103 protein-coding genes, 2 pseudogenes and 1 riboswitch (1 of these 106 only partly in view) are annotated in these 105,213 nt (G+C 73.4%); of the genes and pseudogenes, 59 read left to right on the top strand and 46 right to left on the bottom strand.

All coding sequences use genetic code 11. From position 1 onward, the window contains the following. Positions 1 to 386 precede the first annotated feature (386 nt). From ACGF5T_RS28120 to ACGF5T_RS28105, 4 genes and pseudogenes are all read left to right on the top strand, one after another. Positions 387 to 1,595 (top strand): ROK family transcriptional regulator, encoded by a 1,209-nt coding sequence (locus tag ACGF5T_RS28120; RefSeq protein ID WP_366767619.1) that lies wholly within the window; start codon positions 387 to 389, stop codon positions 1,593 to 1,595. Between the two features lie 341 nt (positions 1,596 to 1,936). Then, the gene (locus tag ACGF5T_RS28115; protein WP_356606544.1) at positions 1,937 to 2,542 is read left to right on the top strand and encodes an N-acetylmuramoyl-L-alanine amidase; all 606 of its coding nucleotides are present in this window, start codon (positions 1,937 to 1,939) and stop codon (positions 2,540 to 2,542) included. Positions 2,543 to 2,697: 155 nt separating this feature from the next. After that, positions 2,698 to 3,956, top strand: a pseudogene (locus ACGF5T_RS28110) (GAF domain-containing protein). 133 nt (positions 3,957 to 4,089) lie between these two features. After that, positions 4,090 to 5,614 (top strand): annotated as a pseudogene (locus tag ACGF5T_RS28105) (aldehyde dehydrogenase family protein). A gap of 21 nt (positions 5,615 to 5,635) precedes the next feature. Here the strand turns inward: ACGF5T_RS28105 and ACGF5T_RS28100 are convergent. The 5 genes from ACGF5T_RS28100 to ACGF5T_RS28080 all read right to left on the bottom strand — a co-directional run bounded on the left by ACGF5T_RS28100 (position 5,636) and on the right by ACGF5T_RS28080 (position 11,855). Beyond that, positions 5,636 to 6,688: a porin PorA family protein gene (locus ACGF5T_RS28100; protein ID WP_366767618.1), complete on the bottom strand. Its 1,053-nt coding sequence runs from the start codon at positions 6,686 to 6,688 to the stop codon at positions 5,636 to 5,638. 106 nt (positions 6,689 to 6,794) lie between these two features. Then, entirely contained in the window at positions 6,795 to 7,271 is a 477-nt protein-coding gene (locus tag ACGF5T_RS28095; protein ID WP_366767617.1) for a (2Fe-2S)-binding protein, read from the bottom strand. 15 nt (positions 7,272 to 7,286) lie between these two features. Beyond that, positions 7,287 to 9,656 carry a molybdopterin cofactor-binding domain-containing protein gene (locus tag ACGF5T_RS28090; RefSeq protein ID WP_366767616.1) on the bottom strand — a complete coding sequence of 790 codons (2,370 nt, stop codon included), beginning with the start codon at positions 9,654 to 9,656 and terminating at the stop codon, positions 7,287 to 7,289. A gap of 249 nt (positions 9,657 to 9,905) precedes the next feature. After that, a complete protein-coding gene (locus ACGF5T_RS28085; RefSeq protein ID WP_361010242.1) occupies positions 9,906 to 10,709 on the bottom strand; it encodes an oxygenase MpaB family protein in 804 nt (267 codons plus the stop codon). A 105-nt stretch (positions 10,710 to 10,814) separates the two neighbouring features. Then, the gene (locus tag ACGF5T_RS28080; protein ID WP_366767615.1) at positions 10,815 to 11,855 is read right to left on the bottom strand and encodes a LacI family DNA-binding transcriptional regulator; all 1,041 of its coding nucleotides are present in this window, start codon (positions 11,853 to 11,855) and stop codon (positions 10,815 to 10,817) included. A gap of 234 nt (positions 11,856 to 12,089) precedes the next feature. On the opposite strand from ACGF5T_RS28080, the gene ACGF5T_RS28075 reads away from it, so the two are divergent. The 5 genes from ACGF5T_RS28075 to ACGF5T_RS28055 all read left to right on the top strand — a co-directional run bounded on the left by ACGF5T_RS28075 (position 12,090) and on the right by ACGF5T_RS28055 (position 17,597). Beyond that, positions 12,090 to 13,175, top strand: a complete 1,086-nt coding sequence (locus ACGF5T_RS28075) for a MerR family transcriptional regulator (RefSeq protein ID WP_356606529.1) — start codon at positions 12,090 to 12,092, stop codon at positions 13,173 to 13,175. 227 nt (positions 13,176 to 13,402) lie between these two features. Further along, positions 13,403 to 14,437, top strand: a complete 1,035-nt coding sequence (locus tag ACGF5T_RS28070) for a LacI family DNA-binding transcriptional regulator (RefSeq protein ID WP_356606527.1) — start codon at positions 13,403 to 13,405, stop codon at positions 14,435 to 14,437. A 222-nt stretch (positions 14,438 to 14,659) separates the two neighbouring features. Further along, positions 14,660 to 15,799, top strand: coding sequence for a cellulose binding domain-containing protein (locus tag ACGF5T_RS28065; protein WP_366767614.1), 1,140 nt, complete (start codon positions 14,660 to 14,662; stop codon positions 15,797 to 15,799). Positions 15,800 to 15,975: 176 nt separating this feature from the next. After that, positions 15,976 to 17,070: a lytic polysaccharide monooxygenase gene (locus tag ACGF5T_RS28060; RefSeq protein ID WP_356606523.1), complete on the top strand. Its 1,095-nt coding sequence runs from the start codon at positions 15,976 to 15,978 to the stop codon at positions 17,068 to 17,070. A 137-nt stretch (positions 17,071 to 17,207) separates the two neighbouring features. After that, positions 17,208 to 17,597 (top strand): luciferase family protein, encoded by a 390-nt coding sequence (locus ACGF5T_RS28055; protein ID WP_356606521.1) that lies wholly within the window; start codon positions 17,208 to 17,210, stop codon positions 17,595 to 17,597. A 57-nt stretch (positions 17,598 to 17,654) separates the two neighbouring features. Here the strand turns inward: ACGF5T_RS28055 and ACGF5T_RS28050 are convergent, their stop codons facing one another. Continuing rightward, the gene (locus tag ACGF5T_RS28050; RefSeq protein ID WP_366767612.1) at positions 17,655 to 19,247 is read right to left on the bottom strand and encodes an MFS transporter; all 1,593 of its coding nucleotides are present in this window, start codon (positions 19,245 to 19,247) and stop codon (positions 17,655 to 17,657) included. Between the two features lie 159 nt (positions 19,248 to 19,406). Continuing rightward, on the bottom strand, positions 19,407 to 19,877 hold the full coding sequence (locus ACGF5T_RS28045; protein ID WP_356606517.1) for a MarR family transcriptional regulator: 471 nt from the start codon (positions 19,875 to 19,877) through the stop codon (positions 19,407 to 19,409). A gap of 128 nt (positions 19,878 to 20,005) precedes the next feature. On the opposite strand from ACGF5T_RS28045, the gene ACGF5T_RS28040 reads away from it, so the two are divergent. After that, a complete protein-coding gene (locus tag ACGF5T_RS28040; RefSeq protein ID WP_361010223.1) occupies positions 20,006 to 20,374 on the top strand; it encodes a DUF779 domain-containing protein in 369 nt (122 codons plus the stop codon). Positions 20,375 to 20,407: 33 nt separating this feature from the next. On the opposite strand, the gene ACGF5T_RS28035 is transcribed toward ACGF5T_RS28040, so the two are convergent. From ACGF5T_RS28035 to ACGF5T_RS28010, 6 genes are all read right to left on the bottom strand, one after another. After that, positions 20,408 to 20,602 carry a hypothetical protein gene (locus ACGF5T_RS28035; protein WP_356606513.1) on the bottom strand — a complete coding sequence of 65 codons (195 nt, stop codon included), beginning with the start codon at positions 20,600 to 20,602 and terminating at the stop codon, positions 20,408 to 20,410. Positions 20,603 to 20,780: 178 nt separating this feature from the next. Continuing rightward, the gene (locus tag ACGF5T_RS28030) at positions 20,781 to 21,644 is read right to left on the bottom strand and encodes a phosphatidylinositol-specific phospholipase C/glycerophosphodiester phosphodiesterase family protein (protein ID WP_366767611.1); all 864 of its coding nucleotides are present in this window, start codon (positions 21,642 to 21,644) and stop codon (positions 20,781 to 20,783) included. A gap of 183 nt (positions 21,645 to 21,827) precedes the next feature. Further along, positions 21,828 to 22,916 (bottom strand): acyl-CoA dehydrogenase family protein, encoded by a 1,089-nt coding sequence (locus ACGF5T_RS28025; RefSeq protein WP_366767610.1) that lies wholly within the window; start codon positions 22,914 to 22,916, stop codon positions 21,828 to 21,830. Next, the gene (locus ACGF5T_RS28020; protein WP_356606507.1) at positions 22,913 to 24,094 is read right to left on the bottom strand and encodes an acyl-CoA dehydrogenase family protein; all 1,182 of its coding nucleotides are present in this window, start codon (positions 24,092 to 24,094) and stop codon (positions 22,913 to 22,915) included. Before ACGF5T_RS28020 ends, ACGF5T_RS28025 begins: the two co-directional genes overlap by 4 nt. After that, positions 24,091 to 25,062 (bottom strand): NADPH:quinone oxidoreductase family protein, encoded by a 972-nt coding sequence (locus tag ACGF5T_RS28015; RefSeq protein WP_366767609.1) that lies wholly within the window; start codon positions 25,060 to 25,062, stop codon positions 24,091 to 24,093. The genes ACGF5T_RS28020 and ACGF5T_RS28015 overlap by 4 nt, the downstream gene beginning before the upstream one ends. A 105-nt stretch (positions 25,063 to 25,167) precedes the next feature. Then, positions 25,168 to 25,743 carry an XRE family transcriptional regulator gene (locus ACGF5T_RS28010; RefSeq protein ID WP_356606503.1) on the bottom strand — a complete coding sequence of 192 codons (576 nt, stop codon included), beginning with the start codon at positions 25,741 to 25,743 and terminating at the stop codon, positions 25,168 to 25,170. A 77-nt stretch (positions 25,744 to 25,820) separates the two neighbouring features. On the opposite strand from ACGF5T_RS28010, the gene ACGF5T_RS28005 reads away from it, so the two are divergent. The 6 genes from ACGF5T_RS28005 (at position 25,821) to ACGF5T_RS27980 (ending at position 32,355) form a co-directional block, all read left to right on the top strand. Next, positions 25,821 to 26,807, top strand: coding sequence for an NAD(P)/FAD-dependent oxidoreductase (locus tag ACGF5T_RS28005; RefSeq protein ID WP_366767608.1), 987 nt, complete (start codon positions 25,821 to 25,823; stop codon positions 26,805 to 26,807). Between the two features lie 378 nt (positions 26,808 to 27,185). After that, a complete protein-coding gene (locus ACGF5T_RS28000; protein ID WP_356606499.1) occupies positions 27,186 to 28,724 on the top strand; it encodes an ATP-dependent DNA ligase in 1,539 nt (512 codons plus the stop codon). Next, a complete protein-coding gene (locus tag ACGF5T_RS27995; RefSeq protein WP_366767607.1) occupies positions 28,721 to 29,188 on the top strand; it encodes an NUDIX domain-containing protein in 468 nt (155 codons plus the stop codon). Before ACGF5T_RS28000 ends, ACGF5T_RS27995 begins: the two co-directional genes overlap by 4 nt. Positions 29,189 to 29,297: 109 nt before the next feature. Next, positions 29,298 to 30,683, top strand: a complete 1,386-nt coding sequence (locus ACGF5T_RS27990; RefSeq protein WP_366767606.1) for an NADP-dependent succinic semialdehyde dehydrogenase — start codon at positions 29,298 to 29,300, stop codon at positions 30,681 to 30,683. Positions 30,684 to 30,708: 25 nt separating this feature from the next. Beyond that, on the top strand, positions 30,709 to 30,945 hold the full coding sequence (locus ACGF5T_RS27985; protein WP_030969080.1) for a DUF6213 family protein: 237 nt from the start codon (positions 30,709 to 30,711) through the stop codon (positions 30,943 to 30,945). Positions 30,946 to 31,134: 189 nt separating this feature from the next. Further along, positions 31,135 to 32,355: a cytochrome P450 gene (locus ACGF5T_RS27980; protein ID WP_366767605.1), complete on the top strand. Its 1,221-nt coding sequence runs from the start codon at positions 31,135 to 31,137 to the stop codon at positions 32,353 to 32,355. Positions 32,356 to 32,512: 157 nt separating this feature from the next. On the opposite strand, the gene ACGF5T_RS27975 is transcribed toward ACGF5T_RS27980, so the two are convergent. Then, entirely contained in the window at positions 32,513 to 33,739 is a 1,227-nt protein-coding gene (locus tag ACGF5T_RS27975; RefSeq protein WP_356606491.1) for an acyl-CoA dehydrogenase family protein, read from the bottom strand. 169 nt (positions 33,740 to 33,908) lie between these two features. On the opposite strand from ACGF5T_RS27975, the gene ACGF5T_RS27970 reads away from it, so the two are divergent. After that, positions 33,909 to 34,565 carry a TetR family transcriptional regulator gene (locus ACGF5T_RS27970; RefSeq protein WP_356606489.1) on the top strand — a complete coding sequence of 219 codons (657 nt, stop codon included), beginning with the start codon at positions 33,909 to 33,911 and terminating at the stop codon, positions 34,563 to 34,565. Between the two features lie 94 nt (positions 34,566 to 34,659). On the opposite strand, the gene def is transcribed toward ACGF5T_RS27970, so the two are convergent. Beyond that, the gene (gene def / locus ACGF5T_RS27965) at positions 34,660 to 35,199 is read right to left on the bottom strand and encodes a peptide deformylase (protein ID WP_356606487.1); all 540 of its coding nucleotides are present in this window, start codon (positions 35,197 to 35,199) and stop codon (positions 34,660 to 34,662) included. 168 nt (positions 35,200 to 35,367) lie between these two features. On the opposite strand from def, the gene ACGF5T_RS27960 reads away from it, so the two are divergent. The 5 genes from ACGF5T_RS27960 to ACGF5T_RS27940 all read left to right on the top strand — a co-directional run bounded on the left by ACGF5T_RS27960 (position 35,368) and on the right by ACGF5T_RS27940 (position 40,109). After that, on the top strand, positions 35,368 to 36,606 hold the full coding sequence (locus ACGF5T_RS27960) for a MurT ligase domain-containing protein (protein ID WP_356606485.1): 1,239 nt from the start codon (positions 35,368 to 35,370) through the stop codon (positions 36,604 to 36,606). Between the two features lie 23 nt (positions 36,607 to 36,629). After that, positions 36,630 to 37,358 carry a glutamine amidotransferase gene (locus ACGF5T_RS27955; protein ID WP_356606483.1) on the top strand — a complete coding sequence of 243 codons (729 nt, stop codon included), beginning with the start codon at positions 36,630 to 36,632 and terminating at the stop codon, positions 37,356 to 37,358. Between the two features lie 360 nt (positions 37,359 to 37,718). Then, a complete protein-coding gene (locus tag ACGF5T_RS27950) occupies positions 37,719 to 38,744 on the top strand; it encodes a 6-phosphofructokinase (RefSeq protein WP_356606481.1) in 1,026 nt (341 codons plus the stop codon). Between the two features lie 152 nt (positions 38,745 to 38,896). Beyond that, a complete protein-coding gene (locus ACGF5T_RS27945; protein WP_356606479.1) occupies positions 38,897 to 39,847 on the top strand; it encodes a cytochrome c oxidase assembly protein in 951 nt (316 codons plus the stop codon). Positions 39,848 to 39,938: 91 nt separating this feature from the next. Further along, positions 39,939 to 40,109: a membrane protein gene (locus ACGF5T_RS27940; RefSeq protein ID WP_019327487.1), complete on the top strand. Its 171-nt coding sequence runs from the start codon at positions 39,939 to 39,941 to the stop codon at positions 40,107 to 40,109. A gap of 24 nt (positions 40,110 to 40,133) precedes the next feature. On the opposite strand, the gene ACGF5T_RS27935 is transcribed toward ACGF5T_RS27940, so the two are convergent. From ACGF5T_RS27935 to ACGF5T_RS27920, 4 genes are read right to left on the bottom strand one after another with little or no spacing between them, the layout of a single operon-like run. Next, the gene (locus ACGF5T_RS27935; protein ID WP_356606923.1) at positions 40,134 to 41,339 is read right to left on the bottom strand and encodes a histidine kinase; all 1,206 of its coding nucleotides are present in this window, start codon (positions 41,337 to 41,339) and stop codon (positions 40,134 to 40,136) included. Positions 41,340 to 41,347: 8 nt separating this feature from the next. Next, the gene (locus ACGF5T_RS27930; RefSeq protein WP_361010194.1) at positions 41,348 to 43,078 is read right to left on the bottom strand and encodes a cation acetate symporter; all 1,731 of its coding nucleotides are present in this window, start codon (positions 43,076 to 43,078) and stop codon (positions 41,348 to 41,350) included. A 16-nt stretch (positions 43,079 to 43,094) separates the two neighbouring features. Further along, positions 43,095 to 43,454: a hypothetical protein gene (locus ACGF5T_RS27925; RefSeq protein WP_356606921.1), complete on the bottom strand. Its 360-nt coding sequence runs from the start codon at positions 43,452 to 43,454 to the stop codon at positions 43,095 to 43,097. A 2-nt stretch (positions 43,455 to 43,456) separates the two neighbouring features. Continuing rightward, positions 43,457 to 44,215 carry a LytTR family DNA-binding domain-containing protein gene (locus tag ACGF5T_RS27920; RefSeq protein WP_361010191.1) on the bottom strand — a complete coding sequence of 253 codons (759 nt, stop codon included), beginning with the start codon at positions 44,213 to 44,215 and terminating at the stop codon, positions 43,457 to 43,459. A gap of 76 nt (positions 44,216 to 44,291) precedes the next feature. Between ACGF5T_RS27920 and ACGF5T_RS27915 the strand changes: the two genes are divergently transcribed. From ACGF5T_RS27915 to rocD, 3 genes are all read left to right on the top strand, one after another. Further along, the gene (locus ACGF5T_RS27915) at positions 44,292 to 44,795 is read left to right on the top strand and encodes an Lrp/AsnC family transcriptional regulator (RefSeq protein WP_366767604.1); all 504 of its coding nucleotides are present in this window, start codon (positions 44,292 to 44,294) and stop codon (positions 44,793 to 44,795) included. Between the two features lie 125 nt (positions 44,796 to 44,920). Continuing rightward, positions 44,921 to 45,760 (top strand): dimethylargininase, encoded by an 840-nt coding sequence (gene ddaH, locus ACGF5T_RS27910; protein ID WP_366767603.1) that lies wholly within the window; start codon positions 44,921 to 44,923, stop codon positions 45,758 to 45,760. Continuing rightward, entirely contained in the window at positions 45,757 to 46,977 is a 1,221-nt protein-coding gene (rocD, locus tag ACGF5T_RS27905) for an ornithine--oxo-acid transaminase (RefSeq protein ID WP_356606469.1), read from the top strand. Before ddaH ends, rocD begins: the two co-directional genes overlap by 4 nt. An 18-nt stretch (positions 46,978 to 46,995) precedes the next feature. On the opposite strand, the gene ACGF5T_RS27900 is transcribed toward rocD, so the two are convergent. Next, on the bottom strand, positions 46,996 to 47,451 hold the full coding sequence (locus ACGF5T_RS27900) for an RpiB/LacA/LacB family sugar-phosphate isomerase (RefSeq protein WP_356606467.1): 456 nt from the start codon (positions 47,449 to 47,451) through the stop codon (positions 46,996 to 46,998). Between the two features lie 142 nt (positions 47,452 to 47,593). Here ACGF5T_RS27900 and proP point away from each other — a divergent pair, with 142 nt between their 5' ends. Beyond that, entirely contained in the window at positions 47,594 to 49,108 is a 1,515-nt protein-coding gene (gene proP / locus ACGF5T_RS27895) for a glycine betaine/L-proline transporter ProP (RefSeq protein ID WP_366767602.1), read from the top strand. A 133-nt stretch (positions 49,109 to 49,241) separates the two neighbouring features. On the opposite strand, the gene ACGF5T_RS27890 is transcribed toward proP, so the two are convergent. Further along, positions 49,242 to 49,589: a GNAT family N-acetyltransferase gene (locus tag ACGF5T_RS27890; RefSeq protein WP_356606463.1), complete on the bottom strand. Its 348-nt coding sequence runs from the start codon at positions 49,587 to 49,589 to the stop codon at positions 49,242 to 49,244. 22 nt (positions 49,590 to 49,611) lie between these two features. Continuing rightward, positions 49,612 to 50,598, bottom strand: a complete 987-nt coding sequence (locus ACGF5T_RS27885; protein WP_361010183.1) for a pirin family protein — start codon at positions 50,596 to 50,598, stop codon at positions 49,612 to 49,614. Positions 50,599 to 50,685: 87 nt separating this feature from the next. Between ACGF5T_RS27885 and ACGF5T_RS27880 the strand changes: the two genes are divergently transcribed. From ACGF5T_RS27880 to ACGF5T_RS27870, 3 genes are all read left to right on the top strand, one after another. After that, positions 50,686 to 51,168: a carboxymuconolactone decarboxylase family protein gene (locus tag ACGF5T_RS27880; RefSeq protein WP_356606459.1), complete on the top strand. Its 483-nt coding sequence runs from the start codon at positions 50,686 to 50,688 to the stop codon at positions 51,166 to 51,168. A gap of 144 nt (positions 51,169 to 51,312) precedes the next feature. After that, positions 51,313 to 52,035 carry a lysophospholipid acyltransferase family protein gene (locus ACGF5T_RS27875; RefSeq protein ID WP_356606457.1) on the top strand — a complete coding sequence of 241 codons (723 nt, stop codon included), beginning with the start codon at positions 51,313 to 51,315 and terminating at the stop codon, positions 52,033 to 52,035. Between the two features lie 67 nt (positions 52,036 to 52,102). Next, the gene (locus tag ACGF5T_RS27870; RefSeq protein ID WP_356606455.1) at positions 52,103 to 53,137 is read left to right on the top strand and encodes an NAD(P)-dependent oxidoreductase; all 1,035 of its coding nucleotides are present in this window, start codon (positions 52,103 to 52,105) and stop codon (positions 53,135 to 53,137) included. 57 nt (positions 53,138 to 53,194) lie between these two features. Here the strand turns inward: ACGF5T_RS27870 and ACGF5T_RS27865 are convergent, their stop codons facing one another. The 8 genes from ACGF5T_RS27865 to ACGF5T_RS27830 all read right to left on the bottom strand — a co-directional run bounded on the left by ACGF5T_RS27865 (position 53,195) and on the right by ACGF5T_RS27830 (position 60,334). After that, entirely contained in the window at positions 53,195 to 54,802 is a 1,608-nt protein-coding gene (locus ACGF5T_RS27865) for an alpha/beta hydrolase (protein ID WP_366767601.1), read from the bottom strand. 117 nt (positions 54,803 to 54,919) lie between these two features. Further along, positions 54,920 to 55,714, bottom strand: coding sequence for an urease accessory protein UreD (locus ACGF5T_RS27860; protein ID WP_392889564.1), 795 nt, complete (start codon positions 55,712 to 55,714; stop codon positions 54,920 to 54,922). Then, positions 55,702 to 56,376, bottom strand: a complete 675-nt coding sequence (ureG, locus tag ACGF5T_RS27855; RefSeq protein WP_356606451.1) for an urease accessory protein UreG — start codon at positions 56,374 to 56,376, stop codon at positions 55,702 to 55,704. Before ureG ends, ACGF5T_RS27860 begins: the two co-directional genes overlap by 13 nt. Positions 56,377 to 56,479: 103 nt before the next feature. Further along, the gene (locus ACGF5T_RS27850) at positions 56,480 to 57,154 is read right to left on the bottom strand and encodes an urease accessory UreF family protein (RefSeq protein WP_366767600.1); all 675 of its coding nucleotides are present in this window, start codon (positions 57,152 to 57,154) and stop codon (positions 56,480 to 56,482) included. An 8-nt stretch (positions 57,155 to 57,162) separates the two neighbouring features. Continuing rightward, the gene (locus ACGF5T_RS27845) at positions 57,163 to 58,884 is read right to left on the bottom strand and encodes an urease subunit alpha (RefSeq protein ID WP_366767599.1); all 1,722 of its coding nucleotides are present in this window, start codon (positions 58,882 to 58,884) and stop codon (positions 57,163 to 57,165) included. Continuing rightward, positions 58,877 to 59,188 carry an urease subunit beta gene (locus ACGF5T_RS27840; protein ID WP_356606445.1) on the bottom strand — a complete coding sequence of 104 codons (312 nt, stop codon included), beginning with the start codon at positions 59,186 to 59,188 and terminating at the stop codon, positions 58,877 to 58,879. Before ACGF5T_RS27840 ends, ACGF5T_RS27845 begins: the two co-directional genes overlap by 8 nt. Positions 59,189 to 59,201: 13 nt before the next feature. Next, positions 59,202 to 59,504, bottom strand: coding sequence for an urease subunit gamma (locus ACGF5T_RS27835; RefSeq protein WP_356606443.1), 303 nt, complete (start codon positions 59,502 to 59,504; stop codon positions 59,202 to 59,204). Between the two features lie 176 nt (positions 59,505 to 59,680). Further along, positions 59,681 to 60,334, bottom strand: a complete 654-nt coding sequence (locus ACGF5T_RS27830; RefSeq protein WP_366767598.1) for a TetR/AcrR family transcriptional regulator — start codon at positions 60,332 to 60,334, stop codon at positions 59,681 to 59,683. 103 nt (positions 60,335 to 60,437) lie between these two features. Between ACGF5T_RS27830 and ACGF5T_RS27825 the strand changes: the two genes are divergently transcribed. Beyond that, entirely contained in the window at positions 60,438 to 61,430 is a 993-nt protein-coding gene (locus ACGF5T_RS27825) for an ABC transporter permease (protein ID WP_366767597.1), read from the top strand. Positions 61,431 to 61,514: 84 nt separating this feature from the next. Here the strand turns inward: ACGF5T_RS27825 and ACGF5T_RS27820 are convergent, their stop codons facing one another. After that, complete coding sequence (locus tag ACGF5T_RS27820) at positions 61,515 to 61,790, bottom strand: type II toxin-antitoxin system Phd/YefM family antitoxin (RefSeq protein WP_356606437.1); 276 nt, start codon at positions 61,788 to 61,790, stop codon at positions 61,515 to 61,517. A 107-nt stretch (positions 61,791 to 61,897) separates the two neighbouring features. On the opposite strand from ACGF5T_RS27820, the gene ACGF5T_RS27815 reads away from it, so the two are divergent. From ACGF5T_RS27815 to ACGF5T_RS27800, 4 genes are all read left to right on the top strand, one after another. Then, positions 61,898 to 62,257, top strand: coding sequence for a VOC family protein (locus ACGF5T_RS27815; RefSeq protein WP_356606435.1), 360 nt, complete (start codon positions 61,898 to 61,900; stop codon positions 62,255 to 62,257). Between the two features lie 119 nt (positions 62,258 to 62,376). Further along, complete coding sequence (locus ACGF5T_RS27810; protein ID WP_392889556.1) at positions 62,377 to 62,532, top strand: hypothetical protein; 156 nt, start codon at positions 62,377 to 62,379, stop codon at positions 62,530 to 62,532. 7 nt (positions 62,533 to 62,539) lie between these two features. Next, the gene (locus tag ACGF5T_RS27805; RefSeq protein ID WP_356606433.1) at positions 62,540 to 62,848 is read left to right on the top strand and encodes a hypothetical protein; all 309 of its coding nucleotides are present in this window, start codon (positions 62,540 to 62,542) and stop codon (positions 62,846 to 62,848) included. A 291-nt stretch (positions 62,849 to 63,139) separates the two neighbouring features. Then, positions 63,140 to 63,362, top strand: a riboswitch (cyclic di-AMP (ydaO/yuaA leader). Positions 63,363 to 63,365: 3 nt separating this feature from the next. Continuing rightward, positions 63,366 to 63,839 carry a C40 family peptidase gene (locus tag ACGF5T_RS27800; protein WP_356606431.1) on the top strand — a complete coding sequence of 158 codons (474 nt, stop codon included), beginning with the start codon at positions 63,366 to 63,368 and terminating at the stop codon, positions 63,837 to 63,839. An 83-nt stretch (positions 63,840 to 63,922) separates the two neighbouring features. Here ACGF5T_RS27800 and ACGF5T_RS27795 read toward each other — a convergent pair whose 3' ends face one another. Beyond that, positions 63,923 to 64,414, bottom strand: coding sequence for an ATP-binding protein (locus ACGF5T_RS27795; RefSeq protein ID WP_361010160.1), 492 nt, complete (start codon positions 64,412 to 64,414; stop codon positions 63,923 to 63,925). 214 nt (positions 64,415 to 64,628) lie between these two features. Here ACGF5T_RS27795 and ACGF5T_RS27790 point away from each other — a divergent pair, with 214 nt between their 5' ends. Both ACGF5T_RS27790 and ACGF5T_RS27785 read left to right on the top strand, forming a co-directional pair. Beyond that, positions 64,629 to 65,489: a helix-turn-helix transcriptional regulator gene (locus ACGF5T_RS27790; RefSeq protein ID WP_366767596.1), complete on the top strand. Its 861-nt coding sequence runs from the start codon at positions 64,629 to 64,631 to the stop codon at positions 65,487 to 65,489. A 9-nt stretch (positions 65,490 to 65,498) separates the two neighbouring features. Further along, positions 65,499 to 65,741 carry a DUF397 domain-containing protein gene (locus tag ACGF5T_RS27785; RefSeq protein WP_356606425.1) on the top strand — a complete coding sequence of 81 codons (243 nt, stop codon included), beginning with the start codon at positions 65,499 to 65,501 and terminating at the stop codon, positions 65,739 to 65,741. 39 nt (positions 65,742 to 65,780) lie between these two features. On the opposite strand, the gene ACGF5T_RS27780 is transcribed toward ACGF5T_RS27785, so the two are convergent. Continuing rightward, complete coding sequence (locus ACGF5T_RS27780) at positions 65,781 to 66,908, bottom strand: 8-amino-7-oxononanoate synthase (protein WP_361010153.1); 1,128 nt, start codon at positions 66,906 to 66,908, stop codon at positions 65,781 to 65,783. A 151-nt stretch (positions 66,909 to 67,059) separates the two neighbouring features. Here ACGF5T_RS27780 and bioB point away from each other — a divergent pair, with 151 nt between their 5' ends. From bioB to mug, 10 genes are all read left to right on the top strand, one after another. Beyond that, on the top strand, positions 67,060 to 68,295 hold the full coding sequence (gene bioB / locus ACGF5T_RS27775) for a biotin synthase BioB (protein ID WP_366767595.1): 1,236 nt from the start codon (positions 67,060 to 67,062) through the stop codon (positions 68,293 to 68,295). Next, the gene (locus tag ACGF5T_RS27770) at positions 68,288 to 69,574 is read left to right on the top strand and encodes an adenosylmethionine--8-amino-7-oxononanoate transaminase (protein WP_366767594.1); all 1,287 of its coding nucleotides are present in this window, start codon (positions 68,288 to 68,290) and stop codon (positions 69,572 to 69,574) included. Before bioB ends, ACGF5T_RS27770 begins: the two co-directional genes overlap by 8 nt. 1 nt (position 69,575) lies before the next feature. After that, complete coding sequence (bioD, locus tag ACGF5T_RS27765; protein ID WP_366767593.1) at positions 69,576 to 70,292, top strand: dethiobiotin synthase; 717 nt, start codon at positions 69,576 to 69,578, stop codon at positions 70,290 to 70,292. Between the two features lie 234 nt (positions 70,293 to 70,526). After that, complete coding sequence (locus ACGF5T_RS27760; RefSeq protein ID WP_361010141.1) at positions 70,527 to 71,216, top strand: class I SAM-dependent methyltransferase; 690 nt, start codon at positions 70,527 to 70,529, stop codon at positions 71,214 to 71,216. A gap of 381 nt (positions 71,217 to 71,597) precedes the next feature. Next, positions 71,598 to 72,023 (top strand): GNAT family N-acetyltransferase, encoded by a 426-nt coding sequence (locus ACGF5T_RS27755; protein ID WP_366767592.1) that lies wholly within the window; start codon positions 71,598 to 71,600, stop codon positions 72,021 to 72,023. 144 nt (positions 72,024 to 72,167) lie between these two features. Beyond that, positions 72,168 to 73,514, top strand: coding sequence for a hemolysin family protein (locus tag ACGF5T_RS27750; protein WP_356606411.1), 1,347 nt, complete (start codon positions 72,168 to 72,170; stop codon positions 73,512 to 73,514). Continuing rightward, positions 73,511 to 74,524 carry a hemolysin family protein gene (locus tag ACGF5T_RS27745; RefSeq protein ID WP_356606409.1) on the top strand — a complete coding sequence of 338 codons (1,014 nt, stop codon included), beginning with the start codon at positions 73,511 to 73,513 and terminating at the stop codon, positions 74,522 to 74,524. Before ACGF5T_RS27750 ends, ACGF5T_RS27745 begins: the two co-directional genes overlap by 4 nt. A gap of 90 nt (positions 74,525 to 74,614) precedes the next feature. Further along, positions 74,615 to 75,394 carry an SGNH/GDSL hydrolase family protein gene (locus tag ACGF5T_RS27740; protein WP_366767591.1) on the top strand — a complete coding sequence of 260 codons (780 nt, stop codon included), beginning with the start codon at positions 74,615 to 74,617 and terminating at the stop codon, positions 75,392 to 75,394. Between the two features lie 103 nt (positions 75,395 to 75,497). Next, positions 75,498 to 76,940 (top strand): adenylosuccinate lyase, encoded by a 1,443-nt coding sequence (gene purB, locus ACGF5T_RS27735; RefSeq protein WP_361010133.1) that lies wholly within the window; start codon positions 75,498 to 75,500, stop codon positions 76,938 to 76,940. Then, positions 76,937 to 77,488: a G/U mismatch-specific DNA glycosylase gene (gene mug / locus ACGF5T_RS27730; protein WP_356606917.1), complete on the top strand. Its 552-nt coding sequence runs from the start codon at positions 76,937 to 76,939 to the stop codon at positions 77,486 to 77,488. Before purB ends, mug begins: the two co-directional genes overlap by 4 nt. A gap of 7 nt (positions 77,489 to 77,495) precedes the next feature. Here the strand turns inward: mug and ACGF5T_RS27725 are convergent, their stop codons facing one another. From ACGF5T_RS27725 to ACGF5T_RS27715, 3 genes are read right to left on the bottom strand one after another with little or no spacing between them, the layout of a single operon-like run. Next, the gene (locus ACGF5T_RS27725) at positions 77,496 to 77,936 is read right to left on the bottom strand and encodes a hypothetical protein (RefSeq protein ID WP_366767590.1); all 441 of its coding nucleotides are present in this window, start codon (positions 77,934 to 77,936) and stop codon (positions 77,496 to 77,498) included. A 57-nt stretch (positions 77,937 to 77,993) separates the two neighbouring features. After that, the gene (locus ACGF5T_RS27720) at positions 77,994 to 78,719 is read right to left on the bottom strand and encodes an ABC transporter permease (protein ID WP_366767589.1); all 726 of its coding nucleotides are present in this window, start codon (positions 78,717 to 78,719) and stop codon (positions 77,994 to 77,996) included. 2 nt (positions 78,720 to 78,721) lie between these two features. Beyond that, positions 78,722 to 79,642, bottom strand: coding sequence for an ABC transporter ATP-binding protein (locus ACGF5T_RS27715; protein ID WP_366767588.1), 921 nt, complete (start codon positions 79,640 to 79,642; stop codon positions 78,722 to 78,724). A 108-nt stretch (positions 79,643 to 79,750) separates the two neighbouring features. On the opposite strand from ACGF5T_RS27715, the gene ACGF5T_RS27710 reads away from it, so the two are divergent. The 3 genes from ACGF5T_RS27710 to ACGF5T_RS27700 all read left to right on the top strand — a co-directional run bounded on the left by ACGF5T_RS27710 (position 79,751) and on the right by ACGF5T_RS27700 (position 82,839). Beyond that, positions 79,751 to 80,908, top strand: coding sequence for a histidine kinase (locus ACGF5T_RS27710; RefSeq protein WP_366767587.1), 1,158 nt, complete (start codon positions 79,751 to 79,753; stop codon positions 80,906 to 80,908). A gap of 14 nt (positions 80,909 to 80,922) precedes the next feature. After that, complete coding sequence (locus ACGF5T_RS27705) at positions 80,923 to 81,585, top strand: response regulator transcription factor (protein WP_356606395.1); 663 nt, start codon at positions 80,923 to 80,925, stop codon at positions 81,583 to 81,585. Between the two features lie 99 nt (positions 81,586 to 81,684). Further along, complete coding sequence (locus ACGF5T_RS27700) at positions 81,685 to 82,839, top strand: ROK family transcriptional regulator (RefSeq protein WP_356606393.1); 1,155 nt, start codon at positions 81,685 to 81,687, stop codon at positions 82,837 to 82,839. Positions 82,840 to 82,918: 79 nt separating this feature from the next. On the opposite strand, the gene ACGF5T_RS27695 is transcribed toward ACGF5T_RS27700, so the two are convergent. Next, positions 82,919 to 83,680, bottom strand: a complete 762-nt coding sequence (locus tag ACGF5T_RS27695) for a GntR family transcriptional regulator (protein WP_366767586.1) — start codon at positions 83,678 to 83,680, stop codon at positions 82,919 to 82,921. 174 nt (positions 83,681 to 83,854) lie between these two features. Then, positions 83,855 to 84,742 carry an RNA polymerase sigma-70 factor gene (locus ACGF5T_RS27690; RefSeq protein ID WP_366767585.1) on the bottom strand — a complete coding sequence of 296 codons (888 nt, stop codon included), beginning with the start codon at positions 84,740 to 84,742 and terminating at the stop codon, positions 83,855 to 83,857. Between the two features lie 181 nt (positions 84,743 to 84,923). On the opposite strand from ACGF5T_RS27690, the gene ACGF5T_RS27685 reads away from it, so the two are divergent. The 5 genes from ACGF5T_RS27685 to ACGF5T_RS27665 all read left to right on the top strand — a co-directional run bounded on the left by ACGF5T_RS27685 (position 84,924) and on the right by ACGF5T_RS27665 (position 91,504). Beyond that, positions 84,924 to 85,802 carry an alpha/beta fold hydrolase gene (locus ACGF5T_RS27685; protein WP_356606387.1) on the top strand — a complete coding sequence of 293 codons (879 nt, stop codon included), beginning with the start codon at positions 84,924 to 84,926 and terminating at the stop codon, positions 85,800 to 85,802. A 169-nt stretch (positions 85,803 to 85,971) separates the two neighbouring features. After that, the gene (locus ACGF5T_RS27680; RefSeq protein ID WP_366767584.1) at positions 85,972 to 86,496 is read left to right on the top strand and encodes a sigma-70 family RNA polymerase sigma factor; all 525 of its coding nucleotides are present in this window, start codon (positions 85,972 to 85,974) and stop codon (positions 86,494 to 86,496) included. 147 nt (positions 86,497 to 86,643) lie between these two features. Next, positions 86,644 to 88,080, top strand: coding sequence for a PLP-dependent aminotransferase family protein (locus tag ACGF5T_RS27675; protein WP_366767583.1), 1,437 nt, complete (start codon positions 86,644 to 86,646; stop codon positions 88,078 to 88,080). Positions 88,081 to 88,312: 232 nt separating this feature from the next. After that, entirely contained in the window at positions 88,313 to 89,899 is a 1,587-nt protein-coding gene (locus tag ACGF5T_RS27670; RefSeq protein WP_356606381.1) for an alkaline phosphatase D family protein, read from the top strand. Between the two features lie 249 nt (positions 89,900 to 90,148). After that, positions 90,149 to 91,504, top strand: coding sequence for a GNAT family N-acetyltransferase (locus tag ACGF5T_RS27665; protein ID WP_366767582.1), 1,356 nt, complete (start codon positions 90,149 to 90,151; stop codon positions 91,502 to 91,504). Between the two features lie 24 nt (positions 91,505 to 91,528). On the opposite strand, the gene ACGF5T_RS27660 is transcribed toward ACGF5T_RS27665, so the two are convergent. After that, entirely contained in the window at positions 91,529 to 92,752 is a 1,224-nt protein-coding gene (locus ACGF5T_RS27660) for a PLP-dependent transferase (RefSeq protein WP_366767581.1), read from the bottom strand. A gap of 60 nt (positions 92,753 to 92,812) precedes the next feature. On the opposite strand from ACGF5T_RS27660, the gene ACGF5T_RS27655 reads away from it, so the two are divergent. Both ACGF5T_RS27655 and ACGF5T_RS27650 read left to right on the top strand, forming a co-directional pair. Then, the gene (locus tag ACGF5T_RS27655) at positions 92,813 to 93,313 is read left to right on the top strand and encodes an Lrp/AsnC family transcriptional regulator (protein ID WP_356606375.1); all 501 of its coding nucleotides are present in this window, start codon (positions 92,813 to 92,815) and stop codon (positions 93,311 to 93,313) included. A gap of 78 nt (positions 93,314 to 93,391) precedes the next feature. Next, complete coding sequence (locus ACGF5T_RS27650; RefSeq protein ID WP_366767580.1) at positions 93,392 to 95,080, top strand: DUF885 domain-containing protein; 1,689 nt, start codon at positions 93,392 to 93,394, stop codon at positions 95,078 to 95,080. Between the two features lie 19 nt (positions 95,081 to 95,099). Here the strand turns inward: ACGF5T_RS27650 and ACGF5T_RS27645 are convergent, their stop codons facing one another. The 3 genes from ACGF5T_RS27645 to ACGF5T_RS27635 form a co-directional block, all read right to left on the bottom strand. Beyond that, positions 95,100 to 95,945, bottom strand: coding sequence for an SDR family oxidoreductase (locus ACGF5T_RS27645; RefSeq protein ID WP_356606371.1), 846 nt, complete (start codon positions 95,943 to 95,945; stop codon positions 95,100 to 95,102). 111 nt (positions 95,946 to 96,056) lie between these two features. Then, entirely contained in the window at positions 96,057 to 96,572 is a 516-nt protein-coding gene (locus tag ACGF5T_RS27640) for an immunity 21 family protein (RefSeq protein WP_356606369.1), read from the bottom strand. Positions 96,573 to 96,593: 21 nt separating this feature from the next. Beyond that, positions 96,594 to 97,070, bottom strand: a complete 477-nt coding sequence (locus ACGF5T_RS27635; protein WP_356606367.1) for a rhodanese-like domain-containing protein — start codon at positions 97,068 to 97,070, stop codon at positions 96,594 to 96,596. 161 nt (positions 97,071 to 97,231) lie between these two features. Between ACGF5T_RS27635 and ACGF5T_RS27630 the strand changes: the two genes are divergently transcribed. Beyond that, entirely contained in the window at positions 97,232 to 97,678 is a 447-nt protein-coding gene (locus ACGF5T_RS27630; RefSeq protein ID WP_063481504.1) for an Lrp/AsnC family transcriptional regulator, read from the top strand. A 15-nt stretch (positions 97,679 to 97,693) separates the two neighbouring features. Here the strand turns inward: ACGF5T_RS27630 and ACGF5T_RS27625 are convergent, their stop codons facing one another. The 4 genes from ACGF5T_RS27625 to ACGF5T_RS27610 all read right to left on the bottom strand — a co-directional run bounded on the left by ACGF5T_RS27625 (position 97,694) and on the right by ACGF5T_RS27610 (position 103,383). Next, positions 97,694 to 100,687, bottom strand: a complete 2,994-nt coding sequence (locus ACGF5T_RS27625; protein ID WP_366767579.1) for an SMC family ATPase — start codon at positions 100,685 to 100,687, stop codon at positions 97,694 to 97,696. Continuing rightward, on the bottom strand, positions 100,684 to 101,847 hold the full coding sequence (locus tag ACGF5T_RS27620; protein WP_366767578.1) for an exonuclease SbcCD subunit D: 1,164 nt from the start codon (positions 101,845 to 101,847) through the stop codon (positions 100,684 to 100,686). The genes ACGF5T_RS27625 and ACGF5T_RS27620 overlap by 4 nt, the downstream gene beginning before the upstream one ends. Positions 101,848 to 101,966: 119 nt before the next feature. After that, the gene (locus ACGF5T_RS27615; protein ID WP_356606361.1) at positions 101,967 to 102,593 is read right to left on the bottom strand and encodes a YigZ family protein; all 627 of its coding nucleotides are present in this window, start codon (positions 102,591 to 102,593) and stop codon (positions 101,967 to 101,969) included. Between the two features lie 67 nt (positions 102,594 to 102,660). Beyond that, complete coding sequence (locus ACGF5T_RS27610; RefSeq protein WP_356606359.1) at positions 102,661 to 103,383, bottom strand: hypothetical protein; 723 nt, start codon at positions 103,381 to 103,383, stop codon at positions 102,661 to 102,663. Between the two features lie 174 nt (positions 103,384 to 103,557). Between ACGF5T_RS27610 and ACGF5T_RS27605 the strand changes: the two genes are divergently transcribed. Together ACGF5T_RS27605 and ACGF5T_RS27600 are read left to right on the top strand one after the other, a co-directional pair. Beyond that, positions 103,558 to 103,965, top strand: coding sequence for a CoA-binding protein (locus ACGF5T_RS27605; protein WP_356606357.1), 408 nt, complete (start codon positions 103,558 to 103,560; stop codon positions 103,963 to 103,965). A gap of 170 nt (positions 103,966 to 104,135) precedes the next feature. Further along, on the top strand, positions 104,136 to 105,213 hold the 5' portion of the coding sequence (locus tag ACGF5T_RS27600; protein ID WP_366767577.1) for a 4-hydroxybenzoate 3-monooxygenase. The gene runs 146 nt beyond the window's last position; only the first 1,078 of its 1,224 coding nucleotides appear in the window; it begins with the start codon at positions 104,136 to 104,138; its stop codon lies off the right edge, out of view.

Raw genomic sequence — 105,213 nt, 5'->3', positions numbered from 1 at the left:
GAGCCGACGTGCTCTTCGCGATGCTCCGCGACGGCACCTTCTACGAACCCCAACCCGCCCCATCAGCTTGACCAAACTCATAGGGGCACCCCCCCGGACGGACGACGGGCGACGGGTCGTTCGCCGAGGGACGCGTCGGACGATGGCGGGGATCACACGGACCGCCGTCGGTCCGCGTCGGCGGGCGTGTGACGATGACCCGGCCGGCCGGCCGGCCGAGCCCGACCGGCCCGACCGGCCCGACCAGACCCATCGAACCGACCGTGACCTACCGAACCGACCGAGATCCACTGGGCCCGACCAGGACTCAGCGGAACCGACCGCCCTCGACCGATACTGACAAACCGACCGGGACCGACCGGGCCCGACCAAGGACTGACGGAGGCATGACCGCACCCCCGCACGAAGACCGTCCGGCACGCGCCGGGCGCCCGCTGCCGGACACCCAGCAGGGCATGCGTCGCCGCAACCTCGCCCGGGTGATGCACACCGTCAGTGCCGAGGGCCCGCTGTCCCGAGCCGCCGTCGCCTCACGCATCGGGCTCACGCGAGCCGCCGTGTCGACGCTGGTGGACGAGCTCATCCGGTCGGGGCTCCTGGAGGAGCTGGGCCCCGAGCGGCCCGGCCGGGTGGGACGGCCCGGTTCGGCGCTCGCCGTCAGCGCACAGGGCCCGGCGGGCATCGGTGCCGAAGTCGGCGTCGACCACCTCGCGGTCTGCGCGGTGGATCTGCGCGGGCGGGTGCGGTCCCGGGCCGTGCGGTACGGCAGCAACCGGGGCCGCTCGCTGGAGCCGGTGGCCGAGCAACTCAACGGTCTGGTGCGGCAGGTCGTGTCGGAGGCCGAGTCGGAGGGGCTGTGGCCCGCCGGTCTCGCGGTGGCCGTGCCGGGTCTCGTGGCCCGGGACGCCCGGACCGTCGTACGCGCTCCGAACCTGGACTGGCACGACGCCGACCTGGGCCTTCTGCTCCCCGCCGACCTGCCGCTGACCGTGGACAACGAAGCCAACTTCGGCGCGCTCGCCGAACTCTGGCTCGGTGGCGGCACCCCGCGGGACTTCCTGCACGTGTCGGCCGAGATCGGCATTGGTGCCGCGGTGGTCGTCGACGGACGGCTGCTGCGCGGTACCCGTGGATTCGCCGGGGAACTGGGCCACGTCCCGGTCCGACCCGACGGACCGGAGTGCGCCTGCGGCGGGCGGGGGTGCCTGGAGCAGTACGCCGGCGAGAAGGCGGTACTGCGCGCGGCCGGGGTGGAGCCGGGCGAGGACCGCGTGGGACTGCTCGCGGGGCGCGCGACGGAGGGCGACGAGGCCGTACGGCAAGCGCTGAGCGACGCGGGCAGGGCACTCGGCATCGCGCTGACCGGCGCGGTGAACCTGCTGGACCCGGAGAGCGTGGTGCTGGGCGGGGCGCTGGCCGGACTCGCGCCCTGGCTGCTGCCGTCCCTGCGGGACGAACTGGCCCGGCGCACGGCCGGCCCGGCCTGTCCGGTCTCCGTGTCGGAGCTGGGCCCGCAGGGTCCGCTGCTCGGCGCCGCGCACTCGGTGGTACGGGCGGTCCTGGACGATCCGGCGGTGGTGGCGGAGCGGGCGTGAACCCGACCCGAGGACGGGGCTTCGTCGTCGGGGCGGAGCGGGCCTGAACCCCACCCGAGGACGGGGCTTCGTCGTCGGTCCGGGCCCTCATGCTCCTACGCCGACCCGCCACCGGCTGCTCGCCCGCCCCGCTCGCCCCGCCCGCTCCGCTCCGCTCAAACCATCCCCTGCCACACCCTTTTCACTCGATCGAGTGAGCGAGATGTCCACAAGGAGGCGTCCGTCCACGGAACGGCGCGGCGCTCTCCTGCGCAACCTCCGTCGCCCGTACGGTGATTCGCACCGACAGATCTCACACGGGGGGGCGGTGCTCGTCCCCCACCCCACGAAAGGGCAGACCCATGGAAAGGGAAAGGACCACACCTGTTCCGACCAGGCGACGGCTCCTGAAGGGAGCCGCGCTCGCCACCGTCCCGTACGCCCTGCTCTCCGGTACCCGGGCCGCCGCCCGGCCCGCCGCCGTCGACCACCCCTCCGCCGAGTGGCAGCCGGCGAGCACGTCCAACTACACCCCGTCGAGCCGGCCCACCACCTATCCGGTCGACTACGTGGTCGTCCACGTCACGCAGGAGACGTACGCCGACACCCTCTCCATCTTCCGCAATCCGGACAAGCAGGTCTCCGCGCACTACGTCGTCCGGTCCGCCGACGGGCACGTGGCCCAGTGCGTCCGTGAGGCGGACGTCGCCTGGCACGCGGGGAACTGGGACTACAACACCCGCAGCATCGGCATCGAGCACGAGGGGTGGGTGGACCGGCCCGAGTACTTCACCAACGCCCTGTACGAGGAGTCCGCCCGGCTCACCGCGGCGATCTGCACCAGGTACGGCATTCCCAAGGACCGCAGCCACATCATCGCGCACCACGAGGTACCGGGCAGCGATCACACGGATCCGGGGCCCCTGTGGGACTGGACCCGCTACATCAGACTGGTCAACTTCGCCTGACCCGGCAGCTGTTCGCCTTCTCTTCGCCACCCGTTCCGCGCCCGGTGTCGGGCCGCCGCGGCCCCGCCCGGGTGACCCCGCTGGTCGAAAAGGTTGTCCGCGCCTGTCCCCGGAGTGACGATGTCCCCACCGCATCACTCTCCGGGGAGGCCGAGTTGACCGATCCGTGGCTGGCTCTGGAGCCGGGGACCGACCCCGTCGAACGCGCGCGGGCGCTGCGGCGGGCGCACGCGACCTTCACCGAGGCGGGGACCGTGCCGCGTCCCGTGCGCCCGGTCGTGGCGGAGTCGTGGCGGCGCTCGGTCCGGGCGGGCGTCGGCCCGGACAGCAGCGCGCACGTGGAGCTCACGGACGGCGACCTGGGTGCCTACCGGGCCGAACACCCGCTGGCGCGGGTGATGCCGCTCATCCGGGAACTGCTGGGGCGTTCGCCGCCGACGGCGAGCATCTGCTCGCCGTGTGCGACGCGCACGGCAGGCTGCTGTGGGTCGAAGGCCATCCGGCCACGCGGCGCCGGGCGGGGCGGATGAACTTCGTGCCCGGCGCCCGGTGGGCGGAGTCCGCGGTCGGCACGAACGCACCGGGTACGGCGGTGGCGGTCGGCCGTCCGGTCCAGGTCTTCGCGGCCGAGCACTTCGTCCGGCGGGTCCAGCCGTGGACGTGCGCGGCGGCTCCGGTGCACGATCCCCGCACCGGGCGGGTGCTCGGTGCGGTGGACATCACCGGCGGGGACGGTCTGGCGCACCCGCACAGTCTGGGCTTCGTCCAGGCGGTCGCCCGTGCCGCGGAGTCGCAGTTGGCGCTGCTGGCCCCGGAGCCACCGGAGGCCCGGACGGCTCAGCTGACCGCGCTGGGCCGGGACGAGGCCCTGCTGAGCGCGGAAGGCCGCACCGTCAGACTGAGCCGGCGCCACAGTGAGATGGTGGTGCTGCTGGCCCACCACCCGGAGGGCCTGACCGGCGACGAGCTGCTGTGCGCGCTCTACCGGGACGAGGCGGTTCCGCCGGTGACACTGCGCGCCGAACTGGCCCGGCTCCGTGCGCTCCTGGGGCCGGGGCGGCTGGCTTCACGGCCGTACCGGCTCACGATGCCCGTCGACTCCGACGCCGCCGTGGTCGAGCGGCGCCTGCGGGCCGGTGCGGTGACGGCGGCCGCGACGGCGTACGCCGGACCGCTCCTGCCCGGTTCCCAGGCCCCGGCGGTGACCCGGCTCAGGCGCCGGCTCACCGACGGTCTGCGCGCCGCGTTGATCGCCTGCCGTGATCCCGACCTGTTGGCCGACTGGGCGCACGCGCCCTGGGGCGAGGACGATCTGGACGTCTGGCGGGCGCTGGTCGCGGCGCGGCCCACGGCTGCGGCCCGGTCCCGGCTGGCCGCGCTGGAGTCGGAGCTGGCGGCACCCGGGGCGTGGTGATCACCCGCCGGGTGTGGCGGGCCGCCGCCCTCGAGGGGGTCGCCGCCACGCAACGTCCCCGCAACGTCCCGCCTCCTAGCCTCACGGGCGGAGCTGTCCAACGGCGGGCAGCGCTCGATGAGGGAGGCACAGGATGACCCGTTACGCGGCGCCCGGCACCGAGGGCGCGATCGTCTCCTATCAGTCGCGCTACGACCACTTCATCGGCGGCGCGTACGTGCCGCCGGCGCGGGGGCAGTACTTCGAGAACCCGTCGCCGGTGGACGGCCGGCCCTTCACGGAGGTCGCGCGCGGTACGGCGGAGGACGTGGAGCGCGCACTCGACGCCGCGCACGAGGCCGCGCCCGGCTGGGGCCGCACATCGGTGACCGAACGCTCCGACATCCTGCTGCGGATCGCCGATCGCATGGAGGCGAACCTGGAGAGCCTGGCGGTCGCGGAGAGCTGGGAGAACGGAAAGCCGGTGCGCGAGACTCTGGCGGCCGACATCCCGCTCGCCATCGACCACTTCCGCTACTTCGCGGGCGCGGTCCGCGCCCAGGAGGGCTCGATCGGCGAGATCGACGACGACACGGTCGCGTACCACTTCCACGAGCCGCTGGGGGTCGTCGCGCAGATCATTCCGTGGAACTTCCCGATCCTGATGGCGGTCTGGAAGCTGGCGCCCGCTCTCGCGGCCGGCAACGCGGTGGTCCTGAAGCCCGCCGAACAGACCCCGGCCTCCATCCACTACTGGCTGAGCCTGGTCTCCGACCTCCTGCCGCCCGGCGTCCTCAACGTCGTCAACGGCTTCGGCGTGGAGGCGGGCAAGCCGCTGGCGTCGAGCCCGCGCGTGGCGAAGGTGGCGTTCACCGGGGAGACCACCACCGGGCGGCTGATCATGCAGTACGCGTCGGAGAACATGAAGCCGGTCACCCTGGAGCTGGGGGGCAAGTCACCGAACATCTTCTTCGACGACGTCTGGGCGCGGGACGACGACTTCCGTGACAAGGCGCTCGAGGGCTTCACGATGTTCGCGCTCAACCAAGGCGAGGTGTGCACCTGCCCGTCCCGGGCGCTGATCCAGCGCGGCAACTACGCCGAGTTCCTCGAGGCCGCCGTCGCGCGCACCGAGCTGATCAGGCCGGGCCACCCCCTGGACACCGACACGATGATCGGCGCTCAGGCATCCAACGACCAGCTGGAGAAGATCCTCTCCTACCTGGACATCGGCCGTCAGGAGGGCGCCAAGATCCTCACGGGTGGCGAACGGATCGAGTACGACGGCGAGTTGAAGGGCGGCTACTACGTCCAGCCGACGATCTTCGAGGGCCACAACCGGATGCGGATCTTCCAGGAGGAGATCTTCGGCCCGGTGGTGTCGGTCACGTCCTTCGACGACTTCGACGACGCCGTCAAGACCGCCAACGACACCCTGTACGGGCTGGGTGCCGGTGTATGGACCCGCGACATGAACACCGCGTACCGAGCGGGCCGCGCGATCCAGGCGGGCCGCGTCTGGACGAACTGCTACCACGCCTACCCGGCGCATGCCGCCCTTGGGCGGCTACAAGCAGTCCGGGATCGGCCGGGAGAACCACAAGATGATGCTGGAGCACTACCAGCAGACGAAGAACATTCTCTGTTCCTACAGCCCCCGCAAACTCGGGTTCTTCTAGCACCTCATGTAGGGGGGCACCTCATGCCGGGGTGCCGGGACGGGTGTTCTCCTCCGTGTGGTCGGTGGCTCGGTGCGGTTGGCGGCGCCGTGCGAGGACGAGAGCGGTCGCGACGAGCGCGACCGCGACGGCGAGCAGGGTGAGCGGCGTCGTGACCGTCATCAGGGTCAGCAGCCGGCCGGCCGTGGACGCCTTGTCCGCGAGGTCCGCGGAGCTGTCGGGGGTCACCTCGAAGGTGAGGGCGGACACCGGCAGCAGCGGCGTCGTCGCGCCCTGCGTCCCGGTGGTCGCCAGGATCGTACGGTCGACGGTCTGGTCGATGGCGATCCCGGTCTGCCGGTCGATGTGGGCGACCAGCGTCGACCGGCAGACGTAGGTGAGGGGAACGGGGTCCGGCAGCGCGGCCGGCGCCTCGGGGGCGAGGCGGGCCCGGGCGGCGGGATCGAGGGCGGACCCGAGACCGGCGACGAGCTTCCTGGGCAGCGCGTCCGGCAGCGGTGCGAGCACTTCCGGGTCCTTGACGGGTGCCGAGACCGTGATCTCGTAGACGTTCACCGTGCGGCCCTCGCGCTTCGCGGAGCCCGTGTGGCGAACGGGCACGATCGAGCGCGTCGTGGAGTCGTAGTAGGTGTAGGAGTCGTCCCGCGCCGCGTCCGGCGGGAAGGCCGAACTCAACGCGCCCCGCGAGGGCTCGACGGGCGTCCCGGACGGAGGGGCCGTGCCCTTCCTGCTCCGCCGGTCCACGGCGTAGGTCTTGGAGCTCGGCAGGGACCGCCCGTCCGCGGTGACGGTCAGCGTGTCCTCGACGAGCGCGGTGTCACCGAGGGTGGAGACGGCACGCACGCGCCGCTCCACGCTCACGGGGACGTCCGTTCTCAGCGCGTGCGCGGTGTCCCCCGTTCTCAGGGCCTCGGCGTCCAGCAGGGTGGCGCGGCCCGTGTAGTGGACCTTCTGGTCGGTGTCATCGGGCAGTTTCGTCGCGGCGGGGGCGACGACGAAGCGTACGACCGCCGCCGCCGCGACCAGCACGGCGGCCACGGTGACGAGTACGAGTGGTGTACGACGAACGGACACGGGGTCCTCCCCTCTCTGTCGCAGGTATCTGTCGCGGATCTCTGTCACGGGTCTCTGTCATGGGTCACATGGTGTGGGTCGCATGGAGTGGGTCGCATCAGGTGGGTCACACGGTGCGGGCGCCTGCTCTGATCGCTTCGCGGATCCGGGGGTAGGTGCCGCAGCGGCAGATGTTGCGGATGCCGTTCAGGTCGGCCTCGGTGACCGAACGGCCCTCCTCCCGGACGCGGCGGACCAGCGCGACGGCGGCCATGATCTGGCCGGGTTGGCAGTAGCCGCACTGGGCCACGTCCAGGTCGATCCACGCCTCCTGCATCGGGTGCAGGTCCGCCCCCACCGTGGCGGGCAGGCCCTCGATGGTGGTGACCTCGTCGGTGGGCCGCAGGTCCTTCACGGGAATGGCGCAGGGGTTGGCCGCACGGCCGTTGAGGTGGCTCGTACAGGCTTTGCAGACGTTGATGCCGCAGCCGTACTTCGGCCCGGTCACGCCGAGGATGTCCCGGAGGACCCACAGCAGCCGCTCGTCGTCCGCGGCCTCGACGGTGACCTGCTCGCCATTGAGGCGGAACGTGTGCTCAGGCACGGGAACTCCCAGGGCTCAGCGGACGTGGTCCAGGCCGTCGGTGGGTGAGGCCGGGACGGGCGGGACGGTGGGTTTGGGTACGAAGGAGAGCGTGCCGTGGTTGACGGGGAAGACCGTCGGCATCGTCCCGGTGGCGCGGCCGTACGCGCAGGCGACGGCGGCCGTCGAGGCGGCCACGCCGAGTTCGCCGGCGCCGCCCGGCCGGTCGCCGGTCGCCGGCATCACGACGACCTTCAGCTCGGGAGGCGTGTTCCACTGACGGGTGTAGAAGTAGTTGTCCCAACTGGCCTCCAGGAAGGCGCCGTCGCTCAGGTGGAGGCTGGAGGTCAGGGCCAGCGCGATCCCGTCCATGAGGCATCCCGTCATCTGGGCTTCGAGTCCGCGCGGGTTGACGGCCAGACCGACGTCGACGACGATCACCGCCTTGGTGACCCGCGGGCCGGTGACGCCGTCGCGGACGGGCCGCCCGACCGTCTCCGGACGGCAGTCGATCTCGACGAGCACGGCGCCGGCGGAGTGGTACTCGGAGTGGAAGGCGATGCCCTGCGCCGTCCCGGCGGGCATGCTCCTGCCCCAGTCCCCTGCCTCGGCGGCCTTGTCCAGTACGGCACGGACGGCGTCGTCCCGCAGGAAGTCGTGGCGGAACCGGTAGGGGTCCTTGCCCATCCGGCCGGCCAGCCGGTCGACGAGCGGTTCGCGGGCGCAGGTGACGTCCGGGGAGTAGACGTTGCGCATGCTGCCGGTGTTGAATCCCCTGTCCGTCTCGCTCAGCAGGCGGCTGTTGACGCCGAAGTCGTAGGGCATCGACTGGGAGAGCTGGAAGAAGGTCTCCGCGAAGCCGATGTCACCCACCGGCAGTTGCGCGGCCAGGGCGGTGAAGATCTCCCCGAGGCCGTGGCCGAGGTCGGTGGAGACGCTGGTGTGCCGCTGCCGGTAGCCGAGCACGGTGCCGCCGAGGTAGGCGATGCGCACCCGGGAGGTGGCCATCGGGTGCGTCCGCCCCTGGCGGGCGTCGTCCGCGCGGTGCCACATGAGCTTCACCGGCTTGCGGATCCGCTGCGAGACCTCGGCGGCCTCCAGCGCGGCGTCGAAGAAGAGCTTGCGGCCGAAGGAGCCGCCTCCCTCGGTGACATGCACCTTCACCGCGCCCGGCGGCAGGCCGAGCTGGGCGGCGATCGCCTGCTTGGCGACGATCGGCGCCTTCAGGCTCGACCAGATCTCGGCGCGGTCGGCGCGGATGTCGGCTATCGCGGCGTTCGGCTCCAGCGCGCTGTTGCTGCGGAAGTGGAAGGTGAACTTCTCCTCCACGTACGGCGTCAGCGGCGGTGGTCCGAGGGGCAGTTCGGCCGCCGCCAGCGACTTGAGCACGGACGCGTCGGACTTGCCCTCGGCGCTGCCGGGCCTCCACTGCACCCGCAGCGCGCGTACGGCGTCGATGCACCGGCCGAAGGTGGTCGCGCGCACCGCGACCCCGGTCGAGATCGCCACGACGTCGGTGACGCCGGGCAGGGCGAGGACCTCGCGCAGGTTGGACACCGTCCCGACCCTGCCGTTGATCGTCGGGGGCCGGCACACCATGGTCGGCAGGGCGTCCGGGACGTCCAGGTCCAGTGTGAACGTCTTGCGTCCGGTGACGGCCGCCAGAGCGTCGAGGCGGCCGTGCGGCTTGCCGATGACCGTGAACAGGTCGCGTGGCTTCAGGGTCACGGCGACCTGCTCGGTCCGCGGCCCGGCGGCCTTGCGGGACAGGGGCCCGATGTCGGTGCTCCGGTTGCCGGGGCCGGTGACGCGGCCCCCGTTCAGGGTCAACCGGGACGCGGGGACCCCCCATTCGGTGGCCGCCGCAGCGAGCAGCCGGTTCCTGGCGAGGGCGGCGGCGACCCGGATCGGGGTGTAGGTGGAGAAGGTGGTGTTCGATCCGCCGGTGAGCTGGTTGAACAGCAGTTCCGGTCGCGCGTCGGCCAGGGTGATGTGCACCTGTGCGAGCGGTACGCCGAGTTCCTCTGCGATCAGCATGGCCGTGGACGTGGTGATGCCCTGCCCCACCTCGGTCCGCGGCAGGGCGAAGGAGACGGTGGAGTCCTCGTTCACCTCGACCTTGATCAGGCCGGACGTCGGCAGGGCGGCGGCGGTCATCACGTCGTTCAGGTCGATCAGTTCCGTGATCTCGGGTGAGGGGATCTCGCTTGAGGGGATGTCGGGTGAGGGGGTCTCCCGGGAGGAGGCCGCCGGTGGCGGGGCGCCCGCCGCGCCGGCCCGGGGGGCGGGGACGAGGTGGGCCGCGGTCGTCAGGGTGGGCGCGGCCAGCACGTAGCCCAGGAAGCGCCTCCTGGCGAACGGCTGTGCCCCGGAGCCCTGCTCCGGCGCGCGGTCCGCGGCGGTCACCGGCGGGCCCCCGCGCTCCGCGTCGACCGCCGTACCCGCCCGCCGGTCCGGGCGGGGCGCGACCCGTTCGTTCGGGTGGTGCGTGATGTCGTCATCGTCTCGACCCCGGATTCGTGGTGAGGAGTCACGCCGGCCCCGGAGAGTGGGGCGGGCCGGTGGCGGCGGACTCGGCGGTGGCCAGTGCGGTGGCCAGTGCGGTGGTGCGCGGGGAACGTCGCGACGGCATGCCCCGCGCACTGGTGGTCAGGGTCAGGAAGGCCGGTTGGCGTCGGGTATCTCCAGGTCGATGGGCCGCCCCTCGGAGAGGAAGAGCAGGACGAACTTGCGGATCGCCTCCTCCACGGCCCAGGCCGCCTGCGGGATCAGCGGCAGGGGGATGAGCCCCTCGCGGAAGGCCACCAGCAGCGGCCAGGCACCGCTGATCACCGGCTGCCAGAACGGCTCCCGGTCCAGCCCGATCAGGTCCCCGGTCCGGTCGCCCAGCGTGTACCTCGAGAACGCGTTGATCAGCGGCCGGGTGAGGCCGGCGTCGAGTTCGGCGACGATGTCGAGGAGCACGTCGGTCAGTTCGATGCCCTCCGGCGTGGAGGCCAGGATCGGGTCCAGCACCTGCCGGGACTGGGCATCGGCCTCGTCCCAGGACGCGGGGATGTACTCGTCCAGGACACCCAGCATGTGCGCGGTGACCTGCCACACGTGCAGGAAACCGTCCGACTCGGCGGAGCTGACCGGCACTCGCCAGTCTTTTAGCTTGCTCATGACAAACGTGGAGAGGCTGTGCCAGGTGACCATGATGTCGGCCTGGCTGATCGGGATCGTCTGGCCGCCGCTGGTACGGGACCAGCCGGGCGACTGCGGCAGCAGGTGCCGCACGGCCGCGTGCACCATCCGGGTCTTCACCGCGGTGACGATCATCCCGCCCCGCGGCTGGTAGGCGTCCAGGTCCCCGACGTCGTAGCCGAGCCGGGCGGTCTTCGCGATGCGGTCCTTCATGTCCGCACCGCCCTTGGAGTAGTAGACGGCGCGCGCCTCCCGCGGAATGGCCGTGCTCATCAGCCCGCTGCCGGACGCCACTTCCTGATCGCGGAGCCGTGTCCACGGAGGCTCCGCCTCACCCGTGTCCGACGGCCGCCGCACCCGCGGCGGCCCGCGGCCCGGTCACGCGGACTCGCGCACCACGAGCTCGGGGTCGAAGATCACCGCGGTGGGCTCGGTGCGGGGCGCTCCCTCGATCTCCTCCTGGAGGAGCCGCGCCATCGTGGCCGCCATCTCCTCCATCGGCTGGCGGACCGTGGTCAGCGGCGGCCGGCCGGCGACCGCCGCGCTGGAGTCGTCGAAGCCGATCACCGCCACGTCGTCCGGAATCCTGCGGCCCTGCTCCCGCAAGGCGTCACAGGCGCCCCGGGCCATCACGTCGTTGGCCGCGAACACGCCGTCGATACCGGGGTGTTCGGTGAGCAGCCGGGTCATCGCCGCCGCACCGCTGGCGGCGGTGAAGCCGCCCTCCGCGACCGGGACGTCGGTCTGGCCGTGCCGTTCCAGCGTCTCCCGGAACCCGGTCAGCCGGTCCTGCGCGGCGGGCAGGTCCAGCGGCCCCGTGATGGTGGCGACGCGACGGCAGCCACGCGTCATGAGGTGCTCGGCGGCCAGGCGGGCGCCTTCCCGGTGGGCCAGGTCCACGTAGGTGACCGGGACCGGTGGGCTGGGGCGCGCGAACAGCACGCAGGGCAGCCGCTCGGCCGCCAGCAGCGCGGGCAGGGGGTCCTCCGCATGGGTGGAGAAGATCAGCGCGCCGTCCGCGCTGCCCTGCCGGAGGTACGCCGCCACCTCCCGGCGGGCCGCCGCGGTCTCGGCGAACATCAGGACCGGGTACATCGACCGGGGCCGCAGGAACTCGACGACCCCGCTGACGACCCGGCCGAAGAAGGGGTCGGTCAGCATGCGGGAGGCGAACGCCCGCTCGTCCCCGGCGTCGTCCGCCGCGCCGGAGATGACCAGGGCGATGGTCTGGGCGCGCCGGGTCACCAGGGCACGGGCGGCGCTGTTCGGCGCGTAACCGGTCCGCTCGATCGCCGCCCGGACCACTTCCTGGAGGGCGGGGTCCACGTTGCGGATGCCGTTGACCACGCGGGAGACGGTCGCGCGGGAGACACCCGCCTGCCTCGCGACATCCTCGAGCGTCGGAGGGCGTCTGGTCATGCGGACACCCTACCGGCGCATTACAGGGCCCTACCGGCGGTGGGCGGACCGGCTCCGGCGGGGCGTCACGCCCCGGGGCCGGGCGCCTCGACGACGGTGCGCGGGGGCAGGTTCGGGGAGCCGCGCCCCGGGGCGCCCCGGGGCGCGGGTGTGACCCAGGTCGTGGACGCGGATCGCGTCGAGGTTGACCCTCGACCTGGTCAAGGGCCCAAGGTCACGGATGTGGAGAACGAGATGCGCAGCATCGGGGAAACGGCCCGCGCCAGCGGCCTGGGCGTGAGCGCCCTGCGGTTCTACGACCGTGCCGGTGTGCTGGTCCCCGCCCGGGTCGATCCCGTGACCGGGTACCGCTGGTACGCCCCGGAGCAGACCGACGACGCCCGGCTGCTGGGCAGGCTGCGCAGGGCGGGCATGCCGTTGGCGGACGTCCGGCTGGTGCTGGCCGGGTGGTCCGGCGCCGACACGGACCTGGTGCGGGGCCTCATGGAGGCGCACCTGCGCCGTCTGGAACGAGGGCTGGCCGATGCCCGCGGCGAGATCTCCGCACTCCGAGCGCTACTCGACCAGAGGGAGAATCCCATGACCACGTCCTCGTCCACCGCCTCCGTGCGGCTGTCGGTCCCCGCCCCGGCTCTTGCCGCGGGTCTGGACGCCGTGCGGTTCGCCGCCGGCACCGACCCCGGCCTGCCCGTGCTCGGCGGAATCCTGTTCGACCTGGAGGGCGACGCGCTCCACCTCGTCGCCACGGACCGCTATCGGATGGCCGTCGCACGCGTGGACGCCGGCCCGCACGACGCACCGCGCGTCCAGACCGTCGTGCCCGCCCCGCTCGCCGACGCGATGCGTGCCCTGCTGGGCCGCGACGAGCCGGTCGGTCTCGCCGTGGACGGTGGCAGCGTGTCCCTGGAGACGGCGGGCGGCCGCACGGCCGGGCAGTGCCTCGCCCACGACTTCCCCGACTACCGCCGGCTCGTCCACCTGCCGGCCGGGCGGCGGACGCTCGTCGAGGTGCCGGCCCTCCGCGAGGCTCTGGAGTCCGGCCCGGTGCGCGCGGGCGAGGTGCGTGAGCAGGACGGCGTGTCGCACGACGTCAGTGTGATGCGGGTGGCCGACGACGGCACGGTGACCGTCCGCGGGGACGGCGACGACCACCCCGACGACTTCGCGGTCGACCGCGGGTATCTGCTCGACGCGCTGGAGGCCGGTGGCAGGGAGCGGCTGGTCCTGGAGGTCGGCGCTCCCACGGCGCCGCTCGCGATCCGCCGGCCCGACGACGAGTCGACGTTCTCGCTGCTGATGCCGGTCCGCCTGGACGGCTGACGGCTGGGCAGCCTGCGCCCACGGGCGGCGCCGGTCCGGCTGTCCCCGCGACGCGCACATCCCTGCGAGCGGGCCCGGGGGGAGCCGTCGGGCCCGGCGCGTCGCTCGCCGGACGGCCCGCTCCACCCCGACCACCCCGCACGCTCTCCGGTCCACCCTCGCGATCGGCCCGCCGAAGCCGAGCGGGTCGCCGTAGTATCGAACGATCTCGTGAGGGGGAGGCGGACGTGGGCAGGCAGCGACCCGGTACGCCGACGTTGGAAGAGGTGGCCGCGCTCGCCGGCGTCGGACGGGGCACCGTCTCCAGGGTCATCAACAACGCGGCCGGCGTGCGGGATTCGACACGCCGTGCCGTGCAGCAGGCCATCGTCGAACTGGGGTACGTCCCGAACCTGGCGGCCCGTTCCCTGGCCGGGCACCGTGCGGACGCCGTCGCGCTGGTCATGACGGAGCCGGACTGGCGGCTGTTCGGCGAACCGTTCTTCTCCGAGGTCGTCCACGCCGTGGGCGACGCCCTCACGGACACCCCGGTGCAGTTGCTGCTCACCCTCGTCCGTACGGACACCGAGCGGCAGCGCTTCGTGGAGTACGCCCGCGGTGGCCGGGTCGACGGCGTGCTGCTGATGTCCGTGCGCGCCGAGGACCCGCTGCCCGACCTGCTCGCCAAGGCGGGGCTGCCCACCGTCATGCTGGGGCGGCGCTCCGGCGACGAGAGCGTCACCTACGTGGACGCGGACAACGCCGGCGGCGCGCGCGGCGCGGTCACCCACCTGCTGAACGGCGGCCGGACGACGATCGGCGCCATCAGCGGACCGCTCGACATGTACGTCGCGCAGTGCAGACTGCGCGGGTACCGGGAGGCGCTGGAGCTGGCGGGCGTGGAGGCCAGGACCTCGCTCGTCGTCGAGGGGGAGGACTTCACGGAGGAGAGCGGCCGCCGGGCGACGGCCGACCTGCTCGCCCGGCACCCCGAGCTGGACGCGGTCTTCGCGGCCTCCGACACGATGGCCGCCGGGGCCCTGAACGCGCTGCGCGCGGCGGGCCGGCGGGTCCCGCAGGACGTCGCCGTGATCGGCTTCGACGACTTCCATCCGGCCCGGCGCACCGATCCGCCGCTGACGACGGTCCGTCAGCCGCTGGAGGAGATCGGCCGCACCATGGTGAGGCTCCTGCTGGAGGAGATGGAGCAGCTCGAGGAGTCGTCCGTCGCCTGGCGGCACGTCATCCTCCGTACGGAACTGGTCCTGCGCGACTCCGCGTGAGCGGGTTGCCGGGAGCGCTCCCGGCAACCCGCTCCGACCCACGTCTCCCACCTGCGGCTTCGAAAATCCTTCGACGACTCCTGCGCGCACAGTCTTGTCAGGAGCATGAACCGCTTCTACAGTCCCCAATCAACCGGTAAGTGGGAGCGCTCCCATCAGTGGGGAGTTGGGAGCGCTCCCGCCCCGGCCCTCCTTCCCCCCGCACCCTCCGGAGAGGCCCCCATGCGACCGTTACGGCCCCAAGTACGCACCGCGCGCGGCCTTCTGGGCGTACTCATCGCGACTCTCGCCGTCGTCGCGTCCCTGGTGACCGCGGCGGCGCCGGCCCAGGCCGACACCACGATCTGCGAACCGTTCGGGACGACGACGATCCAGGGACGGTACGTCGTCCAGAACAACCGCTGGGGTTCCAGCGCGACCCAGTGCGTCACCGCCACCGACACCGGCTTCCGGGTCGCCCAGGCCGACGGCTCGGTGCCGACCAACGGAGCGCCGAAGTCGTACCCGTCCGTCTTCAACGGCTGTCACTACACGAACTGTTCGCCGGGCACCAACCTCCCCGCCCGGCTCGACACCATCTCCGAGGCGCCCTCCGGCATCTCCTACGGCTATGTCGGCAACGCCGTCTACAACGCCTCGTACGACATCTGGCTGGACCCGACCCCCCGGACCGACGGGGTCAACCGGACCGAGATCATGATCTGGTTCAACCGGGTGGGCCCGATCCAGCCCATCGGCTCGCCGGTCGGCACGACCACCGTCGGCGGACGGACCTGGGAGATGTGGACGGGGAGCAACGGCGCCAACGACGTGCTGTCCTTCGTGGCCCCGTCGGCGATCACCAGCTGGAACTTCGACGTCATGGACTTCGTCCGGGCGACCGTCGCACGCGGGCTCGCCGAGGACGACTGGTACCTGACGAGCGTGCAGGCGGGCTTCGAGCCGTGGCAGAACGGCGCCGGCCTGTCCGTCAACTCCTTCTCCTCCACCGTGCGGACCGGCGGCGACCCGGGGAACCCCGATCCCGGCAACCCCGGCGAGCCGGTGGCGTGCACGGTGACGTACGGGACCAACGTCTGGCAGAACGGCTTCACCGCGGACGTCACCGTCAAGAACACCGGGCAGTCCCCCGTCGACGGTTGGCGGCTCGCCTTCACCCTGCCCTCCGGCCAGCGGGTCACCAACGCCTGGAACGCCTCCGTCACCCCGTCCACGGGCTCCCTGACCGCCACCGGCCTGGGGCACAACGCCCGGATCGCACCCGGCGGCAGCCTGTCGTTCGGCTTCCAGGGCACCCACGGCGGGGCGTTCGCCGAGCCGGACGGTTTCCGGCTGAACGGCACCGCCTGCGCCGTGTCGTAGCGGCCGCGCCGGGGTCACCCCACCGCCCCCCTCGCCCGTCCGGACGAAGCGCCTTCCCGGACGGGCGAGGGGCTCCACCGCGCCACCCTGCGACACCGGGCCCGAACGGCACGTTCCGATTGTCATGCCCTGATCATCAGCGACCGGAAGACTCAGCACCTGAAACAGGAGATTCCATGGCTCTACGCAGCAGATACATCTCCCTGGCGGCGATACTGGCCACCTTGCTCAGCGCGCTCGGCGTGACCTTCCTGCTCGGGCAGGGGCGGGCCGAGGCGCACGGCGTGGCGATGATGCCCGGCTCACGTACCTACCTCTGCCAGCTGGACGCCAAGACCGGCACCGGCGCCCTGGACCCGACGAACCCCGCGTGCCGGAGCGCCCTCGACCAGAGCGGCGCGACGGCGCTGTACAACTGGTTCGCCGTCCTCGACTCCAACGCGGGCGGACGCGGCGCCGGTTACGTACCGGACGGCACCCTGTGCAGTGCCGGCAACCGGTCCCCGTACGACTTCAGGGGCTACAACGCGGCCCGTGCCGACTGGCCGCGGACGCACCTGACGTCCGGCAGCACGATCCAGGTGAACTACAGCAACTGGGCGGCCCACCCGGGTGACTTCCGCGTCTACCTGACCAAGCCCGGCTGGTCTCCCACGTCCGAGCTGGGCTGGGACGACCTGGAGCTGATCGAGACGGTGACCAACCCGCCGCAGCGGGGCTCGGCGGGTGCCGACGGGGGGCACTACTACTGGGACCTGGCGCTGCCCTCGGGGCGGTCGGGTGACGCCCTGATCTTCATGCAGTGGGTGCGTTCGGACAGCCAGGAGAACTTCTTCTCCTGCTCCGACATCGTCTTCGACGGCGGCAACGGCGAGGTGACCGGCATCCGCGGTGCGGGCGGCACGCCGAGCCCGACGCCGACGCCGACCACGCCTCCGACGACTCCCCCGCCCACGCACTCCGGTTCGTGCATGGCCGTCTACACCGTGCAGAACTCCTGGAGCGGCGGCTTCCAGGGCTCCGTGGAGGTCATGAACCACGGCACCGAGCCCCTGAACGGCTGGGCCGTGCAGTGGAAGCCGGGCAGCGGGACCACGCTCGGCGGCGTGTGGAACGGCTCGCTGACCCGCGGCACCGATGGCACGGTCACGGTCCGCAACGTGGACCACAACCGGGTCGTCCCACCGGACGGCAGCGTGACCTTCGGGTTCACCGCGACGTCCACGGGCAACGACTTCCCCACGGGGACGATCGGCTGCGTGGCGCCGTAACACCTTCGGGGGAGGCACCGTACCCTGTCCTGCGGCGCCTCCCCCCGCACCCCGATCGTGCCGGGCGCGACCTCACGTGCCGGTTACGAATCGCTCAACCTCTGGTTGCGGGGCGGTGATCGGGTGACGATGGGGTCATGACTCTGGCCCAGCGCGCCCTTGAGCGGCTGCAAGCCTGGCCCGACCTCACCGCGGGTCAGGCCAGTTGCGGAACCGGACGGGCGCTGCGCTCCGTCCGCGACGAGATAGTGCACTTCCACTCGGACCGGGACGTGGACCTCCACCTCACCCACCGGGCCATCCAGCGTTTCCAGTACGACCTGGGCGGCTCCACCGCCATCCGCATGGTCCCCGGCTCGCGGTGGGTGACCGTGCACCTCGACTGCGACGCGGATGTCGACCTGCTGCTGAGCCTGGTGAGCATCGCGCTCAAGGCCCACCAGACCAGGCCGCCCTCGGACCTGCCCTCGGGCTGCAACTTCCACCGGGTCACGGTGCTCCCGCGCACCGCGGCCGGGGACTACTGAGACAGCCGTCGGCGGCGCCCCTCGGGCTCGCAGGGGCACCACCGCCGTTCCGTTTCCTCAGTGCTCCGCCGGCCGCTCCGCGGTGCGCCGGACACCGGTCGCGGCGAGGACGGCGCCGAGCACACAGAGCACGCCGGTGACCACCACCGCCGCGTGCACGCCGTTCATGAAGGCCTGTCCGCTGCCCTCCACCACGGCCGCCCGCAGGCCGGCCGGCATGTCGCCGGAGACCGGCGCCACGCCCATGGCCACGGCGTCCTTCGCCTCCCGCAGACCGTGGGCCACGGCCGGGGGCACGCCCGCGCCGGTCAGTTCGCCGGTGAGGGTGGAGCCGACCTTGCCGCTGATCAGGGAGACCAGCACGGACGTGCCGAGCGCGCCGCCGATCTGCAGGGTGGTGGCCTGGAGACCGCCGGCCACCCCGCCGTCCCGTACGGGGGCGTTGCCGACGATGGCGTCGGAGGACGCGGCCATCACCATGCCGACACCGAGACCGAGGGCGATGAACGGCGGCCACATGGTGGCGTAGGAGGAGTCGGTCTGCCAGGTGAGCATGCCGAAGCAGGACGCCGCCTGGAGCAGCATGCCCAGCGGCATGGTCAGCCGGGGCCCGAAGCGCTGGGTCAGGGCCGCGCCCAAGGGCGAGGCGACCAGCGAGGCGAGGCTGAGCGGGAGTGTCCGCACCCCTGCCTCGACCGGCGTGAAACCCCGTACGTTCTGCAGGTAGAGCATGACGAAGAAGATCACGCCGAGCATGACGAAGAAGTTCAGCGCGGTGATGATCGCGCCGATCGTCAGCGCGCGGTTGCGGAACAGGCGCATCGGCAGCAGCGGGTGCTCGACGCGGGTCTCGTACCAGCCGAACACGAGCAGGAGCACGAGGCCGGCGGCCACGGCGCCCAGGGTGCCGGCGGACGTCCATCCCCAGGTCTCGCCCTTGACGACGCCGAAGACCACGGCCAGCAGACCGAGGGCCAGCAGGACGAGGCCCGGGACGTCGAAGCGTTCCCGGCCGGCGGCGTTGCGGCTCTCCGGGAGGACCAGGGCGCCGAAGACGATGGCGACGATGCCGATGGGGGCGTTGATGTAGAAGACGGACTCCCAGTCGACGTGCTCCACGAGCAGGCCGCCGACGATGGGCCCGAGTGCCGTCGCGACGGCGGAGACCATGGCCCAGATACCCACGGCCATGCCGAACTTCTTCGGCGGGAAGACGGACCGGAGCAGACCGAGGGTGTTGGGCATCAGCAGTCCGCCGAAGACGCCCTGGAGGGCGCGGAAGGCGACGACGCCCTCGATCGACCCGGACAGGCCGATGGCTATCGAGGCGAGGGTGAAGCCGGCGACGCCCACGAGGTAGTAGGTGCGCCGGCCGAACCGGTCGCCGAGCTTGCCGCCCAGGATGAGGGTGGCGGCGAGGGCGAGCAGGTAGGAGTTGGTCACCCACTGCAGCTGGGCGGTGGACGCCCCCAGGTCGCTGCCGATGGCGGGGTTGGCGATGGCGACGACGGAGCCGTCGAGCTGGACCATGAACAGTCCGAACGCGACCGCGAGGAGGGTCAGCCAGGGGTTGGACCGCGGGCGGCCGACCGCGGGCGGGGCGGGCGGGGCCGCGGGCGCGGCGGGGTGATCCACGGACGTGGGCGGCATGGGTGTGCCTTCTCTTCCAGGTTCAGGGGTGGTGCGGGGGGGCCGGAGGCCCGTTCAGGAGTGGTACGAGGGGCCGGAGCGGCCCTCGGGAGCACGGCGGGCCGGCCGCGGGCACGTCGGTGCGCCCGCGGCCGGCGGGGGTGCCCGGGTACCGCCCGGTCAGCGGGCGGGGTGGAGGTGCCGCGTCAACGCGTCGAGTGCGTCCAGGGCGGAGCCGAGCGCGCCCTGCTGGCCCTCGGTGAGGGAGGCCAGGGCGTCACGGATGAACGCGGTCTCCAGGTCCCGTACCTCGGACAGCCTCTGCCGGGAGGTGGCCGTGAGGTGGAGGTGCGCGACGCGCTTGTCGGCGTCGTCCTGCCTGCGCTCCAGGTCCCCTTGGTCGGTGAGCTGGGAGACCAGGGCGCTGACGTTGTTGGGCTTCATCAGCAGGGCCTCGGCCGCCTCACGCACCGTGGCGCCTTCGCGCTGGGCGACGAACCGCAGCAGGGCGAGCTGGCTCTCCGGGGGCTTGGGATGCGGATACCGCGCGGTGACCTGTCGGTCCAGCGCCCGGTGCAGCGCGGGAAGGCACGCCGCGAGCCCGGAGGCCACGCGGTCGAGGTCCCGGCGGGGGGTGCTGGAGTCGGTCACCCGACGATATTAGCTATGGGAAAATAGGTATGTCAAAAGATGTAATTGCGCCGGTGCGGGAGGGTCCAGGTGATGCCGCGCAAGCGGTGCAACCCGCACGCAACCTTCGCCGTGCTGGCATGTACGGCATGCCCGACCCATACGAGGAGACGCCCCGCGTCGCCGTGACGCCCGACGCGGCCGTCCTGCTGCGGCGGCTGCGCGCGGCGCACGGCCCGCTGATGTTCCACCAGTCCGGCGGCTGCTGCGACGGCAGCGCCCCCATGTGCTTCCCGGCCGGCGAGTTCCGCACCGGCGCGGCCGACGTCCTGCTGGCGGAACTCGTGATCGACGGCGTCGGGGAACCGGTGCCGTTCTGGATGTCGCGCAGTCAGTACGAGGCGTGGCGCCACACGCGGCTGACCGTGGACGTCGTCGCGGGCCGGGGCAGCGGCTTCTCGCTGGAGGCGCCCGAGGGGGTGCGGTTCCTCATCCGCTCCCGCGTCGTCGACGCCTAGCCGCCCCGGGAGCCCCGGCGCCCGGCCCGCCCGTCATGGCCTGAGGCCGCTGACGATGTCCGCCGTCGCGGTCAGCCCGCTGTTGATGGTCGGCGCGATGCTCGTGCCGGCCAGGTAGAAGCCGAGCAGCAGGCACACCAGGGCGTGCGAGACCTTCAGCCCGCCGTTCCGCAGGAAGATCACCGCCAGGACGGACAGCAACAGCACCACAGAGATGGAAACGGCCATGGTCAACCTCCTCCGCCACGTCCACTTCGCGGCGTTCGGCCGCAAGTGTGGCGTAGCGGAGGGTTCGTCCGGGCGGCTGACCTGTCCGCCGAACGAGTGGTGTCCCGCGGTGCCGACCGATGTCCTGGGCCGCCGGTGCCCCGGCCGCCCGGGCGTCCCAGGGCCTGTCGGGCAGGCTCTAGACGTCCCGGCGGGCGTCCAGGAACGCCTCCAGGCCGGCGAGGTCGTCGGTGTTGAGGTGGTCGACGCCGGCGGCGAGCAGTTCGGTCCACACGGCGTCCCGGGCGGGCCCCGCCAGATCGGGCGTGGCCCAGAACCGCACGCGCTGCCCGCGGGCGTGTGCCGCGCCGACGATGTCCCGCAGCCTGCGCCGCTCGGCCGCCGGGAAGGCGCCCACGCCCCGCCAGGTGAAGTGGACCGTCCAGTTGTCGCTGATCAGCGGGGCGAAGGAGGCCGGTGCGGAGGTGCCGAGGTCGGTGAGGCGGCCGTCGTAGAAGGCTCGGCGGGTGCTCTGCGCCTCCATCGGCGCGCGCGCCGCGCGGTCGCCCGAGATCACCGCGGTGACCGCGCCGGGGAACACCCGGCCGTGGGCGTACGAGGTGAACAGGTGCCGGTAGCGACGCAGTCGGCGGTCGAGTTCCCGGTACGTGGACGCCCCCTCGGTCTTGATGTCGATCAGGAGTTGCAGGGCGCGGCGGTCCCCTCGGTGGACCCGGCCGTGGTGTGCGCGGACGCGGGCGGCGAGGGGGTCGAGGTAGAGGGACTCCAGGGTCCGGCCGGGGTCGAGGTCCTCCGGGTCGTGGGCGACGAGGAGTTGGCCGTCGACCAGGTGGATGTCGGCCTCGACGCTGCCGAAGCGATGGTCGAGGGCGTCCAGGAGGGGGCGCGTGTGGAGGTAGTCGTTGTGGGCGTGGGCCCGCCACAACGGGCGCGGTCCGTGCATGCCTTCGTCGGCCAGCGCGGTGCCGGCGGGCAGGGCGACCGCCCCGGTGAGGGCGGCGCCGAGGGTGGTGAGGGCTCTGCGTCGGGTGGTGAGGGCCATGCTCTGCCTCCCTGGAAGTGCCGTACGGGACGCCTGTGAGTATGGGGTCCCGACACCCCCGGGAAGCAGAGCCCTGCGCGGAGTTGGCCGGACTGCCGCCGGTCGTTCACTTCGGTGGAGCGGTCGGTACGCGACCTGCCCGCCCCTGGTGGGACGGGCAGGCGGCGTGCCGGACGGCAGGCGTCAGGGGGCTTGCAGATCGACGAGCCCGGCGAGCGCCTCCCGGTGGGCCCCCGCCGTCCCGTACGCGATCGAGTCGGCCTTGGCCCGCTTCAGGTACAGGTGGACCGGGTGCTCCCACGTCATGCCGATACCGCCGTGCAGTTGCAGTGCCTCCTCCGCGGCGTGGACGGCGACCTGGCCGGCGTACGCCTGGGCCACGGCGACGGCCACGTCGGTGTCCACACCGGTCGCCAGCGCGTCGGCGGCGTTGCGGGCCGCGGCGCGCAGGCCGGCGACCTCCAGCCACAGCCCGGCGAGCCGGTGCTTGAGCGCCTGGAAGCCGCCGACCTGCCGGTTGAACTGCCTGCGTTCCTTGAGGTAGCGGACCGTCTCGGTCAGCAGCCAGTCGGCGAGGCCCAGTTGCTCGGAGGCGAGCAGCCCGGCGCCCGCCCGCAGGGCCCGGCGCACCGCGTCCTCGGCGTCGCCGAGCCGACGCCCGGTGGCGCCGTCGAGGGTCACACGGGCGAGTGGCCTGGTCAGGTCCAGGGAGGTCTGCGGGGTGACGGTCGCCTCGGCGGCGCGGACCGCGTACAGGCCCCCGTCGTCCGCCGGGACCAGCAGGACGTCGGCGACGGCCGCGTCGGCGATTCCCGTCAACTCACCGCGCAGAACGCCCTCTTCGAGTCGCACCCGGTCGACGGCACGGCCGGGCGCGCTCTGCAGGCCGACGGCGAGCACGGCGATGGTCGTCGCGGACGCCAGGTCGGTGAGCAGGTCGTCGGCCCCGCAGGCGAGCAGGGCCTCGGTGGCGACCACGGCGCTCGTCAGGTACGGCACCGGAGCGACCGCGCGCCCCAACTCCTCCAGCACCACCGCGGCTTCCCGGTGGCCGGCCCCCTGACCGCCCAGTTCCTCGGGGATCAGAAGGCCGGCGAGGCCCATCTGCTCGGAGAGCGCCTTCCACAGCGACACGTCGTGCGGCGCGGCCGACTCGACGCGGGCGATGACACCCGCGGGCTCGCAGTGGTCGGTGAGCAGGTCCCGGACGGCGGCGCGCAGCGCTACCTCCTCCTCCGAGTAGAGCAGGCCGGGTTCCGACTGTGCGCTCATCGGGCGAGGTCCTTCCATGCGACGTCCTTGTCGGTGCGCGGCTCGGCGGGCAGGCCCAGCACGCGCTCGGCGACGATGTTCAGCAGGACCTCGCTGGTCCCGCCCTCGATGCTGTTGCCCTTGGAACGGAGGTAGCGGTACCCGGCCTCGCGGCCGGTGAAGTCCACCAGCTCGGGGCGACGCATCGTCCAGTCGTCGTACAGCAGGCCCTCCTCACCGAGGAGTTCGACCTCCAGGCCGCTGATCTCCTGGTTGAGGCGGGCGAAGTTCAGCTTCATGCCGGCGCCCTCGGGGCCCGGCTGGCCCGCCACCAGCTGCTGGCGCAGCCGCACGCCGGTGAGCCGTGCGACCTCGGCCTCGACCCAGAGGCCGAGCAGCCGCTGGTGGAGGTCGTGGGTGCGCAGGTCGGGGCGGTCCCGCCAGGTGGCGGCGATCTTGCCGATCATGCCGCCCTCGCGCGGGATCGGGGTGCCGCCGATGGCCACGCGTTCGTTGTTCAGCGTGGTCTGCGCGACCCGCCAGCCGTCGCCGATCTCGCCGAGGCGGCGGGAGTCGGGGATGCGGACGTCGGTGAGGAAGACCTCGTTGAACTCGGCCTCGCCGGTGACCTGGCGCAGCGGCCGGACCTCGACGCCGGGGTCGGTCATGTCGCACAGGAAGTAGGTGATGCCCCGGTGCTTGGGCACGTCCGGGTCGGTGCGGGCGATGAGGATGGCCCAGCGAGCGGTGTGCGCGCTGGAGGTCCACACCTTCTGCCCGTTGACGATCCAGTCCTCGCCCTGGCGTACCGCCCGCGTGCCGAGCGCGGCCAGGTCGGATCCGGCGCCCGGCTCGCTGAAGAGCTGGCACCAGACCTCCTCGCCGGTCCACAGCGGGCGCAGCAGCCGCCGCTTCTGCTCCTCGGTGCCGTAGTGGAGGATGGTCGGGGCGGCCATGCCGAGGCCGATGCCGATGCGCCGGGGGTCGTTGTCGGGGGCGCCCGCGGCCTTCAGTTCGGCGTCCACGACGGCCTGGAGGGAGCGCGGGGCGGCGAGTCCGCCGAGGCCCTCGGGATAGTGCACCCAGGCGAGTCCGGCGTCGAAACGGGCCCGGAGGAAGTCCAGGCGGTCGGTGGTCGCCGGCGGATGGGCGGCCAGCAACTCCTTCGTGAGGCGGCGCAGTTCCGCTGCGTCGGTCATGCTGCGGCTCCCTTCTGAGGGACGACGGCCACCCGGCCGGTCGTCGTGCCGTCGGCGACGCGCTGGACGGCGTCCGCGGCCCCGTCGAGCGGTACCCGCTCGCTCACCAGGGGCTTGATCGCGCCCCGGGCGGCCAGCTCGGTCAGCTGCTCGTGGCAGTGCTGGACCAGCTTGGGGTTCTTGGTGTTGTACAGGCCCCAGTGCAGGCCGAGGACGGCGTAGTTCTTCACCAGGGCGTGGTTCAGCGCGGGGCTGGGGATGGTGCCGCTGGCGAAGCCGACGACGACGATCCGGCCCTCGAAGGCGACGACCTTGGCGGACTGGGCGTAGGCCTCGCCGCCCACCGGGTCGTAGACCACGTCGGCGCCCCGCCCGCCGGTGGCCTCCTTCACCGCGGCGATGACGTCCCCGCCGCGCCGGTCGACGACCACGTCGCAGCCCAGTTCGCGGGCGACGGCCGCCTTCTCGGGGCCGCCGACGACACCGATGACGGTGGCGCCGGCGGCCTTGCCGAGCTGCACGGCCGCGCTGCCGACCCCTCCGGCGGCAGCGTGGACGAGCAGCGTCTCGCCGGCCTCCAGCCGGGCCCGGCGGTGCAGGCCGAACCACCCGGTCTGGTAGCCGATGTGCAGGGCGGCGGCCTCGGCGTCGTCCAGGGCGTCGGGGGCGGGCAGCAGGGCGCGGGCGTCGGCGACGGCGTACTCGGCGAAGCCGCCGTGCGGCAGCGCGGGGTTGGCGAGGACACGGCGGCCGTCCTCGGTCTCGCCGCAGATCTCCACGCCCGGTGTGAACGGCAGCGGCGGCCTGACCTGGTACTGGCCCCGGCACATCAGGGCGTCCGGGAAGTTGATGTTCGCGGCGCGGACCCTCAGCAGCACCTGGCCCTCGCCGGGGGTCGGCGGCGCCACGTCCGCGAGGCGCATCACCTCGCGCGGCTCGCCGTTCTCGTGCACCTGCCATGCCTGCATGCGGGGCCTCCACCGACTGCGTCGTCCGTCCGGGTCCACCGCATACTAAGCGGTCGCTTGCCGATCAGGGAACAGCTGCGCGCGGTCGTCGCCCGTGGCCGCAGGTCAGGGCTGGGCCGGCCGCGCCCGGACGTGCATGCGCTCCCCCTGCGGGCCGAACAGGCTCAGGAACTCGACCGGCCCCTCCCCCGTCGACCCGAACCAGTGCGGCACCCGGGTGTCGAACTCCGCGGCCTCGCCCGCCGACAGCACCACGTCGTGATCGCCGAGCACGAGCCGCAGCCGGCCGGAGAGGACGTACAGCCACTCGTACCCCTCGTGGGTCCGCGGGTCCGGTTCCTCCTGGCGCCGGGGCTCCAGCACCTTGAACGCCTGGAGTCCCCCCGGCTGGCGGGTGAGGGGCCAGTGGGTGCGGCCGTGGCGCTCGATCGGCTTGGCCCGCACCCGGGGGTCGCCGACCGGCGGGGCGCCGACCAGCTCGTCCAGCGGCACCTGGTGGGCCTGGGCGATCGGCAGCAGCAGTTCGAGGCTGGGTCGGCGCAGTCCCGACTCCAGCCGCGACAGGGTGCTCACCGAGATGCCGGTGGTCTCGGAGAGCGCCGCCAGGGTCACCTCCCGCTCCTTGCGCACCTGGCGGAGCCTCGGTCCGACACCGGCGAGGACGTCGTCTGCAGTGGTCATGCGCTTATTGCAGAACTGGCAAGTTCATTTGTCAATACCGGCGGGTCCGAGGGACCTTCTGGGTGGAGGTGGTCACCATGACCCGGAACAAGGACCTGTCGGAGAAGCACCCGGCGGAGACGGCGGAGAAGGACCTGTCGGGGACGTACGACGTGGTCGTCGTCGGTGGCGGCGCGGCCGGGCTCTCGGCCGCGCTCGTCCTCGGGCGCTCCCGGCTGCGCACCCTGGTCGTCGACGCCGGTGAGCCGCGCAACGCGCCCTCGGACCACATGCAGGGCTACCTGACCCGCGACGGCATGCCGCCCGCCGGGTTCCTCGCGCTCGGCCGGGAGGAGATCGCGCGGTACGGCGTGCAGCTCGTGCGCGACCGGGCCGTGGACGTGACGCGGGGCGAGGAGTTCGCCGTGGAGCTGGCCGGCGGCCGGACCGTCCGCGCCCGACGGCTGATCGTCACCACGGGGCTCAGGGACGAGCTCCCGTCGGTGCCCGGCGTGGCCGAGCGGTACGGCCGGGACGTGCTGCACTGCCCGTTCTGCCACGGCTGGGAGGTGCGCGACGAGCGTTTCGGCGTCCTCGCCACCAGCCCGCTCAGCGTGCACCAGGCGCTGATGGTGTCCCACTGGTCGGACGACGTGACGCTCTTCCTCGACACGGTCGCCGAGGCGGAGCTGTCCGACGAGGACCTGCGCCGGCTCGCCGCGGCCCGGGTGAAGGTGGTGCCGGGTGCGGTGGCCGGCCTGCGGGTCGAGGAGGACCGGCTCACCGGCGTCCGGCTGGCGGACGGCACCGTGCACGACCGCTCCGTGGCGTTCGTCGCTCCGAGGGCCGTACCGCAGACCGGTCTGATGGAGCGGCTGGGCGCGGAGCTGCGGGAGACCCCGTTCGGCGCCTACCCCGTGGTGGACCCGACCGGCCTGACGACCGTGCCCGGCGTGTGGACCGCGGGCAACGCGATGGGCTTCGCCGAGCAGGTCGTCCACGCGGCCAGCGGCGGCTACCGCGCGGCGACGGCCGTGGTCGGCGACCTGATCATGTCCCGCCTGGACGCGGCGATCGGGGGTTAGACCGGGCGGGCGGACGGCCGCACGGTGACCGGACGGCCGCACGGTGACCGGACTACCCGGCGGTGGCCGGACCGCCCCGCGATGGCCGGGCCACACCCCGCGGTGACCGTGCCGCCACCGGGCGCCCCGGCAAGCCGGCGGGCACCCGACCACCACCGGTCCCGCGCCCGGCATCCCGCGTCCCGCGTCCGGCGTCCGGCGACCGGCGACCGGCGTCCGGCGACCGGCGACCGGCGACCGGCGTCGATGGCACGGTCCGGAGCCCCGCAGCGACGGCACGGTCCGGAGCCCCGCGGCGACGGCACGGTCCAGGGCCCGCCGGACGGAAACCGGCGCCACCGGGGTGTGGCCCGGTCCTTCCCGGTGCACCATGACTGCATGCTGCTCGCCCGGTTGGCCCAGGTGTCCCGGGAGGTCGCCGCCACCTCGGCGCGGTCCCGGAAGACCGCCCTGCTCGCGGAGCTGTTCCGGGAGGCGGAGGCGGCGGACGTGCCGGTCGTCATCCCGTATCTGGCCGGACGTCTCCCGCAGGGCCGGATCGGCGTCGGCTGGAAGGTGCTGAGCCGCCCGGTCACGCCGGCCGCTGAGCCGGCCCTGACCGTGCGCGAGGTCGACGACCGGCTGACGTGTCTCGCGGCGGTGTCCGGCGCCGGTTCGCAGGCCGAGCGGGCACGCCAGGTCGGCGAGCTGATGGGCGCGGCCACCGAGGACGAGCAGCGCTTCCTGATCGGGCTGCTCACCGGCGAGGTCCGCCAGGGCGCCCTGGACGCGGCCGCCGTCGAGGGCCTGGCGGCGGCGACCGGCGCGCCCGCGGCGGACGTACGGCGCGCGGTGATGCTCGCGGGCTCCCTGCAGACGGTCGCCGAGGCCCTGCTCGCCGACGGCCCCGGCGCCCTGGACGGCTTCCGGCTCACCGTCGGACGGCCGGTCCTGCCGATGCTCGCCCACAGCGCCTCCTCGGTCGCCGAGGCGGTCGGCAAGCTCGGTGCCGCGGCCGTCGAGGAGAAGCTGGACGGCATCCGCGTCCAGGTGCACCGCGACGGCGGAACCGTAGGGGTCTACACCCGCACCCTGGACGACATCACCGACCGGCTCCCCGAGGTCACCGCGACGGCCCTCGCGCTGCCCGGGGAGCGCTTCGTCCTGGACGGGGAGGTGATCTCGTTCGACGAGGACGGGCGTCCCCGCTCCTTCCAGGAGACCGCCGGACGGGTCGGCTCCCGCACGGACGTCGCCACGGCCGCGCGGGCGGTGCCCGTCTCCGTCGTGTTCTTCGACGCGTTGTCCGTCGACGGCCGTGACCTGCTCGACCTGCCGCTCACCGAGCGGCACGCGGAGCTGGCCCGGCTGGTCCCCGAGCCGACGCGGGTGCGGCGCAGGCTGGTGCCGGGGCCCGAGGAGGCACGGGCGGCGGAGGAGTTCCTCGCCGAGTCGCTGGAGCGCGGCCACGAGGGCGTCGTGGTGAAGGGCCTCGACGCCGGGTACAGCGCGGGTCGGCGCGGTGCCTCCTGGCTCAAGGTCAAGCCCGTCCACACCCTCGACCTGGTCGTCCTGGCCGCCGAGTGGGGCCACGGCCGCCGCACGGGCAGGCTCTCCAACCTCCACCTGGGCGCCCGCACCGCGGACGGTTCCTTCGCGATGCTCGGCAAGACCTTCAAGGGCATGACCGACGCCCTGCTGGCCTGGCAGACCGAGCGCCTGGGGGAACTGGCCGTCGAGGAGCACGGCTGGGGTGTGACCGTCCGCCCCGAACTGGTCGTCGAGATCGCCTACGACGGCCTCCAGCGCTCCACCCGCTACCCGGCCGGCGTCACCCTCCGCTTCGCCCGCGTGATCCGCTACCGCGAGGACAAGCGCCCCGAGGAGGCGGACACGGTGGAGGCGCTGCTCGCCGCGCACCCGGGGACGGCCCCGTGAGACGCAGCGCGGGCCTGCTCCTGCACCGCCCCGCCGCCGAGGGCCGCGAGGTGCTGCTCGGCCACATGGGCGGCCCCTTCTACGCCCGCCGGGACGCCGGCGCGTGGACCGTTCCCAAGGGTGAGTACGAACCCGTCGAAGAGGCCTGGGACGCGGCCCGCCGCGAGTTCGAGGAGGAGCTGGGGCTGCCGCCGCCCGAGGGCGAGGCGCTGCCGCTCGGCGAGGTCAGACAGGCGGGCGGGAAGGTCGTCACGGTGTGGGCCGTGGAGGCCGACCTGGACCCGGCGACGGTCGTGCCCGGCACCTTCCGCATGGAGTGGCCGCCGCGGTCGGGCCGGATCGAGAGGTTCCCCGAGCTGGACCGGGTGGCGTGGTTCCCGGTGGACCGGGCGCGCGAGGTGATCGTCAAGGCCCAGGCCGCGTTTCTCGACCGGCTGGCTGAGCACTCGCACGGACGGAAGTGACCAGGAGCGACGAGAGGCTCGGGGCGGCGCCGGCGGGGCCCGCCCGCGTTGCGGCACCCCACGCCGCGCGCCAAGGTCGAAGCACGAGACCGCACCAGGGAGGTCGGCCATGCCCATCGCGACGGTGAACCCGGCGAACGGCGAGACGCTCAAGACGTACGAGGCCATGGGCGAGGAGGAGATCGAGCGCCGGCTCCAGCTCGCGGAGGCCACCTTCCGCACGTACCGGACGACGGGCTTCTACGAGCGGGCCGGACTGCTGCGCCGGGCCGCCGACCTCCTGGAGGCCGATCAGAACGAGATCGGCGAGGTCATCACCACGGAGATGGGCAAGCCGGTCAAGCAGGCCCGCGCGGAGGCCGCCAAGTGCGCCAAGGCGATGCGCTGGTACGCCGACCACGCGGCGGAGCTGCTCGCCGACGAGGAGCCCGCCCAGTCGGACGTCGAGGACTCCGGTGCCTCCCGGGCGCTGGTCCGCTACCGGCCGCTCGGCCCGGTGCTCGCGGTGATGCCGTGGAACTTCCCGCTCTGGCAGGTGATCCGCTTCGCGGCGCCCGCGCTGATGGCGGGCAACGTGGGGCTGCTCAAGCACGCCTCGAACGTGCCGCAGACGGCCCTGTACCTGGAGGACCTGTTCCACCGGGCGGGCTACCCCGAGGGCTGCTTCCAGACCCTGCTCGTCGGCTCGGCGGCGGTGGACGACATCCTGCGCGACGAGCGGGTGCGGGCCGCCACCCTCACCGGCAGCGAGCCGGCCGGCCGCGCGGTCGCCGCCACCGCCGGAGAGATGATCAAGAAGACGGTGCTGGAGCTGGGCGGCAGCGACCCGTTCGTCGTGATGCCGTCGGCGGACGTCGACCGGGCCGCCGAGGTCGCGGTGACCGCGCGCACCCAGAACGCCGGGCAGTCCTGCATCGCCGCCAAGCGGTTCATCGTGCACACGGACGTGTACGACGCCTTCGCCGCACGCTTCACCGAGGGCATGCGGGCGCTGAAGGTCGGCGACCCGATGGACGAGGGGACGGACGTCGGCCCGCTCTCCAGCGAGCAGGGCGTCGAGGACCTGGTGGAGCTGGTCGAGGACGCGGTGCGCGGTGGCGCGACGGTGCTGTGCGGAGGCGAACGCCCGGAGGGGCCCGGCTGGTACTACCCGCCGACGGTCCTCGCCGGTGTCACCCGGGAGATGCGCATCCACCGCGAGGAGGCCTTCGGCCCGGTCGCCACGCTGTACCGCGCGGCCGACCTGGACGAGGCCGTGCTGATCGCCAACGACTCGGACTTCGGACTCAGTTCCAATGTGTGGACGCGCGACGACGCCGATGTGGACCGTTTCGTACGGGACCTGGAGGCGGGCGGCGTGTACGTGAACGGCATGACGGCGTCCCATCCGGCGTTCCCCTTCGGCGGGATCAAGCGGTCGGGGTACGGCCGTGAGCTGTCCGGGCACGGAATCCGGGAGTTCTGCAACATCACCACCGTATGGCACGGAGCGTGAGCCTTCCGCGACTACGATCCCCTTTGTGAACCGCGAAGTGACCCTGCCTCTGATCGTCGACGACCGCGGTACCTTGCAGGTCGCCGCGTCCGACGTGAGCAAGCTGCTGCGCACGGTGGGCGGGAGATGGCTGCGGCTGGTGGAGGCCGGCGAGGAGAGTCTGGACGAGGACACGGTCGCGGCCCTCACCATCGAACTGGCCAAGCTCGCCGACCGGATCGACGTGGCCTGTATCGCCCACAGCAGCGGCCAGTCCTCCTGACTCCCCGCGCACCGGGCTGCACCGGCCCGCACCGGCCGGGGTTCCCCGGGACGGAGCAGCCCCGCGGGAGATCGCCGCTCCCGTGGGTGATCGTGGGTGAGCACCCCTGGGTACCGCGGGCGAGCGCCCCGCCGCCCGCGTGCGACGGGCCCCGGCCCTCCGGCCGAGGCAGAACGGCGTGAGGCGAGCGTGAGCGAAGAGATCCTCGACCGGGCCGGGAGCGCCCCGCCCGTCCGCGACTGGCCGGCTCTCGACCTGCCCGGCACCGACTTCGACCCCGTCCTGCGCGAACTGATGCGCGAAGGGCCCGTCACCCGCGTCTCGCTGCCCGACGGTGAGGGCTGGGCCTGGCTGGTCACCCGTTACGAGGACGTCCGCATGGTCGCCACCGATCCCCGGTTCGGCCGTGCGGCCGTCGTGGACCGGCGGGTCACCCGGTTCGCCCCGCACTTCGTCCCGGCGCGCGGCGCGGTCGGTTTCCTCGACCCGCCGGACCACACCCGGCTGCGCGCGGCGGTGGCCGCCGCGTTCACGGCCCGGGGCGTGGAGCGCCTGCGCGACCGGGCGCGCGGCATGCTCGACGAACTGGTCGACGCCATGCTGCGGGCCGGTCCGCCGGCCGACCTCACCGAGGCGGTGCTGAGGCCCTTCCCCGTGGCGGTGCTCTGCGAGCTGATGGGCATTCCCGGCCCCGACCGGCCCGGCATGCACACCTGGACCGGGCTGATCCTCTCCTCGTCGCACGGCGCGGAGGTCAGCGAGCGGGCCAAGCAGGAAGTGGGCGCCTACTTCGCCGACCTGATCGGAACCCGGTCCGCCGGCACCGGCGAGGACGTCGCCTCGCTGCTGGGCGCCGCCGTGGGCAGGGGCGAGATCACGACCGAGGAGGCGGTGGGGCTGGCCGTGCTGCTCCAGCTCGGCGGTGAGGCGGTCACCCACAACAGCGGACAGATGTTCTACCTGCTGCTGACCCGGCCCGAACTCGCCGAACGTCTGCGCGCCGACCCGGAGATCCGGCCCGGGGCCGTCGACGAGCTGCTGCGCTGGATCCCCCATCGCAACGCGGTCGGGCTGTCCCGGATCGCCCTGGAGGACGTGGAGACCAGGGGGGTCCGGATCCGGGCGGGCGACGCGGTGTACGTGTCGTACCTGGCCGCCAACCGCGACCCGGCGGTCTTCCCCGACCCGGACACGATCGACTTCGCCCGTGCCCCCGATCCGCACGCGTCCTTCGGTCTCGGCCCGCACGCCTGCCCGGGCGGCGCGCTGGTCCGGCTGGAGTCGGAACTGCTGGTCGGCACCGTCCTGGACCGTCTGCCGGGCCTGCGGCTCGCGGTGGCGCCGCCGGACGTGCCCTTCCGGAAGGGCACCCTGATCCGCGGTCCCGAGGCGCTGCCGGTGACCTGGTGAGCGACCGCCGGGCCGCCCAGGCCGCCACAGAACCGACGGGCGGGCCCGCCGGGATGTCCTCCCCGGCGGGCCCGCCCGCGGGCCACGACGCCTTCGGCCCTCCGGGCCCGGCCGACGATTTCCGGCCTGCCGGGCGAGGACGCGTGTCCGACGGGCCCTAGCGGATCGGCATCCCCGCCAGGGTCCGCGCGATGACCAGCCGCTGGATCTCGCTCGTGCCCTCGAAGATGGTGTAGATCGCGGAGTCCCGGTGCATCCGCTCCACCGGGTACTCCCGCGTGTAGCCGTTGCCGCCGAGGATCTGGATCGCCTGGGCGGTCACCTTCTTGGCCGTCTCGCTCGCGAACAGCTTGGACATCGATCCCTCGGCCGCCGTGAACGGCTTGCCGTTGATCGCCATCCACGAGGCCCGCCACACCAGCAGCCGCGCGGCGTCGATGGAGGTCCGCATGTCCGCGAGCTGGAAGGCGACGCCCTGGTTGTCGATGATCGGCCGCCCGAACTGCTCGCGGGTCTGCGCGTACTCCAGGGCCACCTCGTACGCGGCCCGGGCGGTGCCCACCGCCATCGCGCCGACCGCCGGACGGGAGGCCTCGAAGGTGGCCATGGCGGCGTTCTTGACGCGCTCGCCGCCCTTCCTGGCCTTCTCCCGGGCCCGGGCCAGCCGCGCGTCGAGCTTCTCCTTGCCGCCGAGCAGGCAGTGACCGGGGACCCGTACGTTCTCCAGGACGACCTCGGCGGTGTGCGAGGCGCGGATGCCGTGCTTCTTGAACTTCTGCCCCTGGGACAGACCCGGGGTGGCCGGCGGGATGATGAAGGAGGCGTGGCCCTTGGAACCCAGCTCCGCGTCGACGACCGCGACCACGACGTGGACGTTGGCGATGCCGCCGTTGGTGGCCCAGGTCTTGGTGCCGTTGAGCACCCACTCGTCCTTGGCCTCGTCGTACACCGCGCGCGTGCGCATGGAGGCGACGTCGGAGCCGGCGTCGGGCTCGGAGGAGCAGAAGGCGGCGACCTTCACGTCGTTGGCGTCGCCGTACATCTGGGGGATCCAGGTACCGATCTGCTCCTCGGTGCCGTTGGCGAGGACGCCGACGGCGGCGAGGCCGGTGCCGACGATGGACAGGGCGATGCCCGCGTCGCCCCAGAACAGCTCCTCCATCGCCATGGGGATGCCGAGGCCGGTGGAGTCGAAGTACTGCTGGGCGTAGAAGTCGAGGGAGTAGATGCCGACCTTGGCGGCCTCCTGGATGACCGGCCAGGGAGTCTCCTCGCGCTCGTCCCATTCGGCGGCCGCGGGGCGGATGACGTCGGCGGCGAAGCCGTGCAGCCAGTCCCGGACCTCCTTCTGTTCGTCGCTCAGCTCCATGGTGAACTCGGCCATGTCCCCTCCAGTGACGCACCTGCGTGTTACTTGCGGTAACACGAGTCTGTTACCGACGGGTAGGAAAAGTCAACTCCCGGGGACCCGTCGCCCTCCCGTTCGATGTGCGGTGTCCCGTGGGTGTTAGTTTGCGCAGGCGTCACCGAACCAGCACGGGTGGGGAGAGCACATGAACACCACGCAGCGCACCGATCAGCAGCGGTCCGCCGACCGCAGACGGCGCGAGCTGCTGGAGGCCGCCGACCGGGTGGTGCTGCGCGACGGCCCGCAGGCCTCGATGAACGCCATCGCCGCCGAGGCCGGCATCACCAAGCCGATCCTCTACCGCCACTTCGGCGACAAGGGCGGACTCTACGCCGCCCTCGCGCAGCGGCACACGGACGCCCTCCTCTCCTCGCTGCGGGCCGCCCTGGACGCTCCGGCGGACCGCCGGGACCGCGTGGAGGCCACGCTGGACACCTATCTGGCGGCCATCGAGGCACGCCCGCAGGTGTACCGCTTCCTGATGCATCCGGCGGAGGGAGCCACCGCGCCGGGCGACCAGGCCGAGCAGGGCTTCGACGTCGGCAAGCACTCGGCACCGCTGCTGCGCCGCATGGGCGAGGAACTGGGCACGGTCATCGAGGAGCGCCTCGACATGGGGCCGGACAGTCGGCAGCTGTCCCGCGTGTGGGGGCACGGCATCGTCGGCATGATGCACGCGGCCGGCGACTGGTGGCTGGGCGAACGGCCCTGTTCCCGCGCCGACTTGGTACGTAGCCTCGCCGACCTGCTGTGGGGTCGGCTGGCCGCGGCCGGCGACAAGGTGGGCGGGCCCGGCTTCTGAAGCCCCGCGGCCCCGCCGGCCCGGCCCGCGGCCGCGGCCGCGGAGAGCACGGGCGGGACCGGCGGGCGCGGCCGGGGAAGCCCGCCGGGGCGCCTCAGCGGCTCCACGACGCCCGGGCGGCCTGCCGGAGCACCTTGCGCCTGCGCCACCCCGTGAGGCGGTCGACGTAGAGGCCGCCCTCCAGGTGGTCGCACTCGTGCTGGAGGCACCGGGCGAAGAACCCCGTCCCGCGCACGGTGACCGGCTCCCCGGTCGCCGTGAAGCCGGTCACGACCGCCTCGTCGGCGCGCTCCGTGCCCGCCTCCAGCCCCGGCAGCGACAGACAGCCCTCCGGCCCCCGCACCACCACCCCGCCGGTCTCGACGAGCCGGGGGTTCACCACGTGGCCGAGGTGACGCTCGTCCTCGTCGTCCGGGCAGTCGTACACGAAGACGCGGAGCGGCTCGCCGATCTGGTTCGCCGCCAGACCCACTCCGTGGGCGGCGTACATGGTCGCGAACAAGTCCTCCACGAGCGCCGCGAGTTCCGGACCGAAGTCCGTCACCTCCTCGCAGGGCGCGTGCAGGACGGGGTCGCCGAGGGTGCCGAGGGGCCGGACGCGCCCGTGGGCGCCCGGGATGGAGCCGTGTCGCATGGCGGCAAGAGTAAGGTCCCTGTGTCCCCCGGCGGCTCGCGCCCACCGCCGGAACCCGTGGCCGGTGCCGCGATTCGGGAGTGCGAACGGATCTCGATAGGCTGAGGTCCACACCACGTGGCCGTCAGGCTTCAGGCGCGGCGCGTACGCAAGGAGGATCGAGAACTGATGGCAGGCAACTCGGACCCGCTCACGCCCCGGGCCAAGATCGCCGTGACCGCGGGCAAAGCGGTCGCGGCGGCTTCGCGCGCCGCGGGGCGCGGCAGCGGTTCGGTGATCGGCGGCAAGGTCGCGCTGAGACTCGATCCCGACCTTCTCGCCCGGCTCGCCCAGCATCTTGATGTGACGCTGGTCTCGGCGACCAACGGCAAGACCACCACCACCCGGCTCATCGCCGAGGCGCTCAAGGCGGCCGGTCCGGTCGTGTCCAACGCGCTCGGCGCCAACATGCCGGCCGGCATCACCTCGGCGCTCGCGGGCGGTTCGGAGGCCCGGTTCGGTGTCATCGAGGTCGACGAGAAGTACCTCGCGGGCGTGGCCCGGGACACCGACCCCAAGTGCATCGCGCTGCTGAACCTCTCCCGCGACCAGCTCGACCGCGCCGCCGAGACCCGGATGCTCGCCGAGAACTGGCGCGAGGGTCTCGCCGGTTCGAAGGCCGTGATCGTCGCCAACGCCGACGACCCGCTGGTGGTGTGGGCCGCGTCCTCCTCCCCCAACGTCATCTGGGTCGCCGCCGGGCAGATGTGGAAGGACGACGCCTGGTCCTGCCCGTCCTGCGGCGGTGTGATGCAGCGTCCGGGCGACGACTGGTTCTGCGGCGAGTGCGGCTTCCGGCGTCCCACGCCGAGCTGGGCCCTGTCCGGCGACCACGTCCTGGACCCGCACGGCTCCGCCTGGCCCATCCACCTCCAGCTGCCGGGCCGCGCCAACAAGGCCAACGCCGCCTCCTCGGCCGCCGTCGCCGCCGTCTTCGGGGTGCCGCCGCAGGTCGCGCTGGAGCGGATGTACCAGGTGCAGGCGGTCGCCGGACGCTATGACGTCGTGCAGTTCCAGGGCCGCGACCTGCGTCTGCTGCTCGCCAAGAACCCGGCGGGCTGGCTGGAGACCTTCTCCCTGATCGACCCGCCGCCCACCCCGGTGATCCTCTCGGTGAACGCGCGCGGCGCCGACGGCACCGACACCTCCTGGCTGTGGGACGTGGACTACACCCGGCTGACCGGTCACCCGATCTGCGTGATCGGCGACCGGAAGCTGGACCTCGCGGTGCGGCTGGAGGTCGCGAACCAGCAGTTCCAGGTGTGCGAGGACCTCGACCAGGCGATCCAGCTGTGCCCGCCGGGCCGGATCGAGGTCATCGCCAACTACACCGCCTTCCAGGATCTGCGCCGCCGCGTCGGCAACTGACCGCGAGACTTCAGGGGACTTTCGTGAGCGACAACCAACTGCGGATCGTCTGGATCTACCCGGACCTCCTCAGCACCTACGGCGACCAGGGCAACGCCCTCGTCGTGGAGCGCCGGGCCCGCCAGCGCGGCCTCGACGTGGCCCGGCTCGACGTGCGCAGCGACCAGCCGATCCCGACCTCCGGCGACATCTACCTGATCGGCGGCGGCGAGGACCGTCCGCAGCGGCTGGCGGCCGAGCGGCTGCGCCGCGACGGCGGCCTGCACCGGGCGGTGGCGAACGGTGCGATCGTCTTCTCCGTCTGCGCGGGGTACCAGATCCTGGGCCACGAGTTCATCAACGACCTGGGCCAGCGCGAGCCGGGCCTCGGCCTGCTCGACGTGGTCTCCACGCGCGGTGAGGGCGCGCGGTGCGTCGGCGACGTCCTCGGCGACATCGACCCGCGCCTCGGCCTGCCCCCGCTGACCGGCTTCGAGAACCACCAGGGCGTCACCCATCTGGGCCCCAGTGCCCGTCCGCTCGCCCAGGTCCGCTTCGGCAACGGCAACGGCACGGGGGACGGCACGGAGGGCGCGTACAACGACACGGTCTTCGGTACGTACATGCACGGCCCGGTGCTGGCCCGCAACCCGCTGATCGCGGACCTGCTGCTGAAGCTGGCCCTCGACGTGAACGCGCTGCCGCCGACCGACGACCGCTGGTACGAGGCGCTCCGCAACGAGCGCATCGCGGCTGCGCAGCAGCCTGCGTAGACACTGTTGCGCAGCAACCTGCGTAGACACTGTTGCGCAGCAGCCTGCGTAGACACTGTTGCGCAGCAGCCTGCATAGACACTGTTGCGCAGCAGCCTGCATAGACACTGTTGCGCAGCAGCCTGCATAGACACTGTTGCGCAGCAGCCTGCGTAGACACTGCCGCGCAGCAGCCTGCGTAGGCACATGTCGCCGGGACGGCGCGGACGGCCCGTCTGATGGGTCATCCGCACAGGTGAGCGGGCACGTCCAGTAGGCGGACGCACGGTTCGGTCCCGCCCTCCGATGCCGCTAGGGTGGCGGGGATCGAGCCGGACAGCGCGGTCCGGACCCGTGCCACTTGAGAAGGTATTTCGGGCTATGCGCATTGGTGTCCTCACGTCCGGCGGCGACTGCCCAGGCCTGAACGCCGTCATCCGGTCCGTCGTGCACCGCGCCGTCGTCGACCACGGCGACGAGGTCATCGGCTTCCGGGACGGCTGGAAGGGCCTCCTGGAGTGCGACTACCTCAAGCTCGACCTGGACGCGGTCGGCGGCATCCTGGCCCGCGGCGGCACCATCCTCGGCTCCTCCCGGGTCCGTCCCGAGCATCTGCGGGACGGCGTGGAGCGCGCCCGGGGGCACGTCGAGGAGCTCGGCCTGGACGCGATCATCCCGATCGGCGGCGAGGGCACCCTGAAGGCGGCCCGGCTGCTGTCCGACGGCGGTCTGCCGATCGTGGGTGTGCCGAAGACCATCGACAACGACATAGCGGTCACCGACGTCACGTTCGGCTTCGACACGGCCGTCACCGTCGCCACCGAGGCCCTGGACCGGCTGAAGACCACCGCCGAGTCCCACCAGCGGGTGCTGATCGTCGAGGTCATGGGGCGCCACACCGGCTGGATCGCGCTGCACTCGGGCATGGCGGCGGGCGCCCACGCCGTCGTCGTCCCGGAGCGGCCCTTCGACATCGAGGAGCTGGCCGCCAAGGTCGGCGAGCGCTTCTCGGCGGGCAAGCGGTTCGCGATCGTGGTGGCCGCGGAGGGCGCCAAGCCGAAGGCCGGAAGCATGGACTTCGACGAGGGCGGCAAGGACGTCTACGGCCACGAGCGCTTCGCCGGGATCGCCCGCCAGCTCTCGATCGAGCTGGAGGAGCGGCTCGGCAAGGAGGCCCGGCCGGTGATCCTCGGGCACGTCCAGCGGGGCGGGACGCCCACCGCCTACGACCGGGTGCTGGCGACCCGGTTCGGGTGGCACGCGGTGGAGGCCGTGCACCGCGGGGAGTTCGGGATGATGACGGCGCTGCGCGGGACGGACATCACGATGGTGCCGCTCGCCGACGCGGTCGAGTCGCTGAAGACGGTGCCGGACGCGCGGTACGCGGAGGCGGAATGCGTGCTGTGAGTGTGCGGGGCCGCTGAGCGCTCGGGCCCACCGGTCCCCCGCGGAACGCTTCACCGCCCCCGGTCGCAACAGCGGCCGGGGGCGGTTCTACGCTTGCTTCCGGACAAGCGGAGTTCAACCGCGCTCAACCCCCACGAAACAGGAGCCGGCGGATGGATCACAGCGGGCACGGCATGACGATGGATCTGCCGCCGTTCACGCTGGGGCGAGGGCTCGCCTGGTCGGCGGACCCCTTCTTCCTCGTCGCCTGCCTCCTGGGGCTCGCGCTGTACGGCTGGGGCGTGCTGCGGCTGACCCGGCGCGGCGACAGGTGGCCGGTGGGACGGACCGTGTCCTTCGTCGTCGGTGTGCTGAGCATCGGGCTGATGATGTGCACCAAGCTCAACGACTACGGCATGGTCATGTTCAGCGTGCACATGGTGCAGCACATGATGATCAGCATGGTGTCGCCGATCCTGCTGCTGCTCGGGGCTCCGATCACGCTGGCCCTGCGCGCGCTGCCGACGGCCGGTCGTGGCCGCAAGGGCCTCCGCGAGCTGCTGCTGATGCTGCTGCACAGCCGCTACATGCGGATCATCACCCACCCCGCGTTCACCATCCCCCTGTTCATCGCGAGCCTGTACGCCCTGTACTTCACCCCCCTGTTCGACTTCCTGATGGGCTCCCAGGTCGGGCACATCGCGATGATGGTGCACTTCCTCGCCGTGGGCGTGGTGTTCTTCTGGCCGATCATGGGGGTGGACCCGGGCCCGCACCGGCCGGGCTACCTGATGCGGATGCTGGAACTGTTCGCGGGCATGCCGTTCCACGCGTTCTTCGGCATCGCGCTGATGATGGCGTCCTCGCCCATGGTCGAGACCTTCCGGAACCCGCCCGCCTCGCTCGGCATCGACGCGCTCTCGGACCAGAACGCGGCCGGTGGCATCGCCTGGGCCTTCAGCGAGGTGCCCTCCGTGCTGGTGCTGCTCGCACTGCTGTTCCAGTGGTACGCCTCGGAGGAGCGGCAGGCCCGGCGCACCGACCGCGCCGCCGACCGCGACGGCGACAAGGAGCTGGAGGCGTACAACGCCTACCTGGCCTCGCTGAACACCCGCGGCGGCTGAGTCCGGGACGGGCACCTTTCTCGCCGTCCGCGTCCCCTCCGGCCCGAACCGGGGCACCATGGAGGGAACGGACCACGAGGAGGGTGTCGCGATGCCCGGTTCCACGGACAGTTCCACGAAGACGATGGGGGCGCTCACCATCGGCGGCCTGGTCGCGGTGACGGCCTACACGGTGGCGCTCGGGAGCAACGGCTGGCTGTGGTTCGGCTGGGTCGTACTGGGCCTGATCACCGTGGGGATGGTGGCCACCCGCAGCGCCTGAGCCCCGCACGGGGCGCAGGACGACTCACTCGCGGCCGAGCCGGCCCGCCGAGTGCACGCCCGGCTGGTACTTCGGCAGCCGGACGGTGATCTTCATGCCCGCGCCGACGGCCGTCTCGATGACGAGGCCGTGGTCGTCTCCGTAGACCTGGCGGAGCCGGTCGTCGACGTTGGACAGCCCGATGCCGCCCGACGGGCTGACCTCGCGCGCGAGGATGCGGCGCAGCAGATCGGGGTCCATCCCGGCGCCGTCGTCCTCGATGACGACCAGGGCCTCCGCGCCCGCGTCCTGCGCGGTGATCTGGATGCGGCAGCGGTCGGCCTTGCCCTCCAGGCCGTGCTTGACGGCGTTCTCGACGAGGGGCTGGAGGCAGAGGAAGGGCAGGGCGACCGGCAGCACCTCGGGCGCGACCTGGAGGGTGACCGCGAGCCGGTCGCCGAAGCGGGCCCGCACCAGCGCCAGGTAGTGGTCGATGGCGTGCAGCTCGTCGGCGAGGGTGGTGAAGTCGCCGTGCCGGCGGAACGAGTAGCGGGTGAAGTCGGCGAACTCCAGCAGCAGCTCGCGGGCGCGCTCGGGGTCGGTGCGGACGAAGGACGCGATCACCGCGAGCGAGTTGAAGATGAAGTGCGGGGAGATCTGGGCCCGCAGCGCCTTGATCTCGGCCTCGATGAGCCGGGTGCGGGACTGGTCGAGGTCGGCCAGCTCCAGCTGGACGGAGACCCAGCGGGCGACCTCGCCGGCCGCCCGGACCAGGACGGCGGACTCGCGGGGCGCGCAGGCCACCAGGGCGCCGTGCACCCGGTCGTCGACGGTGAGCGGGGCGACCACCGCCCAGCGCACCGAGCAGTCGGGGGTGTCGCAGGTGAGCGGGAAGGCCTCCCCGCGGCCGGTCTCCAGCGGACCCGCGAGGCGTTCCATGATCTCGGCCCGGTGGTGGGCGCCGACGCCGTCCCAGACCAGCACCTCCTTGAGGTCGGTCAGGCACAGCGCGTCGGTGCCGAGCAGGGAGCGCAGCTTGCGGGCCGACTTGCCGGCCGTCTCCTCGGTGAGGCCGGCCCGCAGCGGGGGCGTGGCCAGGGAGGCGGTGTGCAGGGTCTGGAAGGTGGCGTGCTCGACCGGGGTGCCGAGCCCGCCCAGGTGCTGCGGGCGGGCCGTGCGCCGGCCCAGCCAGAAGCCCGCGGCCAGCAGGGGCAGCACGGCGACGGCCAGTCCCGCCAGGAAACCGCTCACGGAACCGCTCACGGGGTCGCCTCCTTGCGCAGTCCGTCGGCGTGCAGCTCTTCCGGCAGGTGGAAGCGGGCCAGGATCGCCGCCGTCCCGGCCGGCACCCGGCCCGGGGTGGCCAGCGACACCAGCACCATGGTGAGGAAGCCCAGCGGCACCGACCACAGCGCCGGCCAGGCCAGCAGCGCGTGCAGCGCCCCGCCGCCGCCGGGGAAGCCGCCCATGGTGGCGGCGACGGCGAGCAGCGCGGAGCCGCCGCCCACCAGCATCCCGGCCGCCGCGCCGGGCGGGGTCAGGCGCCGCCACCAGATGCCGAGGACGAGCAACGGGCAGAACGAGGAGGCGGACACCGCGAAGGCGAGACCCACCGCGTCGGCCACCGGCAGCCCGCCGACCAGGGCGCTCGCCGCCAGCGGCACGGCCATGGCGAGGACGGTGCCGAGCCGGAAGTGCCGGACCGCGCGGGACGGCAGCACGTCCTGGGTGAGGACGCCGGCGACGGCCATGGTGAGTCCGGACGCGGTGGACAGGAACGCGGCGAAGGCGCCGCCCGCGACCAGGGCCCCGAGCAGGTCGCCGCCCACTCCCCCGATCACCCGGTCGGGCAGCAGCAGGACGGCGGCGTCGGCGTCGCCGGTGAGGGTCAGCTCGGGTGCGTACAGGCGGCCCAGGGCGCCGTAGACGGGCGGCAGCAGGTAGAAGGCGCCGATCAGACCGAGGACGGCGACGGTGGTGCGGCGGGCGGCGACGCCGTGCGGGCTGGTGTAGAAGCGGACCACGACGTGCGGCAGACCCATGGTGCCCAGGAAGGTGGCGAGGATCAGGCCGTACGTGGCGTACAGCGGGCGTTCGGTGCGGCTCTCGGCCCGGGAGGGCGACAGGGCGTCGTCGGCGCCGCGTCCGGCGGCCGGGACGGAGGTGCCGCGGGCGAAGGTGAGGCGGGTGCCGGCCTCGATGTGCCGGGTGCCGGCCGGGAGGACGGTCGGGACGCCGTCGTGGGCGCGGCCGTCGACGGTGCCGTCCACGGTGACGTTCAGCGGCTCGTCGAGCTTGAGGGTGAGACTGTCCTCGACCCGCACGGAGCGCTGTTCGCGGAAGGTGGCCGGTTCCTCGAAGGGGCGGCCGGGGGCGCCGTCGCCCTGCCAGGCCAGCACCAGGAAGAGGGCGGGGACGAGCAGGGCGGTGAGCTTGAGCCAGTACTGGAAGGCCTGGACGAAGGTGATGCTGCGCATGCCGCCGGCGGCGACGATGGCCGTGACGACGACGGCGACGATCACTCCGCCGAGCCAGTCGGGCGCGTCGCCGAGCACGGTCAGGGTCAGTCCGGCGCCCTGGAGCTGGGGCAGCAGGTACAGCCAGCCGACGCCGACGACGAAGGCGCCCGCGAGGCGTCGTACGCCCTGGGAGGCGAGCCGGGCCTCGGCGAAGTCGGGCAGCGTGTAGGCGCCGGAGCGGCGCAGCGGGGCGGCGACGAAGAGCAGCAGGACCAGGTAGCCGGCGGTGTAGCCGACCGGGTACCAGAGCATGTCGGGGCCCTGGACGAGGACCAGGCCGGCGATGCCGAGGAAGGAGGCGGCGGAGAGGTACTCACCGCTGATGGCGGCGGCGTTGAGGCGGGGGCCGACCGTGCGGGAGGCGACGTAGAAGTCCGAGGTGGTGCGGGAGATGCGCAGGCCGAAGGCGCCGACGAGGACGGTCGAGACGACGACGAGGGCGACGGCGGTTATGGCGTAGGTGCTGTTCACGGTTCCTCGGGGACGGTCAGCGGTCCTCGACGAGGCGCACGAAGTCGCGTTCGTTGCGCTCGGCGCGGCGGACGTACCAGCGGGCGAGGAGGACGAGCGGGGCGTACAGGCCGAAGCCGAGGACGGCCCATTCCAGGCCGTGGGCGTCCGGCATCGCCGCGAACAGCAGGGGCAGCGGCCCGACGAGGAGCCCGAGGACCGCGAGGGCGGCGAGGCCGGCGCGCAGCTGGCTGCGCATGAGGGAGCGGACGTAGGTGTGCCCGAGGGTGGTCTGCTCGTCGATCTCGGTGCGCGGACGGTAGTAGCCCGAGGCGCCGGGGGCGCGCCGGGGTGGTCCCGTGACGGTGACGCGGCGGTCGGTGGGGTCCTGGGGCACGGTCACGGCCTCCGCATGAGCAGGTCCCGCAGTTCGCGGGCGTGGCGCCGGCTGACCTGGAGTTCCTCGGTGCCGACCAGGACGCTGACGCTGCCCGCGTCCAGGCGCAGCTCGCCTATGTGGTGCAGGGCGACGAGGTGGCGGCGGTGGATGCGGACGAAGCCGCGGGCGCGCCAGCGTTCCTCCAGGGTGGACAGGGGGATGCGGACCAGGTGGCTGCCCCGGCCGGTGTGCAGGCGGGCGTAGTCGCCCTGGGCCTCGACGTGGGTGATGTCCTCGACGGGAACGAAGCGGGTGACGCCGCCGAGTTCCACCGTGATGTGGCCGGGGTCGGGTTCGTGCACGGGCACGCGCGGGGCGGGGGCGGGGGTGCCCCGCTGTTCCGCGGCGCGGCGGACCGCCTCGGCGAGCCGTTCCCTGCGGACGGGCTTGAGGACGTAGTCGACGGCCTTGAGGTCGAAGGCCTGTACCGCGAAGTCCTCGTGCGCGGTGACGAAGACGACCAGCGGCGGCCGGGCGAAGCCGGTCAGCAGCCGGGCGAGGTCCAGTCCGTCGAGGCCGGGCATCTGGATGTCGAGGAAGACGACGTCGATGGCGTCCGGACCGTCCGGGCCCGACTCCAGGGCCCGGTTGATGCGGCGCAGCGCCTCGGTCGCGTCGCCCGCGCCCTCCGCCGTACCGATGCGGGGATCGGCGTTCAGCAGGTACACGAGTTCCTCGAGCGAGGGGCGTTCGTCGTCGACAGCCAGGGCGCGCAGCATGAGGCTGGAGTGTAGGGGCGATCCGTACGCCTGAACACGGCCCGACAGGGACGTATCCGCTGGATACAGTGCCCGCATGAGCAGCAGGCCCACCTCGTTCGACGAACTCGACCGGAAGATCGTCACCGCCCTGACGGCGAACGCCAGGTCGTCCTTCGCCGAGATCGGCGCGGCGGTCGGACTGTCCTCGACGGCGGTCAAGCGCCGGGTGGACCGGTTGCGCGAGACCGGCGTGATCACCGGGTTCACCGCGACGGTGCGGCCCTCCGCGCTGGGCTGGCGGACCGAGGCGTACGTGGAGGTGTACTGCGAGGGCGCGGCGCCGCCGCGGCGGCTGGCGGAGGTGGCGCGCGGCTATCCGGAGATCACGGCGGCGATGACGGTGACCGGGGGCGCGGACGCCCTGCTGCACGTGCGGGCGCGGGACGTGGAGCACTTCGAGGAGGTCCTGGAGCGGATCCGCGCCGAGCCGTTCATCCGCAAGACGATCAGTGTGATGGTGCTGTCCCACCTGATCCCGGACAGTCCGGAGGCCGGCGCGGGCCTGCCCGCCGCACAGGACGCAGCGGACATGCGCTGACGGGTGCGACAACGCAGCATTGCTGCGGGAACGCGCAGCTTTCCGCGCTTGTCGGGCGGGCTCGTCACTTCCTACCGTGGTGTCAACCCCTCGTCACACACCGTGAGGAACGGAGGTACCCCTCTGTGCCCGACTCCCGTGTGCCGCGCCGGCGGCGCTTCCTGGTCTGCGAACCCAGACACTTCGCCGTGCAGTATGCGATCAACCCGTGGATGAGCACCGGCCGACCCGTCGACGTCATCCGCGCCCTGGACCAGTGGCAGGCGCTGGTCGACGCCTACCGCGCGCACGGCCACACCGTGCACACCGTGCAGCCGGTGTCGGGCCTGCCCGACATGGTCTTCGCCGCGAACTCCGCGGTCGTCGTCGAGGGCCGGGTGTTCGGCTCGCGCTTCCACGCCCCCGAGCGCCGTCCCGAGTCCGTGCCGTACGCGGCGTGGTTCAAGACGGAGGGCTTCGAGGTGCACCAGCCCGAGGCGGTCTGCGAGGGCGAGGGCGACCTGGTGCCGGCCGGCCGCTGGATCCTGGCCGGTACGGGCTTTCGCACCACGCGTGAGGCGCACCGCGAGGCGCAGGAGTTCTTCGGTGTGCCGGTGATCTCGCTGACGCTGGTGGACCCGTACTTCTACCACCTGGACACGGCGCTCTTCGTGCTCGACGACGCAGCCGACGGGGGCGCCGGGAACGTCGCCTACTACCCCGGGGCGTTCTCGCCCGGCAGTCGCGAGGTGCTGGAGCGGCTCTACCCGGACGCGGTGCTCGCCACCCGCGAGGACGCCCTGGCCTTCGGGCTCAATTCCGTCTCCGACGGACGGCACGTGTTCCTCTCACCCGGGGCGCGGGGACTCGCCGATCGGCTGGCCGGCCTCGGTTACGTCCCCGTACCCGTCGACCTGTCCGAGTTCCACAAGGCCGGAGGCGGCATCAAGTGCTGCACCCAGGAGATCCGGGAGATCCGCTCATGACCGCACCCGCCCGCACCCGCGGCTCCGAGGAGCTGATCCGCGCCGAGGAGCCCGTCCTCGCGCACAACTACCACCCGCTGCCCGTCGTCGTGGCCCGCGCGGAGGGCGCCTGGGTCGAGGACGTGGAGGGGCGCCGCTACCTGGACATGCTGGCGGGGTACTCGGCGCTCAACTTCGGCCACCGCCACCCGGCGTTGGTCGAGGCGGCCCACCGCCAGCTGGACCGGCTCACGCTCACCTCGCGGGCCTTCCACAACGACCGGCTCGCCTCCTTCGCCGAGCGGCTGGCCGCGCTCACCGGCACCGACATGGTGCTGCCGATGAACACCGGTGCCGAGGCGGTGGAGAGCGGCATCAAGGTGGCCCGCAAGTGGGCCTACGACGTGAAGGGCGTCCCGCGGGACCGGGCGACGATCGTGGTCGCGGCGGACAACTTCCACGGCCGTACGACGACGATCGTGGGCTTCTCCACGGACGAGACGGCCCGCTCGGGCTTCGGCCCCTTCGCCCCCGGCTTCCGGGTCGTGCCGTACAACGACCTGGCGGCGCTGGAGGCGGCGGTCGACGAGACGACGGCGGCCGTGCTGATCGAGCCCATCCAGGGCGAGGCGGGGGTGAACATCCCGGACGACGGCTACCTGGCCGGTGTGCGGGAGCTGACCCGCCGCGAGGGGTGCCTGTTCGTCGCGGACGAGATCCAGTCCGGACTCGGTCGTACGGGGCGCACCCTGGCCGTCGAGCACGAGCCGGTCGTGCCGGACCTGGTGCTGCTCGGCAAGGCGCTGGGCGGCGGGATCGTGCCGGTGTCGGCGGTGGTCGGCAGCCGGGAGGTGCTCGGGGTGCTCCGTCCGGGCGAGCACGGCTCGACCTTCGGCGGCAATCCGCTGGCCGCCGCGGTCGGCACGGCGGTGGTGGAGCTGCTGGAGACGGGCGAGTTCCAGCGCCGGGCGACCGAGTTGGGGGCGGTGCTGCGCGAGGGCCTCACCGCCCTGGTCGGCAAGGGCGTCGTCGGTTTCCGTGCGCGCGGGCTGTGGGCGGGCGTCGACGTCGACCCGGCGCTGGGCACCGGGCGCGAGGTCAGCGAGCGGCTGATGCGCGAGGGCGTCCTCGTCAAGGACACCCACGGCTCGACCATCCGCCTCGCCCCGCCGCTGACCGTCACCGGTGCGGAGCTGGAGGGGGCGCTCGGGACGCTGGAGAAGGTGCTGACCTCCTGAGCGAGGCGCCCGGGGAGGTCAGGGAGCGGTTCGACCCTCGTCGAGCCGCTCCACCTGCGTCACACCGTCCCGGTCCTCGGCGTCCTCGCTGGGCGCGCCCGCGAACCAGGCGTCGAGGATCTCGCCCAGCAGCGGCCCCGAGGTCAGCCGCAGGCTGAGGGCGAGGACGTTGGCGTCGTTCCAGCGGCGGGCGCCGTCCGCCGTTCCGGCGTCGGTGCACAGGGCCGCCCGTACGCCCGGCACCTTGTTGGCCGCGATGGACGCGCCGGTGCCGGTCCAGCAGCACACCACCGCCTGGTCGGCCGTGCCGTCGGCGACCTCGCGCGCCGCACGCGCGGAACACACCGCCCACCGGGCATCGGCCCCCGGGCTCAGGGCGCCGTGCGCGAGCACCTCGTGGCCGCGTCCGCGCAGCTCCTCGACGAGGAGCCGGGCCACGGGTTCGTCCATGTCGGAGGAGACGGAGATCCGCATGGGCGAAGCCTACTCAGCGCGCCCCGCTCACCTCATCGGCCCAACCGCATGACCGAGGTCACGGCCATACGCAGCATGATCGGGGGAACGGTACGACCTGAGAATCGTACGACCGAGCAGTTTCCCCGTCCGGGGTGCCTGCGTGGAAAGGGAGGCCGCCACGTCCCCCAACGACAACGGCCAGGAATCCGACGCCGCGGCGGTCCGCCGCCACCCCGCCCTGTTCCGGGCCATCAGACGTCGGCAGAACCCCCGACTGCGCCGGTCGGACATCACCGTCACCGACGAGGCCGCGGTCAAGCGCGCCGTGAAGGCCGCCTCGCTGGGCAATGCCATGGAGTGGTTCGACTTCGGCATCTACGCCTACCTGGCGGGCACCATCGGTCGTGTCTTCTTCCCGTCGGGCAGTGACACGGCGCAGTTGCTCTCCTCGTTCGCCACGTTCGCCGTGGCGTTCCTGGTGCGGCCGATCGGCGGCATGGTCTTCGGGCCCATGGGTGACAAGGTCGGCCGCAAGAAGGTGCTCGCGCTGACGATGATCCTCATGGCGATCGGCACGGCCGCCATCGGGCTCATCCCGAGCTACGACTCCATCGGCTTCTGGGCCCCGGTCCTGCTGATCGTCTTCCGCCTGCTCCAGGGCTTCTCGACCGGCGGCGAGTACGGCGGCGCCTCCACCTTCATCGCGGAGTACGCGCCCGACAAGCGGCGCGGGTTCTTCGGCAGCTTCCTGGAGCTGGGCACGCTGGCCGGGTACACCGGCGCCGCGAGCCTGGTGACCGCGCTGACGGCCTGGCTCGGCAGCGACACCATGGACGCCTGGGGCTGGCGCATCCCGTTCCTGGTCGCCGCGCCGCTCGGCGTCGTCGGCATCTACCTGCGGCTGAAGCTGGACGACACGCCCGCCTTCCTGAAGCTGGAGGACTCCAACGTCCACCTCTCGGAGGCGGCGAACGCGGTGGAGACGACCGCACGGGGCGACCTCGCGAAGATCTTCCGCACGCACTGGCGGGCGCTGTTCCTGTGCATCGCGCTCGTGGGCGCGTACAACATCACCGACTACATGCTGCTGTCGTACATGCCGACGTACCTGTCGGACGAGCTGCACTACAGCGAGAGCCACGGACTGATGATCCTGGTGGCCACCATGGTGCTGCTCATGCTGATCATCAACCAGGTGGGCCGGCTGTCCGACCGCTTCGGGCGCAAGCCGCTGCTGATGACCGGCATGATCGGCTTCCTCGTCCTGTCCGCGCCGGCCTTCGTGCTGGTGCAGGAGGGGAGCCTGCTCGCCGTCTCGGCCGGCATGCTGATGCTCGGCCTGTCCCTGGTGTGCCTGCTGGGCACCATGTCGGCGGCGCTGCCCGCGATGTTCCCGACGAACGTGCGGTACGGGTCCCTCTCGGTCGGCTACAACCTGTCGGCGTCCCTGTTCGGCGGCACGACGCCGCTGGTGATCACGGCGCTGATCGGCGTGACCGGCTCCGACATGACGCCCGCCTACTACGCGATGGCCGCGGCCCTGGTCGGCGTCGTGGCGGTGGCCTGCATGAAGGAGACGGCCCAGCAGCCCCTCGAGGGCTCCCCGCCCTCGGTGCAGACCGACGAGGAGGCGGCGGAGCTGGTGGAGGCGCAGGCGCCGACGCCGAAGTTCTGACGCTCCGGCCGGCCCGCGCGACGGCCGTGCCGCCCCCGGTCAGGGGTGCGGCACGGCCGTCGCCGTGTCCGTGTGCGGCGACCGTCGCGGCGGCCGGCCCGGAGTTCCCCGTCGGCCGTGCCCCGGGCGGGCCTCAGCGTCCGAGCTGGGCGTCCAGCCAGGTGCGGACCTCGGGGGTCGCGGGGTCGGTGATGTCGTCGAAGTCGTGGTGCTTGGTGAGGTACTTGGCGACGTAGGGGCAGACGGGCACGATACGCAGTCCCTGGGCGCGCACGTCGGTGAGGGCCTGCCGGACCAGCTGTCCGGCCAGGCCCTGTCCGGCGTGGGCGTCGTCGATCTCCGTGTGGAAGAAGACGCGCTGCTCGCCGCGGTCGCGGTAGGCGGTCAGGCCGGCCTGCCGGCCGTCGACCAGGATCACGTAGCGGTGGCGTGCGTCGATCCGCTCGACGGTGGGCGCGACGGGGGCGGGCTGGTCGTTCACGGGGTTCCTCTCGTGGGAGCGGTCAGCGGCGCGGCGGGTTGCCGCGCGGGGTCAGGGCCGCGTTGGGCAGGGCGGGAGCGGGCAGCCGGTCTCCCGGATACCCTTCGACGGCGCCGAAGCGGTCGGAGGTGTTCTGCCAGTCGGTCCGGGCCCGGACGATGTCCTCGTGGCTGCGGCCGATGAAGTTCCACCACATCACGATCTCCTCGTCGAAGGGGGCGCCTGCGATCAGGACCGCCCGGGCCGGGGTGTCGGACTCGTTGACGAGGGCCAGGGTGTCGCTGCCGGCGTCGAGGAAGCCGAGGTGGGCCGGGCGCAGCGCGGTGCCCGCCATGCGTACCTCGCCCCGGTCGACCAGGAGGCCGTGCTCGAAGGCCGGGTCGACGTCGAGCGTGACCGCGGCCCTCGGCGCGAGCGCGATCTCCGCGCCGAGGAGGGGCGAGAAGGTCTCCACGGGCGAGGTGGATCCGGCCAGGGAGCCCAGGAAGACCCTGATCTCCGCGCCGTCCAGGGCCACCGGCTCGGGCACGTGGTGCTGGAAGCCCCGGGGGGCGTCGCGGTGCTCCCGCGGCAGGGCCAGCCACAGCTGCACGCCGTGCAGGACGGTGGTCCGCGGGGTGGAGACCTCGGTGTGGCTGATGCCGTGGCCGCCGGTCATGAGGTTCAGTTCGCCGGGCCGGACGAAGGCGTGGCTGCCGAGGCTGTCGCGGTGCTCGATCTCCCCGCTGAAGAGCCAGCTCACCGTCTGCAGTCCGGTGTGCGGATGCGGGGCGACGTCCATGCCGCCGGTGTCCGCCACGTCGTCGGGGCCGTAGTGGTCGGCGAAGCACCAGGCCCCGATCAGGGTCCGGGAACGCTGGGGCAGGGTGCGGCGCACGGTCATGGCGCGCGGGCCGCCCAGGGGCACGTCGCGCGGCGCGAGGACGTCGACGCGCGGGGCGCCCGGGGAGCCCGCGCCGCCGGCGGGTCCGCACCGCACCGCGACGGGGTTCGTCTCGACGTTGCTCATCGGCAGCCTCCTGCACCCTCATGGTAGTTTTAACTTCAACAATACGCCGTGATCATAGACGTCCGCGGCCTCACGAAGGAGCGTCGGGTGACCACTCCCGCCCCGGAACCCGCCGCCCCGCGGCTCTACATCGACAAGCGGAGCCCGGCCGCGTACCGCGCGCTGGTGCACACCGCCGAGGCGGTGCGCGCGGTCACCGCCGAGGCGGGCCTCGACCGGACCGTCGCGGAACTGGTCAACCTCCGCGTCTCCCAGCTCAACGGCTGCGCCTCCTGCCTGGACGTGCACACCCGGGCCGCCCAGCGCCTGGGCGAGACCCCGCGGCGCCTGGGCGTGCTGGCCGCCTGGCGGGACACCGAGCTGTTCACCCCGGTGGAGCGGGCCGCCCTCGCCCTCGCGGAGGCGACCACCACGCCGGCCGACACCGCCGCGCGGGACGCCGCCCATGCCCTGGCCCGGGAGCACCTGACCGACGACCAAATCTCCGCGGTGATCTGGGTGGCCGTCACCATCAACGCGTTCAACCGGGTCTCGGTGATGAGCCGGCACCCGGTACGGGCCGATCGCTGAAGGACAGGCACCCGGTCCGGGCCGGTCGCTGAAGGCCCACGCGCGGGACGCCGGTCGGGGGGCTCGTCCGACGCCCGGGATATCCGTAGGCTGACCTGGGAAGACGCTGCCGCGAGACCGACCGGGCGGAATGAAGGGCGAGTCGTGTTCTACTACGTGCTCAAATACGTGCTGCTGGGGCCCCTGCTGAGACTGCTCTTCCGTCCCCGGATCGAGGGCCTGGACCACGTACCGGCGTCCGGGGCGGCCATCATCGCGGGCAACCACCTCTCCTTCTCGGACCACTTCCTGATGCCGGCGGTGCTCAGGCGCCGCATCACCTTCCTCGCCAAGGCCGAGTACTTCACCGGCCCCGGCATCAAGGGCCGGCTGACCGCGTTCTTCTTCCGCAGCGCCGGGCAGATCCCCGTCGACCGCTCCGGCAAGGACGCGGGCCAGGCGGCGATCCGCGAGGGGCTCGGCGTGCTGGGCAAGGACGAGCTGCTCGGCATCTACCCGGAGGGCACCCGCTCGCACGACGGCCGGCTGTACAAGGGCAAGGTCGGCGTCGCGGTGATGGCGCTCCGGGCCGGGGCGCCGGTCGTGCCCTGCGCGATGATCGGCACCTTCGAGGCCCAGCCGCCGGGCCGGAAGATCCCGAAGCTGCACCCCGTGGTGATCCGTTTCGGCGAGCCCCTGGACTTCTCCCGCTACGCCGGGATGGAGGGCGAGAAGGCCGTGCTGCGCGCCATCACCGACGAGATCATGTACGCCGTCCTGACGCTGTCCGGACAGGAGTACGTCGACCGGTACGCGGCCGACGTCAAGGCCGAGGAGGCCCGGACGGCTGCCAAGGGACCGAGGTTCCCCCGGCTGCCGCACCGCTAGCGGGCCGCTGTCTGCCCTCGGCAGAAGAGCGTGGTCGAAGAGCGCCCGGCCCGCCTACCGTCGCCCTATGACACGAGCTGTGGTGATCGGGGCGACGGGGCAGATCGGGCGCCCGACCGTGGGAGCGCTGGCCCGGGACGGCTGGGAGGTGACGGCCGTCTCGCGGGGCGGTGAGCGGGACGGGGACTGGCCCAGGGACGTGCGGGTGGCGCGGGCCGACCGGGAGGACGACGCGGCCCTGTCGGCGGCGGTCGGCGACGGCTGCGACGTCCTGGTGGACACGGTGGCCTTCGGGGAAGAACACGCGCGGCAGCTGATCTCGCTCGCCGGGCGGGTCGGCTCCGCCGTGGTGATCTCCAGCGTGTCGGTCTACGAGGACGACAAGGGCCGCAACTTCGACACGCAGGGCGAGCCCGACGGCTTCCCCGCGTACCCGGTGCCCGTCACCGAGGAGCAGCGCACGATCCGGCCGGGCGACACGTCGTACAGCACCCGCAAGGCGGCGCTGGAGCGTGAACTGCTCGCGGCGGGCGACCGGTTGCCGGTCACGCTGCTGCGCGCGGGCGCGGTCCACGGGCCGCACTGCCGTACCCCGCGCGAGCTGTACTTCGTCAAGCGCAACCTCGACGGCCGGCGCCGGCGCTTCCTCGCCCACCGCGGTACGAGCCGCTTCCACCCCGCGAGCGTGCACAACATCGCCGAGCTGATCCGGCTGGCCGCTCCACGCCCGGGCACGCGCGTGCTGAACGCGGTCGATCCCGAGGCACCGACGGTCGCGGAGATCGCGGCGGCGATCGACGCGGTGATGGGGGTGGAGGCGGAGGACGTGCTGATGGACGGCCCGCCCACCGCCGACGGCGTGGGCGACACGCCCTGGTCGGTGCCCCAGCCGGTGGTGTGCGACATGAGCGCGGCCGAGCGGCAGTTGGGCTACCGACCGGTGGTCCGCTACGCCGAGACCCTGCCGGACACGGTGGCCTGGATCGAGGGGCGACTGGCCGCACGGGACTGGCGGGAGGCGTACCCGAAGATGGTCCGGGCCTACGGCGACCTCTTCGACTACGCCGCGGAGGACGCCTGGTCGGCGGCGCGGCGGACGTGAGGACGGCCGAGGGGCGGCCGGTCGGTCCGGCCGCCCCTCCCCCGCGCCTTCGGGTCGCTACGGCTTGGGCGTGGCGTGGGGCGCGCAGGTCACGTCCGAGGCGTCCACCTTGCCGGTGAGCAGGTAGGTGTCGACCCGGTCGTTGACGCACGGGTTGACCAGGCCGGTGACCCCGTGCGATCCGGCGTCCCGCTCGGTGATCAGGCGCGATCCCTTGAACCGCTGGTGCAGTTCGACGGCGCCTCCGTACGGGGTCGCCGCGTCCCGCTCGGCCTGCACGATCAGCACGGGCGGCAGGCCCTTGCCGGTCTGCACGTCCACCGGGGTGTGCTGCTTGACGGGCCAGGTGGCACACGGCAGGTTCATCCAGGCGTTGGCCCAGGTCATGAACGGGTGGTCGCGGTGGAGCCGGGTGTTGTCCCGGTCCCAGGTCTGCCAGTCGGTGGGCCACTGGGCGTCGGCGCACTCGACGGCGGTGTAGACGGCGTTGCCGTTCTCCGCGGAGGCGTTGCCCGCGGTGTCGCCGGGGTCGGGGGCGGCGGCGTCCACGAGGGCCTGGGTGTCACCGGCGACGTACTTGCCGAAGACCGTGGCGACCGGCACCCACGCGGAGTCGTAGTACGGGGCGCTCTGGAAGAAGGAGATCAGCTCGGCCGGGCCGACGACCCCGCCGAGCGGCTCCTTCGCCGCGGTGGCGCGCAGTTCGAGCCACTGGTCCTGGACCTCGGCGCGGGTGTCCCCGAGGTGGAAGGTGGCGTCGTTCCGCGCGACCCAGTCCTGCCAGTCCTGCCAGCGCTGCTCGAAGGCGACGTCCTGGTCCAGGTTGGCCTGGTACCAGATCTTGTCGCGGGACGGGTTGACGACGCTGTCGACGACCATCCGGCGGACGTGGTCCGGGAAGAGGGTGCCGTAGACGGCGCCGAGGTAGGTGCCGTAGGAGACGCCGAGGAAGTTGAGCTTCCGCTCGCCGAGCGCGGCGCGGATGACGTCGAGGTCGCGTGCGGTGTTCGGCGTGGTCATGTGCGGGAGCATCGCACCGCTGCGCTCGCCGCAGCCCTCGGCGTACTCGCGGGCCAGCTTGCGCTGCGCGAGCTTGTCGGCCTCGGAGCCGGGCACCGGGTCCATCTTGGGCGCCTTCACGAACTCCTGCGGGTCCACGCAGGAGATGGGCGCGGACTTGCCGACACCGCGCGGGTCGAAGCCCACGAAGTCGTAGGCCTCGGCCGCGTCGGCCCAGACCGCGCTCCTGCTCGTGACGCGGGCCGGGAAGCGCAGCCCGGAACCGCCGGGACCGCCGGGGTTGTAGAGGAGCGCGCCCTGGCGCTCGGCCTTGGTGCCGGTGTTGCCGATGCGGTCGACGGCGATCTCGATCTGCTTGCCGAACGGCTTGGCGTAGTCGAGCGGCACCGTGACGTAGCCGCACTGGATCGGCTGGGGCAGGTTCCAGTCGGCGGGGCAGTCCTGCCAGTCGATGCCGGCCTTCGCCGCGCGGGCGGCGGCGATCGCGGCCCCGCGGGCCTCGCGGTCCCAGCCCTTCGCATGGCCGGCGGCCGGGCCCGCGCTCGCGGTGGGCGCCGCGACCGCGCCGGCTATCAGTGTGGCGGTGACGAGCGCTCCGGCCGTGCCGAACGCCGCCGCCCTCCGCCCCAGTCCGCTCTTCCTCACGTGGCCCTCCCCGTACGTGTTCGCGACAAGTACGGGGATCTTCGCGGTTGTGCGTTCCCTGAGGACAGAGGCGATGCTACTTCTTTGCCAATCCGATAAACGGAGAAAGGCGTTCGGTCAAAGGGCTCCGGTCGACGGACCCCGGTCCAGCCAGGCCAGCGCCTCGTCCAGCAGCCGTCTCAGCCGCAGTGCGTCCGAGGCCACCGCCGTCACCAGCGCGCACGGCCCGGCGAGCGGCATGACGGCCGCCCCCGGGGCGAGGACACGGGCCGCCGGTGGCGCGGTCGCGAACTCCGGGCGGGCGACGATCAACTGGCCGACCGCACGGTGCCCCGCCAGGCCTGCGGGGCCGTCCCAGCCGCCCGGGGCGCCGGGCCCGCAGGCCAGCTCCTGGTCGAGGACGCTCCGGCCGGCGATCCGCACGGTCAGCCGGCTGGTGAGCCGCCCCGGTTCCTCCCCGGACCGCCCGAGCACCTGCTCCTCCCGCAGCAGGAGCCGGGCCGTGGCGGCGAGGTCGACATGTGTGGTGACGTGCAGGTCGCTGCCGCCCGCGGAGATCAACTGCTCGGGCAGCCAGCGCAGTTCCGCGTCGTCGCCGACGGTGAGCCGGACGTCGTAGCGGGCACCCGTCTTGGACTGCCCCGGCAGGGCCAGGGTGGCGGCGGCCGATCCGACCCGCAGGCGGGCGCCCCGGCCCGCCTCGGCGGTCACCGTGAAGTGGTCCCCGCCGAGCGGGCCGCTCATCGCACCGACCAGCAGGAGCCGGGCCTCGGCTCCGCTCCCCCGGGTGCGCCGCACCGTGAGCGGCCCCTCGCCCTCCAGCACCGGCAGGGCGATGCCGCCGCGCCCGTCGGCGCGGGCGAGAACGCGCGCCCTCGCCCGTACGCCGGCCGGGGCCGTCATGCCGTCCATGCGGTGATCCGGGCCCGCACCCAGTCGGCCACGTCCCGGACGCCGTCCTCGCCGCGCAGCGACTGGAGGACGACCGGCAGTTCACCGCGCTGCGCCTTCGCGTCGGCGGCCATCCGCGCCAGGTCCGAGCCGACGTACGGCGCGAGGTCGGTCTTGTTGACGATCAGCAGGTCGGCGGTGGTGACGCCCGGCCCGCCCTTGCGCGGGATGTCGTCACCCCCGGCGACGTCGATCACGAAGATCTGGGCGTCGACGAGCCCCCTGGAGAAGGTGGCGGTGAGGTTGTCGCCGCCGGACTCCACCAGGACGAGGTCCAGCGGACCCACCTCGTCCTCCAGGTCCTCCACCGCCTCGAGGTTGGCCGAGATGTCGTCCCGGATGGCGGTGTGCGGGCAGGCGCCGGTCTCCACGGCGCTGATCCGCTCCGGCGGCAGTACCGCCTCGCGGAGCAGAAACTCGGCGTCCTCGCGGGTGTAGATGTCGTTGGTGACGACGGCGAGGGACAACTCCTCGCGCAGGGCCCGGCAGAGCGCGGCGACGGTGGCGGTCTTCCCCGAGCCGACGGGTCCGCCGAGCCCGATCCGCAGCGCGCGGCGGCTTCCGTCGGGCCGCCTGGCGTCGGCGGAGACGGCGGGCGTCTCATGGTGGTGATCGAGGTGCATGCTGCGACTCCTGCACGGGGGCGAAACCCCCTGTAGAGCCCCCTGCAAGGGGACGGGAAGGGAAGGAAGGGACGGCGGGCGCGCGGGCCGAACGGTCGGGGCGCTACGAGGCGAACAGCCGCACGGCCCAGGCGGCGTGCGCCTCCGCGCCGATCTCCAGCACCGGCGAGGACCGCGCGGGCAGCACGTCGACCCCGTCGGTCACGGCGGCGTGCGCCGCCTCGACGGCGTCCTGTGCCACCCGGTCCAGCTCGGGGGCGAGACGCGCCAGCACGCCCGTCGCGTCGAACGGGTCGAGGCCGAGCAGCCGCACCACGGCCGTGGCCGGTCCGCTCACTGCCTCGTAGAGGGAGCAGTACGCCGCGTCCAGGGGCCCGAGTCCGGCCGCTCGGGCGGTCAGGCCGAGGACGACGGGCTGGTGCGCCCCCTTGGGGAACCGTCCCGCCAGCGCGTCGAGTTCGGGGTGCGGCCAGGTCGCCCGCGCGGCCCGCATCAGCTGCCGCCCGAGTCGGCGCGCCACCCCGCGCAGGGCGGGTGAAGGGGTGCGCGCGTCCGCGGCCCGGTCGAGTGCGACGGGGTCCACACCGAGGGCCGCGGTCGCGGCGAGGCAGGCCGCGACGCTTCCGCCGGTGTGCAGCCGCCCCCGGCAGAACTCCTCCAGGCTCGCGGCGTCGGTGATGTGGCCCGCCCGGACGGCGGCCTCCGCCCCGCCGGAGTGGGCGTGCCCTCCGGCGGGGAAGCGGCCGTCCGCGAGGACGAGCAGTGCGGCGCGGCTCATGTCGGCGCTCAGAACAGGAAGTACCGCTGCGCGAGCGGCAGTTCGACGGCGGGTGCGGGTTCGACGAGCTCGCCGTCGATGGTCACCGCGAAGGAGTCCGCGGCCACCTCGACGCGGGGCAGCGCGTCGTTCTCCCGCATGTCGGCCTTGGTGAGGCCACGGGTCGACCGGATGGGCACGAGCTCCCGGCCGAGTCCGAGGCGTTCCGCCAGCCCGTCATCGAGGGCGGCCCCGGCCACGAAGCCGACCGAGTTGGCGGCCGGAGCCGTCCCGTGGGCCCCGAACATCGGTCGCGGCAGCACCGGTTGCGGGGTGGGGATGGAGGCGTTGGCGTCCCCCATCTGCGCGTACGCGATCTGCCCGCCCTTGAGGACGAGCTGCGGCTTCACTCCGAAGAACCGGGGGTCCCACAGCACCAGGTCGGCCAGCTTGCCGGTCTCCACCGAGCCGACCTCGTGCTCGATGCCCTGGGCCACGGCGGGGTTGATGGTGTACTTGGCGACATAGCGGCGGGCGCGCAGGTTGTCGGCGCGGGTGTCGCCGGGCAGGAAGCCGCGACGCCGCTTCATCACGTGCGCGGTCTGCCAGGTCCGCAGGATCACTTCTCCGATGCGGCCCATCGCCTGGGCGTCCGAGGCCATGATGGAGATGGCCCCGATGTCGTGCAGGATGTCCTCGGCCGCGATGGTGCTGGGCCGGATGCGGGACTCCGCGAAGGCCAGGTCCTCGGGGACGGCGGGGTTCAGGTGGTGGCAGACCATCAGCATGTCGAGGTGCTCCTCGACGGTGTTGACGGTGTGCGGCCGGGTCGGGTTGGTGGACGCCGGCAGGATGTGGGGCAGCGAGACCGCCGTGATCATGTCGGGGGCGTGTCCGCCGCCGGCTCCCTCGACGTGGAAGGCGTGCAGGGTGCGTCCCGCGATCGCGTCGAAGGTGTCGCCGATGAACCCGGCCTCGTTCAGGGTGTCGGTGTGGACGGCGAGCTGGACGCCGGACTCCTCGCAGACGTCCAGGCAGGCGGAGATGACGGCGGGGGTGGCGCCCCAGTCCTCGTGGATCTTGAAGCCCAGGATGCCCGCGCGCAGTTGGTCGCGCATCGACTCCTTGGACATGGTGCTGCCCTTGCCGAGGAAGCCGATGTTGACGGGGCTGGACTCCAGGGCCGCGAACATCCGCGCGAGGTGCCAGGAGCCGGGGGTGACCGTGGTGGCCTTGCTGCCCTCGGCGGGGCCGGTGCCGCCGCCGATGAGGGTGGTGACACCGGAGGCGAGGGCCTCGTCGACGGCGGCCGGGGCGATGAAGTGGACGTGCGTGTCGATGCCGCCGGCGGTGAGGATCTTGCCGTTGCCGGCGATGACCTCCGTCTCGGGGCCGATGACGAGGTCCGGGTGGACACCGTCCATGGTGTCCGGGTTGCCGGACTTGCCGATGCCGGTGATGCGGCCGTCGCGGATGCCGATGTCGGCCTTGACGACGCCCCAGTGGTCGATGACCACGGCTCCGGTGACCACCGTGTCGGGGGCGCCCTCGGCACGGGTGGCCCGCGACTGGCCCATGGACTCGCGCAGGACCTTGCCGCCGCCGAAGACGGACTCGTCACCCGAGCGGCCGGGCCCGCCGGAGCGGTCCTCCTCGATCTCGACGAAAAGGTCGGTGTCGGCGAGTCGGATGCGGTCGCCGGTGGTGGGGCCGAACAGGTCGGCGTAGGCGGCACGGGTCAGTTCAGGCATCGAGGGCACCTCCGGTCGTGCCGCGCAGCCCCATGACGACGCGGGCCCCCGCCAGGGGGACGAGCTCCACGTCGACGGGGATGCCGGGCTCGAACCGGACGGCGGTGCCGGCGGCGATGTTGAGCCGCTTGCCGTGGGCCGCGGCGCGGTCGAGGTCGAGGCCGGGGTTCGCCTCGGCGAAGTGGTAGTGGGACCCGACCTGGACGGGCCGGTCGGCGGTGTTGAGCACGGTCAGGCGGGTGATCTCGCACCCCTCGTTGCAGACGACCGGCTCGTCGGCGAAGAGGATCTCTCCGGGGATCATGGCTGCCGCCCCGTCAGATGATCGGATCGTGGACGGTGACCAGCTTGGTGCCGTCGGGGAAGGTGGCCTCGACCTGCACGTCGTGGATCATCTCCGGGACGCCCTCCATGACCTCGTCGCGCTGGAGCAGTGTGCGGCCGGAGGCCATGAGTTCACCGACCGTACGACCGTCCCGGGCACCTTCGAGGATGTGCGCGGTGATCAGCGCGACGACCTCGGGATGATTGAGCCTCACGCCTCGCGCGCGGCGCTTCTCCGCCACGTCCGCGGCCACATGGATGAGCAGTCTCTCCTGCTCGTGCGGGGTCAGCTGCACGTACCACCTCACAGGGCATCACGCCGGGACGCACGGCCCGACTGCCGCGGCCACCGCGACGGTTCTAGATGTAACACACATGTAACACGCATGAATGCGCTGGAAAGCGCACGCCGGTGCACAGGAAACCGCAGGTGGATCGGGGTGCAGAGTAGGCTCGCAGTGTTTCCGCCACGTCACCCGGATTTGACCGACTGATTACCGGTGCCGTCGGCGGCCTCCCGCATGCCCGTCAGCGCCCGTACACCCGCCCGGAGCGCCTCGGGAGGAAAACCGCCGAAGAGCACGTGCTGGACCCCGAAGCCCTGCACCGTGGCCATCAGCGTCCGGGCCACGGCCCGGGGATCGACGTCGGCGGACATCATGCCGCTCTCCTGGTAGCGGACCACCAACTTCACCCAGGCGGCCGTGACCGCGTCGAAGCCCTCCCCCAGCAGGGCCGACAGCTCGCCGTTGCGCTGCGTCTCCGTCCAGGCGTGGATCATGAGCCGCGGGAACAGCCACTCCCCGTCGTCCGTGAGCGCCGGCCGTTCCCGCTGCATGTGCGCCACGGTCCGGGCGATCAGCTCGTCGGGCATCGGCGGCGGGCTCTCCCGCGCGGCCCGCTCGTACACGTCGCGGAGGACGCCCATCACGTCGGTGACGATGGCCTCGATCAACTGCTCCTTGCCGCTGAAGTAGCGGTAGACCGCCCCCGCGGACAGGTCGACCTCCTTCAGCACGTCCTGCATCGACGTGGCGTGGAACCCGTTGCGGGCGAAGCAGAGGGCGGCGCCGTCGAGGATCTGCCGGCGGCGGGCGTCGAGGTGTTCCTGGGATACACGGGCCATGGTGTCCACGTTAAAACGAACGTTCCTTCTTGACAAGGGACCGAGCCGGGCGCACGGTGGGGACAGCAGTAAAACGAACGATCCTTCTTTTTCAGGAGTCCTCATGGACAGCCGCCGACGCGTGATCGCCGTGATCGCCCTGGTGCCCGTACTGGTCGCCCTGACCCTGTGGGCCTTCGCCTGGCCCGCCGCCCGCACGGCCCCCCACGACCTGCCGCTCGGTGTGGCGGGGCCGCCCGGGGCGGTCGCGCAGGTGGAGCAGCGGCTCACCCGGCAGGAGGGCGCCTTCGAGATCCACCGTTACGCCGACGAGGCGGCGGCCCGGGCCGCCGTCGAGGACCGGACCGTGTACGGCGCGGTGGTCGCCGACGACCGCGGCGGCAAGCTGCTCACGGCATCGGCGGCGAGCCCCGTCGTCGCCCAGTTGCTCCAGCAGGCGGTGGCCGCGCAGGGGACCGCGGCGGGAGCCCCGGCCCAGGTGGTCGACGTCGTACCCGCACCCGAGACGGACCCGCGCGGCGCGGCCCTGGGCGCGAGCGTGCTGCCGCTGGCACTGGCCGGGATCGCGGCGGGCGCCGTCACCACCCTGCTGGGCCTGCGCGGCACCCGTACGGTCGTCGCGCTGGTCGGCGCCTCCGCGGTGGCGGGCCTGGCCGCCGCGGCCATCGCGCACAGCTGGCTCGGGACGGTCGTCGGTGACTGGTGGGCCGTGGCCGGCGTGTTCGGGCTGTCGGTCCTCGCGGTGGGTGCGAGCGTGGCGGGGCTGGCGGCCCTGCTGGGACAGGCGGGGATCGGTCTGGGCGCGGCCGTGATGATGCTGCTGGGCAACCCGTTCTCGGGCGCCTCCTCGGCACCCGAGATGCTGCCGCAGCCGGCCGGTGCGATCGGCCAGTGGCTCCCGCCGGGCGCGGGCGCCTCACTGCTGCGCTCGGTGTCCTTCTTCGACGGAGCCGCGGCCACCGGCCACGCGCTCACCCTCGCGTGGTGGGCCGGGCTCGGCCTCGGCGCGGTCGTGCTCGGCAACGCCCTGCGGCAGCGCGCGGCCGGCGACTCGCCGGCCCCCGACCGGGCCCCGGCCCCCGCACCGGTCGCCTGAGCCCCGGTCGGCGTACGCCCCCACCCGCGCCACGCAGGGCCGGTGGACGCCCGCTGCAGCGGCTTCGGCCCCGGTGGACGCCCGCTATGACGGGGTCGGCCCCCGGTGCTCCGCCGCGATGCCGAAGCGGTGATGCTCGCGGGGCGTGGCGGCGTCCCGGACCCGGGACAGCGCGCCGACCACCTGCTCCCCCGCCGGTTCCCGGTGGTCCTCCAGGCGCGCGAGGTCGGCGGCGGAGACGAGGGCGACCAGCGGCTTGCCGTGCCGCGTCACGACGACCCGTTCACCGCCGTACACGACCCGGTTGATCAGGTCGGCGAGCTCAGCCCGGGCTTGCGTCACCGGAATCTCGTAGGCCATGGCCCCAGCTTACGGTTGGGCTCGCGGCCACCGGCTGCGGTGCCGCCCGCCGGGGAGGACGATGGAGCCGGGGGCGAGCACGGCCACCGGCCCACAGGAGGTGCCCCATGGCAGGCGAACCGTCGTTCTTCGAACTCGGCGTGGCCGACCCCGAACGCGGGCGCGCCTTCTACGGCACCCTCTTCGGCTGGACCCTCGAACCCGGGCCCACGGGCGGCGGATTCACCGTCGGGACCGATGGCCTTCCCGGTGGCCTGCACGGAGGGGACGCACAGGCGTCTCCGTATCTCTTCTTCCGGGTCCCGGACCTGGAGGAGGCCGTGGCCCGCGTCCGCGAGCTGGGCGGGTCGGTCGGGGACCTCGGCGCGGAGGACGCGCAGTCGGCCGCGCGCTTCGGCCGCTTCGCCCTGTGCCGGGACGACCAGGGCTCCCCGTTCGGCCTGCACGAACCTCCGAAGGAGCAGTGAGGCACCCCTCCGCCACCAGCCGCGGCCTGCGAGACTCCCTCCTTCCCGAGATGTACGTCCTGTACATTTTTCGGAGACAGTGCCGCCCGCAACGGCGCTGCCACGAGGAGGGGTTCGTCATGGTCCGGTCGTCCGCCCGCCACGTACCACCCGGGTTCACCGAGCGCGCCGGCACCGGCGACCGGGACATGGACCCGTACGCGAAGCCGCTGGAGGAGCGCGCCGTCCTCCTCGGGACACCGATCGACGAGACCGCCGCGCCCGGCGCGAGGTGAGCCGCCGATGCCGTCGCCGGAGCCACCTCCCCTGCCCGCCCTCACCCGCGCCGAGGCCGAGCTGATCGACTGCTACCTGGACGTCGTCGACCTCCTGGGCCGCATCAACCCGGCACAGGACGGCGACACCTACCGCGGCCTGCGGGCTGCCCAGGCACTGGTCGGCAAGGCGACCGCCCTGCGCGACGCGCTGGCCCTGATGCATCGGCGGGGCGAGACGGAACTGCACGCGGCGACCCTGGCCCGGGCGCTGCGCGTCCTGGACGGGGAACGGCGGACGGCGCGCGTCAGTCTGCCGCCGCCTTCGGACAGTTGACGCTCACGCACGCGAAACGCACCAAACGGCTTACCCCCTTTCGGCGTAGGAACACCGGGAATTTCCGGCTCCCCGCAGTTGCGGGACGCGGCTGCCCGAGTGGCGGAACGAGCCATTCCGCCGCTGGTCCCGGCGTCGCCGCCGCACCCCCACGCGACTCGAACGTGCGGCGTTCATCCGAACGGGTGAGTGGTGAGTAACAACACAAAAGCCACGTTCCGTTGGGATTTTCCCACGGGGCGAGACAAGATCCGTGACTGACGACAAGCCCCCGCCGCCGCGGCGGGGCGGTCCGGGCGGACGCCGAATCCTGCCGCCGCCCGGACGACCGGTCGACAGGAGTGGATCGGCAGGAGTGGAGGACCCGAGCACGACGGGTCGCCGGAACGGTCGCCTGCGCGATTCAGGCACCGTACCGAGCGGCCCTTGGGGTGAAGCCGCATCCGTGCGGCCGGGCAACTTCGCCAGCCCGAATCCGACAGGTCATCCTTCACAGGCGGCTGACGAAGGGTTGCGCATGTCTGCGCTCAATCGTGTCCCGTCACTGATGGCCCGTGCCGGTACGGCCTCGGCTCTCACCCTCGCCGCCGTCGGCGGTTCCGTGGTGGTCCCCGGCGTCGCCTCCGAGGCCGCCGCGGCGAGCCACGCGACGAAGGCCCTCAAGATCGCGGCCTCGAAGAAAGGTGCGCCCTACAAATGGGGTGCCGTCGGACCGGGCAGGTTCGACTGCTCCGGCCTGACGCTGTACTCGTTCAAGAAGGTCGGCAAGAAGCTTCCGCGCACCGCGGCCCAGCAGTACAACAAGACCCGGCACATCTCCTCGAAGAGCCGCAAGGTCGGGGATCTGGTCTTCTTCCACTCCGGCCGCAGCGTCTACCACGTCGGCATCTACGCCGGGAAGAACAAGATCTGGCACGCTCCGAAGACCGGCGACGTGGTGCGCCTGCAGAAGATCTGGACCAGCAGCGTCTGGTACGGCCGGGTCAAGTAGACCGCCCGGGCGGGGTGACGGCGCCTGTTCCGCCGTCACCCCGCGGGGTGGTCGGAAGCGGCGTCGCGGTCACCGGAGACGGCTCAGCGCGAGCGCTCCGGCTCTCCCGGCGTCCGGCTGACGGCCGTGGCCGGTTCGGTGGCCACCGGGCGGCCCGGCGGCGTCCAGGGCAGCTCGATGGAGACGGTCTTGCCGCCCTCGCGGGTGGGCCGCACCCGCAGCCTGCCCCCGCCCTCCGCCGTGAGCCAGCGGATGATCACCATGCCCCGGCCGTTGTCCTGCTGCACCGCGGCGGGCAGGCGCTTGGGGAAGCGCGGATGGCTGTCGGTGACGCCGATGCGCAGCCGCTCGTCACGGTCGAGCGCGAGGTCCACCGTGAAGGTGGGCGACTGTCCGAGCGTGTGCTGGACCGCGTTGGTCGCCAGTTCGGAGACGATGAGCCGGACGGTGTCGGAGAGATCGGCGTCCGTCGGCAGACCCCACTCCGTCAGGGTCCCGACCACATAGGTACGCGCGGCGGCCACCGAGGCGGGATCGCTCGGCAGAGTGACGGATGCTTCCAGATGGTCTGCCATGGCGACGTCGTCCCTTTCCCACGGGACCGCAACCGGACACGGAGCGGACGGTTCGAGTACGGTCCCGGACTGGTGCTTCGCCGCCAGACTGCCATCACCAGGCCCGGGAAGGGCGGCGATCCACCAAGATATGCATATATCTGTCGCTCGAAGCGGTGAACTCTGCGACGGCAGAGCGGATTTGGGCGGCCCATAAGGAGTAAGGGAGTGGCCCATGCAACACGGTCCCGTGGTGCGCCGTCGGAAGCTGGGCGCCGAACTGCGCACCCTGCGCACGTCGGCGGGGATCACCAGCGGCGAGGCGGCCCGGTTGGTGGGCTGGCACCAGTCGAAGGTCAGCCGCATCGAAACCGGGACCAGCGGGGCGAAACCGGCCGACGTACGGTTACTCCTCGACGCCTACGGTGTCGACGACTCCCGGCTCCGGGAGCTGCTGGAGGTGCTGGCGGGCTCCGACGACGCGGGCGGCCGGCACCACTGGTGGCACGCCTACCGCGGGGTGCTGCCACCGGCCTACCGCGACTTCATCAGCCTGGAGTCCCAGGCCAGCGCGATGCGCACGCTGGAGACCACGGTGGTGCCCGGGCTGCTCCAGACACCCGAGTACGCCCGCGCGGTGACGCGCGCCGCGGCGGACGGGTTGCCCCAGGAGCGGCTGGACACCCTGGTGAAGGTCCGGCTGGCCCGCCAGGACGTGCTGCGGACCCAGCCGCCGCTGGAGCTGAGCGCGGTCCTGGACGAGGCGGTGCTCCGCCGCGAGGTGGGCGGCCCCGGGGTCATGGAACGGCAACTGACACGCCTGGTCGAGGCCGCGCGCCTCCCCCATGTCCGGCTCCGGGTCCTGCCGTTCACCGCCGGGGCGCACATCGGTGTCACCGGCCCTTTCGTAATCTTCTCTTTTTCGAGCACTTCTGATCTGGACGTGGTTGTTCTCGACCACTTGACGAGTAGCCTGCATCTCGAGCGGAAAGAAGACCTGGAGGCCTACACCGAGGCCTTCAACGCCCTTCTGCTCCATGCCCTTTCGCCCCAGGACTCGTTGGACTTCATCGCCGCGATCGCGGCAGGCGCGTAAGGAGGAACCATGTCAGGCACCCCGTCCGCACTCCGCCGGAGCATCCCTGCCGGCACCCATCTCCCCGACCTGCGGTGGCTGCGCAGCAGCTACAGCACCGGAGCGAACAACTGCGTGGAGACGGCACGGCCGTCGGCCGGCCCGTGGGCCGGCCTGCTCGCCGTGCGCGACTCCAAGGACCCGGCCGGACCCGCGCTGCTCTTCTCCCCCGAGAGCTGGGCGTCGTTCACGGGCGCGGTCCACCACCGCTGAACCCGGGTCGGATGCGGAGCACGGCCGTGCCACGCCGACTCATGGCCGCGTTGCGCCGATCACCCGTACCGCGCGTTCCACCTGTTCCGCGGAGAGGTCCGCCCGGGCGGTCAGCCTGAGCCGTGAGATGCCGTCGGGCACGGAAGGAGGCCGGAAGCACCCCACGGACAGGCCGGCCGAACGGCAGTCGGCCGCCCACTGGACGGCTCCCTCCGGGGAGGGCGCGCGCACCGACACGACCGCGGCGTCCGGACGCACCGCGGACAGGCCCATGGCGGTCAGGCGAGCGTGCAGTTCGCCCGCCACCGCACGTGCGCGCGCCGCCCGTTCGGGCTCGCGGCGCAGCAGGGTGAGGGCCGCGAGGGCCCCGCCCGCCGCCGCGGGGGCGAGGCCGGTGTCGAAGATGAAGGTCCGGGCCGCGTTGACCAGGTGCTCGATCACCGGGGCGGGTCCGAGCACGGCGCCGCCCTGGCTGCCCAGCGACTTGGAGAGCGTCACCGTCACGACGACGTCGTCCGCTCCCGCGAGGCCCGCCTCGTACGCGGCTCCCCGGCCACCCTCGCCGAGGACACCGAGGCCGTGGGCGTCGTCGACGACCAGCCCGGCGCCGTGCTCGCGGCACGCCTGCGCGAGCCCGGCCAGCGGCGCGGCGTCGCCGTCGACCGAGAAGACGGTGTCGGACACGGTGAGGGCGGGGCCCTCGTGGGTCGCCAGCGCCTTGCGCACGGCGTCCGGGTCGGCGTGCGCCACCACCTGGGTCGCGCCGCGGGCCAGCCGGCAGCCGTCGATCAGCGAGGCGTGGTTGCCCGCGTCGGAGACGACGAGGGAGCCGTGCGGCGCCAGCGCGGTGACCGCGGCGAGGTTGGCCGCGTAGCCGGAGGAGAAGACGAGCGCCGCCTCGAAACCGCAGAAGGCGGCCAGTTCGTGTTCCAGCTCGGCGTGCAGCTCGGTCGTGCCGGTCACCAGGCGCGAGCCGGTGGCGCCGGCGCCCCACGTCCGCGCGGCCCGGGCCGCCCCCTCGGTGACCTCCGGGTGCCGGGCCAGTCCGAGGTAGTCGTTGCTCGCCAGGTCCAGCGGTGCCGAGTCGGCCGGGCGGGGGCGCAGAATCCGTACCAGACCCGCCTCGCGACGCGCCCGGGCCTGCTCGTCGATCCAGCCGAACGCCATGGATCGGTCCTCCAGAGGATTTGTAGGCAGTGGACAGACGATAGCGGCACCGCCACCCCCGCGAGGTGTGGCAATACCCACACGTCGAACTGGCAGTGTTGTGCGAAGTCTCCTTGGCCCCGGACGGCCCCTTAGGACAGGATCGGCTCTCATGGACCTGCTGAACACGCTGGTGGACAAGGGGCTTCGGCGCGAGACGCCGACCCGCGAGGAGGCGCTCGCCGTCCTCGCCACTTCCGACGACGACCTGCTCGATGTGGTGGCCGCGGCCGGCAAGGTGCGCCGTCACTGGTTCGGCCGACGGGTGAAACTCAACTACCTCGTCAACCTCAAGTCGGGCCTGTGCCCCGAGGACTGCTCCTACTGCTCGCAGCGGCTCGGCTCCAAGGCCGAGATCCTCAAGTACACGTGGCTCAAGCCCGACCAGGCCTCCCGCGCCGCGGCGGCGGGCCTGGCCGGCGGCGCCAAGCGGGTGTGCCTGGTGGCCAGCGGACGCGGCCCGACCGACCGGGACGTGGACCGGGTCTCGGACACCATCAAGGCCATCAAGGAGCAGAACGAGGCCGTCGAGGTGTGCGCCTGTCTGGGTCTGCTCTCGGACGGCCAGGCGGAGCGGCTGCGCGAGGCGGGCGCCGACGCCTACAACCACAACCTCAACACCTCCGAGGCGACGTACGGGGACATCACGACCACGCACACGTACGCCGACCGGGTGGACACGGTGCGCAAGGCGCACGCGGCGGGACTCTCCGCCTGCTCGGGGCTGATCGCGGGCATGGGCGAGAGCGACGAGGACCTGGTCGACGTGGTCTTCTCGCTGCGCGAGCTGGACCCCGACTCCGTGCCCGTCAACTTCCTCATCCCGATGGAGGGCACGCCGCTGGCGAAGGAGTGGCACCTCACCCCGCAGCGGTGCCTGCGCATCCTCGCGATGACGCGGTTCGTCTGCCCGGACGTCGAGGTGCGCATCGCGGGCGGCCGCGAGGTCCATCTGCGCACGATGCAGCCGCTCGCCCTGCACCTGGCCAACTCCATCTTCCTGGGGGACTACCTCACCAGTGAGGGGCAGGCGGGCCGGACCGACCTGGAGATGATCGCGGACGCCGGGTTCGAGGTGGAGGGCGCGGGCGAGGTGACCCTGCCCGAGCACCGTGTCACGGCCGGCGGCGGCTGCGGGTCGCACGAGGGTGGCGGCGGGTGCGGCTCCCACGAGGGTGGCGGCGGCTGCGGCTCCCCCGCGGGGGACGGTGTCTGCGGTTCCGTACCGGCCGGGGCGGACCGCGGCTCGGCCGTGCCCGCCGGACCGGCGGGGGCCGGTGAGATCCGTACCGACCTGGTCGCCGTACGCCGCCGGGGTGCCGGAACGGACCTCGCGCCCAATGCCTGAGCCCGAGCTGACCGTGGACGAGCTGCTGGCGCTCGACCGTCGGCACGTCTGGCACCCGTACGGCCCCATGCCCGGCCGGCAGGACCCGCTCGTCGTGGAGTCGGCGAGCGGGGTGCGGCTGCGGCCGGCCGACGGCTCGGCCGAACTGGTCGACGGGATGTCGTCCTGGTGGTCGGCGATCCACGGGTACAACCACCCGGTGCTGAACGAGGCCGCGCGTGAGCAACTGGGGCGGATGAGCCATGTCATGTTCGGCGGGCTCACCCACGAGCCCGCCGTGCGACTGGCGAAGCTCCTTGTCGACATGTCGCCCGAAGGGCTGGAGCACGTCTTCCTCGCCGACTCCGGGTCGGTGTCGGTCGAGGTCGCGGTCAAGATGTGCCTGCAGTACTGGCGCTCGCTGGGCCGCCCCGCCAAGCGACGCCTGCTGACCTGGCGCGGCGGTTACCACGGCGACACCTGGCAGCCCATGTCGGTGTGCGACCCCGAGGGCGGGATGCACGACCTGTGGACGGGGGTGCTGCAGCGTCAGGTCTTCGCGGACGCGCCCCCGGTGGAGTACGAGGAGACGTACGCCGATCACCTGCGGTCCATGATCGAGCGGCACGCCGACGAGCTGGCCGCGGTGATCGTGGAGCCGGTGGTGCAGGGCGCGGGCGGGATGCGGTTCCACTCCCCCGCCTATCTGCGCGTGCTGCGGGAGGCGTGCGACGCGTACGGCGTGCTGCTGGTGTTCGACGAGATCGCGACCGGGTTCGGGCGCACGGGCGCGTTGTTCGCGGCGGAGCACGCGGCGGTGGTGCCGGACGTGATGTGCGTCGGCAAGGCGCTGACCGGCGGCTACCTGACGATGGCGGCGACGCTGTGCACGGCGCGGGTGGCCGAGGGCATCTCCCGGGGCGAGGTGCCGGTGCTGGCCCACGGGCCGACGTTCATGGGCAATCCGCTGGCGGCGGCAGTGGCGTGCGCGTCGATCGGACTGCTGCTCGGCCAGGACTGGCTCGGGGAGGTCAAGCGGATCGAGGCGGGCCTGCGGGAGGGGCTCGCGCCCGCAGCCGGTCTGCCGGGCGTGCGCGACGTGCGGGTGCTCGGCGCGATCGGCGTGGTGCAACTGGACCATGACGTCGACATGGCGGCGGCGACGCGGGCCGCCGTGCGGGAGGGCGTGTGGCTGCGCCCGTTCCGCGACCTGGTCTACACGATGCCGCCGTACGTCACGGGCGACGCGGACGTGGCGCGGATCGCCCGCGCGGTGTGCGCGGCGGCGCGGGAGGGATGACATGCCGGTACTGGTGATCACGGGCACGGGCACGGAGGTCGGCAAGACGGTCGTGACCGCCGCCGTGGCCGCCGCGGCGGTGGCGGCCGGCCGCTCGGTGGCCGTGCTGAAGGCCGCGCAGACCGGCGTCCGGCCGGACGAACCCGGGGACGCCCAGGAGGTGGCGCGGCTCGCGGGCGAGGTGACGACGGCCGAAGTCGCCCGCTTCCCCGAGCCGCTGGCTCCGTGGACGGCCGCGCGCCGGGCGGGCCGGGCGCCGGTGCGTCCGGCGGAGGTGGCGGAGGCGGTGGACAAGCTGGCCACCGAGCACGACCTGGTGCTGGTGGAGGGCGCGGGCGGGCTGCTCGTACGCTTCGACGCCGCGGGCGGGACGCTGGCCGACGTCGCGGCGCTGCTGGGGGCGCCCGTGCTGCTGGTGGCGTCGGCGGGCCTGGGCACGCTCAACACCACGGAGCTGACGGCACGTGAGCTGCGGACCCGAGGGCTGGAGCTGCCCGGCGTGGTGATCGGCAGCTGGCCCGGTGCCCCGGACCTCGCCTCGCGGTGCAACCTCGCGGATCTGCCCGACGTGGCCGGCGCCCCTCTGCTCGGTGCCGTGCCCGCCGGGGCGGCGTCCCTCCCGCCGGGCGAGTTCCGGTCGTCGGCGCCGCGCTGGCTGGCGCCCCGGCTGCAAGGGACGTGGGACGCGGACGCGTTCCGGGCACGGCAGGCGCCCTGACCGCGGCGGCGGGCGGCACGGTCCGACGGCCGGACGGGGCGGGGTGGCCGGACGGGGTGGCCCGGACGGTGTTCGCTCGCCCCGCCCGACGCCGTCGCACGCGGATGCGCCGGTGTACCCGTCCGGCGCCCCCGCGGACGGTGCCCCGGGCGGAACGCGCCGTCGACGCGGTGGGTACGCGGAGGCCGTGAGGGGGAGAATCGGGGTGAGGCACCACCTCGTGAAGGAGGTCCCATGCCCCTGCGATCCGCCCGACCCCGCGGGGTGCCGCGGGACTCCGTGCACCATCCGCTGTTCGCCCGCTGCTACGCCCGGTGCAGCGTGGGCGCCGAGACCCGGATGGGCATGGGGCGCGTGCGCGAGCGGCTGCTCGCCGGACTGTCCGGCCGGGTGATCGAGATCGGCGCGGGCAACGGACTGAACTTCTCCCACTACCCGGGCACCGTCTCGGAGGTCGTCGCCATCGAACCGGAGCGCCTGCTGCGGCAGCTGGCCGTGGAGGCCGCGCTGCGCTCGCAGGTGCCGGTCGACGTGGCACCGGGCGCGGCCGAGGCACTGCCGGTCAAGAGCGAGGCCTTCGACGCGGCCGTCGTCTCGCTGGTCCTGTGCAGCGTCCGCGACGTGCCCCGGGCCCTCGCGGAACTGCGGCGGGTCCTGCGCCCGGGTGGTGAGCTGCGCTTCTTCGAACACGGCCGGGGTGGCGGCCGGGTGATGACGCTCACCCAGAGGGCACTGGACCGGACGCTGTGGCCACCGCTGAGCGGCGGCTGCCACCTGTCCCGTGAGCCGGTCGCCGCCCTGCGCGAGGCCGGCTTCGCACTGGGCCCCTACCGGCGGGTGATGCTGCCGGAGAACGGGCCGGCCCTGCCGACCTCGTACTGCGTGCTGGGCACGGCCTGGCGGCCGCCCGGGGCCGAGGCGTAGTCACACGCCCCACCCGCGCAGCTCTCCCGCCCCACCCGCGCAACTCTCCCGCGATCTCGTCGACGGACGCCTCACCGCTCCTGGCCGGCAGGGCGAGGTCCCCCGCACCGGAGCAGCGCGGCGGCGCGGGCGTGCGGGCCGTCGTGGACGGGGGTGTCGCAGCGCGACGGTTCAGCCGCGTACCCGAAGTCGGCGGCCGCGTCCACCAAGGCGCGGCCCGCCTCGCCGGTGTCCTGCCGGACCAGGTCCTGTGAGCGGAGTCGATGTCGGGACCGTACCTCTGAGGAGTGAACCCGACGGATGCGGGCGCTGCGCGAGGGCTGACCGTCCGCATGCCGGAATACCCGCGTCTCCGCCCGGGGCGCGTGGTGGGATCCGCTCATGAACGATCTGCGGATACGGGCCGCCGGGCCGGGGGACCTGGACGTCGTGCTGGCCTTCTGGAAGGTCGCCGCCGAGGGGACGAGCATCAGCGACGACCGGGAGGGCGTGGAGCGGCTGGTCGCCCGCGACCCCGAGGCCCTGGTCCTGGCCGAGCGCGACGGTGAGCTGGTGGGCACGGTGATCGCGGGCTTCGACGGCTGGCGCTGCCATCTGTACCGGTTGGCGGTCCACCCGGACCACCGGCGCCGGGGCATCGGCTCCGCGCTGCTCATGGCCGCGGAGGAGCGCTTCGTACGGCTCGGCGGGCGCCGCGGGGACGCGATGGTGCTGCGGCGCAACGAGCGGGCCCAGCATGCCTGGCGGGCGGCCGGGTACGCGCCCGAGGAGCAGTGGCGACGCTGGGTGAAGCCCCTGACCGACTGAAAGGCTGTGACCACCGGCGCATGAGCGAGTCCCCTTCGGCGAGTTCCCCGGCGCCTCCCCCGGTTCATCCTTCGGCGCCTCCCCCGGCGCACGACATCGCGCGCATCGCCGCGTCCTGGCCGATCATGGGTGCGAGGTGACCCGATGACCGAAGTGCTCCTGCTGCTGGTGGCGATCCTGCTCTCGCTGGCCTGCGGCGCCTTCGTCGCGGCGGAGTTCTCGCTGACCACGGTCGAGCGCGGCGAACTGGAGCGGGCCGCGGCGCGCGGGGAGCGGGGTGCCGCGAGCGCGCTGAAGGCCGTCCGGAACCTGACCTTCCAGCTCTCCGGGGCCCAGCTCGGCATCACCGTCACCAACCTCGTGGTGGGCATGCTCGCCGAGCCCTCCGTGGCCGCGCTGATCTCCGGTCCGCTGGAGAGCGCGGGCATGTCGGGCTCGGCGGCCTCGTCGCTGGCGCTGGTGCTGGGCACCGCCCTGTCGACGATCGTCCTGATGATCGTCGGCGAGCTGGTGCCGAAGAACTGGGCGATCTCCTCACCGCTGGCCGTCGCCAGGCGGGTGGGGGGCCCGCAGCGCTGGTTCAGCGCGGCCTTCCGGCCCTTCATCACGCATCTGAACAACACCGCCAACCGGATCGTCCGCCGCTTCGGCGTGGAGCCCGCCGAGGAGCTGGCGTCCGCACGCGGCCCCCAGGAGCTGGCGGCGCTCGCCCGGCACTCGGCCAAGGCGGGGGCGCTGGAGGCGGACACGGCCGAGTTGTTCGTCCGCACCCTGAACCTGGCCGACCTCACGGCGGGGAACGTGATGACCCCTCGCGTCCAGGTCATCGCCCTCGACTCCCGCGCGACCTGCGAGGACGTGGCGAACGCGACGCGGGCGACGGGGCTGTCCCGGTTCCCCGTCTACCGGGAGACCCTGGACGCCGTGGTGGGGACCGCCCACGTCAAGGACGTCCTCGCCGTGCCCGCCGAGCAGCGGCCCGCCATCCCGGTCGCCGACCTCATGCGCGAGCCGCTGCTCGTCCCCGAGTCGCTGACGGTCGACCGGTTGCTGGACCGGCTGTCGGGCCGGCGCACGATGGCCGTGGTGATCGACGAGTACGGCGGGACCGCGGGCGTGGCCACGCTGGAGGACATCGTCGAGGAGGTCGTCGGCGAGGTGCGGGACGAGCACGATCCGCACGAGACGCCCGAACTGGACCCGGCCGGTACCGACGAGCGGGGCCACGCCCTGTACTGGGCCGAGGGCGCGGCACGCGTGGACCGGCTCGCGCGTCTGGGGCTCCGGGTGCCCGACGGGCCGTACGAGACGGTCGCCGGGCTGGTCGCGGCCGAGCTGGGACGCATCCCCGCCGTGGGGGACGCGGTGGAGGTCGCCGGCTGGGGACTGGAGGTCGTGGACGCCACGGGACGCCGGGCCGCCCGGGTGCTGCTGCACGCGCCGCTCGACACGGCACGCGCGACCGGCGAGGACGGGGAGGCCGGACGGTGACCGCCGTACAACTGCTGATCGGTCTGGCGACGCTCGTCGTCAACGCGTTCTTCGTGGGCGCCGAGTTCGCGTTGATCTCGGTGCGGCGCAGCCAGGTGGAGCCCTACGCCGAGGAGGGCGACCGGAGGGCGAAGAGCGTGCTGTGGGGGCTGGAGCACGTGTCGGCGCTGATGGCGGCGGCCCAGCTCGGCATCACCCTGTGCACGCTGGTCCTCGGCGTCGTCGCGGAACCGGCGATCGCGCACCTGCTGGAGCCGCTGTTCCACGCCGTGGGCCTGCCGTCGGGCGTGGGGCACGCGGTCTCCTTCGCGATCGCCCTCTCGCTGGCGACGTACCTGCACATGCTGCTCGGCGAGATGGTGCCCAAGAACATCGCCCTGGCCGAACCGGTGCGCAGCGCGCTGCTGCTCGGGCCGCCCCTGGTGGCGCTGTCCCGGGCGCTGCGTCCGGTGATCTTCACCGTCAACGCCTTCGCGAACGCCCTGCTCAAACTGCTCAGGGTCGAGGCCAAGGACGAGGTGTCGGCGACCTTCACGGACGCGGAACTGGCCGAGATCGTGAAGGACGCCAGTGAGGCCGGGCTGATCGACGACCGGGCCCAGGAGCGGCTGCACGACGCTCTGGAGCTGGGCCGGCGGCCGGTGCGGGACGTGGTGCTGCCTCTGGAGAAGGTCGTCCACGCGCGCGTGGGCATCACCCCGGAGCAGCTGGAGCGGCTGTCGGCCCGGTCCGGCTTCTCCCGGTTCCCGGTGGTGGACGACGGGCGGCGGATCGTCGGCTACCTGCACGTGAAGGACGCTTTGGACGCCTCGCCGCGGGACCTGCCCTTCCGGCTGCCGGACATGCGGCCCATCGCACGGGTGCGGGAGAGCACGCCGCTGGACGACGTGCTCACCGCCATGCGGCGCAGCCGCACGCACCTGGCGGCGGTGCTCGGGTCCGACGGACGGCTGGCCGGGTTGGTGACCATGGAGGACGTGCTGCGGGAACTGTTCGGGCAGCGGACCTGAGCCGACAGGGCGGAGGCGGCCGTACGAGAGCCGAAAGGGCGGAGGCCGACCGACCGGCGGGTATGTGCAGGGGCTACCATTTCTGTCGCCATGCAGACGCATCCCACCCACACCAGCCTCGTCGCCGTCGGCGACTCCTTCACCGAGGGCATGTCGGACCTGCTGCCCGACGGCTCCTACCGGGGCTGGGCCGACATCCTCGCGGCGCGGATGGCCGCCCGCTCCCCCGGTTTCCGGTACGCGAACCTCGCGGTGCGCGGGAAGCTGATCGGACAGATCGTCGACGAGCAGGTCGACGTCGCGGCGGCCATGGGCGCCGACGTGATCACGCTGGTCGGCGGGCTCAACGACACCCTGCGTCCCAAGTGCGACATGGCCCGGGTGCGGGACCTCCTGACGCAGGCCGTGGAAGGGCTGGCCCCGCACTGCAAGCAGCTGGTGCTGATGCGCAGCCCGGGCCGGCAGGGGCCGGTGCTGGACCGGTTCCGGCCGCGCATGGAGGCGCTGTTCGCGATCATCGACGACCTGGCCGCGGAGCACGACGCCGTCGTCGTCGACCTGTACGGGGCCCGTTCGCTGGCCGACCCGCGGCTGTGGGACGTGGACCGGCTGCACCTGACCGCCGACGGGCACCGCCGGGTGGCGGAGGCGGTGTGGCAGTCCCTCGGCTACGAGCCGGAGGACCCCGACTGGCACGCGCCGGTGCCCGAGACGCCGCCACCGGGCTGGATCATGCGGCGGACGGCGGACGTACGGTTCGCCCGGCAGCACCTGTTGCCCTGGATAGGCCGCAGGCTGACCGGCCGGTCCTCCGGCGACGGCCTGCCGGCCAAGCGCCCGGAGCTGCTGCCCTACGAGGACCCGGCGTGACCCCGTGCCGGCCCGCGCCGCACCCGCCCGGACGGCCTTCGTAGCTTCCGACGAACAACCCCGCGGCGCTGGCCTGCACGAATCGCCAGTAGAATCCGTACACGTGACTTCCGCTCCCGCCAAGCCCCGCATCCCGAACGTCCTCGCCGGACGCTACGCCTCCGCCGAGCTCGCCACGCTCTGGTCGCCCGAGCAGAAGGTGAAGCTCGAGCGGCAGCTCTGGCTCGCCGTGCTGCGGGCCCAGAAGGACCTCGGCATCGAGGTGCCGGACGCCGCGCTCGCCGACTACGAACGCGTCCTCGACCAGGTGGACCTCGCCTCGATCGCCGAGCGCGAGAAGGTCACGCGGCACGACGTGAAGGCGCGGATCGAGGAGTTCAACGACCTCGCCGGGCACGAGCACGTGCACAAGGGCATGACCTCCCGCGACCTGACGGAGAACGTCGAGCAGCTCCAGATCCGGCTCTCGCTGGAGCTGATCCGCGACCGCTCGGTGGCCGTCCTGGCCCGGCTGGGCAAGCTGTCCGGCGAGTACGCCGAGCTGGTCATGGCCGGTCGCTCCCACAACGTCGCCGCGCAGGCCACGACGCTGGGCAAGCGCTTCGCCACCGCCGCCGACGAGCTGCTCGTGGCGTACGGCCGGGTGGAGGAGCTGCTCGGCCGCTACCCCCTGCGCGGCATCAAGGGCCCGGTCGGCACCGCCCAGGACATGCTGGACCTGCTCGGCGGCGACGCGGGCAAGCTCGCGGAGCTGGAACAGCGGATCGCGACGCACCTCGGTTTCTCCCAGGCCTTCACCTCGGTCGGTCAGGTCTACCCGCGTTCGCTGGACTACGAGGTCGTCACCGCGCTGGTCCAGCTGGCCGCGGCGCCCTCCTCGCTGGCGAAGACCGTGCGGCTGATGGCCGGGCACGAGCTGGTCACCGAGGGCTTCAAGCCCGGCCAGGTCGGCTCCTCGGCGATGCCGCACAAGATGAACACCCGCTCCTGCGAGCGCGTCAACGGCCTGATGGTGATCCTGCGCGGTTACGCCTCGATGACCGGCGAGCTGGCCGGCGACCAGTGGAACGAGGGCGACGTGTCCTGCTCGGTGGTGCGCCGGGTGGCGCTCCCCGACGCGTTCTTCGCGCTGGACGGACTGCTGGAGACCTTCCTGACCGTGCTCGACGAGTTCGGTGCCTTCCCGGCCGTCGTCGCCCGGGAGCTGGACCGCTACCTGCCCTTCCTGGCCACCACCAAGGTCCTGATGGGCGCGGTGCGGGCCGGTGTCGGCCGCGAGGTCGCGCACGAGGCGATCAAGGAGAACGCCGTCGCCTCCGCCCTGGCCATGCGTGAGCAGGGCGCGGAGCGCAACGAGCTGCTCGACAAGCTGGCCGCCGACGAGCGCATCCCGCTGGACCGCGCCGCGCTGGACGCGCTGATGGCCGACAAGCTCTCCTTCACCGGCGCCGCGGCCGACCAGGTCGGTGTCGTCGTCGGCCGCATCGAGGAGATCCTCAAGCAGCACCCGGCCGCCGCGGGCTACACCCCCGGAGCGATCCTCTGACGCGCTTCACCCGGGCCGAGCTGGAGGCCGCCCGCGACCGTCTCGTACCGGACGTCGTCGCGGACGGCCTCCGCGTGCTGTTCTGCGGGATCAACCCCGGTCTGATGACGGCGGTCACGGGCCACCACTTCGCCCGCCCCGGGAACCGCTTCTGGCCGGTGCTGCATCTGTCCGGGTTCACGCCCCGGCTGCTGAAGCCGTCGGAGCAGGGCGAGCTGCCGTCGTACGGGCTCGGCATCACGAACGTCGTCGCGCGGGCCAGCGCGCGGGCGGACGAACTGACGGCCGAGGAGTACCGCGAGGGCGGTCGGCTGCTGGCGCTGAAGGTGGCCCGGTTGCGCCCGCGCTGGCTGGCCGTCGTCGGAGTGACCGCCTACCGTGCGGCGTTCGACGACCGCAAGGCGCAGGTGGGCCCGCAGGCCAGGACCTTCGGGGACACCCGGGTGTGGGTGCTGCCCAACCCCAGCGGGCTCAACGCGCACTGGACGGCGCAGACGATGGCGGAGGAGTTCGCGCGGCTGCGGGTCGCGGCGGAGGCGGAGGAGTAGTCCGGGGTCAGGGGGGTGCCTCCTGCGTGACGACGGCCAGCAACCGCACCTCGTCCGTCTCGTCCCGGTCGGCGACGGCGACCGCGACCCAGCGGCCGGTGCCCTCCGCCTCCCAGAGGTACGCCACGCGCGCGCGGGCGCTCAGGCCGGCCCACGGCTCGGGTATCTCCTCCCGGTCGCTCCGCAGCAGGACCGTCAGCAGATTCCAGGGGTCCGTCTCCCCCCAGCGGAGGCTCAGGCGCTCGTACAGCGCGTCCCGGTCCTTCTCGTACTGCTCCACGACCGCCGCCCGCTCCGCCGGGTCGCCGTCGGGCAGGCCGTGGCTGCTCTCCAGCACCGCCGTGAAGTGGCCGGGCCCCGCGGTGCCCCCGTCCGACGGGCCGTGCTCCGCCGGGAAGGGCCGGAAGCACAGCTCGTCGACGAGGGCGATGTGCCGGGCGATGTCCATGGCGTCCAGTAAACCGGCCACCACTGACAATTGGCGGAGTGTCAGTCGCGGGCGGCGTCAGGCGTCCCGGCCGCGCAGCCGCCAGGCTCCCGCGAGGAGGGCCGCCGCCGCCCACAGCGCCGTCACCGCGAGTCCCGCCCAGGGGCCCAGAATCCCGTCGTGCGTCTGGTACAGGACGACTTGCCCCGCCTTGTCCGGCAGGAGGTCGGTGGCACCGCCCGCGACGTCCCCGATCACGAAGGAGACGACGAGGAGGAACGGGATCAGGGTGGCCAGGGTGGCCACGCCGCTGCGGAACAGGGCGGTGAGGCCGGCCGCGAGCAGGGCCATCAGCGTGAGGTAGATGCCGCAGCCCACCACTCCGCGCGCCTGCTCGCCCGGGGTGAGCCCGTCCGCCGCCGGGCCGAGTCCCGCCCGGGCCGCCACGAGGGCGGCGAACGCGGTGAGCAGCCCCACCACGAGGACCGGCACGGCGACGACGACGAGCTTCGCCGCGAACCACCGCCCGCGCCGGGGCACCGCCGCCAGGGAGAGCCGGATCCCGTTGCCCTGGTACTCGGAGGAGACGACCACGGCGCCGAAGGCGACGGCGGCGATCTGGCCGGGCATGACGCCGGACAGGGCCGTGAACAGCGGGTCGAAGTCCGGATCGGAGGTTTCGGAGACCCCGGCCAGCGCGGAGAAGGCGGTGGTGACCGCGAACACGGCCAGCAGCGTGCCGCACAGTGAGCGCAGGGTGAGTACCTTGAGCGCCTCGGAGCGGAGTACGGGCGTGAAGTGCATGGTCAGGCCTCCTGGGGCTGTGCGGTGAACTCGGTCTCGGTGGCCGTCAGGTCGAGGTAGGCCTGTTCCAAGGTGCCTTCCGCCGGGCTCAGTTCGAGGATCGGGACGCCGGCACCGGACATGGCGCGGCCGATGTCGTCCACGCGTGCGTGGGGCACGGTCCAGTACCCGTCGTGGTCTTCCACCGCCTCGTGCCCGTGCCGGGCGAGGGCGGCCTTGAGCGCGGTGGCGTCCGAGGTCCGGACACGGACGCTGGGCTGCACACGCGCGTCGATGAACTCCCGCATCGGGGTGTCGGCGAGCAGTCGCCCCCGCCCGAGGACGACCAGGTGGTCGGCGAAGGACGCGGTCTCGTTCATCAGGTGACTGGAGACCAGGACCGTGCGCCCCGCGGCCGCGAGGCGGCGCAGCAGCTCGCGGATCCAGATGATGCCTTCCGGGTCCAGACCGTTCGAGGGCTCGTCCAGCATCACCACCTCGGGGTCGCCCAGCAGCGCGGCGGCGATGCCGAGCCGCTGGCGCATCCCCAGGGAGTACGTCCTCACCCGGCGGCGCGCCACCGAGCCGATGCCGGTCTCCTCCAGCACCTCGTCGACCCGGCGCGCGGGAAGGCGGTTGCTCGCCGCGAGGACGCGCAGGTGGTCCCGACCGGTGCGGGAGCCGTGGGCGGCGTCCGCGTCGAGCAGGGCGCCCACGTGCCGCAGCGGCTCGTCGAGGGTGGCGTAGGGTCGTCCGCCGACGGTCGCGGTGCCGTTGGTCGGCCGGTCGAGGCCGAGGACCAGGCGCATCGTGGTCGACTTCCCGGCGCCGTTGGGGCCGAGGAAGCCGGTGACGCGGCCGGGGCGGACGGTGAAGGTGAGGTCGTCGACGGCTCGTCGGGTGCCGTACTCCTTGGTGAGGTTCTGGACGTCGATGCTGGTCATGGCTACAGCGTGACGGTCCCACCGGGGGCGGGTCCTCCCCCGCGCGCGGAGAACTCCTCCCCCGTGCGGGGGAGGTGTGCTGTCAGTGGCGGCTGACAGGATGACGGAATGGTCCGCTTTCTGCGCCCGCTGATCCGAGGGACGACGTACACACGGCTGCTGCACCTGTGGGTGCCCACGCTCGTGGTGAGCGTGTGGGCGCTCATCGACGACACCAAACTGTGGGTGCCCGCGGCGGTGCTGGTCCCGATCGGCTTCGTTCCGGCGGTGCGGACCGGTGAGGGCGTGCAGGCCCGGCTGCTCCTCACGCCCGGCCCCGAGGACTCCGCCTTCTCGGTCGCGCCCTCGGCGACCTGGCGGGACCGGGTGCGCACCGTGGTGTGGCTGGAACTGCGCATGCTGCTGGGCGTGCTGACCACGGGGGCGTGCGTCTGGCTGCCCATCGTCAGCGTCGAACTGGTCCGGCTCGCCCTGGGGTACCGGATCGACGACATACCGGTCCTGCGCGATGCCGCGACGCACTGGGCGTACGCGCTCCTCGCGCCGCTCCCTCTCCTCGGACTGTACGGCGCCGTGCTCGGCCTCGGCGCCCTGGCGACAGCGGGCGCCCGCACGTTCCTCGGCCCCCCGGCCGCCGAGCGCCTGGCCGCCCTCGAGGAACGCACCGAACAGCTCCTGGAGCGCACCCGCATAGCCCGCGAGTTGCACGACTCCATCGGGCACGCCCTGACCGTCGCCGTCGTTCAGGCCGGGGCCGCCCGTACGGCGAACAGTGCCGAGTTCACCGACCGGGCCCTGACCGCGATCGAGGAGACCGGCCGGGCCGCGCTGGAGGATCTGGAGCGGGTGCTCGGCGTGCTGCGGGAGAGGGAGCGGCCCCTGAGCGCCAGACCGACACTCGCCGACGCGGACCGTCTGCTGGAGTCCGCCCGCGCCTCCGGGGCGAAGGTCGACGCCGACGTCACGGGGCCGGTGGAGACCCTGCCGGGTCCCGTCTCCCGGGAGGGCTACCGCATCCTCCAGGAGGCGCTGACCAACGTGCTGCGGCACGCGGGAACGGTGCCGGCGCGGGTCCGCGTCGCGGTGGCGGACGGTGCGCTCACCCTGGAGGTGTGCAACGCGCTGCTGGACGGGAGAGCCGACCCCGGACGCGGCAGCGGTCTGCGCGGCATCCGCGAGCGGGCCGCGCTGCTGGGCGGGCACGCGCACACGGGCCCGGACGGCGCCGGCGACTGGCGGGTGCGGGTCGAGCTGCCGACGGGCTGATCTACGCTGGGCGAATGCCGGTCAGAGTGCTCCTCGTCGACGACGAACCCCTCGTACGCGCGGGTCTGCGGGCCGTGCTGGAGGCGCAGCCGGACATCGAGGTGGTCGGCGAGGCGGCCGACGGGGCGGCGGTCATCCCGCTGGTGCGGCAGGTGCGGCCGGACGTAGTGGCCATGGACGTCCGGATGCCGCTGCTGGACGGCATCGAGGCCACCCGCGCGCTGCTGCGGACGGTGGCCGACCCGCCGAAGATCCTCGTGGTGACGACCTTCGAGAACGACGAGTACGTGTACGAGGCACTGCGCGCCGGCGCCGACGGGTTCCTGCTGAAGCGGGCCCGGCCCGCCGAGATCGTGCACGCGGTACGACTGATCGCCGAGGGCGAGTCGCTGCTGTTCCCGGCCTCGGTGCGGCAGCTCGCCGCCGAGTACGGCGACGGCGGCGGCAACCGCGCGGCCCGCGCGGAGCTGACGCGGGCTCAGCTCACCGAGCGGGAGGGCGAGGTGCTGCGGCTGATGGCCCGCGGGTTGTCGAACGCGGAGATCGCCGCCCGGCTGGTCGTCGGCACGGAGACGGTGAAGTCACACGTGAGCGCGGTACTGGCCAAGCTGGGTGCGCGGGATCGCACCCAGGCGGTGATCACGGCGTACGAGTCGGGGTTCGTCGCGCCCGGCTGAGGAAACCCGCCCGTGGTGACCTCACGGACCGGCACTCGCCGGGGTGGACCGGGCCGAGTACGATCCGGCCAACACGCGCACGAGCTGGGAGGACGGACGTTGGGAGGGCTGACCGGCGGGGATCCGTCGCTGCTGCGGAGGATCAACTCCGCTGTGGTGCTGCACGCGTTGCGTGCCACGGACTGCGCGACGCTGACCGAGATCACCCGGGTGACGGGGCTGTCCCGGCCGACCGTCGAGGGTGTCGTCGAAGGGCTGATCGAGACCGGTCTGGTCGTCGAGGCGGCCGCCGACGAGGGCACGGCCCGGCGGCAGGGCCGGCCGGCCCGGCGCTTCCGGTTCCGGGCGGAGGCCGGGCACCTGCTCGGTCTGGAGATCGGTCCGCACCGCGTCGCCGCGCTCCTGTCCGGTCTGGACGGCCGGGTGATCGGCGCGCAGGCCAAGGACGTCGACGAGACCGCTTCGGCGGACGAGCGGCTGGAGCGGCTGCGCACGGCGGTCGCCGAGCTGCTGCGCCGGGCCGGGGTCGCCCGTGGTTCGCTGCGGGCCGTGGGCGCCGCCACGCCGGGGATCGTCGAGGCGGACGGTACGGTGCGGCTGAGCACCGCGCTGCCCGAGTGGACGGGGCTGCGCCTGGGTGAGCGATTGAGCCGTTCCTTCAAGTGTCCGGTGCTGGTCGAGAACGACGCGAACGCGGCGGCCGTCGCCGAGCACTGGAAGGGCGCCGCCACCGAGTCCGACGACGTCGTGTTCGTCCTGGCCGGGCTGAGTCCGGGGGCCGGGGCGCTGATCGGCGGGCGGCTGCACCGGGGGTACGGCGGGGCGGCCGGTGAGATCGGCGCGCTGCACCTGCTGGGCCGGGGGGTGACGCCGGAGACGCTGCTGTCCACGACGGACCAGCCGTTGCATCCGCTGGACGAGCAGGCGGTCGCGAAGGTGTTCGCCGAGGCGCGTGGGGGCGACGCGCGGGCGCGCGCGGCCGTCGAGCGTTTCCTCCAGCGGCTGGTGCACGACGTGGCGGCACTGGTCCTGGCGCTCGATCCCGAACTCGTCGTCATCGGCGGCTGGGCGGCCGGCCTCGACGGCGTGCTGGAGCCGCTGCGGCAGGAGCTGGCACGCTACTGTCTGCGCCCGCCGAAGGTGGCCCTCTCGCTCCTCGGAGAGGCTGCCGTGGCCACGGGTTCGCTGCGGCTGGCGCTCGACCACGTGGAGGAGCAGTTGTTCGCCGTGGAGGGCGCGACGGCCCGCCGCTGACCCGGTGCGGGCCGGGCCCACCGGCGAGGGCACCGGCCGGGCCGGGCCCGATCGTCGGCGGGCCCGGCCCGGTCCGCCGTCAGGAGGCCCGGGTCTGCGGGCCGTGGTGTATCTCGACGTCGCCGGAGTCCCCGAACGTCAGCCGGCAGGTGTCCGCGCGGTAGGTGGCGACGGAGAGCGCGGCGGTGCGGCCCTCGGCGAGATAGCGGGTGGTGACCACGAGGACGGGCGCTCCCGGCAGCCGGTCCAGCTCCTTCGCGTCGTCGGCGCCGGCCGATCCCAGCTCCACGGCGCTCTCCTGCCCCTCCAGTTCGCCGCGCTGCAACTCGCGCAGCACGGCACGGGCGCGTGCGGGGCCGGAGGGCGCGTCGATGGCGGTGAGGTCGGGCACCGAGGACGGCGCGATGTAGAGCAGCTCGGCCGCGACGGGCAGGCCGTGCGTCCCGCGGGAACGGCGCACGGTGTGCACCGGCTCGTCCCGTCCGGTGCCCAGGGAGTCGGCGACGGCCGCGGGCGGTGCGGCGAGGACGCAGTCGGCGGGCTGCCAGACGTCGTCGGCCGCTCCGGGCCAGTCGTGCCGCCGGGTGCCGACGGCCACGCCGACGCGCGGCGGGGCGACGGTCGTGCCGACGCCGCGTCGACGCTGGAGCCTGCCCTCCAGTTCGAGTTGCTCCAGGGCCTGGCGGAGCGTGGCGCGGGCGACGCCGAAGCGGGCGGCGAGGTCGCGCTCGTTGGGCAGCACCTCGCCCACCGAGAACTCCGTGTCCAGGGCCTGGCCGAGCAGGTTCCTGAGATGCCAGTACTTCGGCTCCGGTACCGGTTCCAACTGCGTGGTCCCCACCCTGTCCTCCGCAATCGCCGTGGTCCGGCGGCGTTTTGACGCCCTTGTTTATTAAAGGTTGTTGCAGTTCTCTGCGACCATAAAACGGCCCACACCCTTGGTCAAGACCAATCCGGTGAACAGGACGACGGAGCCCCCGCCGCGGGACGGGGGCTCGGACGGGTCAGGGGGCGGCTAGCCGAGGGCGGCCAGGGAGCGCAGCTTGTCGGGATTTCGGATGAGGTAGACCGACTGGATGCGGCCGTCCGCCACGTCCAGCTGGAAGACGCAGTCGGGTTCGCTCCCGGACAGCACCAGCAGCGCCGGGCCTCCGTTGAGTTCCAGGAAGTGGAACGAGACGTCCGGGACCCCCTTGTGCGCGGCCCCGAGCAGGAAGCGGGCCACCTTGTCGGAGTTCACCACGACCCGCAGCGGCGCCCTGGCCTTGCCCCCGCTGTCGCCCACCAGCCGCACGTCCGGCGCGAGCAGCGCCATCAGCCCGTCGAGGTCGCCCTCGGTCGCCGCGGCGAGGAAGCGCTCGGTGAGGTCCCGGCGCTGCGCGGGGTCGGCCTCGTAGCGGGGCCGCCGCTCGTCGACGTGCTTGCGGGCCCGCCCGGCCAGCTGGCGCACGGCCGCCTCGCCGCGCTCCAGCATGGCGGCGATCTCGGCGTACGGGTAGCCGAACGCCTCCCTCAGGACGAACACCGCCCGCTCCAGCGGCGACAGCGACTCCAGGATGACGAGGACGGCGAGGGACACGGAGTCGGCGAGCACGGCCCGCTCCTCGGTGTCCGCGACGACGTCCCCGAAGTCGGTGACGCAGGGCTCGGGCAGCCACGGTCCGACATACGTCTCGCCCCGCGACCTGATCTGCCGCAACCGGTCGATGGCGACCCGGGTGGTGATCCGCACCAGGTAACCGCGCGGCTCGCGGACGCCGGACCGGTCGGCACCGGACCAGCGCAGCCAGGCCTCCTGGACCACGTCCTCGGCGTCGGCCAGTCGTCCCAGCATGCGGTAGGCGACCCCCAGGAGGACGGGGCGGTGCGCTTCGAAGACGTCGGTGGCGGTGTCGGCGGTCACCGCTCCATCCCAGCGGACGCGCCTCGCCGTGTCCAGGCGGAATCGCCCGCCTCCGGGAGGGTCCGGGCGAAGGGGCGGCACCCGGGGGCTACCCGTCGGTAGCCACTACTGACAGTCTGTCTACGTAACGCCGTCATCGCCCACGCGGTCCCGCAGACGCGTGTTCCCGACAAGGAGTCCCATGTCCGCAACGCTCTCCTTCACGGCCCCCACCGAGCACGGCCCCCAGGACATCACCCTGTCCTACACGCGCGCGGGCGCCGGCGAGCCGCTGCTCCTGCTGCACGGCATAGGCCACCACCGGCAGGCCTGGGACCCGGTGGTCGACATCCTCGCGACCGAGCGCGACGTGATCGCCGTGGACCTGCCGGGATTCGGGGAGTCCTCCGCGCTGCCGCAAGGGCTCCCGCACGACCTGCCGACGACGACCGCGGTGCTCGGCGCGTTCTGCGCGGCGCTGGGCGTGGACCGGCCGCACGTGGCGGGCAACTCCCTGGGCGGTCTGCTGGCCCTGGAACTCGGCCGGGAGAACCTGGTGCGGTCGGTGACGACCCTCTCCCCGGCCGGCTTCTGGACGCAGACCGAGCGGCGTTACGCCTTCGGCGTGCTCACGGGCATGCGCCGGACCGCTCGCGCCCTGCCGCTCCCCCTCGTCGAGCGGCTGTCCCGCACGGCGGCCGGCCGCACCGCCCTGACCAGCACGATCTACGCCCGTCCGGCGCGCCGCTCCCCCGAGGCCGTGGTCGCCGAGACGCTCGCCCTCGCCCGGGCCGAAGGCTTCGCCGAGACGCTCAGGGCGGGGCGCACCGTGCTCTTCGCCGACGACGTGCCCGGCCTCCCCGTCACCGTGGCGTGGGGCATGCGGGACCGGTTGCTGCTGCCACGGCAGGGCGTCCGCGCCAAGCGGGTCATCCCGCGGGCCCGGCTGGTGCGCCTGCCCGGCTGCGGTCACGTACCGATGAACGACGACCCGGCTCTGGTCGCCCGCGTCCTGCTGGACGGCAGCCGCAGCCGGCCGGCCGGGACCGTGAGCACGTCGCTCCGCGCGGTCGCCTCGTAGCGCGTCCGCATGCGGGCCGCGGCCGTCCGAGGCGGTGTCCCCTCCGGCGGGGATCGGCATTCCGGTTTGTCGCTCCAAACGCTCGGGTAGGAAAGGGCCCTGGCCGACCACGGGAAAGTCGGCCTCAGTTCCCCCTGCTTCACCGAGAGACGACGGGCCGCAATCCGACATGGCGCACCATTCCATTCTCCCATCGCCCGCTGAATGCCCCTGGGAGGAAATCCTCCAGCATCGGGAACGCCTCATGCGGCTGGTCCGGCGAAGACTGCCGAGCCTTCAGGACGCCGAGGACTGCGTTCAGGAGACCATGGCCCGTACTGCCGCCCACGCCACGCTGGACCGGAATCGACTCGGTGCCTTTCTGACCTCTGTGGCGCTCCGCCTCTGTATCGACTTCCACCGTGACCTGGAACGTCGCGGCAGACTCCTCCACCGCGCGGCGTTCGCCGACACCCCCGGCCCGGGTGAGGAGGACGTCTGCGACGAGGACTTCGGCAGATGGCTGCTCGGCCAGGTCCGGCATCTTCGGGGGCGGGAGCAGGAAATCATACTCGCCCGCACCAAGGGCATATCGACTGCGGAATTCGCCCGTCTGCACGATATTTCACTGAAGGCGGCAGAGGCCGCCTTCACCAGGGGGCGTGCACGGTTGAGAAAAGCGTGCACGAAGGCCTTGGAAGAATGCCCCCGATAACGGTCGTCAGCGCCTTTGCCACATCGGTGCCCCGCTCGGCCCGGTCGACCCGGCGACCGTCGGTGCGGCGGTATCCGGTGTCGACGGCCCCAACCCCTCGTAGGGTGAGGGTGATCGGGCGCGGATGAATCTCGGGGGACTGCTTTCATGACGCCAGCGCCGACCGGAACCGGTGGCACGACCGGGACCGCCGCATGGGAGTTGCTGCTGCCCGCCGCCTCGGCGCCGGCGCGGGCGCGCGGCCGCGCGCTCCAGGCCGCGTTGCGGGACGCGGTCCGCTCGGGACGGCTCACGCCCGGCACCCGCCTGCCGTCGAGCCGGGACCTCGCGGCCGACCTCGGGGTGTCGCGAGGACTGGTGACCGAGGCGTACGAGCAACTCACCGCCGAGGGCTACCTGCGCAGCGGGCGCGGCGCGGGGACCTGGGTGGGCGACGCCGTACGGGCCGCCCGCCCCCGTGCGCGGGACCTCGCCCCGCGCGCGCCGGGCGACCACACCGACTTCGTGCCGGGGACACCGGATCTGTCGCTCTTCCCCCGCGCGGCCTGGGCCGCCGCACAGCGGGGCGTGCTGGCGGAGCTGCCGCACGAGAGCCTCGGCTATCCCGACCCGCGCGGGTTGCCGCGGCTGCGGACGGCGCTGGCCGAACTGCTCTCGCGACGCCGGGGCGTGGTGGCCGATCCGGAGCGGATCATGGTCGTCTCCGGGGTGGCGCAGGCGACGGCCCTGCTCGCGAGCGTGCTGCGGGCGCGCGGGACGCGTACCGCCGGCGTCGAGGACCCCGGCAGCCCCCAGCACGACGCCCTGTACGCGTCGGCGGGTGTGCGCACCGTGCCGCTGCCCCTGGACGACGAAGGGCTCGCCGTCGGCCCGCTGCGCGCCTCGGGCGTGCGCTGCGTCGTGACGACACCGGCCCACCAGTTCCCGACCGGGATCGCCTACTCCGCGAGGCGGCGCGCCGAACTGCTGGACTGGGCGCGGTCCGTGGACGGCCTCGTCGTGGAGGACGACTACGACGGTGACTTCCGCTACGACCGTGCTCCCGTGGGCGCCCTCCAGGGGCTCGACCCCGAACGCGTCGCCTACACGGGCTCGGTCAGCAAGTCCCTCGCGCCGGGACTGAGGCTGGGCTGGCTGCTGGTTCCCGAGTGGCTCGCGGAGGACGCCGTCCAGCGCAAACGCACCACCGACCTCGGACATCCGGCCCTCGACCAGGCCGTCTTCGCCCGCTTCGTGGAACGCGGCGACTACGACCGTCAACTGCGGTCGTGCCAGCGCGCCTACCGCGAGCGGCGCGACGCCCTGGTCGCCGCGCTGGGCGAGCACTTCCCCGGCTCGCGGGTCTCCGGCATCGCCGCCGGCCTGCACGCCATCGCCGCGCTCCCCGAGCGCCACGGACCCGAGGAACGCTTCCTCGCGCGGGCGAGGGAGGCCGGGATCGCGGTGCGTGCGCTGACGGAGTACGGACACGGGGCGGGTGGCGAGGAGGCGGCGGAGAAGGAGGTGCGGCTGGTGCTGGGGTACGCGCACCTGACGCCGGGGCGCGTCCGGGCGGGGGTGGAACGGATGGCGCGGGCCGTATGAGACGTGCCGCGTCCCCGTGCGGGGCGGGAGCGGAGCGTTCCTCGGGCGAGTGCCGTACGACGCGGGAGCCGGACGCCCCCCGGACGAGTACCGCGCGAGGCACGGCCGGGCGACCCCGCGGGGGCGGGCGCCTGTTCACCCGGAGTTTCCGTGGCCGCCGCGCCGCACCAGTAGGTCTGGCTCTGCACACCGGCCGCAGCGCCGGCCGGCTCCCGTCCCTGGAGGCGTACCCATGTCACACCGTCCGTTGCCCGGTCGCCGCAGCGTGCTGCGCGGCTCCCTCGCCGCGTCCGCGGCCCTCACCCTGCCCACGGCCCTCGGCTCCGCGCCGGCGTTCGCCCGTTCCGGCCGGCCGGGTGCGGGTTGGGGCGTGCAGACCGGGGACGTGACCTCCCACTCCGGTCTGGTGTGGGTACGGTCCGACCGGCCGGCCCGGATGATCGTCGAGACGTCCGCGACCGAGTCGTTCCGCAACCCGCGCAGATGGCGCGGCCCGCTGCTCGGGGCCGGCACCGACTTCACCGGCACGACCAGCCTGACCGGTCTGCCGCCCGGCGAGCAGATCCACTACCGCGTGCTCCTCGCCGACCCGGACGACCCGCGCCGCACCGGCGAGCCGGTCCCCGGCACCTTCCGCACGGTGCCGGTGCGCCGGCGCAGGGGAACGCGGTTCGTGTGGTCCGGCGACCTGGCCGGCCAGGGCTGGGGCATCAACCCCGACCTCGGCGGCTACCGCATCTTCGACGCGATGGGCGCCCTGGACCCGGACTTCTTCCTGTGCAGCGGCGACACCATCTACGCCGACGGCCCCATCGCCGGGACGGCCGCGCTGCCGGACGGCGGTACCTGGCGGAACATCACCACCGAGGAGAAGTCGAAGGTCGCCGAGACCCTCGCGGAGTTCCGCGGCAACTTCCGCTACAACCTGCTCGACGAGAACCTGCGGCGCTTCAACGCCAGGGTCCCCTCGGTCATCCAGTGGGACGACCACGAGGTGCGCAACAACTGGTACCCGGGACAGGTGATCGCGGACACGGACGCCCGCTACACCGAGAAGAGCGTCGACGTGCTGGCCGCCCGGGCCCGGCGCGCGTTCGGTGAGTACTTCCCGATCTCCACTCTCCGCCCCGGCGCCCGGGAGGGACGCGTACACCGGGTGCTGCGCCAGGGGCCGCTGCTGGACGTGTTCGTGCTGGACATGCGGACCTACCGCAATGCCAACTCCCCCGGCGACCAGAGCGTCGACCCGCAGGGCATCCTGGGCCGCGAGCAGTTGGAGTGGCTCAAGCGGGAGCTGTCCCGCTCGCGGGCGGTGTGGAAGGTGATCGCCGCCGACATGCCGATCGGCCTGGTCGTGCCCGACACCTCCGAGGGCGGCGCGAACGTCGAGGCGGTGGCGCAGGGCGACCCGGGCGCGCCGCTGGGCCGTGAGCTGCAGATCGCCGAGCTGCTCCGGTTCGTCAAGCACCGGCGGATCACCGGCACCGTGTGGCTGACGGCCGACGTGCACCACACGTCGGCGCAGCACTACCAGCCCTCGCGGGCCGCGTTCACCGACTTCGAGCCGTTCTGGGAGTTCGTGTCCGGGCCGCTCAACGCGGGTGCCTTCCCGGCCAGCGCCCTCGACGGCACCTTCGGCCCCGAGCGGGTCTTCGTGAAGGCGCCGACCGCGTCGAACGTCTCGCCCGCGGGCGGCTACCAGTTCTTCGGCGAGGTCGACATCGACGGTGACACGGCCGAGATGACGGTCCGGCTGCGCGAGCAGGACGGCACGGTGCTGTTCACGAAGGTGCTCCGGCCGGGCCGGGTCGGCCAGTAGGTCCCCCCGCTCCCGCGACTCCCGTAGCTCCCGTAACTCCCGTAGGTCCCGTAGGTCCCGTAGCCTGTCGGGTGTGCCGCGCATCGGCGTCATCCCCCGGTGCGCGGCCCGGAGTTGCCGTCCGACACGAGGGAAGGCCGCGTCTCCGCCCTCGTCGTAAAAAGTGCAACAAATGCCCCAGAGGCACTCTTTACCCGTCTGTCACGGGGCGTTCGCGATCACGCAACACCCCTCCTCCACAGTGGCTGCATGAGTCGATACCTGTCCGACCTGACGACGACCGCCGCGCCCCTGATGGAGAACGGCCCCGCGGTGCCCGCCCTGCTCGTGGCCTCGGTGGCGGCCCTGGCCGCCACCGCGGGCGTCCGCACCTGGCGGTCAAGGCGCCACGGGCACGCCCCGCCGCCGGACGATACGGGCGCCCGGCCGCCGTCCGCGGCACGGCCGGCCGGGTCGCCGGAGACCGGGACCACCTCCGCCCCCGACGGCGGCTCCGGGGCCCCGGCCACGGACAGCGCGTTGTGGCGGATGCGGACGACGGTGCGGGACGCCCCCGGATCGCTGGCCCGGTTGTGCGCGGCCCTCGCCGGCCGGCGGATCGACATCCTCAGCCTGCAGACGCACCCGCTGGCCGACGGCACGGTGGACGAGTTCCTGCTCCGCGCCCCGGGCGAGCTGACCGGCTCGGAGCTGTCCGATCTGGTGTCGGCGGCCGGCGGAACCGGGACCTGGACCGAACGGGCGGACGCGCACGACCTGGTGGACGCGCCGGCCCGGATACTGGGGCTGGCCACCCGCACCGCCCTGGACACCGCGGAACTGCCGCTCGCCCTGCGGCAGTTGCTGGGCCGCTGCACCATCCGGTCGCTGCCCGCGCCGCTCGGGGGACGCCCTTCGGAGGAGGTGCCACCGGAAGGCGTACTGGAGGACACCGTGCTGCGGCTGCGCGCGCCGGAGGGCGGGACGATCAGCGTGGAGCGGCCGTACCTGCCGTTCACGCCCGCCGAGTTCGCCCGGGCCCGGGCGCTGGTGGAGCTGGACGCCCGGCTCGGTCCGCGGGTCCCGCGCGGCCGGGACGTGCTGACGCTGTCCGAGGGGAGCGACATCACGGTCCGCCGCGCCCACCCGCGTGATCTGGCGGCGGCGAAGGCGATGCACGAGCGGTGCTCGGCCACGACCGTCGGGATGCGGTACCACGGCCCGGTCGGTGACGCCGACCGGTATCTGACCCACCTGCTCAGCCCGCGCTTCGGCCGGACGCTCGCCGTGCAGACCGCCTCGGGGAGGATCGTCGCGCTGGGACACCTGCTGTGGGACGGGGACGAGACGGAGGTCGCGCTGCTCGTGGAGGACGCCTGGCAGCGCAGGGGCATCGGCGGTGAGCTGCTCCGCAGACTCGTGGCGATGGCCGCGGAGACCGGCTGCGAGAGCGTGTACGCCGTGACGCAGGCGTCCAACACCGGCATGGTCGCCGCCATGCGGGGCCTGGGCCTCCCCCTCGACTACCAGATCGAGGAGGGGACCCTCGTCGTCACGGCCCGCCTGGACGCCGCGGCCCGGGCGGCGGCGCGGCTGCCCCACGGGGAGCGGATCGGCCGGGAGTGAGCGGGCGGGGGCCCGCCCCTGTGGTCACTCGGCCCGCGCCAGCGCCTCCCGCAGGGGGATCGCCTCGGCCACCCGCTCCCCCAGCGCGTGGTCCAGGTCGGCCCACAGGTCGTCCACGTCCTCCAGGCCGACCGACAACCGCAGCAGCCGGTCCCCCACCCCGGCGTCCCGGCGGTCGTCGGCGTCGACGATGCGGTGGCTGATGGACGCCGGGTGCTGGATCAGCGTGTCGACGCTGCCGAGGCTCACCGCCGGGGTGATCAGGCGGACCCGGGCGATGACCTCGTGCGGGTCGCCGTGGATCTCGAAGGAGACCATCGCGCCGCCGATCCGCGGGTAGTGGACGCGCGTCACGCGCGGGTCGGCGGCGAGCCGCTCGACCAGTACCGCGACGTTGGCGGAGGCGGCCCGCACCCGCACGGGCAGGGTGGACAGCCCGCGCAACAGGAGGTATCCGGCCAGCGGGTGCAGAACGCCCCCCGTGGCGAACCGCACCTGCCGCAGCCGGCCGGCGAACTCCTCGTCGCAGGCCACGACACCGGCCAGCACGTCCCCGTGCCCGCCGAGGTACTTGGTGGCGCTGTGCAGCACCAGCCGGGCGCCCTGCTCGGCGGGGCGCTGCAGGACGGGCGTGGCGAAGGTGTTGTCCACGAGCAGCGGCACCGAGCCGCAGGCGTGGGCGACGGCCCGCAGGTCCACCTCGGCCAGGGTGGGATTGGCGGGCGACTCCACGAGCACCAGGCCGGTGTCCGGACGCAGCGCGTCGGCGATACCCGCCGGGTCGGTCCAGGTGACCTCCGACCCCAGCAGTCCGGCGGTCAGCAGGTGGTCGCTGCACCCGTACAGGGGCCGTACGGCCACGACGTGCCGCAGTCCCATCGAGGCGCGGACCAGCAGGACCGCGGTCAGCGCGGCCATCCCGCTGGCGAAGGCGACGGCGGCCTCGGTGCCCTCCAGCCGGGCCAGCGCCGTCTCGAAACGGGCGACGGTGGGGTTGCCGAGGCGGCCGTAGACCGGCGGGCCCTGCGGGTCGGCGCCGGTGGTGGCGAACGCGTCGATGCGGGCCGCCTCACCGCGGCTGTCGTACGACGGGTAGGTCGTGGACAGGTCGATGGGCGGGGCGTGCAGTCCCCGGCCCGCGAGGTCGTCGCGGCCGGCGTGCACCGCCTCGGTGGCCAGTGCCCTGCCCGGGTGCGGGGCGGTGCGTACGTCGTGGGGTGATGACGTGGGCGTGCGCGCAGAGTCCATGGGCGCAAGGGTGAACACCGAACGGGCCGGCCGGGCCGGTGACCGTGCTACGTTCGGCCCATGACCGAGTCCGTCGTACTGGATCCGGTGGATCTCCAGCTGCTGCGGCTGCTGCAGAACGACGCCCGGACCACCTACCGCGACCTCGCCGCCCAGGTCGGCGTGGCCCCGTCGACCTGTCTGGACCGGGTGGCCAGGCTGCGGCGGGCCGGGGTGATCCTCGGCCACCGGCTCGAACTGGACCCGGCGAAGCTGGGGCGCGGGCTCCAGGCGCTGCTGTCGGTGCAGGTGCGCCCGCACCGGCGGGAGCTGGTGGGTCCGTTCGTGGACCGGATCAGGGCCCTTCCGGAGTCGCGCACCGTCTTCCACCTCACCGGCCCCGACGACTACCTGGTCCATGTCGCGGTCGCCGACATGTCGGATCTCCAGCGGCTGGTCCTGGACGAGTTCACCTCCCGTCGGGAGGTGGCCCGGGTCGAGACGCGGCTGATCTTCCAGCAGTGGGAGTGCGGCCCCCTGCTGCCGCCCTCCGCCACCCCCGCCACCCCCGCCACGCCCTGAGCGAAATCCGGCCGCCCGCGCCGCCGGGCCTGCCGGAGCGGGCTGACGCGGCACCGGTATCCGTACGAGGATGTCCGCATGTCAGAGACCAAGAGCCCGTTGCCCCGCGAGGTTGCCGACGCCTACGTCGACGACCTCATCGCCCTCGACCCGGTCACCGGTACGTACCTCGGCGTGCAGGTGAGTTCCAGCCGTCTGCCCGATCTCTCGCCCGCGGGGCAGGAAGCTCTCGCGGAGCTGGCGCGGACCACGCTCGCCCGGCTGGACGAGGCGGAGCGCCGGCCCGGCGGGGACAGCGACGTGGAGCGGCGCTGCGCCAGGCTGCTGCGCGAGCGCCTCACCGCCGAACTCGCCGTGCACGAGGCGGAGGAGGGCCTGCGCTCGGTCGGCAACCTGGGCACCGCCGTGCACGGGGTGCGTGAGGTCTTCACGGTGACGCCGACGGGGACGGACGAGGACTGGGCCCGGATCGCCGAGCGGCTGCGCGCGGTGCCCGCGACGCTCGCGGGCTACCGCGAGTCCCTGTCACTGGGCCTGGAGCGCAAGCTGTACGCCTCGCCGCGGCCGACCGCCACGTTCGTCGACCAGCTCGGCGAGTGGGCCGACACGGGGGAGGGCCGCGGCTGGTTCGAGGACTTCGCGTCCGCCGGCCCCGAGGCACTGCGCGCCGAACTGGACGAGGCGGCCGGGGCCGCGACGGCGGCCGTGGCCCGGCTGCGGGACTGGATGCGCGAGGTGTACGCGCCGGCGATCGAGGGGTCCCCGGACACCGTCGGCCGCGAGCGCTACGCCCGCTGGTCGCGCTACTACAACGGCACCGACCTGGACCTGGACGAGGCGTACGCGTACGGCTGGGCCGAGTACCACCGGCTGCTGGCCGAGATGAAGCAGGAGGCGGAGAAGATCCTGCCGGGCGCCGAGACGCCCTGGGTGGCGCTGGCGCACCTGGACGAGCACGGCAGGCACATCGAGGGCGTCGACGAGGTCCGCGCCTGGCTCCAGGGCCTGATGGACGAGGCCATCGAGTCGCTGGACGGCACCCACTTCGAACTCGCCGAGCGGGTGCGGAAGGTGGAGTCGCACATCGCCCCGCCGGGCAGCGCCGCGGCCCCCTACTACACGCCTCCGTCGGAGGACTTCTCGCGCCCCGGCCGCACCTGGCTGCCGACGATGGGCCTGACCCGCTTCCCCGTCTACGACCTGGTCTCCACCTGGTACCACGAGGGCGTCCCCGGCCATCACCTCCAGCTCGCCCAGTGGGCGCACGTCGCCGAGGACCTCTCGCGCTACCAGGCCTCGGTCGGCATGGTCAGCGCCAACGCCGAGGGCTGGGCGCTGTACGCGGAGCGGCTGATGGACGAGCTGGGCTTCCTCACGGACGCCGAGCAGCGCCTCGGCTACCTGGACGCGCAGATGATGCGGGCCGCCCGGGTCATCGTGGACATCGGCATGCACCTGGAGCTGGAGATCCCGGCCGACTCGCCGTTCCACCCGGGCGAGCGCTGGACGCCGGAGCTGGCCCAGGAGTTCTTCGGCGCGCACAGCAGCCGCCCGGCGGACTTCGTGGAGAGCGAGCTGACCCGGTACCTGACGATCCCGGGCCAGGCGATCGGCTACAAGCTCGGTGAGCGGGCGTGGCTGCTGGGCCGGGAGAACGCGCGCGAGCGCCGCGGTGCCTCCTTCGACCTCAAGGCCTGGCACATGGCCGCCCTCTCCCAGGGCTCGCTGGGGCTGGACGACCTGGTGGACGAGCTGTCCCGGCTCTGAGCTCGCCGCCGGCACCGGCTCACCGCCGGAAGCCGCCCTCCGAGTCGACGACCTGACCGGTGACCCACTCCGCCTCGTCCGTGGCGAGCCACGCGACGAGGCGGGCCGGGTCGTCGGGCATGCCCCACCGTCCGGCGGGGAAGAGCGCGGCGATGGCCTCGTAGTCCTCGCCCGTCATGTAACCGGTGTCCACGGGGCCCGGGTTGACGGCGTTCACGGTGACGGCGTTGTCGGCGAGCGCCGTCGACAGGGAGCGTGTGACGGAGGCGAGGGCGCCCTTCTGCAGGGCGTAGGCGATCTCGCCGGGCATGCCGCCCGCGATGTCCTGGCCGGAGGTCATCAGCACGACGCGTCCGCCGGGGGTGCGGGGCGGCAGTTCGGCGCGCAGCCGGGCGAAGGCCTGGACGAGCAGCAGCACCGAGCGGGTGTCGACCCGCCAGTGCGCGTCGAGCATGGCGGCGTCGATGGTGTCCAGGGTGCCGTCGGAGCCGCTGAGCGCGTGGTTGGCGACCAGGATGTCCAGCCGTCCGCCGAGCGCCCCGGCGGCGGTGGCGAGGAGTTCGCCCGGCGCCTCGGGGTCGGAGAGGTCGCCGGGGCCGGCGACGACGGCGGCGTCCGGGTCGCCGAGTGCGGCACGTACGGAGGCGACCACCTCCTCGGGCCGGTCGGCGCCCCAGGGCATGGCGGCGTCGTGCGGAATGTGGTGGTGCAGGTAGACGCTTGCTCCGTACGCGGCGAGCCGCCGGGCCACGGCGTGGCCGATGCCGCCGCGTCGGCCGGCTCCGGTGACGAGGGCGGTCCGGCCGCGCAAGGGCAGGGGGTCGCGCCGCAGTTCTTCGGGGGTCGGCTGGGGAATTCGTGGCATGGGCAACCATGATGGGCGGTCCGCCACCGGCCCGCACGCCGATTTCGCTCCGCCGGCGCGGGCGGCCCCGGGGGGCCACGGGTCGACCCCTCCGTCGACCACCCGCGTGGACTACCCGTCGAGCCGCCGCAGTTGCACGACGTTCAGCCAGGTCTCGGGGCCGGGGCGCACCTCGGCCGCGCGTACCGCGTAGCGGCCCGGTTCCAGGGCGACCCGCACGTGCTCGGCGCGCTCGCAGTCGGCGCCGGGCCACGCAGCGTCGAACAGCAGCACGGGGCCGGACACCCGCCAGGACACCTCGGTGTCCCACTCGACGGCGTCCAGTGCGGCGGGCACCCCGGCCAGGACCTCGGCCTCGGAGTCCGCGGCGCACCAGCGGACGAAGGCACCGTGGTCGGGCAGATACGCGGTGGAGGCGGGCTCGTCGCCCAGCACCAGGGCCGTGGCGTCGCCGACCGGGAGGAGCCCGACGTGGCCGTCGACCTCGCAGGCCCGGTCGTAGTCGGAGGCCGTCTCCTCGCCGTCGGCACCCGTCCAGAACGGCAGGACCGTCTCCGGGACCGCTATCAGCGGACCGCCGCCCGACTCGACCCACTCCACCGCGCCCGGCTCCGCGTATCGCACCATGCGGCAGAACCTACACGCCCGTCAGCAGCCGCAGTCGGCCGCGTCCACCGGGGAGGTCAGGGGGTCCACGGCGCGGCGCCCGGTGCCCTGCCGGGTCTCGTGGGCGAAGCCCTCACGCACCCAGTACTCGAAGCCGCCGAGCATCTCCTTGACGCGGTAACCGAGTTCGGCGAGGGCGAGGGCGGCGCGCTTCGCGCCGTCGCAACCGGGCCCCCAGCAGTACGTCACGACCGGCACCGCGGGATCGAGGAGCCGGGGGGCCTGCTCGGGGACGAGCGCGGTGGGCAGGTGGACGGCGCCGGGGACGTGGCCCTGGTCCCAGGACTCGGTGGAGCGGCAGTCCACGAGGACGAATCCCGGGTCGCCGCCGGCCGCGAGGGCGGCGGCGACGTCGGAGACGTCGGTGTGGAAGGCGAGGCTCGCCCGGAAGTACGCGGCGGCCTCCGCGGACGGCGCGGGGGCGACGCGCAGGACGGGGTGGGCGGTGGTGGCGCTCATGGTGGGACCTCTCCTCGTCGGATCTCGTCGGATCTCGCCGGATCTCGTCGGATCTCGCCGGATCTCCTGGCCAGAAATCTAAGGTTTGTGAACGCCCCACAGAAGGACACTTCCCCGGCGTACACGTTGCTCCGCCGGGGATTCCCTGCTATCCATCCGGGATGACCACGTATTCACCGGACGCCACCGACTGGCTCATCCTCGACGCCCTCCAGCGCAACGGGCGGGCCAGCTTCGCCGAACTCGCCCGTGCCGTCTCGATGTCCGCGAGCGCGGTGACCGAGCGGGTGCGCCGGCTCGAGGAGACCGGGGTGATCCAGGGGTACGCGGCGGTGGTGGACCCCGAACGGCTGGGGCTGCCGATCCTGGCGTTCGTGCGGCTGCGCTACCCGGTCGCCAACTACAAGCCGTTCCACGACCTGGTCGCCGTGACGCCCGAGATCCTGGAGGCCCATCACGTCACGGGGGACGACTGCTTCGTGATCAAGGTCGCGGCCCGTTCGATGCGGCACCTGGAGCAGGTCTCGGGCCGGATCAGCGCCCTCGGCTCGGTGACCACGAGCGTCGTCTACTCCTCGCCCCTCCCCCGCCGGCCCCTGGGCCGCTGAAGGCCCGGCGGCCGCTCAGCCGGCGCCCCGCTGCCGCAACGCCGAACCCGACCGGCCCTTCACCACCTCCAGTTGGGCGTGGATCCGCCGCCGCAGGTCGGCGACGTGGCTGACGATGCCGACGCTGCGGTCCCGCTCGCGCAGGGAGTCGAGGACGTCGAGGACCTCGTCGAGGGTCTGGTCGTCGAGGCTCCCGAAACCCTCGTCGATGAAGAGGGTGTCGAGGCGCACACCGCCGGCCTCGTCGGTGACGACGTCGGCGAGGCCGAGGGCGAGGGCGAGCGAGGCGAAGAACGTCTCACCGCCGGACAGGGTGGCCGTGTCGCGTGCGCGTCCGGTCCAGGCGTCGACGACGTGCAGGCCGAGGCCGCTGCGGCCGCGCCCGGTGCGGTCGTCGGAGTGGACGAGGGTGTAGCGGCCCGAGGACATGCGCGCGAGCCGCGCGGTGGCCGCCGCGGCGACCTGCTCCAGCCGGGCGGCCAGCACGTAGGACTCCAGGCGCATCCGGCGTTCGTTGTCCGCCGAGGTGCCGGCGGCGAGGGTGGCGAGACGGGCCACGCGTCCGTGTTCCTCGCGCAGCGGGAGCAGTCGGCGCACGGAGGCGGTGGCCTGCGTGGACAGGCGGTCGAGTTCGGCGCAGCGCCGGGCGGCGGCGTCCCGTGCCGAGGAGGCCTCGCGCAGCCGCCGGCCCGCGTCGGCGGCGGCGCGTTCCGCCGCCGGGAGGTCGGCGGGCGGGCGCCGGGCCGCGTCGGCGGTGTCGGCCTCGGCGAGGAGGGCGCGGACGGCGGAGTCCTCGGACTGCCAGGCGTCGAGCCGCCGTTGCAGGTCCCGGTGGGCGGCGTCGTCGAGGAGTGCGGCGGCGGCGTCCCGGGGAGTGTCGAAACCGGCGCGGAAGGCGGCGTCGGCGAGCCGGGCGTCGGCGTCCTTGAGCCGCTGGGCCGTGTCCTCGGCGACGCGGGCGGCCTCGGCGGCCTCGGTGAGCCGCTCGGCCCGGCGCTCCAGCTCCGTGACCCGCGCCGCCACGCTGTCCGCGGTCCCGCGGGCCCGGGTCAACTCCTCCTCCAGGGCGAGCCGCTCGCTCTCCAGTCGCTCCCGGTTGCCGACCCGCGAGGCGGCGCGGACGGCGGCCTGCTGCTGGGCGGCGACCCGCTGCTCCCGCTCCTCCCCGGCCCGGCGCAGCTCCTCCTGCGCGGCGTGCAGCCCCGAGGCGGTGGCCCGCGCCCGCGCGTACTGCCGCTCCAGCTCCTCGGCCTCCTCCGCCAGCCGGGCGGTGGGCGCGTCCCCGGCCTCCGCGGTGGCCGCGGCCAGCGCCTCCCGTACGGTGCCCAGGCGTCGTTCGGCCTCGGCGCGCCGGTCGTCGGCCGCCTGGTAGGCGGCGAGGGCCTCCTCCTCCGCCTCCCGGTCGACGTGCCCGACGACCTTGCGGGCGGGGGCGGGGTGTTCGGTGGCGCCGCACACCGCGCACGGTGCGCCGTCGGTGAGGCCCGCGGCGAGTTCGGCCGCTATGCCGTCCAGCCGCTGCTCCTTGAGGTCGAGCCAGTGGGCGCGGGCCGCGACGGCCCGTTCGGCCGAGTCCAGCGCCCGGCGCGCGGCCTCGTCGGTGTCGCCGGCGAACTGGTCCCGCTGCCGGGCCGCGTTCAGCCGGCGCCGGGCCGGGTCGCGCTGGACGGCGAGCTGCTCGGCGCGGGCCGCCGCCTCCTGTGCCAGGTCGAGGCGGCTCTGCAGTCCGGTGCGCGTGGCCTCCCAGCCGGCGAGCCAGGTCTCCGCCTCGTGCAGGACGTCCTCGTCGGCGCGCTCCTGGCGCTCCAGCCGGGTCCGCTCCTCGGTCAGTTCGGCGAGGCGCTGCTCGGCTCGGCGGGCCGATTCCAGCCCGCCCAGTTCCTCGGCCGTCCGGCGGGCGGCGGCGGCCAGGCCGGCGGCGCCCGCGCCGGCGAGGGCCTCCGGCAGCAGGGCGCGCACCCGTGCCTCGGCGGCCGCCGCCCGGCGGTGTTCGCTGTCCGTGCCGTCCCTCAGCTCCAGTGCGGGGGCCACGGCCTCGGCCTTGCGGCCCCGCTCCATGCGCTCCTGGGCGGCGCGGTGGGCGTCGGCCCGCTCCGCGAGCCGTGCGGCCCGCTCCCGCGCCTCGGCGGACCTCAGCTGGAGCCGGTGCAGGTCCCGGGCGTCGGCCAGGTCGCGCTCGGCGGCGGCCTGGGCGGACTCGGTGGCCGCGAGCCGGCCCTCGGCGATGTCCAGCAGCTCCCGGGCCGTGCTGCGGGCGACCGCGGCGGCGCCCAGCACGGCCTCGGCCAGGCCCGGCTCGCCCGGCGCCAGCTCCGGCAGTTCCATGGCGTCGCCGGCGGCCTGCTGCATCCGGTGCGCGTCGGCCAGCAGGGCCGCGTCCCCCTCGCGCACCTGGGCCTCGGCGGCACGGCGCCGCTCGGCCAGGTGCTTCTCGACCTCGGCGAAGCGCCGGGTGTCGAAGAGCCGGCCGAGCAGCTTGCCGCGCGCTTCCGCGTCGGCGCGCAGGAAGCGCGCGAAGTCCCCCTGGGGCAGCAGCACGACCTGGCAGAACTGCTCGCGGCTCATACCGAGCAGCTGGGTGATCTCCTCCCCGATCTCCTGGTGCGAGCGGCTGAGGTCCTTCCAGGCCCCGGCGCCCGCGTCGTACTCGCGCAGCCAGGTCTGGGCCTTGTCGACGGTGGTGCCCTTGCCGCGCAGCTTCGGACGCTCCCAGGGCGGCTGCCGGGTGACCTCCAGCCGCCGGCCGGCGACGGTGAGTTCGAGGCGCACCTCGGTGCGGGTGCCGACGGCGGCGTGGTCGCTGCGCAGGGTCGCGCCCTGGGCGCTCTGGCGGGCGCCGGGGACCGACCCGTACAGCGCGTAGCACACGGCGTCGAGGACGGACGTCTTGCCGGCGCCGGTCGGGCCGTGCAGCAGGAAGATCCCGGCCGCCGACAGCTCGTCGAAGTCGACGCTCTGCGAGGCGCCGAAGGGCCCGAACGCGGTGATGTCCAGTCGGTGCAGCCTCACCGGGCCACCTCCCGGACGGTGTCGTCCGCGCGCACCGCGTCGAAGGCGTCCCGCAGCACGGTCCGTTCGTGGCGGTCCGGTCCCGCGCCCCGTACGTGCGTCACGAAGTCCTCCGCGATCTGCCGGTCGTCGCGGCCGGCGAGCCGCCGCGCGTAGGAGACGGCGGGGTCCTCCGGGCCCCGCTCGGGGTCGAAGACGAGGCTCAGGGTGTGCGGGAAGCGGCCGGTGAGTCTGGCCATGGGGTCGGCCGGGCGGACCGGGTCGGTGAGGGTCGCCTCGACCCACGCCTCCTCGTGCGGGGTCAGCCCGGGGTCGGCGAGCAGCTCCTCCAGGGTGCCCCGCAGGCGGGCCAGCGCGCGCGGCACGGGGCAGTCGAGACGCTCGGCGGTGACCGAGCCGTCGGCGTCGAGGTCGACGAGCCACATGCTCTTGCGGTGCGTGGCCTCGGAGAAGGAGTACGGCAGCGGGGAGCCGGAGTAGCGCACGCGCTCGGTGAGGGTCTGGCAGCCGTGCAGGTGCCCGAGCGCCACGTAGTCGACGCCGTCGAAGACCCCGCTGGGCACGGCGGCCACTCCGCCGACGGTGATGTCCCGCTCGCTGTCGCTCTGTTCGCCGCCGGTGACGAAGGCGTGGGCGAGGACGACGGACCGCGTCCCCCGCGCGCGCGTCGCGAGGTCGGCGCGGACCCGGTCCATGGCCGCGGCGAGCACCGCCTCGTGCCCCGCCTTCTCCACCCCGAACGCGGCCTTCACGAGGGCGGGCTCCAGGTACGGCAGTCCGTAGAAGGCCACCTCGCCGTGCGCGTCCGCCAGCAGCACCGGCGTCCCGCACCCCGCGGGGTCGGTGCGCAGGTGGATGCCGGCACGGTCGATGAGTCCGGCGCCGACGCCGAGGCGGCGGGCCGAGTCGTGGTTGCCCGAGATCATCACCGTCGGCACCCCGAGGTCGGCGAGGCGGTGCAGGGCGTCGTCGAACAGCTCGACCGCGGCGAGCGGCGGCACCGCCCGGTCGTACACGTCTCCCGACACGACCACGGCGTCGACCGCGTGCTCGCGCACGGTCGCGACGAGGTGGCCGATGAAGCCGGCCTGGGCGTCGAGCATGTTCACGCGGTGGAACGCCCGGCCCAGATGCCAGTCGGAAGTGTGCAGCAGTCGCATGATCCCCGAGGTTAACGGCAGGGTCCGACAGCCCGGGGGGGTTACTCCCGTTTCGCCCCTCACACCGCCCCGTAAAAGGCCGTTACGACCCTCTTGTCCGTTGTCGGTCGCTCCGGCCCTCACGCGTCGCCGTACGCCTCGCCGCCCAGGGCGAAGCCGGCCGTGCCCGCGGTGGCGTCCGCGAGCCAGGACCGGAAGGCGTCCACCTCGGCCTCCGGCAGGCCGACCTCGATGGTGACGGCCTCGGCGTACCGCACCTCGCGTACCGCGCGTCCCGCCGCGTGCAGGTCGTTCTGGAGCTTCCCGGCGCGTTGGTGGTCGACCGTCACCGTGGCCAGCCGGAACCGGCGGCGGGTGAGCGTGCCGAGGTCGTCCAGCGCCTCGCCGACCGCACCCCCGTAGGCGCGGATGAGGCCGCCCGCGCCGAGCTTGACCCCGCCGTAGTACCGGGTGACGACGGCGACGACGTACCGCATGTCGCGGCGCAGCAGCATCTGGAGCATCGGTACGCCGGCCGTCCCGCCGGGCTCGCCGTCGTCGCCGGCCTTCTGGACGGCCGCGTCGGCTCCGATGACGTAGGCCCAGCAGTTGTGGGAGGCGTCGGCGTGCTCCTTGCGCCTGCCCGCGACGAACGCCTGGGCGTCCTGCTCGGTGGCGGCCGGGGCGAGGGCGCACAGGAAGCGGGAGCGGTTGATCTCTGTCTCGTGCACACCCACGCGGGCGACCGTGCGGTACTCGTCCTGCATTCCGCCAGCCTATGCGCTCACCGGCGCCCGCCCCTCGGCACGGTCGGCCCGGGCCGGGGGCGGGCGGTCACTGCGGGGCTCCGACGTCGCGGGCGAGGTGGAGTCCCAGGAAGCGGTCGGCGTAGGCGTAGGTCTCGAACCGGGCCCCGTCCGGGAGGTCCGGGTCCTCCTCCACGCGGCGCAGGACCCGCAGGACGGCGGGTGCGTCCAGGTCGTCCTCCCAGGCGTCCCGCAGCCGGTCGCGCACCTCGCCCGGCACGGGGCGCGAGGGCTGCCGCGCCCAGCGGGCGACCGCGCGGCGCCAGCGTGCGAGCGTGTCCCGGGCCTCGTCCACCGCGGTCGCGCCGAGTTCCACGCGCGCGTGGTGGTGCCGCGACAGCAGGGCGAGGCGCAGGGCGTCGGGGTCGGCGAGGTCGGGTGCGGCCGGGTCCACCGGGGCGACGGCGAGGGTCGTGCCGTCCGGTGCGGCGTGCCCTTCGCGCAGAACGTGCACGACCTGGCCGGCACCCGGACCGGAGCCGGCGGCAGCGGCCTCGAAGGGACGGATGCCGAGGGCGGCCGCGTCCGCCCGCAGCCGTGCCCCGTCCTCCTCGCCCGCCGGACCGGACAGCACGGCCCACGCGGGCGTGCCGTCGAGTTCCAGGGCACGGATCAGCAGATCGGCGACGAGCAGGACGCGCAGCCCGGCCGTGTCACGGGCCGGCACGTGCGCCTGGACCCGGGTCGGGCCCCGGCGCACGGGAGCGGCGGGGGCGGGCTCTGCGGTCCGGGCGTCGATGATGTGCAGCACGGGGTGAGCGTAGGCGGGGCGGGCGCGGGACGCACCAGGGGCGCGCTCGCGGTCGCTGCCCCGGGGCGGGCCACGGAGGTCCGCGGCCGCACGGGGAATCCCCTCGGGCCGCCGTCCGTTGTCCCCACCGGAAGGCGCGACAAGCGGGTCGTCCAGAGTCCGAGGAGGCCGCCGGTGCACGGCGACGAGGCAACCGTCCGCAAGATCCTCACCGAGTCGGGTGACACCTGGGCCGTGGTGGGCCTGTCGTCCAACCGGCAGCGCGCGGCGTACGGCGTCGCCGAGGTGCTCCAGCGCTTCGGCAAGCGGGTCGTGCCCGTGCACCCCAAGGCGGAGACGGTGCACGGCGAGCGGGGTTACGCCTCCCTCGCGGACATCCCCTTCGACGTGGACGTCGTCGACGTCTTCGTCAACAGCGACCTGGCCGGGGCGGTGGCCGACGAGGCGGTGACGAAGGGAGCCCGCGCGGTCTGGTTCCAGCTTGGGGTGCTCGACGAGGCCGCGTACGAACGGACCCGGGCGGCGGGCCTGGACATGGTGATGGACCGCTGCCCGGCCATCGAGATCCCGCGGCTCGGCTGATCCGGCGGGCCGCCCCCGCCGGGCGGTCACCGAGATGACCAGGGCGCGCCGGCCACCGGTGCCCCGGGCGAGCGCGGCGCCCGCGAGGAGCGCGAAGCCCGGTGCGTCCCCGGCGCCGGGCGCTGTCCGTGCGGTTCCCGTGGGCCGCACGCCGCCGACATACTGTTCGAGTGACCGCAGCCTCTCCCCCGGCCGGCTCCGGGGCTCCGCAGCGCTTTCCGGTCGTCGTCGTGGGCGCGGGGCCGGCCGGACTCACCGTCGGCAACATCCTGCGCGCCGCGGGCGTCGACTGCCTGGTCCTGGAGACCGAGACCCGTGAGTTCATCGAGCGCCGGCCCAGGGCCGGGGTCATCGAGGAGTGGGCCGTACGCGGGCTGGAACGGCGCGGACTGGCGCGGAACCTGCTGGAGCGGGCGCAGGCGCACACCGAGTGCGAGTTCCGCTTCGGCGGGGAGCGCCACCGGTTCGGGTACACCGGGCTGACCGGTCGGCACCACTTCATCTATCCGCAGCAGTTCCTCGTCACGGACCTGGTCCGGGAGTTCGCGGACGTGCGGGGCGGGGAGATCCGTTTCGGCGTCCGGGACGTCCGCCTGCACGGTCCGCAATCCGACCGGCCGTCGGTGTCGTACCGGTGTCCCGAGACCGGTGAACGGCGCACCGTGGAGGCCTCCTTCGTCGCGGGATGCGACGGCGCGCGCGGGGTGAGCCGGGCGGCGCTGCCGTCCGGGCGGGTCCGGGTCGCACGCCACGACTACGGCGTCGGCTGGCTGGCGCTCCTGGCCGAGGCGCCGCCGTCGGCCGACTGTGTCGTCTTCGGCGTGCACCCGCGCGGATTCGCCGGCCACATGGCGCGCAGCCCCGAGGTGACCCGCTACTACCTCCAGTGCCCACCGGGCGACGACCCGGCGAACTGGCCGCACGAGCGGGTCTGGACGGAGCTCGGTCAACGGCTCGGCGCGGTCGGCGCGCCGCCGCCCGAGGAGGGACGCCTGATCGAGAAGCGGGTCCTGGACATGCACGGCTACGTCGTCGAGCCCATGGCCCTCGGTCGCCTCTTCCTGGCGGGGGACGCGGCCCACCTCACCGCGCCGATCGCCGCCAAGGGCCTGAACCTCGCCCTGCACGACGCCTTCCTGCTCGGTGACGGACTGGTCGAGCACCTCGCGCGGGGCGACGACACGGGACTGTCCGGCTACTCGGCCGCCTGCCTCGCCCGGGTGTGGGACTACCAGGAGTTCTCCCAGT

Origin of the sequence: Streptomyces sp. NPDC047853, assembly GCF_043204535.1 — a bacterium.
Lineage (GTDB): Bacteria > Actinomycetota > Actinomycetes > Streptomycetales > Streptomycetaceae > Streptomyces.
This window is presented reverse-complemented; position numbering and strand designations above follow the sequence as displayed.

What these genes read in the sequence shown, in the direction of transcription:
- ACGF5T_RS28120 (WP_366767619.1), top strand. Translation starts at nt 387, where the DNA reads ATGACCGCACCCCCGCACGAAGACCGTCCGGCACGCGCCGGGCGCCCG.
- ACGF5T_RS28115 (WP_356606544.1), top strand. Translation starts at nt 1,937, where the DNA reads ATGGAAAGGGAAAGGACCACACCTGTTCCGACCAGGCGACGGCTCCTG.
- ACGF5T_RS28085 (WP_361010242.1), bottom strand. Translation starts at nt 10,709, where the DNA reads ATGAGCACGGCCATTCCGCGGGAGGCGCGCGCCGTCTACTACTCCAAG.
- ACGF5T_RS28080 (WP_366767615.1), bottom strand. Translation starts at nt 11,855, where the DNA reads ATGACCAGACGCCCTCCGACGCTCGAGGATGTCGCGAGGCAGGCGGGT.
- ACGF5T_RS28075 (WP_356606529.1), top strand. Translation starts at nt 12,090, where the DNA reads ATGCGCAGCATCGGGGAAACGGCCCGCGCCAGCGGCCTGGGCGTGAGC.
- ACGF5T_RS28065 (WP_366767614.1), top strand. Translation starts at nt 14,660, where the DNA reads ATGCGACCGTTACGGCCCCAAGTACGCACCGCGCGCGGCCTTCTGGGC.
- ACGF5T_RS28060 (WP_356606523.1), top strand. Translation starts at nt 15,976, where the DNA reads ATGGCTCTACGCAGCAGATACATCTCCCTGGCGGCGATACTGGCCACC.
- ACGF5T_RS28055 (WP_356606521.1), top strand. Translation starts at nt 17,208, where the DNA reads ATGACTCTGGCCCAGCGCGCCCTTGAGCGGCTGCAAGCCTGGCCCGAC.
- ACGF5T_RS28050 (WP_366767612.1), bottom strand. Translation starts at nt 19,247, where the DNA reads ATGCCGCCCACGTCCGTGGATCACCCCGCCGCGCCCGCGGCCCCGCCC.
- ACGF5T_RS28040 (WP_361010223.1), top strand. Translation starts at nt 20,006, where the DNA reads ATGCCCGACCCATACGAGGAGACGCCCCGCGTCGCCGTGACGCCCGAC.
- ACGF5T_RS28035 (WP_356606513.1), bottom strand. Translation starts at nt 20,602, where the DNA reads ATGGCCGTTTCCATCTCTGTGGTGCTGTTGCTGTCCGTCCTGGCGGTG.
- ACGF5T_RS28030 (WP_366767611.1), bottom strand. Translation starts at nt 21,644, where the DNA reads ATGGCCCTCACCACCCGACGCAGAGCCCTCACCACCCTCGGCGCCGCC.
- ACGF5T_RS28025 (WP_366767610.1), bottom strand. Translation starts at nt 22,916, where the DNA reads ATGAGCGCACAGTCGGAACCCGGCCTGCTCTACTCGGAGGAGGAGGTA.
- ACGF5T_RS28020 (WP_356606507.1), bottom strand. Translation starts at nt 24,094, where the DNA reads ATGACCGACGCAGCGGAACTGCGCCGCCTCACGAAGGAGTTGCTGGCC.
- ACGF5T_RS28015 (WP_366767609.1), bottom strand. Translation starts at nt 25,062, where the DNA reads ATGCAGGCATGGCAGGTGCACGAGAACGGCGAGCCGCGCGAGGTGATG.
- ACGF5T_RS28010 (WP_356606503.1), bottom strand. Translation starts at nt 25,743, where the DNA reads ATGACCACTGCAGACGACGTCCTCGCCGGTGTCGGACCGAGGCTCCGC.
- ACGF5T_RS28005 (WP_366767608.1), top strand. Translation starts at nt 25,821, where the DNA reads ATGACCCGGAACAAGGACCTGTCGGAGAAGCACCCGGCGGAGACGGCG.
- ACGF5T_RS28000 (WP_356606499.1), top strand. Translation starts at nt 27,186, where the DNA reads ATGCTGCTCGCCCGGTTGGCCCAGGTGTCCCGGGAGGTCGCCGCCACC.
- ACGF5T_RS27990 (WP_366767606.1), top strand. Translation starts at nt 29,298, where the DNA reads ATGCCCATCGCGACGGTGAACCCGGCGAACGGCGAGACGCTCAAGACG.
- ACGF5T_RS27975 (WP_356606491.1), bottom strand. Translation starts at nt 33,739, where the DNA reads ATGGCCGAGTTCACCATGGAGCTGAGCGACGAACAGAAGGAGGTCCGG.
- ACGF5T_RS27970 (WP_356606489.1), top strand. Translation starts at nt 33,909, where the DNA reads ATGAACACCACGCAGCGCACCGATCAGCAGCGGTCCGCCGACCGCAGA.
- def (WP_356606487.1), bottom strand. Translation starts at nt 35,199, where the DNA reads ATGCGACACGGCTCCATCCCGGGCGCCCACGGGCGCGTCCGGCCCCTC.
- ACGF5T_RS27960 (WP_356606485.1), top strand. Translation starts at nt 35,368, where the DNA reads ATGGCAGGCAACTCGGACCCGCTCACGCCCCGGGCCAAGATCGCCGTG.
- ACGF5T_RS27950 (WP_356606481.1), top strand. Translation starts at nt 37,719, where the DNA reads ATGCGCATTGGTGTCCTCACGTCCGGCGGCGACTGCCCAGGCCTGAAC.
- ACGF5T_RS27945 (WP_356606479.1), top strand. Translation starts at nt 38,897, where the DNA reads ATGGATCACAGCGGGCACGGCATGACGATGGATCTGCCGCCGTTCACG.
- ACGF5T_RS27940 (WP_019327487.1), top strand. Translation starts at nt 39,939, where the DNA reads ATGCCCGGTTCCACGGACAGTTCCACGAAGACGATGGGGGCGCTCACC.
- ACGF5T_RS27920 (WP_361010191.1), bottom strand. Translation starts at nt 44,215, where the DNA reads ATGCTGCGCGCCCTGGCTGTCGACGACGAACGCCCCTCGCTCGAGGAA.
- ACGF5T_RS27915 (WP_366767604.1), top strand. Translation starts at nt 44,292, where the DNA reads ATGAGCAGCAGGCCCACCTCGTTCGACGAACTCGACCGGAAGATCGTC.
- rocD (WP_356606469.1), top strand. Translation starts at nt 45,757, where the DNA reads ATGACCGCACCCGCCCGCACCCGCGGCTCCGAGGAGCTGATCCGCGCC.
- ACGF5T_RS27900 (WP_356606467.1), bottom strand. Translation starts at nt 47,451, where the DNA reads ATGCGGATCTCCGTCTCCTCCGACATGGACGAACCCGTGGCCCGGCTC.
- ACGF5T_RS27885 (WP_361010183.1), bottom strand. Translation starts at nt 50,598, where the DNA reads ATGAGCAACGTCGAGACGAACCCCGTCGCGGTGCGGTGCGGACCCGCC.
- ACGF5T_RS27870 (WP_356606455.1), top strand. Translation starts at nt 52,103, where the DNA reads ATGACACGAGCTGTGGTGATCGGGGCGACGGGGCAGATCGGGCGCCCG.
- ACGF5T_RS27860 (WP_392889564.1), bottom strand. Translation starts at nt 55,714, where the DNA reads ATGGACGGCATGACGGCCCCGGCCGGCGTACGGGCGAGGGCGCGCGTT.
- ureG (WP_356606451.1), bottom strand. Translation starts at nt 56,376, where the DNA reads ATGCACCTCGATCACCACCATGAGACGCCCGCCGTCTCCGCCGACGCC.
- ACGF5T_RS27850 (WP_366767600.1), bottom strand. Translation starts at nt 57,154, where the DNA reads ATGAGCCGCGCCGCACTGCTCGTCCTCGCGGACGGCCGCTTCCCCGCC.
- ACGF5T_RS27845 (WP_366767599.1), bottom strand. Translation starts at nt 58,884, where the DNA reads ATGCCTGAACTGACCCGTGCCGCCTACGCCGACCTGTTCGGCCCCACC.
- ACGF5T_RS27840 (WP_356606445.1), bottom strand. Translation starts at nt 59,188, where the DNA reads ATGATCCCCGGAGAGATCCTCTTCGCCGACGAGCCGGTCGTCTGCAAC.
- ACGF5T_RS27830 (WP_366767598.1), bottom strand. Translation starts at nt 60,334, where the DNA reads ATGGCCCGTGTATCCCAGGAACACCTCGACGCCCGCCGCCGGCAGATC.
- ACGF5T_RS27825 (WP_366767597.1), top strand. Translation starts at nt 60,438, where the DNA reads ATGGACAGCCGCCGACGCGTGATCGCCGTGATCGCCCTGGTGCCCGTA.
- ACGF5T_RS27820 (WP_356606437.1), bottom strand. Translation starts at nt 61,790, where the DNA reads ATGGCCTACGAGATTCCGGTGACGCAAGCCCGGGCTGAGCTCGCCGAC.
- ACGF5T_RS27815 (WP_356606435.1), top strand. Translation starts at nt 61,898, where the DNA reads ATGGCAGGCGAACCGTCGTTCTTCGAACTCGGCGTGGCCGACCCCGAA.
- ACGF5T_RS27810 (WP_392889556.1), top strand. Translation starts at nt 62,377, where the DNA reads ATGGTCCGGTCGTCCGCCCGCCACGTACCACCCGGGTTCACCGAGCGC.
- ACGF5T_RS27805 (WP_356606433.1), top strand. Translation starts at nt 62,540, where the DNA reads ATGCCGTCGCCGGAGCCACCTCCCCTGCCCGCCCTCACCCGCGCCGAG.
- ACGF5T_RS27800 (WP_356606431.1), top strand. Translation starts at nt 63,366, where the DNA reads ATGTCTGCGCTCAATCGTGTCCCGTCACTGATGGCCCGTGCCGGTACG.
- ACGF5T_RS27795 (WP_361010160.1), bottom strand. Translation starts at nt 64,414, where the DNA reads ATGGCAGACCATCTGGAAGCATCCGTCACTCTGCCGAGCGATCCCGCC.
- ACGF5T_RS27790 (WP_366767596.1), top strand. Translation starts at nt 64,629, where the DNA reads ATGCAACACGGTCCCGTGGTGCGCCGTCGGAAGCTGGGCGCCGAACTG.
- ACGF5T_RS27785 (WP_356606425.1), top strand. Translation starts at nt 65,499, where the DNA reads ATGTCAGGCACCCCGTCCGCACTCCGCCGGAGCATCCCTGCCGGCACC.
- ACGF5T_RS27780 (WP_361010153.1), bottom strand. Translation starts at nt 66,908, where the DNA reads ATGGCGTTCGGCTGGATCGACGAGCAGGCCCGGGCGCGTCGCGAGGCG.
- bioB (WP_366767595.1), top strand. Translation starts at nt 67,060, where the DNA reads ATGGACCTGCTGAACACGCTGGTGGACAAGGGGCTTCGGCGCGAGACG.
- ACGF5T_RS27770 (WP_366767594.1), top strand. Translation starts at nt 68,288, where the DNA reads ATGCCTGAGCCCGAGCTGACCGTGGACGAGCTGCTGGCGCTCGACCGT.
- bioD (WP_366767593.1), top strand. Translation starts at nt 69,576, where the DNA reads ATGCCGGTACTGGTGATCACGGGCACGGGCACGGAGGTCGGCAAGACG.
- ACGF5T_RS27760 (WP_361010141.1), top strand. Translation starts at nt 70,527, where the DNA reads ATGCCCCTGCGATCCGCCCGACCCCGCGGGGTGCCGCGGGACTCCGTG.
- ACGF5T_RS27755 (WP_366767592.1), top strand. Translation starts at nt 71,598, where the DNA reads ATGAACGATCTGCGGATACGGGCCGCCGGGCCGGGGGACCTGGACGTC.
- ACGF5T_RS27750 (WP_356606411.1), top strand. Translation starts at nt 72,168, where the DNA reads ATGACCGAAGTGCTCCTGCTGCTGGTGGCGATCCTGCTCTCGCTGGCC.
- ACGF5T_RS27740 (WP_366767591.1), top strand. Translation starts at nt 74,615, where the DNA reads ATGCAGACGCATCCCACCCACACCAGCCTCGTCGCCGTCGGCGACTCC.
- ACGF5T_RS27725 (WP_366767590.1), bottom strand. Translation starts at nt 77,936, where the DNA reads ATGGACATCGCCCGGCACATCGCCCTCGTCGACGAGCTGTGCTTCCGG.
- ACGF5T_RS27720 (WP_366767589.1), bottom strand. Translation starts at nt 78,719, where the DNA reads ATGCACTTCACGCCCGTACTCCGCTCCGAGGCGCTCAAGGTACTCACC.
- ACGF5T_RS27715 (WP_366767588.1), bottom strand. Translation starts at nt 79,642, where the DNA reads ATGACCAGCATCGACGTCCAGAACCTCACCAAGGAGTACGGCACCCGA.
- ACGF5T_RS27710 (WP_366767587.1), top strand. Translation starts at nt 79,751, where the DNA reads ATGGTCCGCTTTCTGCGCCCGCTGATCCGAGGGACGACGTACACACGG.
- ACGF5T_RS27705 (WP_356606395.1), top strand. Translation starts at nt 80,923, where the DNA reads ATGCCGGTCAGAGTGCTCCTCGTCGACGACGAACCCCTCGTACGCGCG.
- ACGF5T_RS27685 (WP_356606387.1), top strand. Translation starts at nt 84,924, where the DNA reads ATGTCCGCAACGCTCTCCTTCACGGCCCCCACCGAGCACGGCCCCCAG.
- ACGF5T_RS27680 (WP_366767584.1), top strand. Translation starts at nt 85,972, where the DNA reads ATGGCGCACCATTCCATTCTCCCATCGCCCGCTGAATGCCCCTGGGAG.
- ACGF5T_RS27675 (WP_366767583.1), top strand. Translation starts at nt 86,644, where the DNA reads ATGACGCCAGCGCCGACCGGAACCGGTGGCACGACCGGGACCGCCGCA.
- ACGF5T_RS27670 (WP_356606381.1), top strand. Translation starts at nt 88,313, where the DNA reads ATGTCACACCGTCCGTTGCCCGGTCGCCGCAGCGTGCTGCGCGGCTCC.
- ACGF5T_RS27665 (WP_366767582.1), top strand. Translation starts at nt 90,149, where the DNA reads ATGAGTCGATACCTGTCCGACCTGACGACGACCGCCGCGCCCCTGATG.
- ACGF5T_RS27660 (WP_366767581.1), bottom strand. Translation starts at nt 92,752, where the DNA reads ATGGACTCTGCGCGCACGCCCACGTCATCACCCCACGACGTACGCACC.
- ACGF5T_RS27655 (WP_356606375.1), top strand. Translation starts at nt 92,813, where the DNA reads ATGACCGAGTCCGTCGTACTGGATCCGGTGGATCTCCAGCTGCTGCGG.
- ACGF5T_RS27650 (WP_366767580.1), top strand. Translation starts at nt 93,392, where the DNA reads ATGTCAGAGACCAAGAGCCCGTTGCCCCGCGAGGTTGCCGACGCCTAC.
- ACGF5T_RS27645 (WP_356606371.1), bottom strand. Translation starts at nt 95,945, where the DNA reads ATGCCACGAATTCCCCAGCCGACCCCCGAAGAACTGCGGCGCGACCCC.
- ACGF5T_RS27640 (WP_356606369.1), bottom strand. Translation starts at nt 96,572, where the DNA reads ATGGTGCGATACGCGGAGCCGGGCGCGGTGGAGTGGGTCGAGTCGGGC.
- ACGF5T_RS27635 (WP_356606367.1), bottom strand. Translation starts at nt 97,070, where the DNA reads ATGAGCGCCACCACCGCCCACCCCGTCCTGCGCGTCGCCCCCGCGCCG.
- ACGF5T_RS27630 (WP_063481504.1), top strand. Translation starts at nt 97,232, where the DNA reads ATGACCACGTATTCACCGGACGCCACCGACTGGCTCATCCTCGACGCC.
- ACGF5T_RS27620 (WP_366767578.1), bottom strand. Translation starts at nt 101,847, where the DNA reads ATGCGACTGCTGCACACTTCCGACTGGCATCTGGGCCGGGCGTTCCAC.
- ACGF5T_RS27615 (WP_356606361.1), bottom strand. Translation starts at nt 102,593, where the DNA reads ATGCAGGACGAGTACCGCACGGTCGCCCGCGTGGGTGTGCACGAGACA.